The organism is Streptomyces sp. NPDC002676, assembly GCF_053592455.1.
The window spans coordinates 110297-225639 of sequence record NZ_JBSFVT010000012.1 but is presented as its reverse complement, the minus strand read 5'-3'; the positions used below and the strand labels follow the sequence as shown (position 1 = coordinate 225639).

52 protein-coding genes (2 of these 52 running past the window's edge) are annotated in these 115343 nt (G+C 72.6%); 32 read left to right on the top strand and 20 right to left on the bottom strand.

Annotation, left to right across the window (positions count from 1 at the left end; translation table 11 throughout):
* On the bottom strand, positions 1-596 hold the 5' portion of the coding sequence (locus ACWD3E_RS29030; protein WP_451390524.1) for a PP2C family protein-serine/threonine phosphatase. It extends 583 nt beyond the left edge of the window; only the first 596 of its 1179 coding nucleotides appear in the window; it begins with the start codon at positions 594-596; its stop codon lies beyond the left edge, outside the window.
* 479 nt (positions 597-1075) lie between these two features.
* Here ACWD3E_RS29030 and ACWD3E_RS29025 point away from each other — a divergent pair, with 479 nt between their 5' ends.
* Entirely contained in the window at positions 1076-1870 is a 795-nt protein-coding gene (locus ACWD3E_RS29025) for an SDR family NAD(P)-dependent oxidoreductase (protein WP_451390523.1), read from the top strand.
* Here ACWD3E_RS29025 and ACWD3E_RS29020 read toward each other — a convergent pair.
* Positions 1768-3216 carry a (2,3-dihydroxybenzoyl)adenylate synthase gene (locus ACWD3E_RS29020; RefSeq protein WP_451390522.1) on the bottom strand — a complete coding sequence of 483 codons (1449 nt, stop codon included), beginning with the start codon at positions 3214-3216 and terminating at the stop codon, positions 1768-1770. The genes ACWD3E_RS29025 and ACWD3E_RS29020 overlap by 103 nt on opposite strands.
* Positions 3217-3467: 251 nt before the next feature.
* Here ACWD3E_RS29020 and ACWD3E_RS29015 point away from each other — a divergent pair, with 251 nt between their 5' ends.
* From ACWD3E_RS29015 to ACWD3E_RS28970, 10 genes are all read left to right on the top strand, one after another.
* Positions 3468-4070 carry a hypothetical protein gene (locus ACWD3E_RS29015; RefSeq protein WP_451390521.1) on the top strand — a complete coding sequence of 201 codons (603 nt, stop codon included), beginning with the start codon at positions 3468-3470 and terminating at the stop codon, positions 4068-4070.
* 100 nt (positions 4071-4170) lie between these two features.
* Positions 4171-4566 (top strand): hypothetical protein, encoded by a 396-nt coding sequence (locus ACWD3E_RS29010; RefSeq protein WP_451390520.1) that lies wholly within the window; start codon positions 4171-4173, stop codon positions 4564-4566.
* Positions 4563-4760, top strand: coding sequence for a hypothetical protein (locus ACWD3E_RS29005; RefSeq protein ID WP_451390519.1), 198 nt, complete (start codon positions 4563-4565; stop codon positions 4758-4760). The genes ACWD3E_RS29010 and ACWD3E_RS29005 overlap by 4 nt, the downstream gene beginning before the upstream one ends.
* Positions 4761-4823: 63 nt before the next feature.
* Positions 4824-5291, top strand: coding sequence for a MarR family winged helix-turn-helix transcriptional regulator (locus ACWD3E_RS29000; RefSeq protein ID WP_451390518.1), 468 nt, complete (start codon positions 4824-4826; stop codon positions 5289-5291).
* 105 nt (positions 5292-5396) lie between these two features.
* Positions 5397-5732 carry a hypothetical protein gene (locus ACWD3E_RS28995; RefSeq protein ID WP_451390562.1) on the top strand — a complete coding sequence of 112 codons (336 nt, stop codon included), beginning with the start codon at positions 5397-5399 and terminating at the stop codon, positions 5730-5732.
* Between the two features lie 231 nt (positions 5733-5963).
* Positions 5964-7049, top strand: coding sequence for a DUF5954 family protein (locus ACWD3E_RS28990; RefSeq protein WP_451390517.1), 1086 nt, complete (start codon positions 5964-5966; stop codon positions 7047-7049).
* A 380-nt stretch (positions 7050-7429) separates the two neighbouring features.
* Positions 7430-7852, top strand: a complete 423-nt coding sequence (locus ACWD3E_RS28985) for a CBS domain-containing protein (RefSeq protein WP_451390516.1) — start codon at positions 7430-7432, stop codon at positions 7850-7852.
* A gap of 584 nt (positions 7853-8436) precedes the next feature.
* Positions 8437-8721, top strand: a complete 285-nt coding sequence (locus ACWD3E_RS28980; protein WP_451390515.1) for a hypothetical protein — start codon at positions 8437-8439, stop codon at positions 8719-8721.
* Between the two features lie 83 nt (positions 8722-8804).
* Positions 8805-9221, top strand: a complete 417-nt coding sequence (locus tag ACWD3E_RS28975; protein ID WP_451390514.1) for an SsgA family sporulation/cell division regulator — start codon at positions 8805-8807, stop codon at positions 9219-9221.
* Positions 9222-9307: 86 nt separating this feature from the next.
* Entirely contained in the window at positions 9308-10537 is a 1230-nt protein-coding gene (locus ACWD3E_RS28970; RefSeq protein ID WP_451390561.1) for an FUSC family protein, read from the top strand.
* A gap of 426 nt (positions 10538-10963) precedes the next feature.
* Here ACWD3E_RS28970 and ACWD3E_RS28965 read toward each other — a convergent pair whose 3' ends face one another.
* Positions 10964-12472, bottom strand: coding sequence for a DUF4246 domain-containing protein (locus ACWD3E_RS28965; RefSeq protein WP_451390513.1), 1509 nt, complete (start codon positions 12470-12472; stop codon positions 10964-10966).
* Positions 12473-12565: 93 nt separating this feature from the next.
* Here ACWD3E_RS28965 and ACWD3E_RS28960 point away from each other — a divergent pair, with 93 nt between their 5' ends.
* The 5 genes from ACWD3E_RS28960 to ACWD3E_RS28940 all read left to right on the top strand — a co-directional run bounded on the left by ACWD3E_RS28960 (position 12566) and on the right by ACWD3E_RS28940 (position 17349).
* Positions 12566-13447: a squalene/phytoene synthase family protein gene (locus ACWD3E_RS28960; RefSeq protein ID WP_451390512.1), complete on the top strand. Its 882-nt coding sequence runs from the start codon at positions 12566-12568 to the stop codon at positions 13445-13447.
* Between the two features lie 110 nt (positions 13448-13557).
* Positions 13558-13722 (top strand): hypothetical protein, encoded by a 165-nt coding sequence (locus tag ACWD3E_RS28955; protein WP_451390511.1) that lies wholly within the window; start codon positions 13558-13560, stop codon positions 13720-13722.
* Positions 13723-13778: 56 nt separating this feature from the next.
* Positions 13779-14138, top strand: a complete 360-nt coding sequence (locus ACWD3E_RS28950; protein WP_451390510.1) for a hypothetical protein — start codon at positions 13779-13781, stop codon at positions 14136-14138.
* Between the two features lie 194 nt (positions 14139-14332).
* Positions 14333-15136, top strand: a complete 804-nt coding sequence (gene ppk2 / locus ACWD3E_RS28945) for a polyphosphate kinase 2 (protein ID WP_451390509.1) — start codon at positions 14333-14335, stop codon at positions 15134-15136.
* 308 nt (positions 15137-15444) lie between these two features.
* A complete protein-coding gene (locus tag ACWD3E_RS28940; RefSeq protein WP_451390560.1) occupies positions 15445-17349 on the top strand; it encodes a PAS domain S-box protein in 1905 nt (634 codons plus the stop codon).
* A gap of 48 nt (positions 17350-17397) precedes the next feature.
* Here the strand turns inward: ACWD3E_RS28940 and ACWD3E_RS28935 are convergent, their stop codons facing one another.
* Positions 17398-18204 (bottom strand): sulfite exporter TauE/SafE family protein, encoded by an 807-nt coding sequence (locus tag ACWD3E_RS28935; RefSeq protein ID WP_451390508.1) that lies wholly within the window; start codon positions 18202-18204, stop codon positions 17398-17400.
* 101 nt (positions 18205-18305) lie between these two features.
* On the opposite strand from ACWD3E_RS28935, the gene ACWD3E_RS28930 reads away from it, so the two are divergent.
* A complete protein-coding gene (locus ACWD3E_RS28930) occupies positions 18306-19085 on the top strand; it encodes an AraC family transcriptional regulator (RefSeq protein WP_451390507.1) in 780 nt (259 codons plus the stop codon).
* A gap of 195 nt (positions 19086-19280) precedes the next feature.
* Here ACWD3E_RS28930 and ACWD3E_RS28925 read toward each other — a convergent pair whose 3' ends face one another.
* The 3 genes from ACWD3E_RS28925 to ACWD3E_RS28915 all read right to left on the bottom strand — a co-directional run bounded on the left by ACWD3E_RS28925 (position 19281) and on the right by ACWD3E_RS28915 (position 21864).
* Entirely contained in the window at positions 19281-20939 is a 1659-nt protein-coding gene (locus ACWD3E_RS28925) for a DEAD/DEAH box helicase (protein ID WP_451390506.1), read from the bottom strand.
* 87 nt (positions 20940-21026) lie between these two features.
* Complete coding sequence (locus ACWD3E_RS28920; protein WP_055710303.1) at positions 21027-21230, bottom strand: cold-shock protein; 204 nt, start codon at positions 21228-21230, stop codon at positions 21027-21029.
* Positions 21231-21432: 202 nt separating this feature from the next.
* Positions 21433-21864 carry a DUF6069 family protein gene (locus ACWD3E_RS28915; RefSeq protein ID WP_451390505.1) on the bottom strand — a complete coding sequence of 144 codons (432 nt, stop codon included), beginning with the start codon at positions 21862-21864 and terminating at the stop codon, positions 21433-21435.
* A 160-nt stretch (positions 21865-22024) separates the two neighbouring features.
* Between ACWD3E_RS28915 and ACWD3E_RS28910 the strand changes: the two genes are divergently transcribed.
* The 7 genes from ACWD3E_RS28910 (at position 22025) to ACWD3E_RS28880 (ending at position 25692) form a co-directional block, all read left to right on the top strand.
* Positions 22025-22519, top strand: a complete 495-nt coding sequence (locus ACWD3E_RS28910; RefSeq protein ID WP_451390504.1) for a MarR family winged helix-turn-helix transcriptional regulator — start codon at positions 22025-22027, stop codon at positions 22517-22519.
* Positions 22520-22702: 183 nt separating this feature from the next.
* On the top strand, positions 22703-22870 hold the full coding sequence (locus ACWD3E_RS28905) for a hypothetical protein (RefSeq protein ID WP_451390503.1): 168 nt from the start codon (positions 22703-22705) through the stop codon (positions 22868-22870).
* Between the two features lie 158 nt (positions 22871-23028).
* Complete coding sequence (locus tag ACWD3E_RS28900) at positions 23029-23436, top strand: hypothetical protein (RefSeq protein WP_451390502.1); 408 nt, start codon at positions 23029-23031, stop codon at positions 23434-23436.
* Positions 23430-24104 carry a pyrroloquinoline-quinone synthase PqqC gene (gene pqqC, locus ACWD3E_RS28895; RefSeq protein WP_451390501.1) on the top strand — a complete coding sequence of 225 codons (675 nt, stop codon included), beginning with the start codon at positions 23430-23432 and terminating at the stop codon, positions 24102-24104. The genes ACWD3E_RS28900 and pqqC overlap by 7 nt, the downstream gene beginning before the upstream one ends.
* Positions 24101-24340 (top strand): pyrroloquinoline quinone biosynthesis peptide chaperone PqqD, encoded by a 240-nt coding sequence (pqqD, locus tag ACWD3E_RS28890; protein WP_451390500.1) that lies wholly within the window; start codon positions 24101-24103, stop codon positions 24338-24340. Before pqqC ends, pqqD begins: the two co-directional genes overlap by 4 nt.
* Positions 24328-25440 carry a pyrroloquinoline quinone biosynthesis protein PqqE gene (gene pqqE / locus ACWD3E_RS28885; RefSeq protein ID WP_451390499.1) on the top strand — a complete coding sequence of 371 codons (1113 nt, stop codon included), beginning with the start codon at positions 24328-24330 and terminating at the stop codon, positions 25438-25440. The genes pqqD and pqqE overlap by 13 nt, the downstream gene beginning before the upstream one ends.
* A gap of 60 nt (positions 25441-25500) precedes the next feature.
* Positions 25501-25692, top strand: a complete 192-nt coding sequence (locus ACWD3E_RS28880; RefSeq protein ID WP_451390498.1) for a hypothetical protein — start codon at positions 25501-25503, stop codon at positions 25690-25692.
* A gap of 117 nt (positions 25693-25809) precedes the next feature.
* Here ACWD3E_RS28880 and ACWD3E_RS28875 read toward each other — a convergent pair whose 3' ends face one another.
* From ACWD3E_RS28875 to ACWD3E_RS28855, 5 genes are all read right to left on the bottom strand, one after another.
* Positions 25810-26484, bottom strand: coding sequence for a 2'-5' RNA ligase family protein (locus ACWD3E_RS28875; protein ID WP_451390497.1), 675 nt, complete (start codon positions 26482-26484; stop codon positions 25810-25812).
* 271 nt (positions 26485-26755) lie between these two features.
* Positions 26756-27148 carry a hypothetical protein gene (locus ACWD3E_RS28870; RefSeq protein WP_451390496.1) on the bottom strand — a complete coding sequence of 131 codons (393 nt, stop codon included), beginning with the start codon at positions 27146-27148 and terminating at the stop codon, positions 26756-26758.
* The gene (locus ACWD3E_RS28865) at positions 27148-29469 is read right to left on the bottom strand and encodes a DUF4132 domain-containing protein (protein ID WP_451390495.1); all 2322 of its coding nucleotides are present in this window, start codon (positions 29467-29469) and stop codon (positions 27148-27150) included. The genes ACWD3E_RS28870 and ACWD3E_RS28865 overlap by 1 nt, the downstream gene beginning before the upstream one ends.
* Complete coding sequence (locus ACWD3E_RS28860; RefSeq protein WP_451390494.1) at positions 29466-29747, bottom strand: DUF7737 domain-containing protein; 282 nt, start codon at positions 29745-29747, stop codon at positions 29466-29468. The genes ACWD3E_RS28865 and ACWD3E_RS28860 overlap by 4 nt, the downstream gene beginning before the upstream one ends.
* 40 nt (positions 29748-29787) lie before the next feature.
* Positions 29788-30765 carry a hypothetical protein gene (locus ACWD3E_RS28855; RefSeq protein ID WP_451390493.1) on the bottom strand — a complete coding sequence of 326 codons (978 nt, stop codon included), beginning with the start codon at positions 30763-30765 and terminating at the stop codon, positions 29788-29790.
* 147 nt (positions 30766-30912) lie between these two features.
* Here ACWD3E_RS28855 and ACWD3E_RS28850 point away from each other — a divergent pair, with 147 nt between their 5' ends.
* The 7 genes from ACWD3E_RS28850 (at position 30913) to ACWD3E_RS28820 (ending at position 36581) form a co-directional block, all read left to right on the top strand.
* The gene (locus ACWD3E_RS28850) at positions 30913-31686 is read left to right on the top strand and encodes a thioesterase II family protein (RefSeq protein ID WP_451390492.1); all 774 of its coding nucleotides are present in this window, start codon (positions 30913-30915) and stop codon (positions 31684-31686) included.
* Positions 31687-32039: 353 nt separating this feature from the next.
* The gene (locus ACWD3E_RS28845) at positions 32040-32942 is read left to right on the top strand and encodes a thiamine pyrophosphate-dependent dehydrogenase E1 component subunit alpha (protein ID WP_451390491.1); all 903 of its coding nucleotides are present in this window, start codon (positions 32040-32042) and stop codon (positions 32940-32942) included.
* Entirely contained in the window at positions 32939-33919 is a 981-nt protein-coding gene (locus ACWD3E_RS28840; protein WP_451390490.1) for an alpha-ketoacid dehydrogenase subunit beta, read from the top strand. The genes ACWD3E_RS28845 and ACWD3E_RS28840 overlap by 4 nt, the downstream gene beginning before the upstream one ends.
* A complete protein-coding gene (locus tag ACWD3E_RS28835; protein WP_451390489.1) occupies positions 33916-34164 on the top strand; it encodes a biotin/lipoyl-containing protein in 249 nt (82 codons plus the stop codon). The genes ACWD3E_RS28840 and ACWD3E_RS28835 overlap by 4 nt, the downstream gene beginning before the upstream one ends.
* A 30-nt stretch (positions 34165-34194) precedes the next feature.
* Positions 34195-34440: a phosphopantetheine-binding protein gene (locus ACWD3E_RS28830; RefSeq protein ID WP_451390488.1), complete on the top strand. Its 246-nt coding sequence runs from the start codon at positions 34195-34197 to the stop codon at positions 34438-34440.
* Positions 34437-35372: a ketoacyl-ACP synthase III gene (locus tag ACWD3E_RS28825; protein WP_451390487.1), complete on the top strand. Its 936-nt coding sequence runs from the start codon at positions 34437-34439 to the stop codon at positions 35370-35372. Before ACWD3E_RS28830 ends, ACWD3E_RS28825 begins: the two co-directional genes overlap by 4 nt.
* A gap of 57 nt (positions 35373-35429) precedes the next feature.
* Positions 35430-36581 carry a zinc-binding alcohol dehydrogenase family protein gene (locus ACWD3E_RS28820; protein ID WP_451390486.1) on the top strand — a complete coding sequence of 384 codons (1152 nt, stop codon included), beginning with the start codon at positions 35430-35432 and terminating at the stop codon, positions 36579-36581.
* 78 nt (positions 36582-36659) lie between these two features.
* On the opposite strand, the gene ACWD3E_RS28815 is transcribed toward ACWD3E_RS28820, so the two are convergent.
* The 7 genes from ACWD3E_RS28815 to ACWD3E_RS28785 form a co-directional block, all read right to left on the bottom strand.
* The gene (locus ACWD3E_RS28815) at positions 36660-42854 is read right to left on the bottom strand and encodes a type I polyketide synthase (protein WP_451390485.1); all 6195 of its coding nucleotides are present in this window, start codon (positions 42852-42854) and stop codon (positions 36660-36662) included.
* Between the two features lie 48 nt (positions 42855-42902).
* Positions 42903-62972, bottom strand: a complete 20070-nt coding sequence (locus tag ACWD3E_RS28810) for a type I polyketide synthase (RefSeq protein ID WP_451390559.1) — start codon at positions 62970-62972, stop codon at positions 42903-42905.
* A gap of 111 nt (positions 62973-63083) precedes the next feature.
* Positions 63084-78713 (bottom strand): type I polyketide synthase, encoded by a 15630-nt coding sequence (locus ACWD3E_RS28805; RefSeq protein ID WP_451390484.1) that lies wholly within the window; start codon positions 78711-78713, stop codon positions 63084-63086.
* Positions 78710-94735, bottom strand: a complete 16026-nt coding sequence (locus ACWD3E_RS28800) for an SDR family NAD(P)-dependent oxidoreductase (RefSeq protein ID WP_451390558.1) — start codon at positions 94733-94735, stop codon at positions 78710-78712. The genes ACWD3E_RS28805 and ACWD3E_RS28800 overlap by 4 nt, the downstream gene beginning before the upstream one ends.
* A gap of 71 nt (positions 94736-94806) precedes the next feature.
* A complete protein-coding gene (locus tag ACWD3E_RS28795) occupies positions 94807-111225 on the bottom strand; it encodes a type I polyketide synthase (protein WP_451390483.1) in 16419 nt (5472 codons plus the stop codon).
* Positions 111226-111693: 468 nt separating this feature from the next.
* Positions 111694-112746: an alpha/beta hydrolase gene (locus tag ACWD3E_RS28790; protein ID WP_451390482.1), complete on the bottom strand. Its 1053-nt coding sequence runs from the start codon at positions 112744-112746 to the stop codon at positions 111694-111696.
* Positions 112747-112850: 104 nt separating this feature from the next.
* On the bottom strand, positions 112851-114314 hold the full coding sequence (locus ACWD3E_RS28785; protein WP_451390481.1) for a membrane-associated oxidoreductase: 1464 nt from the start codon (positions 114312-114314) through the stop codon (positions 112851-112853).
* A 128-nt stretch (positions 114315-114442) separates the two neighbouring features.
* On the opposite strand from ACWD3E_RS28785, the gene ACWD3E_RS28780 reads away from it, so the two are divergent.
* Positions 114443-115231 carry a hypothetical protein gene (locus tag ACWD3E_RS28780; protein WP_451390480.1) on the top strand — a complete coding sequence of 263 codons (789 nt, stop codon included), beginning with the start codon at positions 114443-114445 and terminating at the stop codon, positions 115229-115231.
* 1 nt (position 115232) lies between these two features.
* Here ACWD3E_RS28780 and ACWD3E_RS28775 read toward each other — a convergent pair whose 3' ends face one another.
* Positions 115233-115343, bottom strand: partial view of a LysR family transcriptional regulator gene (locus ACWD3E_RS28775; protein WP_451390479.1) — the 3' portion only. The gene runs 789 nt beyond the window's last position; only the last 111 of its 900 coding nucleotides appear in the window; its start codon lies off the right edge, out of view; it ends in the stop codon at positions 115233-115235.

Sequence of the window (115343 nt, the reverse complement as noted above, 5' to 3'; positions counted from 1 at the left end):
AGCAGACCCTTGCCGCGGACGTCGCCGATGAGCAACCGAACCCCGTACCCGGTGGGGACGGCCTCATAGAGGTCGCCGCCGATACGTGCTTCCGCGGAGGCGGAGAGGTACAGGCTCTCGAGGCGCAGGTTGCCGATCCGGTGGGGAACCGGTCTGAGCAGGACGCGCTGCGCGATCTCGGCCACAAAACGTACGTCGGCGAGCGTGCGCTCACGGCGGATCCGGTGGGCGGCCAGGATCGTGCCGAGGATGCCTACCAGGCCGGTGCAGACATAGCTGGCCACGTAATGGCGGTCCCACAGATAACCGACCGGCCGGCCCGCACAGCACGGAGTGCCGGCCAGCACCCCTTCGAGGAGGACGGCGAACACCGCGGCGCCACCGACGACGACGGGCCCATAGGCGAAGGCGGTCACCAGGGGCAGGGCGACCAGCAAGAAGCTGATCGGCCACTCCACGGGCGTGACCGGTTCGAGCACCAGAACGCCCGCGACGTACATGACCGGAAGCCAGAGCATCCACGCCGGAGGCGCGGACAGCCTGGTCCGTGCGGCGATGCCGGCCTCGGTCTCCTGGCCGGGACGTACGTTCCTCACCCGTTACTCCAGAAAGTCAACGCCATGGGACCGGGCAGAACGGCCCGATCGGCCCTGCCCGCGGGTGGTCGGCATCCCGGAGGGTTCCGCCTACATGGTCTTCGCACACGGGACTCCTGTCGCACAACACCGCCGAAGGTCCAGCCTGGTATGCGCCACCGCAGCCCGACGCTGATTGCTCCACTCAACGGCATGTTCCGACAGCTCGCCCGACCGGAGGCTACGACTCCCCGTGTGGATGCGGTCTTACCGCCCCGCTCGGTTTCGGCCGACCCGGATGGCGGATCGTGCGTACGGCGCTCGGCATACGACGCCGAACGCGCCGTGACGCGGATCCTGCGAGGCACGCCACGCTCCGCCCGCGCCACGCGTGCCGAACCCGGTGCCCCAGTGCCACTGAGCAGAGTGGCCGACTTCGGATGAGCACCGGTTCCGCGTACTCTCGACATACGCGGTGATCACAGTAGAAATGGAGCGCCATGGACCTTCGGCTCAAAGACAAGGTCGCCGTCGTCACCGGGGCGAGCAAGGGTATCGGCCTCGCCATCGCCGATGCGTTCGCCCGTGAAGGCGCACACGTCGTCGCCGGCAGCCGGAGCGTCACTCCCGAGCTCGAAGCGCTCCGTGAGAGCTACGGCGTCACCGCAGTACCGGTCGACCTGTCCACCGCAGACGGACCAGACACGCTCGTCAGGCGCGCGGTGGACCAGTACGGCAGAGTCGACATCCTGGTCAACAACCTGGGCACCGCAACGTCCCGTCCGAGCTTCCTGGACATCGACGACGCCGAGTGGCAACGGATCTTCAACATGACCCTGTTCAGCGCGGTCCGAGCCAGCCGTGCGGCGCTTCCTCACCTGCTGGACGCGGACGAAGGGTCCATCATCAACATCAGCTCCATCAACGCGCGCCTGCCCTTCCCCATGGTCGCGGACTACTCCGCGGCCAAGGCCGGGCTGGCCAGCCTGACCAAGTCACTGTCCGAGGAGTTCGCACCGCGGGGCGTCCGGGTCAACGCGATCGCCCCAGGACCGGTCCGCACCCCCTTCTGGACCGCTCCGGGTGGCTTCGCCGATGCGACGGCGGCCCAGGCCGGCACCACCGCGCAGGAAGCCATCGATGTAGTCGTGCCGCAGAGCATGGGCATCTCCACCGGACGGGTCACCGAACCTCACGAAGTCGCGGATCTGGCTCTCTTCCTCGCCTCGCCACTCGCCGGCAACATCACGGGAGCCGAGTTCACCATCGACGGCGGCCAGGTCAAGACGGTGTGATCCCTTGGTGATTCGTGAAGGCCAGGTTGCCGTCCGGGGTGCGCCGACGCGTGGTTGCCGGTGCGGAAGTAGCCGTCGGTGGTGAAGGAGCGTGCGTTGTGGTCGGGCGCCCGGTAGTAGCCTCGCAGGGTGTACGGACCACGGGCGAGGAGTTCGCCGGGTTCTCCGTCGGGCACGTCCTTGCCGTCGACGTCGACGATGCGGATCTCATCGTCGGGCGAGAGCGGGCGGCCCTGCGTGCTGAGCACGGTCTCGTCCGGATCGTCGAGCCGGGTGAGGGTGAGCAGCCCCTCGGCCGTCCCGAAGACCTGCTGCAGGCGACAGCCCAATTCGGGGCCTATCCGTTCGGCCGTCGCCCGGCACAAGGGCGCGCCGCCGATCTGGACGAGACGCAGACTGCTCACGTCGGCCTGGACCGTGGGGAGTACGTCGAGCCAGAGCTGAGCGACGGCGGGCACCAACGACGTGATGGTGACCCGCTCCCGTCCGATGACCGGAAGGCATTCGGCGGGTCCCGAATCCTCGGCCAGGACGACGGTGCCGCCGACCGAGAGGGTGCCGACGACGCCGGGGCAGCCGAAGGTGAAGTTGAACTCGGCGGGTAGTGCGGCGAGATACACGTCGTTCTCGGTGAGCGACACCAACTCGGAGGCGGCCTGCGCCTGGTAGGCGTAGTCGTTGTGGGTGCGCGGAATGAGCTGGGGCGCCGCGGCGGTACCACCGGAGAGCAGGAAGAACGCCACCTGGTCAGCGCTCTGCGCAAACGCCGGCTCGGGCGGGGCGTCGACGGAGCCCAGCGGGAAGTAGTGGCAGCCCGACGGGTCGGTCGAAAGGCCACCGTACGGGGATGAGGCGCCCGGCGCCTCAAGAGTGAACACCCGCCTCAGGAAGGGCCCTTGGGCCGCGATGTCCGCGGCCATCGCCGTGTGGTCGAAGCCCTGGTGCGTCGAGGGGCCGACGTAGCCGACGGCCTCGGTGACCCGCACGACATGGGACACCTCGGAAGCGCGGTGCGAGAGCGGGCAGAACACGGGGACCGCGCCGACGCGCATCAGCGCGAACACGGTGATGACGAACTCGGGAACGTTCGGCAGCTGGACGACGACCCGTTGCCCGGGCCGGAGGCCGCGCAGGCGGAATCCTGCGGCCATACGGTCCACACGCCGGTTCAGGTTCGCGTACGTGATGCGGGTGCCGTCGTGCACGAGCGCGGTCCGCGGCCCGTACTGCAGGGCCCGGTCACGCAGCAGGTTGTCCAGCGTGTTGCCACGCCAGTGTCCGGCAGCCCAGTAGCGGTCGACGAACTCCTCGGGCCAGGGCGTGCAGCCGCCGAGCATGGATGTCATTCGCTTCCTTCCCTCCTCGGCGCCGGAAAGCAACCCCTCCGCCTTGACTTTGGCAACTCAATCGGTCAACACCCCTATATTCAATGCGCTTTCCCGACCAAGGATGCTGAATTCAGTCAGCAGAAGGTCCAATGTGCGCCGCGGGCCAGGAGGAATGGTCGCGGCTCAATTCGAGGCCTCGACGACTGGTTTGGCCGAGGCCGCGGCATATCAGTCGTCCGGGGAGGGTCGGGCCTGGCATGGTGTTCGTCATGAGCTCCCAGCCCGCGCACCCCCAACAGGTCCGCCACCACGACCACGGCATGTGGCTCGTCCAGTTCACCAGCCGGGTGCTCGTTGTCTGCCCGAAGTGCGGTGGCCGCGCGCTCGTCGTGCCCCTGCCCGGTCTCACATCGCCGAAGTACTTCAGTGAGCTGCTCTTCCAGCCTCGCCGGCTCAGCTGCGCCGGCTGCGGCGCGGTGGCGGACCGGACCGCCGAGCAGCGGGGCGCCGGCCTGGTCGGGGCTGTGGTCGGCGGCACCGAGGACCCCTTCTTCCGGCGTCCGCTCTGGCTTCAGACCCACTGTGCGGGACGGATCCTGTGGGCCTACGACGAGGAGCACGTCGATGCTCTCGCCGCTTACGTGGGTGCCCGGCTGCGCGAGCGTCACGCCTCCCCCACCATGGGGATGTTCGCCCGGCTGCCCGCCTGGATGAAGTCCGCTCGCCACCGGGACCAGGTGCTGGCCGGCCTCTCAACCCTCCGGACCCTCGCCCGGCGCTCGGCCCCGGCCGACCGCTCCGACGCGGCCCACGAACGCGGCGACCGCCCGCGCCATCACGGCAGCATCCTCTTCCGCGGCGGCCCCTACTAGGGACCTACGAGTCCGTTGACTCGGAAGGCGATAGCGCCCTGCCGAGCGGCAGCCCGCTGACTGTGCATACCACCGCAGTGCTCGACGAGGAGGCTGTCGGATGGACTATGGGACGCGGTGCGAACGCGCCGTCACGGCACTGGACGAGTGCGACGAGATCGAGATGGAACGACGGCCCGCAGACCCCGACCTGACGCCGGAGCGGCTCGCGCTGCCGGCCGATACCGACCTCGTACTCGATCGGATCTCAGTCGGCTGTGGCACACGGCTCGACGAGATCCTGCGGCCCTACCACTTCGCGGCCGACGAGTACCACGCGGAATGGATCACCGCGGATGACCGGGTTCGAGGCGAGTTCTGCCTGGGGAACATTCACGACTGCCTGGTTGACGGCCGTCTTCCGCTGACGGACGAGGAACTGAGCCCCGACGAGCGGAGGGTGCTCGCCGAGTTGAGATCTTCGATCAGGCTCCCTTCGGCGGCGCGGGTCAGGTGACCGGTTCGCGCGTACCGCCGCGGGACGGCGGACTCGAAGTCTGGCACTACATCTCGACCCGTACCGAACTCCACCGCCTGGACCTCGCCATGTTCGAGGCTTTCCCCGTCCTGTTCCCCGTCCTGTTCCCCGACCACGACTACGAGCCGCTGCGCGCACAAGATTTGCTTGTGCTAGCTCTATATAGGCTTTAGCCGATATTTGACTCTACGGCTTATCCTGTACTCCAGACACACTCGGAAGGAGACCAGCACCCCATGACCGCCACAGACCCCGCGCTCACCGCCCTGGCCAATGGATGGGGCGCTCTGTCTCTGCTGCACGGCAAGATCGAAGCGCACATCGAGCGCGCCCTGCAGTCCCGGCACGACCTGAGCGTTCGCGAGTACTCGCTGCTCGACGTGCTCAGCCGGCAGCACGACGGCGAAGGCGGGCATCTGCAGATGAAGCAGGTCGCCGACGCGGTCGTTCTCAGCCAGAGCGCCACCACCCGCCTCGTCAGCCGCCTGGAAGACCGCGGCCTGCTGTCCCGGTACCTGTGCCCGACCGACCGCCGCGGCATCTACACCAACGTCACGGAAACTGGTCTGAAGCTCCTGGAGGAGGCGCGGCCGACCAACGACGACGCCCTCCGGGAGGCGCTCGACGAAGCCGCGAAGAACCCGGAGCTGACTCCGCTGGTCGAGGCGGTAGAAGCATTGGACGCCCCGCCGGGACGCCCGTAGCACCGAACACCCCCGTTCACTTCCGCCCAGGCCGATTCCAGAACCGCGCGGGGCCTGGGGCCGTACCTCCAACAGCCGCCGGAACCGACGCAGCAGGCCAGCCGCATACTGCCGGCCTCACCACAGCAGGTCTGGAACCTCATCGGCGGATTCCACGCCCTGCCGGACTGGCTCCCGTACATCCCCGAGAGCACCGCGCTCGAAGGCGGCAAGGTGCGCAAGCCGGCGAACCCGGACGGCGATCGCGCCGACGGTAGCCGCTGCCCTTGGCCTGTTCGTCGCGCATTGCTTTCGGTCCGCCGCGCGATGAACGGCCAATACGGCACACTGGCCGGCCCGGTGGTCCTGGCGGTCGCCTCCGAGCTCGTGATCAGCCACGCCACCGGGCCTGGCAGCACCCGCCTGAGCCTGCTCCTGTTCGGCGGCCCGAGCCTTACCTGATCACGCAGGCATGGTGGTACTACGTCACCACGGGACAGGCTTGGGCCGCACGGCTGCTCGCGTGCGGGGCGTGCACACCGTCGCCGGGATCGCGGCGCCGTGGCGCTGCCGCCGCTGGTCTCCCTGCCGGAAGGACTCCACCCGGTCCACGAGCGTCCCGGATTCGGCCAGATCGGCCCAGATTCGGAGGAATCCGCGTCGGGGGCATGCCGTAGTCGGCAGGATGGGGCCATGGACCTTGGGGATGTAGGGCCAGGCGGTGTGCGACCGGTGGTGGTGCGGGTTCCGGTGGAACCGGTCGAGGCCGCGGTGGAGGCCGACGCAGTCGACGCCGCCGTACAGGCCGGTGCTGTGGCCTTCCGCGGTCCGCTGTTCGGTGTCGCCGCCCAGAACGCCGACGACGGGCAGCGGTGGCGGGTGGTGGTCGCGGTGTCGGCCAACTGCCCGCAGATGGCGCGCGACAGCCTGAATTCGCTGCTGTGGTTCCGCGCGAGGGACGAGGCCCAGGACAGGGCGGAGCGTCGTGCTCTGCTGGCGGCGGTTGCCCGGCTGGAGAGGGAGCGCGTCGACGAGCTGAAAGTGCTCGAAACGCGCTACCGGATCGTGCGCGCCGAGGAGTACGCCGGTGCGGGCGCCGACGGTATCGAGCAGCCACGCCCGACCGATCCGGAGCCCCTCGCCCCTGACTGGAGCCCCGGCACCAGGCAGGCAGCGATAGACGACGGCCTGGTCCTGGACCCGGACGCGCCGCTCACCCCCACTCAGGCGGCGGAACGGCTGGCACTGCGCAGTTTCGCCTACACCGGCTCCCGGTTTCCCGATGCCGTACGCAGCGAATCGCGCCGGGCGTTGAAGACCCACCCCGACGTCCTGCTGCTGCCCGCGACGTTCACAGTCGTAGAGAAGGACAGCCCTGGGTGGCAGCCGGTCAGTCGCCCACACGCCAGTGCGCATGGCGCACGCAAGACGCTGGACTTCTTCCTGACGTGGCTCGAGCCGCGCCAGCGCGGGCTCATCCCTGTGGACGCCGACCGGCATGTGGACGCCCGTACCGAGGTTGCCGAGAACGCCGGCTCCGCGGACGCAGAGCTGACCGCGTACGCCGAGGCCGCCGACCGGCTGCGCACCGGACGGGTCAACCAGCTGGAGGTCCTGGACACCGTCTACCGGATCGCCCGCACCCGCCGCCTCCTGCGCTGGGGACCCGACGGGCCCGAAGGGCCGCGTCCGTCCGACGACAACGGTCATGCCCCCGATCGCATCCATCCCGTGCTCGACGAGGACGGCAACATCCACTACGAAGACGCTGAAGACTGAGCCTGGCAGGCACGCCAGAATGCCACGAAGCCGGCTCCGTCATCAGCGTCCGGCTCGTCCGGCCACCGTTTGAAGGGCCAACAAGACAGCGCATCGCGCCTCGTGCAGCATGGTTGAAGGCCTTGCCTGGGGCAATGGGTGTGTGCGTGCGCGCCACCAGCGCCGCCATCGGGAACGTCTGCCGACACGGCCCGGGCCTTTGTCAGCCGACGGCTGCGGCAATCCACTCCCACGAACCGGTATTCCCCGGAGGGGTGGCTGGCTTCAGCGATCCGCCCGTACCGGCACCGTCATGTGAGGCGCCAGGCCCACCACCAGCTCGCACGCCCACATGCACCCCGACGACGCGGCAGATGCAGATGCAGATGGAGGGACGAGCGATGACGACTGCGAAGGACATCATGCACCCGGGTGCCCAGTGGATACCCCAGCACGAGACGCTGGACCGCGCGGCGCAGATGATGCGGGACCACGAGGTGGGCGCGCTTCCGGTCAGCGACCCCAACAATCACGACCGGATGATCGGCATCATCACCGACCGCGACATCGTGGTGAAGTGCGTCGCTTCAGGTCACGACCCCGCGCGGATGACGTGCGGTGACCTGTGCGAGGGCACGCCGCGCTGGATCGACGCGGCTGCCGACATCTCTGAGGCCCTGCAGGAGATGGCGAGCCACCAGATCAAGCGCCTCCCTGTGGTCGAGAACAAGCGAATGGTCGGAATGATCAGCGAGACCGACATCGCCCAGCATCTCTCCGACGACCAGCTCACGGAGTTCGTCCACCGGGTATACGCACGGTGATCCTGGAGGATGCAGCACACCTCCCCGCGTCGTTCTAGGGATCCCTGATCAGCGACGCGGACACCGCGTCGCCACCGCCGAACCATGGCCGGACTCCAAGATGATCTCCGCCGTGCTGCACGACGCCTCGCTGAGTCGCATCTGCTCGACGACGTCCTCTCGGACGAGCTGGGTTGCCGAGGCGTCGTGTTGTTCTACAGGGGTAACCGCATCTTCGCGCCGACTCCGCCGGCACGTGTGGCGCCCGCCTGATCACTCGTGTGCCACGGCGCAAGGGGTGTGGAAGCAGTCCCATTCGTCCTGAACGTCTTCTCGCGGGTGGTCATCGGCCGACAGGTGGCTGACCACACGAACACGAACTCCCCCTGCGTGCCCTGGAGATGGCGCTTCCGCGGAGGTCGACCATGACCGAGCGGCTACCGCCGCCCCTCACCCCGCCATGAGCGCCATCCCGCAAGCGGTGCGATGCCGAAAAATTCCACCGAAACGGATATTCAACCCATGGCGCACATCACACCAAATATGGTTCGCGCTTCAACTACATCGACGTAGCCTCGTCAGTGCCTGAGCAAGGAGGAAATGTCATGGCACACAAGATCACCCGTCGCACCGCCCTCACGGCCGCCTCTGTCACAACGGCCGCACTCCTCATCGCAGCGGGCCCTGCGTCAGCAGCCAACCATCGCGCCGGCAACGAGTCCGCCGCCGTTACGCATTCCGTGCAGTTTGCCGACGCCCACGACCACGGTGTCCACGCCGACGCTCGCCGCGCCTGGGTCCTCGGGCAGGTCTACTGGATGCGTGACCACCAGGGTCTTTCCCTCCGAGGGGACGCCCACCACGGTCTGCACCGCCAGGCGCGTGACTGACCGCGTTGAAAGGGCCGCTCGTGCAGGGCACTCACCTTCGGCAGGTCAGCCACCAGCCGTAGTACATCGAGAGAAGCAACGCCATGGAGATCTTCGTCGAGCAGGAATGCGAGATGCGCCTGGTGGTCGCACCAGGCTCCAGCATCGGTGTAGCGACCCGTCTGTGGTACAGCCCGCATGACCCCTATGCCGTCTACGTCGACTTCCACACCGGCCCCGACACCAGAACCACATGGGTGTTCGCTCGCGACCTGCTCGCCATGGGCACAGTCCGGCCGTCCGGAGACGGCGACGTGCGGATCTGGCCGACCCGCGCAGGCCGGCGACGCGTCCTGTGCCTGGCTTTGTCCGTGCCGGACGGACAGGCCCTGCTCCGCGCCCCCTTGGCCGGGGTGAAACGATGGCTGGAGCGGACCTACCAGACGGTTCCAAGAGGTCAGGAATCGCAACTGCTCGACTTGGAAGACGAGTTGTGCGGGCTCCTGGGAGAGACAGCCTGAACTGCCCGATGCGCCACCGCGCCACGAAAGCACCCTTCTAGCATGCACTGATGCGCGTGCCGGCTTCTTGTGACGGAGTTGTCGTGATGGACATCACGGGGTCAATAGGGAGAAAAGGTGCAATCATCGAGATCGTGCAGTTTTCAACCATTTTGCCAGAGCCTGCTCCATTGAAGGTGCCACTACTGGCAGGTCGCCTCACGCGCGCGCTCCGGGCCCGTCAGTCCCCGCATGTGGTGAGCGGCGCCAAGACGCTGATCGCGGCCCTGCTCGCGTGGGGTGCCTCGGAGTCCTGGGCTCCGGCGGGGCGACCCTTCCTGGCGGTGGCAACGGCTTTGCTCATGGTCAACGCCTCCACGGTGCACCAGTCCGTGACGAAGGCGGTACACAGCGTGGCAGCGCGTGTGGCCGGCCTGGCCGTTGCTCTCGGGGCAGCCCGGCTGCTGGGGCCGACTGCGGGCGCTGTGGTGGTCATCGCCCTCCTCGCGGTGCTGGCGGGTCCCCGCCGCACTGCCGATGATCGGCTGCAGATCGCCTCGACCGCGGTCATCGCGCTGACTGCCACGACGACCGGCCCCATGGACAGTCTCGTGTCCCCGGTCCTGGAGACCCTCACCGGAGCCGTCGTGGGCATCGTCGTGAACGCCGTCCTCCTGCCTCCGCTGTACATGGATGAGTCCGCATCCGCCGTGCGTGACCTTGCCCATGCCATGGGATCACTGCTGAGCGACATGGGAGCCGGTCTGGAGCACCGGCAGCTCAGGTCCAGGGCCCACGGCTGGCTCCACCGTGCCCGCAGCCTGGACAAACGTCTGGCTCATGCCGAGGAACAAGTGCGGCAGGCGGACGAAAGCCTTCGGTGGAACACACGCTGTGCGGCCCATACCCCGCGCAAGGAAGTGCCCTCCGGTGAGGCATTCCGGGCTTTGCGTGGGGTCGCCCTCCAGGTACGCGGCATCGCCCGGGCTCTGGCAGACAACGCCCTGGACGGCCATACCGATCACCACCTGGGCCACGAGTTCCTCGACCGCTATGCCGAAACCCTGCGGCTGGCAGGAGCGGCCGTCCGGGAGTTCGTCGAACCATCCGGGCCGACCGGTTCACCCGGCGCGATGCCCCGTGAGCGGCTACGGCAGGCCATCGACGGGGTACTGGCCTGGCACGACACCATGACGAGCCTCATCGGCCGGGGCACTCTCACCAAGCCCGGCGCATGGCACCTCTACGGCTCCCTCATGACCGACGTGGAAAGGCTCCTGGCCGACCTGAACCACGCGTTCGTGCACGCAAATGGCCTCTCCCCACAGACTGTTTAGGGAAATTCGGCTACGGACGCTGTGCCTGGCCGCCCGACCCTCAATATTGACGGCGCCCGATGGCCCCCGCACCGCCACATGCACCCAACACCCGAGCCCTTCACCCTCTGAGCCGCTCCGTGAGGAAGGCGATCATCTCGTTACGGGCACGCATCGTAGGGTGCCCCCGCTCGTCCACGAGATGTGCCGTGACCGACCTGCCCGCCCTCGCCGAAGCGTTCCACGTGAGCACACGAACCATGCGGCGTCGCTTCGGTGAGGAGGCCGGGCAGACCCCGCTCGCCTACTTGCAGTCCGCTCGGGTCCGCCGACGTCGGGTACGCGGACACGAGCACCTTCAGCGCCATCTTCGCCCGGCACACCGGCCGACGGCTCCGGGAGCCCTCCAGAGCCTGCCGACCTGCACGTATTCAGGGTAGAAGAGATTCAGTGCTCGCAGAGGGAGAATTCTCGTTCGTAGAGCTGCTCGTTGTGTTCGTTGACGAAGAACTTGCGTTCCTGCATGAGTTGTTCGCGGTAATTCATGGCCTGTTCGAGCGTCATGGTCGAGGTGTCGGACCATGGTTGTTGCGGTGGAACATCGGATGTCGAAACGATCTTTTCCGACGGGTCGACCAGGAAGAACGCGAGAATTTTGCGATATCCCGGGCGAGTGTGGTCCATGAGGCGGAATGAGCCGACGCGGTGTTGCAGGATGTTCGGAAACGCCAGGCAGCGGCCCGCTGGGGTCGATGCCGATCCCAGCATCTGGTTCAGTGCGTCTTCGTCCTCCAGGCCATAGACCTCACGCAGACCGTTGTCGTCATTCTGTTCGTAGTGCGGGTCGTCGAGTGCCGCCCGGAAACTCAGCCGGCTTTCGGTGATGTTCTCGCTATCCCAGTAGTAGATGCCGGTCGCGACGATCCGCTCGTTCAACATCCCCTCGACATGCCAGGAACCGCCAGGGTACTCGGGCTTGTCCGGAGTGAGATGAATGGTGGCGAGCTTGACGATGACCTGGAGATGGCGACCGCGCAGGTCGACTCGAGCGGATTCATCAGGCAACTCGGGCGAGGTGAAGGCCGGGGCGTCCGGGATGGCCGGGCGGCGGTTTTCCCACCAGTCGTCCTGGGCCTCTTCCCATGCACGGACGGCTTCTGCGTAGGCCCCATCATCACTGTAGGAGGATTTGTCCGGATACTCCGGCTCCGAGTCGTACCACCCGAAAGGATCGGCCTCGATCCGCAGGGGCCGCGGATGGCGCAGATCGGTGAGCACGTTCTCCAGCAGCGGGCGCAAACGCGCGAACAAGTCTGGCAGGACGGAGGCCAGTTCGCGATGAGTCTCGGGGTGGACGTTGTTGACGTACGAACGGAAGGCGACATCGCCGTCGTCACTGACGTCGACGTCCGTGGGCAGCCACTGGAATTTCTCCGAGAATTCGTACCTCGAGTAGCGGTCCGTCGGGTTCTGCCAAGCCCGCTCGGGCCCGCCGCTCGCCTCCCTCACCAGGCAGAACAGTGAGGGATGAACCAGATCCAGTACCTGGCCGTCGGATCCGGGATGCCAGTCCTGTTCTGCTTCGGGGACCTGTTCCAGAACCCGAACCGCCTCGCGCAGCCGGGATCTGAGCTTGTCGTCGACCAGTGTGTCCGACTGCCACACCCCGTCGACGGCGGACACCTCGACGCCGGTTCGTTCGTCCCGCAGCGCGGCGTAATGCACGAGTTCGGCAAGCACGTAACGAACCTGCGCTTCGGTGAGGCCCTGGGCGATGGCTTCCTGCGTCCACCTGGCGACGATGTCGGCATCGTTCATCTTCTCGAACCATCCCGGCTTCGCCCGAATGTGTGAGCTGCACTGCATCATCTGAAGTTCCCGCAGCGTTCGCGGTGTCGCGAACGATATGGAACGGGAAGCATGAAAGGGCAGCGGGAAAGCAGACAGGCCAGTCAATTCTTTCGGTCCTCCCAGTCGGTGTGCGGTGGCGGGAAGGATACTTCAGCAGACTGACACCGCAGCCGGCAGTTCGCAGACGCTAACCATGCCATGCGAGGGTGGACGAAGAGCCTGGACGCGGCTGGTGTCCGGGAGCCGGGGCTGCGTGGGGACTACGACCGTCAGCGGCACCTGGTACGACGGTACCGGCGCACCGCGTACTTGGCGGCCAGACTGCTGCTGCCACCGCAGTTGCTTCCGCACGTGGTCGCGGCGACCGCCGTGATGCACCACGGGGACAATCTCCTGGACACCGGGCCCCTGCCCCAGCGTGCGAAGGTGTGGGCGTCCTGGGAGCCGCAGGTGCGCGAGGCGCTGCGCACGGGGACGAGTGACACACCGCTGCTCCGTGCGCTCGTACACACCGTGTCCGCCCATCCCCGGCTGCGCGGGACCGTGGAGACCTACCTGGCGACCGCCACGGCCGAACTGCACTTCGCGGGCTTCGCCACCGAGGCCGATTACCAGGCCTATGTGGACGCCTACGTGTACCCCGCCTTCATGCTCGTCGCCGAAGTGCTCGCGCCGGGCGGCGACGACCAGCGGTACCGGGCCGCGTGCCGGACCTTCATCGACGGCAGTCAGCGGCTCGATTTCGTCAACGACCTCGCCGAGGACGTCCGGGAAGGACACGTGGGCATCCCGGCCGACACGATGGAACGTTTTGCGGTCACCGACGATCTGGGGGCCGGTGTCGGCGGCCCAGCCCTGGAGGAGCTGATCGCGGACCAGGTCACCACCGCCCGGGCCGCATTGCTGGCCGCGAGGGAGCTGCCGGCGCTCACCCCGGCACCTGGCCGACGGCTCGCGGGCGCGCTGGTGGAGATCGAACTGCTCACCGCGGACGCGGTGCTGGCACGGGGCGCCGGGGTGCTGCGCGGTTCTGTGAGCCCGCCGCTGGGCAGGACCCTACGCGTTCTTGCGCGCCGGTAGTGAGGGAGACGCGAGGCTCTTCGAGCGACTTGAAACTGGCCGACCCGTAACCGGCGCCGCCGATGCCCGTTGCGCCCGGCATGGACGAACTTCCTGATCCCATCTACGGCATGCCGGAGCTGCAGGAGCCGCGCTTGCCGCTGTTCACCCTTTCAGAGGCACACGAGCTGCTGGATGTCCTCCAGCACTTCGGTACGACCGACCATGACTGGGGTGCACGAGCACGGCACTTCGCAGCCGAGCTGGCGGTGCGCGTGCCCTCACACGACACATAGGCAGGTGAAGCCACCCTGATAATGGCACCAACACGGACCGGAGAGATGAAGGATCAATGGCATTCGAAGTGGGCCAGCGGGTGAGGCTGGCGGCGGACCTCAGGCTGGCCAGCACCGTCGCCGGCTGCCTGGCCCTGGCAGCGGGCACCGAGGGCACCGTCGAGCGGGTCGACGAGCCTCGGCACCCGGAACAGAGCCACGAGGTACGCGAGTACGTACGGCTCAAGTCGCTTCTCGACGACTTCGGCCTCCAGATGCCCCCGCAGAGCAGGAAGCAGCTCGAAGAGCAGATCAGCTCCCTGGAAGCCGAGTGGATCGCCTACCAGGAGCAGAGCCTCCGCGCGACCGTCCGCGTCCACTTCGACAACGGATTTGTCCTCGACGGTGCCCACGAAGACGTCTTCATCTCCGTCTGACTGTCTGGACGGGCCTCCTGCGCCGCGAGCCCAGCTTCCGTAGCGAGCAGGACATCCGCTGGGCCGGGCGTTGCCGTGGCTGGAAGAGCGTTCGCCGGCACAGGCCTTCGTCACCGCTCGGCCAACCCGGCGAACCTTCTGCCGCAGTCGGAAGCTGCGGGACGCGAGGCGGGGCCGGGGAGAGAATGTGCCGCATGACGGACAAAAAGGCGACGAAGCTGCCACGCAAGACGTACGAGACCGAACTTCTGCGCCTGCAGACGGAATTGGTGAAGCTGCAGGAGTGGGTGCGAGCCGAGGGAGCCCGGCTCGTGGTCGTCTTCGAGGGGCGGGACGCGGCCGGCAAGGGCGGAGCGATCCAGCGCGTCACCCAGTACCTCAATCCTCGTCTCGCCCGGATCGCGGCACTGCCCAAGCCGACGGAACGCGAGCGCACGCAGTGGTACTTCCAGCGGTACGTCGAGCACCTGCCGGCCGCCGGGGAGATCGTGCTCTTCGACCGGTCCTGGTACAACCGGGCCGGGGTCGAGCATGTCATGGGTTTCTGCACCGAGAAGGAGCACCAGCTGTTCCTGCGCCAGTGCCCGGTCTTCGAGCGGATGCTGGTCGAGGACGGGATCCTGCTGCGCAAGTACTGGTTCTCGGTGAGCGACGCGGTGCAGCAGGAGCGCTTCCAACGCCGCCTGGAGGATCCGCTGCGACGCTGGAAGCTGTCGCCGATGGACCTGAAGTCGATCACCCACTGGGAGGCGTACTCCCGGGCGAAGGACGAGATGATGGTGCACACCGACATCGCCGAGGCGCCCTGGTACATCGTCGAGAGCGACGACAAGCGGAGTGCGCGGCTGAACATGATGGCCCACCTGCTGGCGTCCGTCCCCTACCGTGAGGTGCCGCCACCGGTGCTGGAGCTGCCCGAGAGGCCGCCGTCCACCGGCTATGAGCGGCCTCCCCGTGACCTGTACACCTACGTTCCCGACCACACGGCGCAGCTGTGAACTCCGTACGGCCGGGCCGGGTTCACAGGAACCCACGGGCGCGTAGCGAGATCGAGGACGATGCGGGCTTTGACCGGCCCTACGAGGCTACGGCACCGCACGTGACTGCATGTGTTCAGTCGAGGATGGGTTACGGACCGGTTCGCGCACTGTTCGAACGTGTTCGGCCACCGCCTATCCATGACGCGACAAGTCGGGGCAATCGCGGGCCACTTGCGCTGGGATGTCCGCACCATTGCGAGCGACGTGGCGGGTAAGAGATGAATGCTTTCGTGGAAGAGCCGACACGTTCGGCGGACCGCGCGGTCATGAAGCGGTGCCGGTGCGGCGCCCAGCTGCCTCAGGGTGGTCCCTCGACGGCCGAAGAACGGTTTCGCGGGCTTCTGGAAGCGGCGCCGGACGCCATGGTCATCGTCGACGACACCGGCATCATCAGACTGGTCAACGCCCAGACCGAGGCGCTCTTCGGATACCGGCGCGAGGAACTGCTCGGCCGACCGGTCGAGTTGCTGGTGCCGCACCGCTTCCGGGACCACCACACCCGGCACCGCGACGGCTACGCGGCCAACCGGCAGGTGCGCCCCATGGGGGCGGGGCTGGAGTTGCACGGGCTGCGCAAGAACGGCAGTGAGTTCCCCGTCGAGATCAGCCTGAGCCCACTGGAGACGACGGACGGTCTGCTGGTGTCGGCGGCCGTGCGCGACGTCAGCGACCGCAAGGCGGCCGAGGCCCGCATCAACGAACTGGCCGCGCTCGTGGAGTCGTCCCAGGATGCCATCCTCGCCAAGACCCTCGACGGGGAGATCACCTACTGGAACGCCGCCGCCGCACGGCTGTACGGATACACCGCCGAGGAGGTCATCGGCCGGCATGTGACCCTGCTCGCCCCGGCCGAAATGCAGGACGACATCTGGGCACTGCTGGAACGGCTGCGGCACGGGGAGAAGGTCGAGCACTTCGAGACGCTGCGGGTCACCAAGGACGGGTCGTTCCTGGACGTGGACGTCACACTGTGGCCGACCAGGGACACCAGCGGGAAAGTCGTCGGCGCGTGCGCCATCGTCCGCGACATCAGCGACCGCAAGCGCGCGGAGGCCGAGTTGACGGCCCTGCTGGAACAGCAGCAGCACATCGCCCTCACCCTGCAGCGCAGCCTCATGGGAACGCCACCCGCCCTGCCCGGCCTGGACACCGCCAGCCGCTACCGGCCCGCCACCCAGGGCGCCGGTGTCGGCGGCGACTGGTTCGACCTCATACCCCTGGGCGCCGGACGGGTCGGGGTCCTCATCGGTGACGTGATGGGCCGCGGGCTGGAGGCCGCCGCCGTGATGGGCCAGCTGCGCTCGGCCGCGCATGCGCTCGCCAAAACGGGCATGCAGCCCCGCCAGCTGATGCAGGCCCTCGACACGGTGGTCACCGACCTGGACGTCCCCGACCAGCTGGTCACCTGCTGCTACCTGATCATCGCGCCTGACGACGGTACCGTCACGGTCTGCTCCGCCGGACATCTGCCCACCCTCGTCGTCGGCCCCTGGGACGGCGTCCGGGAACTGCCCACGCCGGTCAACGCCCCGCTCGGCGTCGGCGACGTCCTGTACGAACAGTCCTGCACGGACATCACTCCCGGCGCGACACTCGTGCTGTACACCGACGGCCTGATCGAGACGCCCGGCAGCGACATCGAGGCCCGGCTCGGTCAACTCACCACCGTCCTGGACACCTTCTTCCTGCATGACACCGGCCTGGAGGCAGCCGCCGACCATGTGCTGTCCGAGCTGCTCCCCGACGCCGAGGGCCACAACGACGACGTGACCCTGCTGCTGGCCCAGCTCCCGGCGGCGCCGCTCGCCGCCGTCACCACCGAGCTGCCCGCGACCCCGTCCTCCGTCCCCGACGGCCGTGACTTCCTGCGCCGGACCCTGGTCTCGTGGGAGTGCACGGTACCGGCCGACGACGCCCTCCTGCTCCTGTCCGAGACCCTCACCAACGCGGTTCAACACGCCGAGGGCCCCGTCGAGCTGCGCCTGTGCTGCACCGCCACAGACCTCACCGTCGAGGTCAGCGACCACAGCCCGCACCTCCCCCAGCCCCGCCTCACCTCCGAGGACGAGGAGTCCGGCCGCGGCCTGTTCCTGGTACGCACCCTCGCCGACAGCTGGGGGGTACGGCCGACCGACGAGGGCAAGACGACCTGGTTCACCTTGAAGCTGTGAGCCACTGATCGCGACCCCGCCCCTGCGTACCCGGTTGGGATCGCCGCGTCAGACCACCGTGGCCACCATCACGGCCAGGACGACCAGGAGCAGGATGATGTAGGCGGCCGAGTAGACACGGTCCGGGACGCGGCCGGTGACTCGCCGCATCACGGCGATGGTGGGCAGCGATCCGACGAGCAGGGCGGCGGCCGCGGTGAGATCGACGTAACCGAGCTGTCCTGCGCCGGTGGGTGTGGTGGGGGCCAGGACGTAGACGAGGGTGCCGGCCACGGCGACAGGGACGCTCAGGGGGTTGGCCATGGCGGTCGCCTCGGCCATGGGCAGGCCCCTGCGGCGCAGGAGTGGGACCGTCATGACGCTGCCGCCCACGCCCAGGGCGGCGGCCACCAGACCTATGCCCGTTCCGCCGAGGGTGACGGTGCCCCGGCCAAGGGGCTCGGGACGCGTCTTGTGCGCCACGGAGAGGAAGCCTTTCCGCAGCAGACTGTCGGCGATCGTCACCAGGAGGTAGGCGGCGAACAGCAGACGCAGCGCCGTACCGCCGATCAACGTGGCGGCGAAGGATCCGGCGGCGGCGCCGATCGTGATGTACGCCGCCAGCGGCCAGACGTATGCGCGGCGCAGCCGGCCCTGACGCCACTGGGCCAGCGCCGCCGCCGTGGCATTCACCACCATGACCGCTGCCGAGGTTGCCACCGCGACGTGCATGGCGTCCGGTCCCGGACGCGCCGTGGCACTCAGGACGGCGTAGACGGCGGGGACCGTGATGAAGCCGCCACCGAAGCCGAAGAGCACGGTCGTGATGCCGGTCAGGCACCCGAACAACAAGAGAGTGGAAAGCGAGGTCAGCACTGGTGAAACACTATGGATCACCAGGCTTGGCGGGCAATCGGTGAATTGCCAGTTTCCTACGCGCAGCAGACAGCCCGCGTGGTCCCACGTAACCTCGCGGCATGCGCAATGTCCCGGTCGCGGAGGTGGACGACCTCGATCGTGCCGTGCTGGCCATCGGCACCGACTACCCACATGACCACCTGCTCGTCTGGCACGAGCACCGCCGCGCCCAGGTCCTGTACGCGGCCACCGGTGTCATGCAGGTCGAGACAGCAGACGGCAGCTGGACGATTCCCACCGCCCGTGCAGTCATGATCCCGCCCCTGACCAGGCATCAGGTCACCATGACGGGGGTCAGCACCCGCAGCCTCTACATCGAGCCCGCTTCTGTGCCATGGTTTCCCGCCCGCTGCCGGGCCGTCGACGTTTCCCCCCTGCTACGGGCCCTCGTTCTGGAAGCCGTCGAGATGGAGCCGCGCTACTCCGAGCACAGCCGCGACGCGACGGTCGCCGCCCTCATCCTCCACGAGCTCAGGAACCTCGCCCCGCTGCCGCTCGATGTGCCGCTGCCGTCCGAGCCACAACTGCGCGGCCTGTGCGAGGCGTTCCTGCAGAAGCCGGACATCCATGAGCCGCCCGCACGCTGGTGCGCGGCCCTCAGCATCAGCGAACGCACCCTCGCCCGCCTGTTCCGGCGTGGCACCGGCCTGAGCTTCTCGCAGTGGCGGCAACGCGCCTGCGTCCTGCACTCCTTGCAGCACCTCAGCGCGGGCGTGCCCGTCACGCGCATCGCGACCATGCTCGGCTACGACAACCCCGCCGCCTACACGGCGGCGTTCAAAAAGCTCCTCGGTCGACCGCCGACGGCGTACAGGAGTCATGGCACCAACGGCCTCTAGTGCCGCATCAGCCATGGGGCATGGACGAGTTCGGCCCGCTCAACCCAAGCCCCGCCCGGGCCGGCAGTGGGCCGATGGCGGCGGCAGGCACAAGGACCCCGGCGGCGGGCCCCGGCCCCGCCGCCGGTCGGCCCGCACGCCCAGGGCGAACCCCTGCGAACGGTCGTCACCAGGGCCAACGTTGCCCGATGCGGCTCAGGTGGCAGTGGTGCGTCGGCCGCCTCGGCGGTCGAGGCTGCGGCCTCCGGTCTTCACAGCACTGCCCGTGGCTCCGCCGGCCACGGCCCGTCGGCCGGATCCGCGGACAGCCTTGCCGGAGGCGGCGCCGGTTGCCGCACCGGCCGCGGACTGGCGGTCGGAACTGCGGCCGCCCGCTCCACCAGACCCTGTCTTCCCGGCCGCGGCCCGGCGGTCCGAGCCCCGGCTCTCCGTCCTGGTGGCATCTGCTGTCGCCGCTTTGGCCCCGCCGCCGTTTCGGCGTCGGCTGCCGGATCGCCTGCCGGGCTTGGTGCCGGTCTTCCGGTCCGGGCGGGACGACGTCGGTGTCACCGGCTGGGGGACCTCGATGGTGACGGCCACGCCGGAAGGCTCGCGGGCGCCGGTGATGGTGGCCAGTTCCGCGTCGCTCGACTTGATGCGGGCGGTCCGGGGCCGGATACCCGCGTCCGACATGAGCCGGGTCACGTCCCGATTCTGGTCGGGCAGGACCAGCGTGACCACGCTGCCGGAACCGCCGGCGCGCGCCGTGCGACCGCCCCGGTGGAGGTAGTCCTTGTGGTCAGTCGGGGGATCGACGTTCACCACGAGGTCGAGGTCGTCGATGTGTATGCCCCGGGCCGCGACGTTCGTCGCCACCAGCGCGGTGACCTGGCCGTTCTTGAACTGTTCCAGGGTGCGGTTGCGCTGCGGCTGGGAGCGGCCTCCGTGCAGTGCCGCCGCGCGGACACCGACGGCCAGGAGCCGCTTGGCGAGCCGGTCGGCGGACCTCTTGGTGTCGAGGAAGAGGATGACCCGGCCGTCACGGGCCGCGATGCGCGTGGTGACGGCCTTCTTGTCGGTCTCGTCCTGGACATGGAGCACGTGGTGCTCCATGGTGGTCACCGCTCCCGCGGACGGGTCCACGGAGTGCACCACAGGGTCGGTCAGAAACCGCTGCACCAGGCGGTCGATGTTGCGATCGAGGGTGGCCGAGAAGAGCATGCGCTGTCCGTCGGGCCGTACTTGCTGGATCAGCTTGGTGATCTGGGGCAGGAAGCCCATGTCGGTCATCTGGTCGGCTTCGTCCAGCACCGTGATGCGTACCTGGTCGAGCACGCAGTCCCCGCGTTCCACGAGGTCGTTGAGCCTGCCGGGCGTCGCCACGAGTACCTCGGCACCGCGCCGGAGCGCACCGGCCTGCTTGGTGATGGACAGCCCGCCGACCACGGTGGCCAGCCGGAGGTTCACCGCCGTCGCGTAGGGGGTCAGCGCGTCCGCCACCTGCTGGGCGAGTTCACGCGTGGGTACCAGCACGAGGGCGAGGGGCGCCTTGGGCTCCGCACGCAGTCCGGCCGTGCGGGACAGGAGCGCCAGCCCGAACGCGAGGGTCTTGCCGGAGCCGGTGCGTCCTCGTCCCAGCAGGTCACGGCCGGCGAGCGAGTTGGGCAGCGTGGCGGCCTGGATGGGGAACGGGGTGGTCACACCTTGCGCGGTGAGGGTCTTCAGCAGCCCCGCAGCCATGTCCAGACCGGCGAAGTCCTCGACGGCGGGAAGAGCGGGGGTCGTGCTTTCCGGCAGCCGGAACTCTCTTGGTGACGACGCGGACGGTTGGGGTGACGAGGCACGCCGGTTCGACTTCTGGGGCCTGCGGGACATGCAGTGATCTGCCTTCCTGGAAACAGCACAAACCGGGGTCCGCACCATGACGGTGCGGACCCCGGTGAGCGGATACGCGTCCGGCGATCAGGCGGGGAGGATGTTCTCCGCCTGCGGGCCCTTCTGGCCCTGCGTGACGTCGAAGGAGACCCGCTGGCCCTCCTGGAGCTCACGGAAGCCCTGGGTCGCGATGTTCGAGTAGTGGGCGAAGACGTCGGGACCGCCGCCGTCCTGCGCGATGAAACCGAAACCCTTTTCAGAGTTGAACCACTTCACGGTTCCCTGTGCCATGACCTTCTCCTTCTGTAGGCAGAGGCCCCATCCGGAGATGCCGGAAAACAAATAATGCGCCTGAAGGAGAAGCATTCCCGTCAGGCGCACATAGCTTCATGGGTACCACAACTGCAACACCAAGACCGTAGCACAGCTCGGCGGCCCGTGGCCGGATCAACGAGGCGCGCGCCAGGGTTCCGCGGAGCCGGCGGTCTTCGGTTCAGGCCTTGCGGCGCGTGAGTGCCGCCAGCAGGACGGGGGCGGGGATGAGGTGCAGGGGGATCAGGCACAGGGCGGCGGTGTCGCTGACGCCGGGCTGGGAGGACGGCGAGGCACCCAGCAGGCTGAGGGGCGAGGCGACGCTGATCACCGCGAAGACAATCGCCACGATGGTGAAGATCCGCTCCGGACGCGCGGCGAAGCGGCGTATCAGCAGAAAGACGCCGGTGCCCGCCAGCATCGTGATGAGCGTGGCCGCGATCACAGGCACGGGCTTCAGTCCGATGAAACGCGAGTCCAGGTCGAACACCGCCTTCGCGGCGAGCGCCACGACGACGTCGAGGACTGCGGCGATGAGGGCCGCGACGGCCCCGCGGGCCCAGACGGTGCGGGTAGGGACGGCGGGAGCAGTCAGGGTGTCGGCGGTGGTCACGACGGGTCCTTCCAAGCGGATCAACAGGGCGGAGCCGTGCGGCTCCGAAAATATTGAAGCATCAATATAACACCAGTAATTAGCTAGCTGGTGAGGTAAATATGAACGACTATCCTGTGGGGGCGTATCGCGCGCTGAGGGATGACGGGAGCACATCAGAGTGACGGAGCCGACGCGACCCGACGGACAGGGTGGATGCACCGCGGGCGATGTCGCCCTGCTGGACCAGTGGCACACGCTGTACGCCGGCTTCCGTCGGCTCACGGACGAGCTCCTCACCGACGTGGAGTCCGAGACGGGGGTCGCGCCGTCCTCGTTCGAGGTGCTGTGGTTCCTGACCATGAGGCCCGACCAGGCGGCCCCGATGCACCAGCTCACCAAGGTGCTCGGGTTCTCCACCGCGGGCACCACCAAGGTCGTCGACCGACTTGCCGAGGCCGGCCTCGTCGAGCGTCACCCCTCACCGTCGGACCGCCGGGTGAACTTGGCCGCGCTCACTGCGGCCGGCGCCGATGTGGCAGCCTCCGCCGCCCGGACCCTCGCCGGGGCACTGCGCCAGCGACTCCTCGAACCCCTCGGCAGCGAAGGCTTCGCAGCCCTGGCCGCAACCGTCGGCTCGCTCGCCACCTCGTCCGAGGGCTGCCCCGGGAACTAGGGCCTGTCCGGCCGATCTTGCCGCAGACGCGAGTCGCCGCGGCACACGAGGCCTCGACGGGAAGGCGGCCACCGTCCGCCCCAGCCGCCCGTTGGCCCCATTCACCCCAGGGTGCACACCTTTAACAGCAACCTTAGGGTGAGGTTGTCCAGGGCCGCGCCGCGTTCCCGTAGGGAGGCAGAGATGGTTCATCATCACGAGGAACCGGACCAGCGTCTCCGGCAGCCCCAAATACGCGCCACGCGCCGACCGAACGACGACCTGACGGACGGCAGACCGTGGCACAAGCCCGCCTACCAGGTGGTCGAGGCGTCCATGGAGATGTCGGCGTACCTCCTCGCCGAACGGTAGGACGCGACAGGGCAAGGAGAGGTGAGGCGCCGTGCGGCTGCACCTGCTGGGTACGCCGGCTGCACGCCTCGATCACCATCGAGACCGAGCCCGGCCGGGAGCAGATCGAGCGCTGTCCCTGGCTCCGCCCGGAAGGCCGCTGTACCCCGCCGGCCGGCGTGATCCTCACCGACGCCGTACGGGAAGCGGTGAGCGAAGGGCTACGGCTCGGAGAGATCCTCGCCCCGTACGTACGGCTGCGATGGCGGGACGTCGAGGGGTGCGAACTGCTGCCCGTCTCGGGCAAACGCCCCCGGTACGCCCGGGACTTCGCCGACGGCGGCTGGGTGAGCGCGCTGCGGCTCGGCGGGCTGCTGTACGCCCCGGACCCGCACGGCGGGCCTCTCGGTGAAGACCGCCACGGAGCTGGGACACCTGCCGATCCTCGCGACCCGGGACCGGCTGGCCGCACTGCCCGCCCGGTGCCTCTACACGCACCCCTCGTCGACCCGGGCTCCCCGTTCCACGCGGAACTGGCGGAGCGCGGAGTCGAGGTGGCCTCGGAAGGAATGGTCATCGCATGGTGATCGACTTCGAGAGCGAACTCAGGGCGGTGCCCGAACACCGCTACCACCACCGGCACCCTTTCAACCTCCGTATGCACCGAGGGGAGTTGACCCCGGCTGAGCTGCGGACCTGGATTCTCAACCGCTTCCACTACCAGCGGCACCTCCCCGTGAAGGACGCCCTGATCCTCGCCAAGCTCGACGACCCCGCGCTGCGCCGCCGGTGGATCCGCCGCATCACCGACCACGACGGTACGGACGGCGACGAGGGCGGCATCGAGCGCTGGCTGCGCCTCGGCGAGGCCGCCGGACTCGACCGCGCCGACCTGCTCGCCGGAGACAAGGTGCTGCCCGGCGTGCGGCTCGCCGTCGACGGCTACGTGAACCTGTGCCGCAACGGCACACCCCTCGAAGCCGTGGCCGCCTCGCTGACCGAGCTGTTCGCGCCCGACCTGATGGCCACGCGGATCGCCGCCTTCGAGCGGCACTACACCTGGATCGACCCCGAGGGCCTGGCCTACTTCAAGGCCCGCGTCGGCCAGGGCCGCCGCGACAGCGGCGAAGCGCTGTCGCTCGTGCTGGCCTGGGCTCGCACCCGCGCCGACCAGGAGGCGGCCCTCGCCGCGCTCGCCTACAAGTGTGAGGTGCTGTGGACCCTCCTCGACGCAGTCGAACGGGCCCCGGTATGACCTGGCGACCCGCCCTGAGCCCGTACGCCCGCCTGCGCCACTGCGCGGTGCGGCAGAGCACGCTGCTGATCGTCCCGGAGCGGATCGTCGTCCTCAACGCCGAGGCCGCCGCGATCGTCGGCCTGTGCGACGGCACCCGGACCGTGCCGGAGATCGCCGCCGAGTTCCCGGCCGAAGGCGCCGCTGACATCACGGTGTTCCTGGACGACCTGAAGGAGCACGGATGGTTGCGGTGAACCCGCCCTGGGCGCTGCTCGCCGAACTCACCCACGGCTGCCCACTGCGCTGCCCCTACTGCTCCAATCCGACCCAACTCATCTCGCCCCGCGCCGAATTGACGACCGAGGACTGGCTGCGCGTCCTTGAGGAGGCCGCCGGGCTGGGCGTCGCGCACGCCCACCTCTCCGGCGGCGAGCCGCTGCTGCGGCGCGACCTCACCGAGATCGTTGCGGGCGCGGCCCAAGCCGGGATCTATGCCCAGCTCGTCACCAGCGGCCTCGGGCTGACGCGGGAACGACTGGCCGAGCTGACGGCGGCCGGGCTGCCCAGCGTCCAGCTCTCCCTCCAGGGTGCCGACGCCGCTTCCTGCGAACTGATCGCCGGGCGGCGGTCGTTCGCGGCGAAGCAACGGGCCGCCGCCCTGATCCGCGAGGCCGGATTGCCCCTCGGCCTCAACGTCGTCCTGCACAGCCGCAACCTCGACGACATCGACGCGATCGTCGAACTCGGCATCGCCTGGGGCGCGGTGCGCATCGAACTCGCCAACGTCCAGTTCTACGGCTGGGCACTGGTCAATCGTGCCGCCCTCATGCCTACCCGCGATCAACTGGTCCGCGCCCAGAGGGCAGTCGAGTCCTGGCGGGAGCGGACCGACGTGGAGCTGATCTGGGTCGTCCCGGACTACTTCGGGGGCGTCGCGAAACCCTGCATGGGCGGCTGGGGCTCGATCTCCCTGACGGTCGCCCCCGACGGCCGGGTCCTGCCCTGCCCCGCCGCCTACGGCCTCCCCCTCGACGCGCCGAACGTCCGCGAGCATTCCCTCGACTGGATCTGGTCCGAGTCGCCCGCGTTCAACGCCTACCGGGGCACCGAATGGATGCCCGAGCCCTGCCGGTCCTGTCCGCGCAAGGAGGCCGACTCCGGCGGGTGCCGCTGCCAGGCGTTCGCGCTCACCGGGGACGCGGGGCGTACGGATCCCGCGTGCTCCCTGTCACCGGACCACGCTCTGATCACCGAACTCGCCGCCCGGCAGGGCGGGGACTTCGTCTACCGCCGGTTCACGCGGAGCCGAACGACGACCCGACCGGCTGGCCGAGTTCCTCCAGTTCCCTGGTGACGGCTGCCGCCAGCCGGCCCGCGAGGAGTCGCGTCGAGGACGGCTCGCAGACCGCCGCTGATGAACAGCACCGACCTGTCCGCCGGGGCCCACGATGGCCTCTTCCGGTCTGCCGTGACCGTAGTGCGCGAACCGCCGGTCAGGTGCCGGCGCACGCTGAAGTCCTCGGCGATCTTGATCCGGTCGTGGATCGTGATCAACGTGGTCGAGGTGGCGACGATGATGATCCGCTCGGTCTGCGCCGCGATGTAGGCGAGCAGCCGATCGGCTCTGGTACCGCCCGCCCGGGTGGGGCGGTTCGCTCGGCCGGGCTCGAAGCGTCGGCCGGGCCACGGCGGCGGGTCTTGGACGAAGCGCCTGCCGGGCCGGTCAGTGCGCTTCCGGTGGCTGGTACCCGCCGGTGGCCGGGTCCGGTCCGAGGTGGCGGTGTACCGCGCCGGTGCCCAGGTCGATCGTGGCGCGCGTCCGCATAGGGCCGGCACCTCGACGGGAGAGCAGTGCGACATCGGCTACACGCGCGTGCAGCACGCCGAGCCGGGCGGCGCATTCGGCCGCGAGGATCCTCGGGACGCGAGTGCGCCCGAGCGAGAGGTGCGGGATGAAGCGCGGGAAGCGGTCCGTGCAGTAGGGGAAGGGTTCCGCCAGCGCGCGCCGAAGCTCCGTCCAGGGCTCGGCGCCGGCCGCCGCGGGATCGAGCCACACGGTGGAGTAGGAACGGTGACGGAAGGCGCGGACCCCGCTGAGCCGGATGTCGAAGGGCAGGCACCCGGCGGCAGCGGCGGCCAGCAGCGGGAGCGCCGCCGGGAAGTCCTCCTCCGGTACGAAGCCGAAGATCAGGTTCACGTGGGGCGGCCAGCGGCGGATCTGAGGGTCGTGCTGGACGCGGATGCGCTGGATGGCAGGCCACAGTCCCGCCGGGGGAAGCCACGCCACGGCGGTCCGAGGCGTGGGGGCCGACTCCAGGCGGCCGAGGCCGGAGGCCGGGCCAGGAACCCCGGCCGAGCCAGGAACCTCGGCCGGGCCGGGCGTCGCAGGGCAGGGCACACCACCATCATGGCGCCGGCCAAGGGGCTTCACCATGCCTCACCTCGCGCAGGCCCGCGTACGACGACCTTGCCGCCGACGCACGTGAACGGGGCCGGCGTGTGGCGCACCTGCCCGGCGCACATCTCCATCAGATCGTTGATCCGGCCGGCACAGCCCGGCACCTTGTGTTCCGAGAGCCACAAAATGCTCGTGGGGTACGCGGCGCAACAGGGGGACGCGGAGCTGCTGGTGGCCGAGTCGGAACGCAGGGCGATGCCGGGCCGGTCGCTCAGCCTCCGACCAGGGCGACGAGCTTGATGAAGACCAGGTCGGGATCGACGGTGAGGTCCACGACTTCGTCGAGGTCCTCGACCTGGCGGTCACGGGCCAGCACGAAGAACCCGTTGGCCAGGAAGGCGCGTTCGGCGATCTCGGCCTGGCGCTCCCCGTCGATGCGGCGGGGAGCGCGCAGCCGGTAGCCGTTCAACTCCGTCTCGGCGTCGTCGGGGCGGACGAGGCCGTTGAAGCGGTCGCTGGGGCTGGCGTTGTGCCGGGCGACCTCGTGGTGGACTCGCAGCCTGATCAGCTCGCGTACGGTCATCTGTTCCGGCAGCCCGGTGACCTCCCACTCGGTGACGGGCTTGCCCGTCGCGGTCTCGTCCCGGAAGGTCACGCCGGCCATCAGGCACCTCGCTTGATCTGCATGAGGATGGTCTCGTCGGTGATCTCGGTGTCCGCGGCGAGCAGGAAGGCCTTGCTGAGGATCAGGGAGAGGCGTTCGTCCTCGAACGGCAGGAACACCTTGCCGTCGCCCTTGCCGCGTGCCGGGACGATGCACAGGTAGGCGTCGTCCGGTTCCATCAGGATGTTGGCCGAGCCCAGATGGATCCGGTACGTGCGCAGATCCCCTCGGACGACCAGGAAACGGCCGTCGAGCCTGCACCGGTCGGCGATCTTCAGGCGCGGCAGAATCCGTTCCAGGGCGTCGCGGCGGGCCTCGGCGCTCTCCGTCAGCTCGGCGAAGGAGGCCCGCTCCCAGTAGGTGCGCCCGGAGCCGCCGTCGGTCCAGTCGGGGTCGGCGGCGATCGAGGTCACGCCGACAAAGAGGTCCACGTCGCGCATCGCCTCGCTGAACACCAGCGGGGGCACGTCGGCGAGCGGTGCCGCGTGCCAGGCCCCCTCCACCCGGCGGTCGAAGCGCACTTGGTCGGTCGAGGCCAGTTCGTCCTCGCCCGCCCAGTCGGCCCAGCTGTGGAAGAAGCGGACCCTCCACTCCCCCGCCGCGAGGGTGCGCTCGGCCTCGTCGCCGTCCCCGTCGTCCCAAGGGCCGAGCAGGTCGCTCTTCCAGCCCCGGGCCCGGAACAGGGCGAACATCTTGCGGTAGTGGACGAGGTGCGCGGCGAAGCGGTTGGAGTAGACGCGGGTCTGCTCCTCGGCCGGGGTGAGCAGGTAGATCTCGCGGAACGCCTGCTTGAAGGGCTGCCGGATCCGCCGTTCGACGAGCAGGTTCCGCCAGGCCCGCACGGTGTCCGGCTCCGAGCGGATGGGGTGCCAGAGCCGCACGGAGGCGTCGTCGGGCGCGCCGGGAAGGGGCTCGTCCGTCTCGGGCAGTACGGCCCGCCACTCGCCGGGTGCGACCTCGATCTCCCAGATCAGCCGACGTACCAGGGTCCGGGCCAGGGGGTGCCCGGCCAGCTCGGTGCGCCACCAGCCGTACGAATGGACGGCGTCGACGGTGAAGCCGCCCTCCAACGCACGTACGAGGGTGACGAGTTGGGCGTTGACCCGCTTCACCAACTCGCGCAGCTCCTTGACGAGGGCGGTGTGGTCACGGCGGACCGGCGCGGGGACGCTGCGGAGTGGACGGCCGTCCTTCTCCCAGGTCAGCGTGGCGGTTTCGGCGACTGTGACGACGGCGTGGTAGTCGCCGGCCGTCCGCTGCAGGCGACCATCATCGTCGAACTCCAGCCTCGGTAGCCGGAGTGCCACGTCGGTGCGTTCGGCGAGGGCCGCGTCGACCTTCTTGAGCATCTTGTCGAGCTGCTTGGGCACGCCGGCGTGCCGGACGGTCCGGCGCACGGTGCGGATCGCGGTCACCAGCTCGGGCGTCGGGAAGTCCTGCGCGGCGCGGACCACCTCGTACAGCAGGGCCTGCGACGGAAGCGTCTTGGCCGCCGTCGGGGCGAGGGCGACGCCGGGCAGCAGCCGCTCGAACAGCTCCGGCAGCCAGGGCTCGTCGCGCAGCAGCGCCACGCGCAGGGCCTGCCCGAGCGAGGTGGTCTCCCGGTCTGTGAACGCCTTGTCCGCCCGGTAGGGGATCTCGCCGGCCCGGATCGCGTCGGTGCGGTCGGCCGCCGCTTCCAGCGCGCGGCGGGCGAACGCCACGTAGGCGGGGTTCTCGGCAGACCTGCGCCAGGCGGGCGCGACCGGCGAGGCCCACCTTTGGCCCCGGTCGATCACGGACAGCAGGGTCTGTTCGGCCGGAGGGAGGCCGGCGACGACGGCGATCTCCTCCGCGACGATGGGGCCCACGTCACGGGAGAGACGCTCCACGGCCGCACGGAGTGTCCCCTCGCCGGCGAGCCGCGCGACAGCGAGCAGCGCGTACGGCTGTCGCACGGTGTCCTTCTCCAGCCTGAACTCGACCAGGGCGCGGGCCGGTTCGGCCACGTCGGGCAGTGGTCCTGTGCAGCGCTCCAGCGCGCCCAGGCCGAGGGTGAGGTCCGCCCAGCCGCGCTCCTCGTACTGTGCGACGAGTGCCTCGAACATCCCGCGGCAAGCGTCGGGCGTATAGCGCGGTTGCCGTTCCATGGCCGCGTCCTCGACCGCGAAGCGGATCCTCGTCATCGTGTGCGTGGCCGAGGCGTCCAGCCGGTGGGCCGTCACGAGCAGGCTGCCCAGCTCCTCGTCGGACACCTGTGACAGATCCGGCTGTCTGTCCCCGTCCTCGAGTGTGAAGTCCGGGTCGGTCAGTGCGCGCATCAGCCGGGCGGCGAGGTTCATCGGGCACCTTTCTTGATCTGGCGGAGGATGGTCTCGTCGCTGATCTTGGTATCGGCGGCGAGCAGGAAGGCCTTGCTGAGGATCAGGGAGGGGCGTCCGTCCTCGAACGGCAGGAACACCTTGCCGTCGCCCTTGCCGCGTGCCGGGACGATGCACAGGTAGGCGTCGTCCGGTTCCAGGAGGCCGGCGAGCCGGCGGACGCGGTGGAGCGCGCCTGTCCTCACGGCGTCGAGCGAGTCGTTCCTCCGGGATGCGGCCACCAAGGCGTCGTAGAACATGGCGGGATGATGGCAGGGGGCACTGACATTGCGATCACCCTCACGTCAGGCGGAAGTCCTTCGCGTCCGGGTACGTCACGTGGGTGCAGCCGCGCTGCTTCGTGATGTCGGCGACGTACGCGCGGAACAGGGCGGACAGCGTCCGGGAGCCGAGCACGTCGTCGTAGGCGTAGCTGGTGCTGAGGGTGTGAAGGGCCGGCTTGCCGTCGCGGAGGGAGGAGGCCCACCAACCGCCGGCTGTGTGCCCGGCCGCTGCGCCGCCTGTGATACGGCCCACCTGGTCGGGGCTGACCGCCGGCAGGCAGCTCTCGACGGGGTTCGCGTCGCGGACGGGTACGGCCAGGGCACGGTCGGGCAGCCGGGTCTTGCAGCCGATCCTGTGGGTGAGCTTCTCGGCGGCCGAGCGGGCGATGCGGGCCAGGCGCTGGCGGTCTGCTGTGGGGACGTCCTCATAGTCGGCGCGGGCGGTGACGTTCAGCAGCTTCGGGGCCGTCGCGCTGCTGCCGGGTCCGCACACGGCGCGGACGGTGGTGAAATGGTTCCCGTACCGGCCCAGCGTGCCGTCTCCCACCGGCCATGGTTCGGGGCGCCGGTCGGCGACGGCGGTGACATCGGGCTTGTCGGCGCGATCGCCGGTGCCGTACGCATAGAACGGCTCGAGTCCGCTGTCATCACCGATCGGGTTCAGCGGTTCGGAGGGGTCACTGCCTCGCACCACCAGCGTGAACAGGTTCGTGGTCCTGCCGGGGCCGGGCACCTTGTAGATGGTGCAGGAGCTGAGCAGTTCGCACGTATGGAGCAGGTACTCGTCGTAGTCGCTGCCCCTGGCCCGGACCATCCCGCCCTGCAGGTCCATCACCGTGGCCCCGGACACGAGCCGGTCGCACGCCGCGCTGACCTCGCGCTCGCTGGAAGCGCGGTACCGGAAGCCCAGGCGTCCGGCTTCGGGCCGGTCGATGCGGGTTCCTGGACGGCGGACAGCCCATGGTTGACTGCTGAACACCTGGACCACGGACACGCATTCGAAAATTGTGGATCACTGGATCGCGGGCCAGTACGGTAGATCCACACCTCACCCCCAAGCTTCCACATGCTCGACGTGAGGCGGCGTCAGGAACTGCCCTGTCGGCGCACGACCGCCAGCACCACAGAACCCAGGAGTAACATGACAGCGGCCGACAGTTCCCTCAACTCCCCGTGGATACGGCGGTATTCGCCCGCACCCGACGCGCCGGTGCGGCTGGTGTGCCTCCCGCACGCGGGCGGTTCGGCGCCCTTCTACTCGGGGCTGGCCAAGGCGCTCGGCCCGCGGGTCGACACGCTCGCCGTGCAGTACCCGGGGCGGATGGAGCGCCGGCAGGAGCGGCTGCTGACGCGTATCGACGAGCTCGCCGAGGGGCTGGTCGCCGAGCTGACGCCGTGGAGCGACCGCGGGATGGCCGTGTTCGGGCACAGTCTCGGAGCGATGCTCGGGTTCGAGGTGGCGCGGCGCCTGGAGGCCATGGGCCGCCCGCCGGTCGCGCTGTTCGTGTCCGGGCGGGGCGCCCCGTCCCGCCACCGGAAGGAGTTCGGCGGACTGCCGGACGACCGGACGCTGATCGAGCAGATGCGCAAGCTGGGCGGCACCGACCCGCGCGTCTTCGACAACGAGGAACTCGTCCAGCTCGCGCTTCCGGTGATGCGCGCCGACTACGAGGCAGTGGAGAGCTACCAGTACCGTCCGGGCCCGCCGCTGAACTGCCCCGTGATCGCGCTGAACGGCGAGGACGACCCCAAGGTGGCGGACGGGGACGCCGAGGCGTGGGGCGAACACACCACCGGCGCCTTCGAGTCGCACACCATGCCGGGCGGGCACTTCTATCTCGTGGACCGGCAGGCCGAGGTGACCGAGATCATCACCGACCGGCTGGCGCGGCTGACCCACACTCAGCCCGCCTGAGCCGTGTGTGGATCTTGAGGCGACCCTGACTAGGTCGCCCGGGACGATTTCGGTAGTGTGCGGTACGGCATGGGTGCGAGTCATCCGTGCGACGGGGGAGGTATCTGCGTGACCGTTCAGTGCTTGGTGCCGGGCCCGGCCGTACCGCCGATGACGGGCCGTGTGCCCTCGCGGCCGGCCAGAAGGCCGTAACACACCCGGCAGTTGCGCGTACCGCACGCTCGAACACCAGTGCCGAGTTCTGGCACGTGTTCGCCCACTCCCTTCGTCGACGGTCCGATCGCGACAGCGGCAGACGCCACCCATTGACCGGCAACGCACCCAAAGGACACGGGGGTTCGAATGTGAAGACCTTGAAATCGCCATCCGAACAGGGTCTGGACGACGACACGAGACGGTCCCTGCTGCACCACATGCTGGTGGCGCGGGGCGTCGACGAGGAGGCCCGGCAGCTCCAGAAGCAGGGAGCGCTCGACCTCTGGCTGTCCTGTCAGGGCCAGGAGGCCGCGCAGGTCGGCTCCGCCCTCGCTGTGGGACCCGAACCCGCGATCTTCCCCAGCTACCGTGAGCACGCGGTGGCGCTCCTGCGGGGCGTCGCCCCGGACGAGCTGGTGGCCCAGTGGGCCGGCCGCACGTTCTGCGGCTGGGACCCGTGGCGGCAGCGCTTCTTCCCCTACACGCTGGTGCTGGCGGCGCAGACGCTGCACGCCGTCGGCTACTCGCTGGGCCAACGCCTCCAGGGACAGGACGACTTCACCGTCGTCTACGTCGGTGACGGCGCCACCAGCGAGGGCGACATGTCAGAGGCGATGAACCTGGCCGCCACCGAGTCCGCCGCCGTGCTGTTCGTCTGCCAGAACAACGGCTGGGCCATCTCCAAGCCGGCCGGCGAGCAGATGCGCACCTCCGTCGCCGAACGCGCCCGGGGCTTCGGCATCGAGTCCGCCGCGCTGTCCGGGCAGGACCCGGAGGCCGTCTTCGCCGCCTGCTCCCGGGCCGCCGAGCACATCCGCGAGTCCAGGTCGCCGTATCTGGTGGAGATCTCGGTGGGACGCATCCACGGCCACTCGACTTCCGACGCCCAGGAGCTGTACCGCAGCCGCGACGACATCGAGAGGACCCGCGTGTCGGACCCCGTGACCGCCTACGCGGAGCGGCTGACCGCCGAGAGCGTGGTGGACGCCGCCTGGCGGGAGTCCGTCGACGCGGAGGTGCGGGAGCTGCGGAACCAGCTGATGAAGGGGTATGCGCGATGACCCTGCGACGGCCCGCCAGCATGGCGGAGACGATCAACGCGACCCTCGCCGACCTGATGGAGCAGGACCCGAAGGTGCTGCTGCTCGGCGAGGACATCGGACGGCTGGGCGGGGTCTTCCGCGTCACCCGAGGTCTCCAGGAGCGCTTCGGCAAGGACCGGGTGCGGGACTCGCTGCTGGCGGAGTCGACCATCGTCGGCCAGGCCGTCGGGATGGCGATCAGCGGACTGGTGCCGGTGTGCGAGATCCAGTTCGACGGGTTCGTCTATCCCGCGGTGAACCAGCTGGTCACGCAGGCGGCCCGGATCGGCAACCGCTGGAACGGGCAGGTCAGTCCGAGTCTGGTGGTGCGTATCCCGTCCGGCGGCGGCATTCGCGGTGTGGAGCACCACAGCGAGTCCAACGAGGCGCTGTTCGCGCGCGCCCCCGGTATCTCGGTGGCGTATCCGTCCACGGGCGAGGACGCCGACCAGATCCTGCGGTACGCGGTGCAGTTGGGTTCACCCGTCGTGATGCACGAGCCGATCCGGCTCTACTGGCGCCGGACCGCACCCGCCCGCAGCGAGGTGCCGGCGGCGTCGCCGACGGCGGCCCGCATCGTCCGGCCGGGCACGGACGTGACCGTCGTGACCTTCGGCGCCGTCACCAACGAGGTCCTGGAGGCGGCGCACGCGCTCAGCCCCACGGTGGACGTCGAGGTGGTGGACCTGCGCTGGGTTGCGCCGATCGACATGGACACGGTCCTCGAGTCCGTGTCCCGGACCGGGCGGCTGCTGATCGTGCACGAGGCGACGAAGTACGCGGGCATCGGCGCCGAGGTCGCCGCCGCGGTCGCCGAAAGCGGCTTCGACTCGCTGCGCGGCCCCATCCGGCGGCTGGCCCCCGAGCGCCGCGAGTACCCCCCGGCGGACTTCGAGCACGACTACCTGATCGGCGTGCGCGAGATCACGGATGAGATCCAGGTGATGATGAAGTGAGCGTTGAACACATCGACATGCAGGTACCCGGTTTCGGCCACGGCCTCGGCGAGGCGCTGCTGGTCGAGTGGGTCGCCGCCGTCGGCGACCACGTCGAGCGGGGGGACGTGGTCGCGGTGATGGAGACCGACAAGGCGAGCACCGAGATTCTGGCGGAGCGCGGCGGCCGTATCACCGCCTTCTCCGCGACGGTCGGCACGATCCTCAAGTCCGGTGACGTGCTTTACCAGTTGGCGGCCGACTAGCCGCCGCCCCACGGCTGCAAGGAGAAAGTAATGAACGACATCGAACGCCGGATCGCCGACACCATGCTCACCAAGCTGCGGCAGCGGGACCCGTCCCTGGGCTACGACGACCTCGAGCGGCCCGTCGGCGACCTCGACCTCGACTCGCTCGACATCGTCGAGCTGACCCAGCAGCTGGAGCGGGAGTTGCAGGTCAAGGCCGATCTGAAGGAGACCGCGACCTTCGGTCTGCTCCAGGACTTCACCGCCTACTTCGTGAAGCTGGCCGAGCAGTGACGAGCGCGGGCATCGTCGATCTCGCCACCGCGAAGCCGGGCCGGATCGTCGACAACACGCACTTCGAGGCGATCGGCCTCACCGACGAGTGGATCAGGCGCCGCAGCGGGATCGCCTCCCGCGGCTGGCTCGACGACGACGTCCCGCTGGCGGAGGTGGCGGCGGAGGCCTGCGCGCCGATCGTGGGCCGGCTGGCCGACCCGTCCTCCGTCGGCGCCCTCGTCCTGGTCAGCACGTCCGTGCAGCAACGGGTCCCCGGCATCGCCCAGAAGGTGGCGGAACTGGCCGGGCTGCCCTCCTCGGTGCTGGCCTTCGACATGAACGCGGCCTGCTGCGGCTTCGTCTACGGGCTGGTCACCGGGCTGTCCCTGTGCGAGGCCGGGCAGGCGTCGTCGGTCCTGGTGTGCTCGGTGGAGGCCATGTCCCGGCTGGTGGACCGGAGCGACCGGCAGACCGCCTGCATCTTCGCCGACGGAGCCGCCGCCGTCCTGCTGGAGCGGCGCGAGGAGTTCGCGCCCTTCCACCACACCGCCGGCTGCGACGGCTCCGGCGAGGCGCTCATGCGGGAGACCGACGCCGGCGGCATCCATCTCGACGGGGTGCAGGTGTACGACCGTGCGGTGCGCCGGATGTCGGAGTCGGCCCGGTATCTCGCCGAGCGGGACCCCGCGCCGACCGTGCTGGTCGGCCACCAGGCCAACGGCCGCATCCTGGAGCAGGTGCGCACCTTCACCGCCGACCTCGGCGTGCCCTTCGTGAACCGTATCGCCCACTTCGGGAACACCTCGTCGGCGTCGATCCCGCTCGCGTTCGCCGACGAGCTGGACTCGGGCTCCCTGCCCGACGAGGGCCGGCTCGGGGCCGTGGCCTACGGCGCGGGCGAGGCCTGGGGCGGGGTGTCGGTGAACTACCGGATTCCCGCGGCCCGTTAGCCGGGCACGCGGAAGTCCTGAACTTAGGAGGTTGTCATCTACTCGCCAGAAGCCTGGGTGCTTCGCTCCGGTTCGCTGGTCGGCACGCACGACGGCGGCCCGGGCGGCGCACTGCAACGTGATCTGTTCACCTTCGGCCCGCTGGAGGAGGGTGAGGCCCTGGTGGAGCCGATCCTCGGCTCCTGGGAGGCCAACATCGATCACGCGCTGGCCCGTTCACCGATCGACGTGTGCAGCAGCCGCGGCGAGGACGCCGTGGTCCTCGGCAACCTGGGCGTGGTCCGCGTCCTCAAGGTGAACGCGGGCGACCGGGACGTGCAGGTCCGCGAGGGGGACCTGTGTCTGCTGCTGCCGTTCGGCAAGTGCGACCGCTACGGCTACGCCGAACTCGCCTACGCCTACGACGCCCCGAACACCATCGGCCTGCTGACCAAGCGGTCGAAGATGGACACCCGGGTGCTGCTGCCGATCCCGGCCGACACCGCCTACTCCCTGCCCCAGTGGGCCACCTACGGCCGGTACTTCACGGCGTGGGACAACTGGCAGAAGGCGTACGGCTGCTGGCGGACGCAGATCGCCGACGACGACCCGTCCGACCACCTGGTGTTCGGCTGGGGCGGCGGGGTGGCGTTCGCCGAGCTGATGCTGGCCAAGCGCGCCGGGTTCCGGGTGGCCATGACGGCGGGCTCGGACGAGCGGATCGCCTTCCTGCGCGAGCACGGCATCGTCCCGGTGGACCGCCGGCTCTACCCCGACCTCTCCCTCCCGCCCCGGCAGGCCAGGGCTGACCGGGAGCGGCAGGCCCGCCGCAGGCAGTCGGTCACCGACTTCCTCGGTGTCGTCGACGAGTTGAGCGACGGCCAGGGCGTCGCGATCTTCGTGGACAACATCGGCGAACCGCTGTACGACGTCACCGTGAAGGCCCTCGCCCGTGAGGGCGTCGTCACCACGTGCGGCTGGAAGGCGGGCATGCGGCTGTCCCATCTGCGGGGCGCCGAGTGCATCAGTCGGCACATCCATGTGAACACGCATGTGTGGCGGCTGCCCGACTCCCCCGGCATCCGTGACTTCCAGGAGTCCAGCGGCTGGACGGCCCCGGAGGGGTCGACCGCGGTCTACGACTTCGACGAGGTGCCGAAGCTGGCGGACGACTACGCCGCGGGCCGGATCGGGTCGTACTTCCCGCTGTACAACGTGAACCCGCTGTAGCCACAAGGGGTTTGAGACCCGCGAAAAGGCCCCGCCCCGGCGTCCGTACGACGCCGGGGCGGGGCCTTTTGCGGTGCGTCAATCCCCGTTCCGGCCGAGCCAGTCCACGACCGGCCGGGCCGTGGCGGCAGCCTGCTCCTCCATCATGCTCCAGTGGTTGCCCGGCACCTCGACCGCCGTGTGCGGCAGCTGCCAGAAGGCCTGCGGAGCGGGGGCGCCGGACCGGTCGCCCGGGGCGATGCGTTCACCGGCGCGGACGAACAGGGTGGGGGCCGTGATCTCGGTCGGCTCCCAGTCGGCGAAGAGCCGGAAGTAGGCGCCCATCGCGGTCAGCCGGGTGAAGTCCACGCCGTCCACCAGCCCCTCCCGGTCGAACATGCTGTCCATGAAGACCGAGGCGAAGCCGTCGACGACGTCGTTGCCGGGCAGATAGGTGTCCAGCAGCACCACACCGTCGGGGACCACGCCGACGCTCTCCAGCCGTGCGGCCACGGCGTGCGCGAGCCAGCCGCCGGAGGAGTGCCCGACGAGCACCACCGGTCCCCCGTCGGCGCAGGTCAGTGCCGCTTCTGCGTGGGCGGCGACGGCCGTCTCGACCGACCGCGGCAGCGCCTCCCCTTCGGCGAAGCCGGTCGGCACCAGCACCGACACGTCCCGCACGTCGTGGAAGGCCGTCGCGAACCGCGCGTACTGGTGGACGCTGGACAGCGCCACCGGGGCGGCGAAGCAGACCAGCGACGGCCGCCGCGGTCCATGGGAGAGCCGCACCGGCTTCGGCGCGTGCCGGTCCGCGTCCGCCGCGTCGAAGGCGGGACGGATCCGGGAGGCCGCCATCAGCAGCTCCACACCGTCCTTGTACTGCTCGGCCTCGCACGCCTGCCGGAACAGCGCCTCCACGGAGCCCGCCGGCGAGGAGACGCGGGGCCCGCCCGACGCCGGCTCGCTCTGCTGTACGGCGTCCTCGGCGGCGGCCGTCGCCAGGAGCCCGCGCAGATGCGCGGCGACCGCGGCCGGCGTCGGGTGGTCGAAGATCAGCGTGGCCGGCAGCTGGACGCCGCCCGCGGCGGTCAGCCGGTTCCGCAGCTCGATGGCGCCGAGCGAGTCGAAGCCCATGTCCGTGAACGGCTGGTCGGCGTCGATCACCGCCCCGGAGGAGTGGCCGAGCACCGCCGCGACCTGGTCGCGCACCGCCGTGCCGAGGAACTGCTCCCACTCGGCCTCGGGCAGCTCGGCAAGCGCCTGCCGCAGACCTCCGGTCCCGGCGGCGGGCCGAGCCGCCCGGCGGGCCGGGGTCCGGACCAGGTCCCGCAGCAGCGGAGGCAGCAGCTCACCCGACGACTGACCGCCGAGCCCGCTGGGGTCGAGCCGCATGGGGACGAGCGTGGCGTCCGCACCGGCGCTCGCCGCGTCGAAGAGCGCCAGGCCCTCCTGGTCCGACAGCGCGCCGAGGCCCGCCCGGCGCAGCCGCTGCAGCTCCGCCTCGCTCAGGCCCTCGGTCATCCCGCTGAGCCGCGCCCACATGCCCCACGCCAGGGAGACCGCGGGACGGCCGATCGCCCGCCGGTGCACGGCCAGCGCGTCCAGGAACGTGTTCGCCGCCGCGTAGTTGCCCTGTCCGGCTCCGCCCAGCGTGCCGGCCAGCGAGGAGAACAGCACGAACAGGGAGAGGTCCGCGTCGGCGGTCAGCTCGTGCAGATTCCAGGCGCCGTCCACCTTGGGCCGGAGCACGGCGGCCAGCCGTTCCGGAGTCTGCGAGCCGATCACGCCGTCGTCGACCACGCCCGCCGTGTGCACCACACCGGTCAGCGGATGATCCTGCGGTACGGCGGCCAGTACCTCGGCCAGTGCCTCCCGGTCGGCGACGTCGACCGCGGCGACGGTCACGCAGGCGCCCAGCTCCCGCAGCTCCGCGGCCAGTTCGGCGGCTCCCGGGGCGGCCTTGCCCTGCCTGCTGGTGAGCAGCAGCCGCCGTACGCCGCGCTCGGCCACCAGATGCCGCGCCACCAGGGCGCCCAGTGCTCCGGTGCCGCCGGTGACGAGGACCGTGCCGTGCGCAGGGGGCTCGGCGTCGGCCGGGGCGGTCAGCTGCGCCCGGGCGAGCCGGGCAGCCGACATCGCGCCCTGACGGACGATCAGCTGCGGTTCGTCCGTGCCGAGGGCGGCGGGCACCGCTGCGGCGGACTCCTCCGCGCCGTCGAGGTCCAGCAGGACGAACCGGCCGGGGTGCTCGGCCTGCGCCGAACGCACCAGCCCCAGGACCGTCGCCACCGCCGGATCCGTGACGGGCGGTGCCGCCGCGCCCCGGGTGACCACCACCAGCCGGGCCGTGGCGAACCGGTCGTCCGCCAGCCAGGACTGGAGCAGGGCGAGGACGTCCCGCGTCAGCCGGTGCGCGCGCTCCACCGGGTTCTCGTCACCGGCCGGTTCCGGTACGCCGGCCAGGACCAGGTCCGGGACCACGGCACCGGGCTCCTGCAGGGCGGCCTGGAGCGCCGCGAGGTCGGCGTGCCGCTGCACGGCAGTGCCCGCGTCCCCGAACGCGCGGCGCAACCGGGCGTCGTCGGGGCCCAGCAGGGCGCACCGAACGGCGCGGGCCTGCGCCGCCGCGAGCGGCGTCCACTCCAGCCGGAACAGCGACCGCTGGTAGGCACCGGCCTGCACCTGGTCGACGCTGACCGGCCGCAGCACCAGGGCGTCCACGGACGCCACCGGGGCGCCCGAGGGTTCGACGGCCGCGAACGACACCGAGTCCGGCCCGGCCGGTGCCAGCCGCACCCGCAAGGTGGCCGCGCCCGCGCGGTGCAGCCGTACCCCGTTCCAGGAGAACGGCAGCCGCCCCCGGCCGTCTTCGGCCAGCAGGCCACCGAGGTTCAGCCCGTGCATCGCCGTGTCCAGCAGAGCCGGATGCAGCCCGAAGCCCTCGGCGGAGTCCAGCACCGGCTGCGGCGCCTCCACCTCCGCGTACACCTCGTCGCCGAGCCGCCAGGCGGCCCGCAGCCCCTGGAAGGCCAGGCCGTACTCCAGCCCGCCGTCGGCCAGCCGCTCGTACAGCCCGTCCACCGGCAGCGGCTCGGCTCCGGCCGGCGGCCACTCCCCCGGTGCCCACGGGAACGCGGCATCCGACGAAGCGGAAAGCAGACCCTCCGCGTTGAGCGTCCAGTCGGCCTCGCCGTCGGCAGCGGCCGCACGCGAGTACACCCGTACGAGCCGGCAGTCGCGCTCGTCCGGAGCGCCCACGACCACCTGGAGGGTGACCGCCTCCTGCTCCGGCACAACCAGCGGCGCCCGCAGCGTCAGCTCGCTCAGCTCACCGCAGCCCAGCCCCTCCCCGGCCCGCAGTGCCACGTCCACCAAGGCCGTGCCGGGCAGCAGCACCATCCCGGCCACGGTGTGGTCGGCGAGCCAGGGGTGGGCCTCGACCGAGAGCCGACCGGTGAACAAGGCCCCACCAGTGTCCGGCAGTTGCACCGCCGCACCCAGCAGCGGATGGTCCGTCTTCCCCAGACCGGCGAACTCGACATCCCCGGTCAGGAGCCCGTTGTCCAGCCAGTAGCGCTCGCGCTGGAAGGCGTAGGTGGGCAGGTCGACCGGCTCGGCCCCACGGCCCGCGAAGAACGCCGCCCAGTCGACCGTGACTCCGCGCACGTGCGCCTGCGTCACGGCGTAGGTCAGGGTGTGCGCCTCCGAGCGGTCGGCGCGGAGGGCGGGCACGAAGAGCGCGTCGTCCGTGCTGTCCTGGCCCATCGCGGAGAGGACGGCGTCCGGGCCCAGCTCGATGAACGTACGTACGCCCTGCCCGGCGGCCGTCTTGATCCCGTCCGCGAAGCGGACCGCCTCGCGGACGTGCCGTACCCAGTAGTCCGGGCTGCACAGTTCCTCGGCCGTGGCCAGCTCGCCGGTCAGGTTCGACACGACAGGGATGCGCGGCGCGTTGTAGGTGAGCTTGTCGGCGATCTGGCGGAACTCCGCGAGCATCGGCTCCATGCGGGGCGAGTGGAAGGCGTGGGAGACAGTCAGGCGCTTGGTCTTGCGCCCCTGCTCCGCGAAACCGGCAGCGATCTCCAGCACCTGGGGTTCGTCGCCCGAAATCACCACAGACATGGGCCCGTTGAGGGCGGCGATCGACACCGCGTCGTCCCGGCCGGCCAGCGCTTCCGCGACTTCGGCCTCGGTCGCCTGCAGGGCCACCATCGCGCCGCCCTCGGGCAGCGCCTGCATCAGCCGACCGCGCGCGCCGACCAGCGCACACGCGTCCTCCAGCGACCACACCCCCGCCACATGCGCGGCGGCCAACTCACCGATCGAATGCCCCAGCAGGACATCCGGGGCCAGGCCCCAGGATTCGAGCAGCCGGAACAGCGCCACTTCGAGGGCGAACAGTGCCGCCTGCGTGTAGACGGTCTGGTCGAGCGCGGCGGCGTCCTCGAACACGACCTCCTTCAGCGGCCGGTCCAACTCCCCGTCGAAGCGGGCGCAGACCGCGTCGAAGGCCTCGGCGAACACCGGGAACGCCGCGTACAGTTCACGGCCCATTCCGAAGCGCTGCGCACCCTGCCCCGTGAAGAGGAACGCGGACTTGCCCCGGCGGGAGACGACCCCTCGTACCAGGCCCGGCGCGTCCGTGCCCTCGGCGAGTGCGGTCAGGCCGGCGGCGAAGGCATCCCGGTCCGCGGCCACGACGGCGGCGCGGTGGTCCATGAGCGTGCGGGAGGTCACCAGGGACAGGCCGAAGTCCTGGGGGGTGCCGTCCGGGTGGGTGTCGAGGTGGGTGCGCAGGCGGGCTGCCTGGGCGCGCAGGGCCTCCTCGGACTTGGCGGTGAGCACCCAGGGCACGGTGGCGGTGCGGACGGTGGGCTGCGGGGTGTCGGCGGAGTCGGCCGGGTCGGCGGCGGGCGCCTGCTCCACGATGGCGTGCGCGTTGGTGCCGCTGATGCCGAAGGAGGACACGGCGGCCCGGCGCGGACGGCCGGTGTGCGGCCAGTCGCGTGCCTCGGTCAGCAGCTCCACCGCGCCCGCGGACCAGTCGACCTGGGGTGAGGGCTCGTCCACGTGCAGGGTGCGCGGCAGCCGGCCGTGCCGCATCGCCATCACCATCTTGATGACGCCGGCGACACCGGCGGCGGCCTGGGTGTGGGCGATGTTGGACTTCACCGAGCCCAGCCACAGCGGCCGGTCCTCGGGCCGGTCCTGGCCGTAGGTGGCCAGGAGGGCCTGGGCTTCGATGGGGTCGCCCAGCCGGGTGCCGGTGCCGTGGGCCTCCACCGCGTCGATCTCGTCGGCGGAGAGCCGGGCGTCGGCGAGGGCCTGGCGGATGACGCGCTGTTGGGACGGGCCGTTGGGGGCCGTCATGCCGTTGGAGGCGCCGTCCTGGTTGACGGCGGTGCCGCGCACGACGGCCAGGATCCGGCGGCCGTTGCGTCGGGCGTCGGAGAGCCGTTCCAGCAGCAGCATGCCGACGCCCTCGCCGAGTCCGGTGCCGTCGGCCGCGGCGGCGAAGGCCTTCACCCGGCCGTCGGGTGCGAGGCCCCGCTGCCGGGAGAACTCCAGCAGGGTCACCGGGGAGGCCATCACGGAGACGCCGCCGGCCAGGGCCATGGTGCACTCGCCGGAGCGCAGCGCCTGGACGGCGAGGTGGAGGGCGACCAGCGAGGACGAGCAGGCGGTGTCGAGGGTGACCGCGGGGCCTTCCAGCCCGTAGGTGTACGCCAGCCGTCCCGAGGCGATGCTGCCCGAGTTGCCGTTGCCGATGTAGCCGGCGACGTCGTCGGGCACGGAGCGCAGCCGGGCGGCGTAGTCGTGGTACATGAGCCCGGTGAAGACGCCGGTGCGGCTGCCCTTGAGTGCGGACGGGGCGATGCCGGCCCGCTCGAAGGCCTCCCACGCGGCCTCCAGCAGCAGGCGGTGCTGCGGGTCGGTGGCCAGCGCCTCGCGCGGGGAGATGCCGAACGGGGCGGGGTCGAAGTCCGCGGCGTCGTACAGGAAGGCGCCTTCGCGGGCGTACGCGGTGCCGATGCGGTCCGGGTCGGGGTCGTAGAGGTTGTCCACGTCCCAGCCGCGGTCCCTGGGGAGTTCGGACACGGTGTCGGTGTCCTCGCAGACCAGCCGCCACAGGTCCTCGGGGGACGTGACGCCGCCGGGGTAGCGGCAGGCCATGCCCACGATGGCGATGGGCTCCTGGCTGCCGGCCTCCAGCTCGCGCACGCGGAGCTTGGCCTCCTGGAGGTCGGCGGTCACACGGCGGAGATAGCTGAGGAGCTTTTCCTCATTCATCACGTACTCGTCGCTCCTCGCGAGTTGTTGTCAAAGGTGCGGGTCATCTCGTCACAGCTCCCCGAGTTCGCCGTCGATGAAGTCGAACAGCTCGTCGGCGGTGGCCGTCTCCAGGCTGCGCGTGGTCTCCGCGGGCTCCGGCTCGGTGCGGAAGCGGCTCCACTTGGCGAGCAGCGTCTGCAGCCGCACGGTGACCTCTTCGTGGGCGGTGTCGTCCGGGGCGACCTCGGCGAGGGCGTCCGGGGTGATCGCGGAGAGGACCGACTCCATCCGGGCGAGTTCGGCGAGCAGCGGTGCCGTCGCCGTGGGCTCCTCCAGGTCCAGGTCGGCGAGGAGCCGTTCCGCGAGCCGGTCGGGGTTGGGGTGGTCGAAGACCACGGTCGCGGTGAGCCGCAGCCCGGTGACCTGGTTGAGCCGGTTGCGCAGTTCCACGGCGGTCAGCGAGTCGAAGCCGAGTTCGCTGAAGGCCTGGTCGGGCTCGATGGCGTCCGCGGAGGTGTGGCCGAGGACGTCGGCGACCTGGCCGCGGACCACGTCGAGCAGCACCCGGACGCGGTCCTCGGCGGGTACGCCCAGGAGCCTGCCCCGCAGCGCGGTGCCGTCCGCGTCGGTCTGCTCCTGTGCGGTGCGCCGGGCCGGGCGGACCAGGTCGCGCAGCAGCGGCGGTACGGCGCCCGTGCCCCCGCCCGGCGCCAGGTCGAGGCGGGTCGGCACCAGCAGCGCCTCGTCCAGGGTGTCGGCGAGGTCCAGCAGGGCCAGGCCCTCCGTGGCGGACAGGCCGGTCATGCCGGAGCGGGCCATACGGCGTACGTCGACGTCGCCGATGGTGTCGGCCATGCCGCTGTTGATGCCGGCCTCGTCGGCCCACAGGCCCCAGGCGAGGGAGGTGGCCGCCAGCCCGCGCGCCCGGCGGTGGCCCGCCAGGGCGTCCAGGTAGGCGTTGGCCGCCGCGTAGTTGCCCTGGCCGGGGCCGCCGAAGACGCCGGCCGCGGAGGAGAACAGGACGAACGCCGACAGCTCCAGGTCCCGGGTGAGGGTGTGGAGGTGCCAGGCGGCGTCCACCTTGGGGCGCAGCACCCGGTCCACCCGCTCGGGGGTGAGGGAGCCGATCACGCCGTCGTCGAGCACGCCGGCTGCGTGCACCACGGCGGTCAGCGGGTGCTCTGCGGGGATGCCGGCCAGCAGGGCGGCCAGCGCCTCCCGGTCGGCGGTGTCGCAGGCGGCGATCTTGACGCGGGCACCCAGCTCCGTGAGCTCCGCCGCCAGTTCGGCGGCGCCGTCGGCGGCCGGGCCGCGCCTGCTGGTGAGCAGCAGGTTGCGGACGCCGCGGTCGGTGACCAGGTGGCGGGCGACCAGGCTGCCGAGGGCGCCGGTGCCGCCGGTGATCAGGACGGTGCCGTCGGGGCGGGCGGCAAGGCCCGTTCCCGTACCGTCCGCCGCTGCGTCCGGCCCGGCCGGGTCAGGCAGCGAGGCGGTGACCCGGGTGAGGCGGGCGGCGTGCGCGGTGCCGTCGCGCAGGGCGAGTTGGGGTTCGCCGGCGGCGACGGCGGCGGGTAGGGCTCGCCAGGAGGGTTCCTGGTCGTCGAGGTCGACGAGGACGAACCGGTCCGGGTTCTCGGTCTGTGCCGACCGGACCAGTCCCCACACGGTGGCGCCGGCGAGGTCGGGCACGCTGTCCTCGGGGTGCGCGGCGACCGCGCCACACGTCACCACGACCAGCCGGGCGGTGGCCAGGCGTGGCTCGGCGAGCCAGGACTGGGCCAGGCCCAGCGCGTCGTGCGCGGCGGTGTGCACCGCGTCCGGCGACTCGGGGCCCTCCGCGCCCGGCTGCTGCGGCGTCCGCGATCCGCCGGCGGCCACCAGGACCACCTCGGGCACCGGGGCGCCCGCGCCGATGGCTTCGGCGAGCGCGGCCAAGTCGGGGTGGGCACCCGTCGGGATGCCGGCGGCCTTGAGGTTCTCGGCGAGACGCAGCTCGTCGGAGCCGAGGACCGCCCAGGAGCCCGGCGCCACGGCCGGGCGGGCGGACGGCTCGGGCAGGGCCGCCCAGTCGAGCCGGAACAGCTTGTCGTGGTGCCCGGCGCGGGCGCCCGCGAACGTCTGGGCCGTCACCGGGCGCAGCACCAGCGACTCCACCGAGGCGACGGGTGCGCCGGAGGCGTCGGCGACGGTGAGGGACACCGTGTCCGGGCCGGCCGGCGACAGGCGGACGCGCAGCGCTGCCGCGCCGGTCGCGTACAGGGACACGCCGGCCCAGGAGAAGGGCAGCCGGATGCTGTCCTGGTCGGTGAGCAGTCCGCCGGGGCCGATCGCGTGCAGGGCGGCGTCCAGCAGCGCCGGGTGCAGCCCGAAGCGTGCGGCGTCGGCGCCGGTCTGCTGGTCGAGGGCGACTTCGGCGAGTACGTCCTCGCCGTCCTGCCAGATGGCGCGCAGGCCCTGGAACGCCGGGCCGTAGTCGACGCCGTCGACCGCGAGTCGCTCGTACAGGCCGTCCACGGGGACGGGGACGGCACCGGCGGGCGGCCAGACGCCCGTCCCGGCGGGGGCGGGCGCGCCGTCGACGGCGAGCAGACCGGTGGCGTGGCGGGTCCAGGGTTCGCCGGTCGCCGTGTCCTGGGCGCCCGCGGGGCGGGAGTGGACGGTCAGCGGGCGGCGGCCGGTGGTGTCGGCCTCGCCGACGGTCAGCCGGACCTGGACGGCGCCGCGTTCGGGCAGCACCAGCGGGGCTTCGATGGTGAGTTCGTCCAGCCGGTCGCAGCCGACGTGGTCGCCGGCGCGGACGGCCAGCTCGACGAGGGCGGTGCCGGGTACCAGCACCACTCCGGCGACGGCGTGGTCGGCGAGCCAGGGGTGGGTGTCGAGCGACAGCCGTCCGGTGAACAGCAGGCCGCCGGAGTCGGGCAGTTCCACCGTGGCGCCGAGCAGCGGATGGTCGGCGGCGGCCAGTCCGGCCGCGGTGACGTCACCGGCGGTCGCGGGCAGCAGCGTCGGCCAGTACGACTGGTGCTGGAAGGCGTAGGCGGGCAGGGGCACCTGGCGGGCGCCCCGGTCCGCGAAGACCGGCTGCCAGTCGACGGGCAGGCCCGCGACATGCGCCTCGCCCAGGGAGGCGAGGAAGCGGTCGAGGCCGCCCTCCCGGCGGCGGATCGTGCCGATCACGGTGACGTCGCTGTCGATCTGCTGCACCGCGACCGTCAGCATCGGGTGCGGGGCGCTCTCCAGGAACGTGCGGTACCCGTCCGCGAGCAGCCGTTGGACGACGGGCTCGTAGAGCACGGTGCCGCGCATGTTGCGGTACCAGTACTCGGCGGTCAGTTCGGCGGTGTCGATGATCTCGCCGGTCACCGTCGAGTAGAACGGGATGTCCGTCGACCGGGCGGTCACCGGGGCGAGCTGTTCCAGCAGGGGTTCGCGCAGCGGCTCGACCTGCGGGCAGTGGCTGGGCACCGAGGCGGGGATGACCCGCACCCGGATGCCGTCCGCCTCGCACTCGGCGACCAGTTCGGCGAGCGCGTGCTCGTCGCCGGCGATGGTGACGGCCTTGGGGCCGTTGATGCCGGCCACGGACAGGGCCCGGTCCCAGCGGGCGACGCGGCGAGCCGCCTCGTCCGCGGAGATCATCACGGTGGCGACACCACCGCGGCCGGCCAGCTTCTCGGCGAGCATGCGGCTGCGCAGCGCGACCACGCGGGCCGCGTCCTCCAGGGAGAGCGCGCCCACGAAGCAGGCGGCGGCGATCTCGCCCTGCGAGTAGCCGACGACGGCCGAGGGCCGAACGCCGTGCGCGCGCCACAGTTCGGCGAGCGACACCATCACCGCGAACAGCACCGGCTGGACCACGTCCACCCGGTCGAGGTCGGGTGCCCCGGGCACGCCGCGCAGGGCGTCCATCAGGGACCAGTCGAGGAACGGGGCGAACGCGGCGGCGCACTCCGCCATCCGCTCGGCGAACACCGGGGAGGTCTCGAGCAGTTCGAGCCCCATGCCGAGCCACTGGGTGCCCTGGCCGGGGAAGACGAACACCGGACCGCTGCGGGTACCGGCGCCGGGGCCGCCGCGGACCACTCCGGGCAGCTCCCGGCCGTCGGCGAGGGCGGCCAGCCGCTCCAGGAACTCGGCGCCTTCCGCGCCCACCACGACCGCGCGGTGGTCGAAGACGGTACGGCCGGTGAGCAGCGAGTGGCCCACGTCCAGCGGGCGCAGCTCCGGGTGCCGTTCCAGGTGGGCCCGCAGCCGGGCGGCCTGGGCACGCAGGCCCGCCGCGGTCTTGGCGGACAGCAGCCAGGGCACGACCGGTGCCGTGTCCGCGTCGTCTGCGTTCCGCCCGTGGGCGGCGGGGAGCCGGTCCCCGGGGGCGGGTTCCTCCAGGATGATGTGCGCGTTCGTACCGCTGACGCCGAAGGACGACACGGCCGCCCGGCGCGGCCGGTCCACGGCGGGCCAGTCGCGTGCCTCGGTGAGCAGTTCCACCGCCCCGGACTCCCAGTCGACCTGGGCGGTCGGCCGGCCGACGTGCAGGGTGCGCGGCAGCGTTCCGTGGCGCAGCGCCATCACCATCTTGATGATGCCGGCGGCGCCCGCGGCGGCCTGTGCGTGGCCGATGTTGGACTTGATGGAGCCGAGGTACAGCGGTTCGACGTCCGCCTCGCGCCGCCCGTAGGTGGCGAGCAGGGCCTGCGCCTCGATCGGGTCGCCCAGCTTGGTGCCGGTGCCGTGCGCCTCGACCGTGTCGACGTCCGCCACGGACAGTCCGGCGTTGTCCAGCGCCTGTCGGATCACGCGCTGCTGGGCCGGTCCGTTCGGGGCGGTGAGCCCGTTGGAGGCGCCGTCCTGGTTGACGGCGCTGCCGCGCACGATCGCCAGGACCGGGTGGCCGTTGCGGCGGGCGTCGGAGAGCCGCTCCACGAGCAGCATGCCGACGCCCTCGCCCCAGCCGGTGCCGTCGGCGTCGTCCGAGAAGGACTTGCTGCGCCCGTCCGGGGAGAGCGCGCGCTGCCGGGAGAACTCGACGAAGGTGCGCGGGGTGGACATGACGGTCACGCCGCCGGCGAGGGCCATCGAGCACTCCCCCGACCGCAGCGCCTGCGCGGCCAGGTGCAGGGTGACCAGCGACGAGGAGCAGGCGGTGTCGATGGTGACCGCCGGGCCCTCCAGGCCGAGGGTGTACGACACCCGGCCGGAGGCCACGCTTCCGGAGCTGCCGGCGCCGCCGACGTCGCCTTCGGTGTCCGCGTCGGAGGCCTGCGCCACGAGCACGCCGTAGTCGTGGTACATCACGCCGGCGAACACGCCGGTACGGCTGCCCTTGAGGGTGGTCGGGTCGATGCCCGCGTGTTCGATGGCCTCCCAGGAGGTCTCCAGCAGCAGCCGCTGGTGCGGGTCCATCACCAGGGCCTCGCGCGGGCTGATGCCGAAGAAGGCCGGGTCGAACTTGGTGGCGTCGTAGAGGAATCCGCCCTCGTTGGTGTACGAGGTGTCGGGGCGGGACAGCTCCGGGTCGTACAGCGACTCGACGTCCCAGCCGCGGTCGGCGGGGAAGACACCCACGCCGTCGGTGCCGGTGGCGACCAGCTGCCACAGCTCGTCCGGGGAGTTCACCCCGCCCGGGTAGCGGCAGGCCATGCCGATGATCGCGATGGGCTCGTCGGCGGCCGGGGCGGCGACGCTGCCGGTGGGCGGCGTCGCCTCCGGCTCCGCGCCGAGGAGTTCGTCGCGCAGCATCCGGGCCAGCGCCAGCGGCGTCGGGTAGTCGAAGACCAGGGTCGCGGGCAGGCGCAGCCCGGCGGCCTTGGTGAGCCGGTTGCGCAGCTCGACGGCGGTCAGCGAGTCGAACCCGGCGTCCCGGAAGGCCTGTTCGGCGTCGACGTCGTCCGCGGAGGCGTGGCCCAGTACCGCGGCCACATGGGTGCGGACCAGCTCCAGCAGCCGCCGCTCCTGCTCCTCCGGGTCGAGCCCGGCAAGGCCCTGGGCCAGCGCCGAGCCGGTGGCGGACTCCTCGGCGGCGAGCCGGCGCCGGGCGGGCCCGCGCACCAGGCCCCGCAGCAGGGCCGGTACGTCGGCGGGGTCCGGGGCGGTGCCCGGGGTGCCGAGGTCGAGGTGCATGGGCACCAGGACGGGCTCGTCGACGGCAGCGGCGCGGTCGAACAGCGAGGTGCCCTGCCCGGCGGACAGCGGGTACAGGCCCGAGCGGGCCATCCGCTGCCGGTCGGTGTCGGTCAGCGCGTCCGCCATGCCGCCGGCCTCGTCCCACGGTCCCCAGGCCAGGGACTGGCCGGGCAGGCCGGAGGCGGTGCGCAGCTGGGCGAGGGCGTCCAGGAAGGCGTTCGCCGCCGCGTAGTTGGCCTGTCCGGCGCCGCCCATGACGCCCGCCACGGACGAGAAGAGCACGAAGGAGGTGAGGTGCGCGTCCCGCGTCAGCTCGTGCAGGTTCCACGCGCCGTCCGCCTTGGGCCGCAGTACGGCCGCCATCCGCTGCTCGGTCAGCGCGCCGACCACTCCGTCGTCGGTGACACCGGCGGCGTGCACCACGCCGGTCAGCGGATGCTCGGCCGGAATCCCGGCCAGCACCTCGGCCAGCGCCTCCCGGTCGGCCACGTCCACCGCGGCGATACGCACGGACGCACCCAACTCCGTGAGTTCGGCGACCAGTTCGGCCACACCCGGCGCGGCCTCGCCACGTCGGCTGGTCAGCAGCAGCCGCCGTACGCCGCGCTCGGTCACCAGATGCCGTGCGAGCACCGCGCCGAGGGCACCCGTACCGCCGGTCACCAGCACCGTGCCGTCGCTCTCGGCCGCGACCGGGGCGGTCTCGGCGGGGGCCGTCACCCGGGCCAGCCTCGGCACCAGGACACCGCCCTCGCGCACGGCCAGCTGGGGTTCGTCGGCGCCCAGCGCCGCGCTCAGCAACTCGACGGGGAAGGCTCCCCCGTCCAGGTCGAGGAGGACGAAGCGGCCGGGGTTCTCCGACTGCGCCGAGCGCACCAGACCCCACACCGCCGCACCCGCCAGGTCGGACAGCCCGTCCCCGACGGCGCCCCGGGTCACCAGGACCAGCCGCGAGGACGCGAACCGCTCCTCGGCCAGCCACGACTGCACCAGCGTCAGCGCGGTCATGGCCGCATCGTGCACCCCATCGACCGCGGCCTCGCCGCCGGTTACACAGGCGAACACCACGTCGGGCACCGGCCCGTCGAGGGCGGCGAGGTCCGGACGTAGGTCCAGCCCGGTACCGTCCGGGTCGAACGCGGCGGCGACACCGAACGCGTCGTCGCCCACGACGGCCCAGGAGCGGACCGCGCCGTCTGCCGGCTGCTGCCGCTCGGGCAGCGCCGCCCAGTCCACCCGGAACAGGGACTCCCGGCCACCACCCCGAGCCGCGTCCAGCTGACCGGCGTGCACCGGCCGCAGGGTCAGCGCGTCGACGGTCGCAACCGGCACACCGGCCCGGTCGGTGACCGTGAGGGACACCGTGTCCGTGCCGACCCGGGACAGCCGCACCCGCACCGAGCGTGCGCCCGCGGCGTGCAGGCTCACACCCGACCAGGCGAAGGGCAGCCGCGCCTGGCCGGTTCCCTCGACCAGATCACCGAGGCCGACCGCGTGCAGTGCCGCGTCCAGCAGCGCCGGGTGCAGCCCGAACTCGCCGGCCGCATCCGCGACCGCCTCGTCCAGCGCGACCTCGGCGTACACCTCACCGGGCCGCGTCCACACCGCGCGCACGCCCTGGAACGCGGGCCCGTACTCCAGTCCCGCGGCGCCGAACGCGTCGTACAGCCCCTCGATCGCCACCGCAGCCGCGTCCGCCGGCGGCCAGGTCCCCGACTCGGCCGGCGGTACCGGCCCGGCCGGAGCCAGCCGTCCGCTCGCGTGCCGCGTCCAGGCCTGGCCCGCCGTACGGGAGTGGATGCTCAGCGCCCGGGCGCCGGAGCCGTCCGGCCCGCCGACCGCCAACTGCACCTGCACCGCGCCGCGTTCGGGCAACAGCAGCGGCGCCTCCAGAGTCAGTTCCTCCAGTTGACCGCAGTCGACCTGGTCCCCGGCCCGGATGGCCAGCTCCACGAAGGCGGTGCCGGGCAGCAGCACCGAGCCCAGGACGGAGTGGTCCGCCAGCCAGGGATGCGTGTCCAGCGACAGCCGGCCGGTGAACAACAGCCCACCGGTATTGGGGGTCTCCACCGCCGCACCCAGCAGCGGATGGTCCGCGGCGCTCATGCCCGCCAGCTCGACATTGCTCGCGGAGACACCGACTTCCAGCCAGTACCGCTGGTGCTGGAAGGCGTACGTCGGCAGCTCGACCGTCCCGGCCCCTCGGCCCGCGAAGAACGCGGCCCAGTCCACCGCGACACCCTCGACATGCGCCTGCGCGAGGGCCGAGGTGAGCGTGTGCGACTCGGGTCGGTCGGCACGGAGGGAGGGGATGAAGAGCCCGTCGATGCTGTCCTGGCCCATCGCGGACAGGACGCCGTCCGGACCGAGCTCGATGAGGGTGCGTACGCCCTGCTCGGCGAGCACCTTGACCCCGTCCGCGAAGCGGACCGCCTCGCGGACGTGGCGCACCCAGTAGTCCGGGGAACACAGTTCCTCGGCGGTGGCCGGACGACCGGTCACGTTCGAGACGACCGCAATACGCGGGGCGTTGTACGACAGCCCCTCCGCGACCCGGCGGAACTCCGCCAGCATCGGCTCCATGCGGGGCGAGTGGAAGGCGTGGGAGACCGTCAGCTGCTTGGTCTTTCGACCCTGCTCGGCGAAACGGGCAGCCAGCTCCAGCACCTGGTCTTCGTCGCCCGAAATCACCACGGACGTGGGCCCGTTGAGGGCAGCAATCGAGACCGTGGCCACACCGGTCAGCGCCTCGGCGACTTCGGCCTCGGTGGCCTGGACCGCCATCATCGCGCCGCCCTCGGGCAGCGCCTGCATCAGCCGGCCACGCGCCGCGACCAGCACACATGCGTCCTCCAGCGACCAGACGCCCGCCACATGCGCGGCAGCCAGCTCACCGATCGAGTGACCCAGCAGAACGTCCGGCGTCACACCCCACGACTCAAGGAGCCTGAAGAGGGATATCTCCAGGGCGAAGAGGGCCGCCTGGGTGTAGACGGTCTGGTCCAGCGCGCTCGCGTCCTCGAAGACGACGTCCTTCAGCGGCCGGTCCAGCTCCGCGTCGAACCGCGCGCACACCGCGTCGAAGGCCTCAGCGAACACCGGGAACGCGGCGTACAGTTCGCGGCCCATCCCGACACGCTGCGCGCCCTGCCCCGTGAACAGGAACCCGACGCGCCCGTCCTCCACAGCGGCACCCTCGAACAGGGCCGCCGAACTAACGTCCTGAGCAAGCGAGTTCAGAGACGCAAGGAGTTCGTCGCGGTCCGAGGCGACCGCTGCGGCCCGGTGTTCGAGGGCCATGCGGGAGGTGGCCAGAGACAGCGCCACGTCGAGCGGCTTCAGCTCCGGACGGTCCAGCAAGTACGCGTGCAGGCGTGCGGCCTGGGCGCGCAGGGCCTTGGCGGTCTTGCCGGACAGGATCCAGGGGATCGCCGGCGAACCCACGGTGACCGCTTCCGGTTCCTCGGCGGCCTCCGTCTGCGGTGCCTGTTCCAGGACGACGTGCGCGTTGGTGCCGCTGATACCGAAGGAGGAGACGCCCGCGCGGCGCGGACGGTCGAGGGCCGGCCAGGGCTGTGCCTCGGTCAGCAGTTCCACGGCGCCTGCGGACCAGTCCACCTGGTGGGAGGGCTCGTCCACGTGCAGGGTCTGCGGGAGCACGCCGTGCCGGATGGCCATGACCATCTTGATGACACCGGCGACACCGGCAGCCGCCTGCGCGTGGCCGATGTTGGACTTCACCGAGCCGAGCCACAGCGGCCGTTCCTCGGGCCGGTCCTGGCCGTAGGTGGCGAGCAGCGCCTGCGCCTCGATCGGGTCACCCAGCGTCGTACCCGTGCCGTGCGCCTCGACGGCGTCGACATCGGCGGTCGTGAGCTGAGCGTTGGCGAGGGCCTGACGGATCACCCGCTGCTGCGACGGACCGTTCGGCGCCGTGAGGCCGTTCGAGGCGCCGTCCTGGTTGACCGCGCTGCCGCGCACGATCGCCAGGACCCGGTGCCCGTTGCGCCGGGCGTCCGACAGCCGTTCCACCAGCAGGACACCGGCGCCTTCGCCCCAGCCGGTGCCGTCCGCCGCATCCGCGAAGGACTTGCAGCGGCCGTCGGCGGCGAGGCCGCGCTGCCGGGAGAACTGGACGAAGGTGCCCGCGGTCGGCATCACCGTGACGCCGCCGGCCAGCGCGAGCGTGCACTCACCCGAGCGCAGCGCCTGCACGGCCAGGTGCAGGGCGACCAGCGAGGAGGAGCACGCGGTGTCGACGGTGACGGCCGGGCCCTCCAGACCGAAGGTGTACGCCACGCGGCCGGACACCACGCTGGCCGAGGCGCCGGTCATGGCGTAGCCCTCGACGCTCTCCGCCGCGGTGTCGAATCCGGCGCCGTACCCCTGGTAGCCGCAGCCGGCGAACACGCCGGTCCTGCTGCCGCGCAGGGTGGCCGGGTTGATGCCGGCGTGCTCGAAGACCTCCCAGGAGGCCTCCAGCAGGAGCCGCTGCTGCGGGTCCATGGCCAGCGCCTCGCGCGGGCTGATCCCGAACAGGCCGGGGTCGAAGTCACCCGCCCGGTAGAGGAAGCCGCCTTCGCGGACGTACGAGGTCCCGGGCCGGTCCGGGTCCGGGTCGTACAGCTTCTCCAGGTCCCAGCCGCGGTCGGTGGGGAACTCCCCGATGCCGTCGACGCCTTCGGCGACCAGGCGCCACAGCTCCTCCGGCGAGGAGACGCCGCCGGGGTAGCGGCAGGCCATGCCGACGATCGCGATCGGCTCGTCGGCGGCTCCGACGGCGACGACGGGCGCGCCGGCCCCGGACTCCGCGCCCACGCCCCGCAGTTCGCGGCCCAGATGCTCGGCCAGGACGGCCGCGGTCGGGAAGTCGTACACGAGCGTCGAGGGCAGGGTGAGGCCCGTCGCGGAGTTCAGCTGGTTGCGGAACTCGACGGCGGTCAGCGAGTCGAAGCCCAGCTCCTTGAACGGGCGTTCGGCGGCCACGGCGTCCGACGAGGCGTGGCCCAGCACGGCCGCCACCTCGGAACGGACCAGCTCCAGAAGCGCCCGCCCGCGCTCCGCCTCGGACAGGCCGCGCAGCCGGCGGGCGAGCGCGGAGTCCGCGAGGTCGGTGTCGTTGGGGCGTTCCTCGTCCAGCACCTTGCGGACGGCCGGCAGGTCACCGATGAGCGGCCGGGGCCGGGCGACGGCGAAGCCGGGCAGGAACTGCTCCCACACCACGTCGGCGATGGTCAGCGCGGTGTCGTCACCGTCCATGGCCTGCTGGAGGGCGGCGATGGCCGACGCCGGGGCCAGCGGCAGCAGACCGCCACGGCGCAACTGCGCCTCACCGCTGGCGTCCGCCGCCGCGAGGCCGACCTCGGCCCAGGGGCCCCAGGCGAGCGCGGTCGCGGCCTGGCCGGCGTCGCGGCGCTGCTGGGCCAGGGCGTCCAGGTAGGCGTTGGCCGCAGCGTAGGCGCCCTGGCCGCCGCTGCCCCAGATACCGGAGACGGAGGAGAACAGGACGAACGCGTCCAGCGGCGTGTCGTGGAGCAGCTCGTGCAGGTTACGGGCGCCGGCGACCTTGCCGGTCACCACGCGCGCGAACTCGTCGCCGTCCATGGCGGCGAGCGGGGTGTACTGGCCGACGCCGGCGGCGTGCACCACCGCCCGCACCGGCCGCTCTGTGGGCAGGGCCGCCAGCAGGTCCGCCAGCGCCTCCCGGTCCGCGACATCACAGGCCGCCACGGTCACTTCGGTACCGAGTGCGGTCAGCTCCTGGCGCAGTTCCTCGGCGCCAGGAGCCTCGAGGCCCCGACGGCTGGTGAGGATCAGGTGCTCGGCACCGTTGCGGGCGAGCCAGCGGGCGACCTCGGCGCCCAGCGCACCCGTACCGCCGGTCACCAGCACGGTGCCGCGCGGACGCCACGGCGACCCGTCCGCCGTACGACGAGGAGCGTGGGCGAGCCGGCGTACGAACACGCCCGAGGCGCGCACCGCCACCTGGTCCTCGTCGCCACTGTCGGCCAGCACCCCGAGCAGCCGCCGCAGCGCCTGCTCGTCGGCCGTCTCCGGTACGTCGACCAGACCGCCCCACCGGTCGGGGTGCTCCAGCCCCACGACCCGGCCGAGGCCCCAGGCCTGCGCCTGGGCGGCACTCGCCAGCCGGTCGGACCGGCCCACCGACACCGCGCCCCGCGTCAGACACCACAGCGGTGCCGTGACCTCCGCGTCCCCGAGGGCCCGTACGAGTTCCAGGGTGGACCACAGGCCCGCGGTCACCCCGGGGTGCTGCGGGCGGGCGGTCTCGTCCAGCGCGAGGAACGACAGCACCCCGCTGACGGGCCCCTCGGCCGCGGACAGTTCGGACAGCCGGGCCGCCAGCCCCGCGCGGTCGGCGTCATCCGCGCCGACGGTCAGGACGACGGTCCGCGCCCCGCGCCCGTCCATGACGGGCAGGAGGGCCTCGACCCACTCGTCGCCGCGCCGCTCCTCGGGCACGACCAGGAGCCAGGTCCCGGTCGGCACGGCGGCGCCGGCCTCCGGCACCGGCTTCCAGGTGACCCGGTAACGCCACGAGTCGACGACCGACTCCGTGCGGTGCCGCTGGCGCCAAGCGGACAGCACCGGCAGCACCGCGCTCAGCGAGTCCCGCTCGGCCGCACCGACCTGCAAGGTCTCGGCGACGCCGGCGACATCGGCCCGCTCCACGGCGTCCCAGAACGCCTGGTCCACCGGATCGACCCGGTCAGTGGCCCCGACCGGCTCCGACACCGTCCAGTACAGCTCCCGCTGGAAGGCATACGTCGGCAACTCCACCGGGCGCGTGCCCCAGCCCGCGAAGAACGCCGACCAGTCGACGGTGACTCCGCGGACGTGCGCCTGGGTGACAGCCGTGGTCACGGTCTGCGCTTCGGGGCGGTCGGCGCGGAGGGAGGGGGTGAAGAGCGCGTTGTCCGTGCTGTCCTGGCCCATCGCGGAGAGGACGGCGTCCGGGCCCAGCTCGATGAACGTACGTACGCCCTGCTCGGCGGCCGTCTTGATCCCGTCCGCGAAGCGGACCGCCTCGCGGACATGGCGTACCCAGTAGTCCGGGGTGCACAGTTCCTCGGCGGTGGCCGGACGACCGGTCACGTTGGAGACGACCGGGATGCGCGGGGCGTTGTACGACAGACCCTCCGCGACCCGGCGGAACTCCGCCAGCATCGGCTCCATGCGGGGCGAGTGGAAGGCGTGGGAGACCGTCAGGCGCTTGGTCTTGCGCCCCTGCTCCGCGAAACCGGCAGCGATCTCCAGTACCTGGGGTTCGTCACCCGAAATCACCACAGACATGGGCCCGTTGAGGGCGGCGATCGACACCGCGTCGTCCCGGTCGGTCAGCGCCTCGGCGACTTCAGCCTCGGTCGCCTGCAGGGCCACCATCGCGCCGCCCTCGGGCAGCGCCTGCATCAGCCGACCACGCGCGCCCACCAGCGCACACGCGTCCTCCAGCGACCACACCCCCGCCACATGCGCGGCGGCCAACTCACCGATCGAATGCCCCAGCAGGACATCCGGCGTCACACCCCACGACTCCACGAGCCGGAAAAGAGCGACCTCAAGGGCGAACAGACCGGCCTGCGTGTAAACCGTCTGGTCCAGGGCCGCCGCGTCCTCGAACACGACGTCCTTCAGCGGCCGGTCCAACTCCCCGTCGAACCGTGCGCAGATCGCGTCGAACGCCTCCGCGAACACCGGGAACGCGGCATACAGCTCACGGCCCATCCCGACACGCTGGGCACCCTGTCCCGTGAACAGGAACCCGACTCGGCCGCCGTCGACGACCGACCCACGCACGAGCCCCGGCATGCGCTCGCCCTCGGCCAACGCGGCCAACCCGGCGAGGAGTTCGTCCCGGTCTCCGGCCACGAGCCCGGCGCGGTCCTCAAGTGCCGCCCGCGAGTCGGCCAGTGCGTGGCCCACGTCGGCGAGGGAGGACTCGGGGTGTGCTTCCAGCCAGTCCTTCAGTCGCCGTGCCTGGCCGCGCAGTGCGGCTTCGGTGCGGCCGGACAGGACCCAGGGCACCACCGGCGATGCCACGACGGGTGTTTCCGGCGTGGTCGTCGGGGTGTCGGGGGCCTGCTCGATGATGGTGTGGGCGTTGGTGCCGCTGATGCCGAAGGAGGACACGGCGGCACGCCGCGGGCGCCCGGTCTCCGGCCATTCCCGAGCTTCGGTCAGCAGCTCGACCGCACCCGCGGACCAGTCGACCTGCTGCGAGGGCTGGTCGACGTGCAGGGTCTGCGGCAGCACGCCGTGCCGCATCGCCATCACCATCTTGATGATGCCGGCGACACCGGCGGCGGCCTGGGTGTGCCCGATGTTCGACTTGATGGACCCCAGCCACAGCGGCCGGTCCTCGGGCCGGCCCTGGCCGTAGGTGGCGAGGAGGGCCTGCGCCTCGATCGGGTCGCCCAGCGTCGTACCCGTGCCGTGCGCCTCGACCGCGTCGACATCGGCCGTCGTGAGCCGCGCGTTGGCCAGCGCCTGCCGGATCACCCGCTGCTGCGACGGACCGTTCGGCGCCGTAAGCCCGTTGGACGCACCGTCCTGGTTGACGGCGCTGCCCCGCACCACCGCCAGGACCCGATGCCCGTTGCGCTCGGCGTCGGACAGCCGCTCCAGCAGCAGCATGCCCGCGCCCTCGCCCCAGCCGGTGCCGTCCGCCCCGTCCGCGAAGGACTTGCAGCGGCCGTCGGCCGCGAGGCCGCGCTGGCGGGAGAACTCGACGAACGTGCTGGCGGTCGGCATCACGGCGACACCGCCGGCCAGCGCGAGCGTGCACTCCCCCGAGCGCAGCGCCTGCGCGGCGAGGTGCAGGGCGACGAGGGAGGAGGAGCAGGCGGTGTCGACGGTGACGGCCGGGCCTTCGAGGCCGAGGGCGTAGGAGATACGGCCGGAGGCGACGCTGGTGGAGATGTCGGTGAGGGAGTACTCGGCCGAGTCGTCGCCCTGGCCGCCGCCGAGGCCGTAGCCCTGGTAACCGGAGCCGACGAACACGCCACAGGGGTGGCCCTTGAGCGCGGTCGGGTCGATGCCGGCCCGCTCCACCGCCTCCCAGGAGGTCTCCAGGAGGAGTCGCTGCTGCGGGTCCATCGTGAGGGCCTCGCGCGGCGAGATGCCGAACATTCCGGCGTCGAAGTAGCCGGCGTCGTAGAGGAATCCGCCTTCGCGGGTGTACGAGGTACCGGGGTGCTCGGGGTCGGGGTGGTAGATCCCGTCCAGGTCCCAGCCGCGGTCGGTGGGGAACTCCCCGATGCCGTCGGCGCCGGCGGCCACCAGCCGCCACAGCTCCTCCGGGGACGAGACACCGCCCGGGTAGCGGCAGGCCATGCCGACGATCGCGATCGGCTCGTCGGTGTGCGCGGCGCTCGCGGGGAGCGCGGCGTGCGCCTGGTCCGCGCCGCCGACCAGTTCCTCGCGGAGGTGTCCGGCGAGGTCGGCGGGCGTGGGGTGGTCGAAGACGAGGGTGGCCGGGAGGGTCAGCCCGGTGTGGGTGTTGAGCCGGTTGCGGAGTTCCACCGCGGTCAGCGAGTCGAAGCCGAGTTCCCGGAAGGCGCGGCTTGCTTCCACCGCGTCCTGGGAGGTGTGGCCCAGGACCGCGGCGGTCTCGGTGCGCACCAGGTCCAGGAGCAGGCGCTGCTGCTCGGCCTCGGAGAGTGCGGCGAGGCGGTGCGTCAGGTCCGAGCCGGCGTCGTCGTCGGCCACCTCGGTGACCAGGGCGCTGCGGACCTCGGGCAGGTCGCCGAGGAGCGGGCTGGGGCGTACGGCGGTGAAGCCGGCGACGAAGCGGTCCCAGTCGACGTCGGCGACGGCGACGGCCACGTCGTCGTGCTCGACGGCCTGCCGCAGCGCGGCGACGCCCAGTTCGGGGGTGAGCGGGCTCAGGCCGCGGCGGCGCAGATGGCCTTCGGCCTCGCCGTCGGCCATGCCGCCGCCGCTCCACGGGCCCCAGCCCACGGAGGTGGCGGTCAGGCCGCGGTCGCGGCGCTGTTCGGCGAGGGCATCGAGGTAGGCGTTGGCGGCTGCGTAGGCGCCCTGGCCGCCGCTGCCCCAGACGGCGGAGATGGAGGAGTAGAGGACGAAGGCGTCCAGCGGGGTGTCGCCGAGCAGTTCGTCCAGGTGGCGGGCGCCGGCGACCTTGGCGCGCAGGACCGCGGCGAGTTCGGCCGGGTCGGTGTCTGCGACGGGCGTGAACTGGCCTGCGCCCGCCGCGTGCAGCACCGCGCTGAGCGGTGTCTCGGCGGGTATGTCGGCGAGCAGCCTGGCCAGTGCGTCCCGGTCGGCCACGTCACAGGCGGCAACGGTGACCTTGGGGCCCAACTCGGCCAGTTCCCGGTGCAGTTCCTCCGCTCCGGCGGCTGCCAGGCCCCGGCGGCTGGTGAGGATCAGGTGCTCGGCACCGTTGCGGGCGAGCCAGCGGGCGGCTTCGGCGCCCAGCGCGCCGGTGCCGCCGGTGACCAGGACCGTGCCGCGCGGGCGCCAGGGAGCGACCGGCGACTCTGAGCGCGGGGCGCGGGCGAGTCGTCGTACGAAGACTCCGGAGGCGCGCACCGCGATCTGGTCCTCGGTCCCGTCCCCGGCCAGCACGCGCAGCACGCGGGCCAGCGAGCGGTCGTCCAGGGTTTCGGGCAGGTCGAGCAGTCCGCCCCACCGCTCGGAGTGTTCCAGGGCCACCGCGCGGCCGAGGCCCCAGGTCTGTGCCTGTGCCGGGCTCGCCGGCCGGTCGGACCGGCCGACCGAGACCGCGCCCCGGGTCAGGCACCACAGCGGTGCCGTGATGCCAGCCTCGCCGAGGGCCCGCACCAGTTCGAGCGTGGCGGCGAGTCCGGAGGTGACCTCGGGGTGCTCGCGGAGCGGGGTCTCGTCCAGCGCGAGGAAGGACAGCACACCGGCGACCGGCGCCGAGTCGGCGACCGCGTCCCGCAGCCGCGGCAGCAGCGAGGCCACGGTGCAGTCGGCCGTGTCGACCTCGACCGGGACCGTTACGGCACCGGCCGCGTCGAGCGCGCCGAGAACCGCGACGGCCTCGGCCCGCCGGTCCTGCGGCAGCAGCACGACCCAACGGCCCGTGAGCGACCGTCCGGCATCCGCGGCCTGTGCCACCGGCTTCCAGACGATCCGGTAGCGCCACGAGTCCACCGCCGACTGCATGCGGTGCCGCTTGCGCCACGAGGCCAGCATCGGCAGGACGGCGCCCAGCGAGGACCGCTCCTCCTCGCCGACCTCCAGCGTGTCGGCGAACGCGGCCACGTCCGCGCGCTCGACGGCCTCCCAGAACGCGGCGTCCACCGGGTCGGCAAAACCGGCACCCTCGGCGATCTCGGGCCAGTAGCGCTCGCGCTGGAAGGCGTAGGTCGGCAGGTCGACCGGCTCGGCCCCGCGGCCCGCGAAGAACGCCGCCCAGTCGACGGAGATTCCCTCGACGTGGACTCGGGCGACTGCGGTGGTCAGGGCCTGGGTCTCGGGACGGTCGCCGCGCAGGGCGGGCACGAACAGGGCTGCGTCGACGCTGTCCTGGCCCATCGCGGAGAGGACACCGTCCGGGCCCAGCTCGATGAACGTACGTACGCCCTGCTCGGCGACCGTCTTGATCCCGTCCGCGAAACGGACCGCCTCGCGGACGTGGCGTACCCAGTAGTCCGGGGTGCACAGTTCCTCGGCGGTGGCCGGGCGACCGGTCACGTTCGAAACGACCGGGATGCGCGGGGCGTTGTACGACAGACCTTCCGCGACGCGGCGGAACTCGGCCAGCATCGGCTCCATGCGCGGGGAGTGGAAGGCGTGGGAGACCGTCAGGCGCTTGGTCTTGCGACCCTGCTGAGCGAAGCGCTCCGCGATCTCCAGTACGGCATCCTCGTCGCCGGAAATCACCACGGACGTGGGCCCGTTGAGGGCGGCGATCGACACCGTGTCCACACCGGACAGTGCCTCGGTGACCTCGGCCTCGGTCGCCTGGACGGCCACCATCGCGCCGCCCTCGGGCAGCGCCTGCATCAGCCGACCACGCGCGCCCACCAGCGCACACGCGTCCTCCAGCGACCAGACCCCCGCCACATGCGCAGCGGCCAGCTCACCGATCGAATGCCCCAGCAGGACATCCGGTGTGACACCCCACGACTCAAGGAGCCTGAAGAGAGCGACCTCAAGGGCAAACAGACCAGCCTGCGTGTAAACCGTCTGATCCAGCGCCGCCGCGCCCTCGAAGACAACGTCCTTCAGCGGCCGATCGAACTCGAAGCGCGAGCACACCGCATCGAACGCCTCCGCGAACACCGGGAACGCCGCGTACAGTTCGCGCCCCATCCCGACACGCTGCGCGCCCTGCCCGGTGAAGAGGAACCCGACCCGGCCGTCCTCCGAGGCCACGCTCTGCGACAGACCAGGCGCCTGCCGCCCCTCGGCCAGAGCCTCCAGCCCGGACAGGATGTCGTCCCGGTCCCCGGAGACCACGGCGGCCCGGTGTTCCAGTGCCGACCTGGAAGTGGCCAGGGAGAGGCCAGTGTCGACGAGTCGCAGGTCCGGCGTGTCCAGGAGACGGGAGTGCAGGCGGGCGGCCTGGCCACGCAGGGCGCTCTCGGTTCGGCCGGACAGCAGCAGTGGCACCGTCGGCGAGTCGACCGTCACGGTCTCCGGCTCATCGGCCGGTTCGTCCTGCGGTTCTTCCTCCAGCACCACGTGGGCGTTGGTGCCGCTGATGCCGAAGGAGGAGACACCGGCGCGACGCGGGCGGTCGAGGCGCGGCCAGTCCCGTGCCTCGGTCAGCAGGTCGACCGCTCCCTCGGACCAGTCGACCTGCACGGTGCGCTCACCCGCGTGCAGCGTCTGCGGCAGCACGCCGTGCCGCATCGCCATCACCATCTTGATCACACCGGCCACGCCCGCCGCGGCCTGCGTGTGCCCGATGTTCGACTTGATGGACCCCAGCCACAGGGGCAGTTCACGGTCCTGGCCGTAGGTGGCCAGGAGGGCCTGCGCCTCGATCGGGTCGCCCAGCCGGGTACCGGTGCCGTGCGCCTCGACCGCGTCCACGTCCGCCGCCGTCAGCCGCGCGTTCGCCAGCGCCTGACGGATCACCCGCTGCTGCGACGGACCGTTCGGCGCCGTGAGGCCGTTGGACGCACCGTCCTGGTTGACGGCGCTGCCGCGCACGACGGCCAGCACCTTGTGTCCGTTGCGCCGCGCGTCCGACAGCCGCTCCAGCAGCAGCATGCCCACGCCCTCGGCCATGCCCATGCCGTCCGCGTCCGCCGAGAACGCCTTGGAACGGCCGTCGGCGGCGACGCCGCGCTGGCGGGAGAACTCGACGAGGGCGCCGGGGGTCGCCATGACCGTGACGCCGCCCGCGAGGGCGAGGGTGCAGTCGCCCTTGCGCAGGGCGTGGGCGGCGAGGTGCAGGGCGACGAGGGAGGAGGAGCAGGCGGTGTCGATGGTGACCGCCGGGCCCTCCAGGCCCAGGGTGTAGGCGACACGGCCGGAGAGGACGCTGCCCGAGGTTCCGGTGCCGACGTAGCCTTCGGCCTCGCCGGGGGCGGTGCCGAACAGGGCCGCGTAGTCCTGGCCGCTGATGCCCGCGAAGACGGCGGTCTTGCTGCCCTTGAGGGAGGCGGGGTCGATGCCGGCGCGTTCGACGGCCTCCCAGGAGGTCTCCAGCAGCAGGCGCTGCTGCGGGTCCATGGCCAGGGCCTCGCGCGGGGAGATGCCGAAGAATCCGGCGTCGAACTCGGCGGCCTCGCGCAGGAATCCGCCGCCGCGGACGTAGGACCGGCCCATGGCGTCGGGGTCCGGGTCGTACAGGTGCCCCAGGTCCCAGCCGCGGTCGGCGGGCAGGGGCGCGATGGCGTCGGTGCCGGATGCGACGAGCCGCCACAGCTCCTCGGGGGAGCCGACTCCGCCGGGGTAGCGGCAGCTCATCGCGACGATCGCGATGGGCTCCTGCTCCTTGTCGGTGACCTCCCGCAGCCGGTCGTGCGCCTCGTCGAGTTCGGCGGTCACTCGGCGGAGGTATGCGCGAAGCTTGTCTTCATTCGCCATGGGAGTTGCATCCATTCAGACTTGCGGGGAAAACGGCGGGCACGTGGGAGGACGGGGAGTCCGGTTGCGCGGTCACCCTTTTCCGAACTTCTTGTCGATGTAGTCGAAGATGTCGTCGTCCGTGGCCGAGTCGTCGAGTTCGTGCGGGGCGGTGTCGCCCAGCGCCTCGGCACGGGTGTCGCGCCAGGTGGAGACCAGGGACTGCAGTCGTTCAGTGATGCTGTCCAGGGCGGCGGCGTCCAGGTCCTTCCCGGCGAGTGCGTCGGGCGTGAGGGCGGACAGGGCGGACTCCAGCTTTCCGATGTCCTCCAGCAGGGGGACGGCCGGTGCCGCGGGCGCGGGGGCGAGTTCCGTGAGCAGGTGGCGGGCCAGGGCGGCCGGGGTCGGGAAGTCGAACACCAGGGTGGCGGGCAGCCGCCTGCCGGTGGCGGCGTTCAGGCGGTTGCGCAGTTCGACGGCGGTCAGGGAGTCGAAGCCGGACTCCTTGAACGTCTGGCCGGGGCCGACCGCCTCCGGTCCGCTGTGGCCGAGGACGGTTGCGACATGGGCCCGTACGACGTCCAGGACCAGGCGTTCGCGCTCCTTCTCCGGGGTTGCCTCCAGGCGTTCGCGGAGGGTGCCGGTGCCGGCCGGGGTCTGCTCGGGCAGCGGCCGGGCGGGGCCGCGGACCAGGTCGCGCAGGACCGAGGGGACCGGGGCTCCGGCGGCCTCGGCCTGGCGGCGCAGGGTGCCGGGTTCGAGGCGGGCCGGCACCAGGACCGCTTCGGTCCGCTGAAGGGCGGCGTCGAAGAGGGCGAGGCCGAACTCGGCGGGCATCGGGGCGACTCCGCCGCGTGCCATGCGGGTGCGGTCGACGTCGTCCAGGCGTCCGCCCATGCCGTCGCTCTGCGCCCACAGGCCCCAGGCCAGTGAGGTGGCGGGCAGCCCTCGGGCCGCGCGGTGCCGGGCGAAGGCGTCCAGGAAGGCGTTGGCGGCGGCGTAGTTGGCCATGCCGGGGCTGCCGAGGGTGCCGGAGAAGGAGGAGTAGAGGACGAACGCGGCCAGGTCCAGGTCGCGGGTCGCCTCGTGCAGGTTGAGCACCGCGTCGACCTTCGGGCGCAGCACCCGCTCCAGCCCGTCCGGGGTCAGCGCGTCGAGTACGCCGTCCTCGGTGACGCCGGCCGTGTGGATCACGGCGGTGAGCGGGTGGGCGGCGGGGATGCCGGTGAGCAGGCGTCCGAGTGCGTCGCGGTCGGCGAAGTCGCAGGCGGCCAGGGTGACCTGGGCGCCGAGTTCGCCGAGTTCGGCGCTCAGTTCGGGCATGCCGTCGCCGGCCGGGCCGCGGCGGCTCGCCAGGACCAGGTGGCGGACCTTGTGCTCGGTCACCAGGTGGCGGGCGAGCAGCTTCCCGAGGCCCCCGGTGGCGCCGGTGATCAGGACGGTGCCGTCCGGGTCGAGCGCCGTGGGTACGGCGGCCTCGGCCGGGGTTCCGGCTTCGGCGGTGTTCGCCCGGGTCAGCCTGGGCACGAGCGTCCTGCCCGCGCGCAGGGCGAGTTGGGTCTCGTCCTGGGCCGGGTCGAGGGCGGTCGCGAGGGCGCGCGGGAGGGCCCGGTGGGAGTCCGGGTGGCCGTCGGTGTCGATCAGCAGGAACCGGTCGGGGTTCTCCGACTGCGCCGAGCGCGCCAGGCCCCACACCGGTGCGCCCGCCAGGCCGGGCACGTCGTCGCCCGGCTCGGTGGAGACGGCCGAGCGGGTCAGCAGCACCAGCCGGGAGTCGGCGAGGCGGGGGTCGGCCAGCCAGGCCTGGAGCAGTTCCAGGGCCCGGCGGGTGGTCGTACGGGCCGCTTCGGCCGGGTCGGTGATGCCGGCCGGGTGGGCCGGGACCGTGGCGACGACGACCGGCGGGACCGGGGTGCCGGTCTCGGCCGCCGCAGTGAGGGCGGCCAGGTCCGGGTGGGTCGCGAGAGCCGTTCCGGCCGTGCGGAGGGCTTCGGTCAGGGCCGCGTCGTCCGCCTCGCCGAGCAGGGCAAGCGCCGGGGCGTGCGGGGCCGTGCCGGTTTCGGTGCGCGCGGGCAGTGCCTTCCAGTCGAGCCGGAAGAGCGCGTCGCCGGTCGCGGCGCCCGGGAGCTGGGTCAGCGAGACGGGCCGGGAGACCACCGCGTCGACGTCGGCCACCGGGGTTCCGTCGGCGTCCGTCACGCGCACCGACAGGCTGTCAGGGCCGGCCGTGCCGAGGGTGACCCGCAGCGGGCCGGTGATGCCCGGCGTGTGCACGCGGATGCCGCGCCACGAGAACGGACGGGTCGCCCGCAGCTCGCCCTCGGTGGCGCCGGCGAGCGCGTCGGCGGCGGCTGCCTGGAGGGCGGCGTCGAGCAGGACGGGGTGCAGGGTGAAGCCGTCGGACCCGATGCCGTCGGGCAGTTCGACCTCGGCGTGGATGTCCGCGCGGGCGTCCGGGTCGGCGGTGTCCGCGGGGGTGCCGCGCCAGACGGCGCGCAGGCCCTGGAAGGCGGGACCGTAGACCACGCCGGTGTCGCCCAGTCGCTCGTGGAAGCCGTCGATGGCCACCGGCTCGGCCCCGGCGGGCGGCCAGACGCCACCCACGGTGTCAGGCCGGGGCCCGGCAGCGGTGAGCAAGCTGCCTTCGGCGTGCCGGGTCCACGGGGTGTCGGGGTCGGCTCCGTCGGGCCGGGAGTGCAGTGTCAGGGTGCGGCGTCCGGCCTCGTCCGCGGCGGTCACGGTCAGCCGCAGCACGACCGCGCCCTGCTCGGGCACCACCAGCGGCGCCTCCAGGGTGAGTTCCTCCACCAGTTCGCAGCCCGCCTGGCGGCCGGCGCGCAGCGCCAGTTCGACGAACGCCGTGCCGGGCAGCAGCGCGGAGCCGAGCACGAGGTGGTCGCCCAGCCAGGGGTGGGTCTGGAGGGAGAGCCGGCCGGTGAACACGAGCCCGTCGGAGTCGGGCAGTTCGAGGGCGGCGCCCAGCAGCGGGTGGCCGGTGGCGCCGAGGCCGAGTCCGGCCACGTCACCCGGGGTGGCGGGGGCGGCCTGCGGCCAGTAGCGCCGGCGCCGGAACGGGTAGGTCGGCAGGTCGACGCGCCGGCCGGGCCGGGCCGCGAACACCGCGTCCCAGTCCGGGGTGGCGCCCTGCACCTGGGCCTCGGCCAGCGACCGCAGGAAGCGGTCGAGACCGCCCTCGTCGCGGCGCAGGGAGCCGACCGCGCGGGCGTCGCAGCCGAGCGCGTCGAAGCTGTCCTGGAGCCCGACGGTCAGCACGGGATGCGGGCTGGCCTCGACGAACAGGGTGATGTCCGCTTCCACGAGCCGCCGGGTGGCCTCGTCGAGGCGCACCGGCTGCCGCAGGTTGGTGTACCAGTACTCGGCGTCGAGCCGTTCGGTGTCCAGCCAGTCGCCGGTGACCGTCGACAGGAAGGGCACCTCGCCGGAGCGCGGGCTGATCGGGGCCAGTTCGGCGAGGAGTTCCTCGCGGATGGCCTCGACCTGGGCGGAGTGGGAGGCGTAGTCCACGGGGATCCGGCGGGCGCGGATCTCCTCGGCCGCGCAGTCGGCCATCAGCCGGTCCAGCGCGTCCGGTTCGCCGGAGACGACGATCGAGCCGGGGCCGTTGACCGCCGCGACCGACAGCCGGCCGCCGAACGGCTCCAGGCGTGCGGTCAGGTCCTCCAGCGGCAGCGACACGGAGACCATGCCTCCGCGGCCGGCGAGCGCGCCGAGCGCCTTGCTGCGCAGCGTGACCACCCGGGCCGCGTCGTCCAGGGACAGGGCGCCCGCGACACAGGCGGCGGCGATCTCGCCCTGGGAGTGGCCGACGACCGCGGCGGGGCGTACCCCGTGGGCCCGCCACAGCTCGGCCAGCGAGACCATGACGGCGAACAGCAGCGGCTGAACGACGTCCACCCGCTCCAGCTCGGGCGCGCCGGGTGCGCCGCGCAGCACGTCGTACGGCGACCAGTCCACGTACGCCTCGATGGCGCGGGCGCAGTCGGCGAACCGCTCGGCGAACACCGGTGAGGCGTCGAGGAGTTCGGTCGCCATACCGGTCCACTGGGAGCCCTGGCCGGGGAACACGAACACGGTCCGGCCCTCGGTGGCGACGGTGCCCTCGACGACGGCGGGGTCGCCGTCGCCCTGGGCCAGCGCGGTCAGGGCCCGGCGGAAGCCGTCCCGGTCGGCGGCCAGCAGCACCGCCCGGTGCGCGAACGCGGCGCGGGAGGTGGCCAGGGCGTACCCGAGGTCGGCGAGGTCGGCCTCCGGGTCGGCGTCCAGGTGGGCGCGCAGCCGGGCGGCCTGCTCGCGCAGTGCGTCGGGGGTCTTGGCCGACAGTGGCCACGGCAGGACCGTGCCGTCGGCCCGGACTTCGGTGCCCGACGCCACAGGTTCGGGGTCCGTGGGGGCCTGCTCCAGGATGACGTGGGCGTTGGTGCCGCTCATGCCGAAGGAGGAGACACCGGCGCGGCGGGGCCGCTCGGCCCGGGGCCACGGCAGGTTCTCCGTCAGCAGCGACACCGCGCCCGACGACCAGTCGACGTGCGGGGACGGCTCGTCGACATGCAGGGTGCGCGGCAGTTCACCGTGCCGCATCGCCAGCACCATCTTGATGACACCGGCCACACCGGCAGCCGCCTGCGTGTGCCCGATGTTCGACTTGACGGAGCCGAGCCACAACGGGCGGTCTTCGGGCCGCTCCTGGCCATAAGTAGCCAGCAGGGCCTGCGCCTCGATCGGGTCACCCAGCGTCGTACCCGTGCCGTGGGCCTCCACGGCATCGACATCCGCCACGGTGAGCTGCGCGTTGGCCAGCGCCTGCCGGATCACCCGCTGCTGCGACGGACCGTTCGGCGCCGTAAGGCCGTTGGACGCACCGTCCTGGTTGACGGCACTGCCCCGCAGGACCGCCAACACGGGATGCCCGTTGCGGCGGGCGTCCGACAGCCGCTCCACGAGCAGCATGCCCACGCCCTCGCCCCAGCCGGTGCCGTCGGCCGCGGCGGCGAAGGCCTTCACGCGGCCGTCGCGGGCCAGGCCGCGCTGGCGGGAGAACTCGGTGAAGGCCCCGGGGGTGGTCATCACGGAGACGCCGCCGGCCAGGGCCAGGGTGCACTCGCCCGAGCGCAGGGCCTGGGCCGCCAGGTGCAGGGCGACCAGCGAGGAGGAGCAGGCGGTGTCGACAGTGACGGTGGGGCCTTCCAGACCGAAGGTGTAGGCGAGCCGTCCGGACACCACGCTGGCGGAGTTGCCGGTGGCGAGGTATCCGGCAAGGTCTTCAGCCGAGTTCAGCAGCAGGGACGCGTAGTCCTGGCCGTTGGTTCCGACGTAGACACCGGTCCGGCTGCCGTGGAGGGCGCCGGGGTCGATGCCCGCCCGTTCGAAGGCCTCCCAGGAGGTCTCCAGCAGGAGCCGCTGCTGCGGGTCCATGGCCAGGGCCTCGCGCGGGCTGATGCCGAAGAACCCGGCGTCGAAGTCGGCCGCTTCCGCGAGGAATCCGCCCTCGCGGACGTACGAGGTCCCGGGCTGGTCGGGGTCCGGGTCGTACAGCTTCTCCAGGTCCCAGCCGCGGTCGGCGGGGAACTCACCCATCGTGTCGACGCCGTCGCGCAGCAGCCGCCACAGCTGCTCCGGCGAGTTGGCGCCGCCGGGGAAACGGCAGCTCATCGCCACGATGGCGAGCGGCTCGTCGTGCGGTACGGCGCTGCCCGGCCCGGTCTCCTCCGGCTGCGCGCTGCCGAGGAGTTCGCCGGTGAGGTGGGCGGCCAGTTCGCGTGGGGTGGGGTGGTCGAAGACGAGGGTCGCGGGCAGGGTCAGGCCGGTGGCGCCGGTCAGCGCATTGCGCAGTTCGAGCGCGCTCAGCGAGTCGAAGCCCAGCTCCTTGAAGGCGGTACGGGCCGGTACGGCGCCCTGGACCCGGTGTCCGAGCACGGCCTTCACCTGGTCGAGGACCAGTTCCTGTACGAGGCGCGGCCGTTCGTCGGCGGGCAGGGCCGACAGCCGCCGTACGAGGTCGTCGGCGCCCGCGGCCCGGGTCCCGGCCGGCGTCGTGCCGCCCTGGCGGGCCTCGGGGAGGTCGGCCAGGAGCGTGTGCTGCCGGGGGTGGGCCAGGTGGGCGGTGAACCGTTCCCAGTCGATGTCGGCGACGACGCTCTGAGCCGTGTCCTGCTGCCAGCAGCGGGCCAGGGCGGCGAGCGCGGCCTCGGCTTCCATGGGGGTCACGCCACCGCGGACGAGGCGCTGCGCGGTGTCCTCGGAGTCGGCCATGCCGGCGTCCGCCCAGGCGCCCCAGGCGATGGACACGGCGGGCAGGCCGTCGGCCCGGCGCTGCTCGGCGAGGGCGTCCAAGTGGGCATTGGCGGCTGCGTAGTTGGCCTGGCCGGCGCTGCCGACGACGCCGGCGAGCGAGGAGAACAGCACGAACGCCGACAGGTCCGCTTCGCGGGTCAGGTCGTGCAGGTTCCGGGCGCCGTCGGCCTTGGCGCGCAGGACGGCGGTGAACCGGTCGGGCGTGAACCCGTCGAGGACGCCGTCGTCGAGGACGCCGGCCGTGTGCACCACGGCGGTGAGCGGCCGGTCGGCCGGGATGTCCGCGAGCACCGCGGCGAGTGCGTCGGGGTCGGCGACGTCGCAGGCCGAGATCGTCACGTCGGCGCCGAGCGCGGTCAGTTCGGCGTGGAGTTCGGCCGCGTTCTCGGCGGCCGGGCCACGGCGACCGGTGAGGAGGAGGTGTTCGGCGCCGTTGCGGGCCAGCCAGCGGGCGACCTGGGCGCCCAGCGCGCCGGTGCCGCCGGTGACCAGGACGGTGCCGGACAGGCGCGGCGCCGTCGCGGGCCGAGCCGCACGGGGCTCGCGGACCAGGCGTCGAACGAGCACGCCCGAGGCCCGTACGGCCAGTTCGCGCTCGTCGCCGGTGCCCGCGAGCAGGCCGGCGAGACGGGCGGCGGACCGCTCGTCCAGGTCTTCGGGGAGGTCGACGAGGCCGCCCCAGCGGTCCGGGTGCTCCAGCGCCGCGACGCGGCCCAGGCCCCAGATCCGGGCCTGCTCCGGGTGCCCGGGGCGGTCGGAGCGGTCCACGGAGACCGCGCCGCTCGTCAGGCACCACAGAGGTGCCGGCAGGCCGGCGTCGCCCAGCGCCTGGATGAGTTCGACGGTGCGCAGCGCACCGTGCTCGTCGTCGGCGGCGAGCAGCGAGAGCACGCCGTCGACCGGTTCGCCGTGTCCGGCCAGCCGTTCCGCCAGTTCGGTACGGCCGCCCTGGCCCGCCTCGACGAGGTCCACGTGAGCGCCGTGGGCGCGCAGGGCGTCCATGGCGGCGGTGGTCCACTGCGCGGGCGCGCCTTCGGGGACGATCGCCAGCCAGCGGCCGGTGAGCGGCGGGGCGGCGGGTTCGGCGGTGGGCCGCCAGGTGACGCGGTAGCGCCAGGAGTCCGCCGTGGCGCGCGTACGGTGCCGCTGCCGCCAGGAGGACAGGGCGGGCAGCACCTCGCCGAGCGAGGTCCGCTGGTCCTCGCCGACCTCGAGGGCGTCGGCCACCGCCGTCACGTCGGTGCGCTCGACGGCGTCCCAGAACGCGGCGTCCGCCGGGTCCGCGGCGGGCTCCGGGGCGGAGGCCGCGGGGGCCTGCGGCCAGTGCCGCTCGTGCTGGAAGGCGTAGGTGGGCAGTTCCACCGGCCGTGCGTCGCGGCCCGCGAAGAAGCGCGCCCAGTCCACGGGCACGCCCCGGGTGTGCGCGCCGGACAGCGCGGCGACCAGGGTGTGCGCCTCCGGGCGGCCTTCCCGCAGGACGGGCAGGCACGCCGTCTCGGGGTGGTCGGCGGGGGCGTCCTCGTCGAGCGTCTCCTGGGCCATGGCGGACAGCACGCCGTCGGGGCCCAGCTCGATCAGGGTGGTGACGCCCTGCCCGGCCAGGGCGCGGACCGCGTCGGCGAACCGGACCGGCTCCCGCACCTGGCGCACCCAGTAGTCGGGCGAGCACAGGTCCTCGGCCGTGGCGGGCTCCCCCGTCACGTCGGACATCAGCCCGATCCGCGGCGGATGGAACGTCAGGCCCGCCGCGACCTCGCGGAACTCGGCCAGCATCGGTTCCATGCGCGGGGAGTGGAAGGCGTGGGAGACCGTCAGGCGCTTGGTCTTGCGGCCCTGCTGGGCAAACCGCTCGGCGATCTCCAGTACGACGTCCTCATCACCCGAAATCACCACGGACGTGGGCCCGTTGACGGCGGCGATCGACACCGCGTCGTCCCGGCCGGTCAGCGCCTCGGCGACCTCGGCCTCCGTCGCCTGGACGGCCACCATCGCACCGCCGGCGGGCAGCGCCTGCATCAGGCGACCACGCGCGGCGACCAGCGCGCAGGCGTCGTCCAGGGACAGCACGCCCGCCACGTGGGCGGCCGACAGCTCACCGATGGAGTGGCCCGCCAGCCAGTGCGGGGTGACGCCCCAGGACTCCAGCAACCGGTAGAGGGCGACTTCCAGCGCGAACAGGGCCGCCTGGGTGTACTGGGTCTGGTCGAGGGCGGTCGCGTCCTCGAACATGACCTCCTTCAGCGGGCGGTCCAGCCGCCCCTCGAAACGCTCACACACGGCGTCGAGGGCCTGCGCGAACGCCGGGAAGGCGGCGGACAGTTCGCGACCGGTTTCGACTCGCTGGGCGCCCTGTCCGGTGAACAGGAAGCCCACCCGGGCGCGACCTCCGGCCACGGCCCGCTGCAGGCCGGGCGCGGTGCGTCCGGCGGCCAGCGCGGCGAGCCCGGCGAGCAGCTCGTCACGGTCGTCGGCGACGATCGCCGCGCGGTGCTCCAGGGCCGTGCGGGTCACGGCCAGGGACAGGCCGACGTCGGCGGGGCGGGAGTCGGGGTGCGCCCGCAGATGGGCGTGCAGCTTCTGCGCCTGGGCGCCGAGCGCCGTCTCGGTCCGGGCCGAGAGCAGCCACGGCAGCGCCACCGCCGGGCCGTCCGCCACTTCGGTGGTGTCGGTTGCGGGGGCGGGGTCGTCGCGGGCCTGTTCCAGGACCAGGTGGGCGTTGGTGCCGCTGATACCGAAGGAGGAGACGCCCGCTCGGCGCGGCCGGTCGAGCACCGGCCAGTCGCGGGCCTCGGTCAGCAGCTCGACCGCACCCACGGACCAGTCGACCTGCTGCGAGGGCTGATCGACGTGCAGGGTGGGCGGCAGCACGCCGTGCCGCATCGCCATGACCATCTTGATGACACCGGCGGCGCCGGCGGCGGCCTGGGTGTGCCCGATGTTCGACTTGACGGATCCGAGCCACAACGGCCGGTCCTCCGGCCGGTCCTGGCCGTACGTCGCGAGCAGGGCCTGCGCCTCGATCGGGTCGCCGAGGGTGGTGCCGGTGCCGTGCGCCTCGACGGCGTCCACGTCGGCCGCGGTCAGTCGGGCGCTGCTCAGCGCCTGCCGGATGACGCGCTGCTGCGCGGGGCCGTTGGGCGCGGTCAGCCCGTTGGACGCGCCGTCCTGGTTGACGGCGCTGCCCTTGACGACGGCGAGCACGCGGTGGCCGTTGCGGCGGGCGTCCGAGAGCCGCTCCAGGAGCAGCAGGCCCACGCCCTCGGCGAGGCCGGTGCCGTCGGCGGCGTCCGCGAAAGCCTTGACGCGTCCGTCGAGGGCCAGGCCGCGCTGGCGGGAGAACTCCACGAAGGTGACGGGGGTGGCCATCACGGTGACACCGCCGGCCAGCGCGAGTTCGCACTCGCCCTGGCGCAGCGCCTGGGCGGCCAGGTGCAGGGCGACCAGCGAGGAGGAGCAGGCCGTGTCGACGGTCACCGCGGGGCCTTCGAGCCCGAAGGTGTAGGAGACCCGGCCGGAGGCGGCGCTGATCGAGTTGCCGGTGCCGAGATAGCCCTCGTCGCCGTCGACTGCGGCGGCGATCTGGGTGTCGTACCCCTGGTACATGACGCCGGCGAAGACGCCGGTACGGCTGCCCTTCAGGGTGGCCGTGTCGATGCCGGCGCGTTCGAAGGCCTCCCAGGAGGTCTCCAGGAGGAGCCGCTGCTGCGGGTCCATGATGCCGGCCTCGCGCGGCGAGATGCCGAACAGCGCGGGGTCGAAGTCACCGGCGTCGTAGAGGAATCCGCCCTCGGAGGTGGAGGAGGTGCCGGGCTTGTCGGGGTCGGCGTCGCGCAGCAGCCGCTCCAGGTCCCAGCCGCGGTCGGCGGGGAACGCGCCGATGCCTTCCGCGCCGGTCGCGACGAGCCGCCACAGGTCCTCCGGGGACCGTACGCCGCCGGGGTAGCGGCAGGCCATGGCCACGATGGCGATCGGCTCGTCGGTGCCCGTGACGGCCACCGGCGCGGTGGACTCCTCGGTGGCGCCGAGGAGTTCGGCGTCGAGGTGCCGGGCCAGGCTGCGCGGGCTGGGGTGGTCGAAGGCGAGTGTCGGAGGCAGCCGCAGTCCGGTGGCGGTGCTGAGCCGGTTGCGGAGTTCCACCGCGGTCAGCGAGTCGAACCCGAGGTCCTTGAACGCATGGTCGGGGTCGATCGTCGCTGCGGAGACATGGCCGAGGACCGCCGCCACATGGGTGTGGACCAGGTCCTCCACGGCGCGGGCGCGTTCGGCAGGGGACAGTCCGGCCAGCCGCCGGACCGCCTCGGGCAGGGTGCCGTCCGGCTGGGCGGCGCGGGCCGCGGTGCGGCGGGCCGGGCGGCGCAGCAGTGCGCGCAGAAGGTGCGGCGGTTCCTCGGTGGCGGGCAGGCGGGCCGGGTCCAGGTGCATCGGCGCGAGGACGGTGTCGCCCCACGCACCGGCGAGGTCGAACAGGGCCATGCCCTCGGCGGCGGTGAGCGGGGCCATGCCCCGGCGCCGGAGGCGGGCGAGGTCGGCGTCGTCGAGGTGGCCGGCCATGTCGGAGCCGCCCTCGTCCCACAGACCCCAGGCCAGCGACTGGGCGGGCAGTCCGGCCGCCCGGCGGTGCTCGGCGAGCGCGTCCAGGGCGGCGTTCGCGGCGGCGTAGCCCGCCTGGCCGGCTCCGCCCAGCAGGCCCGCGGCGGAGGAGTACAGCACGAACGCCGACAGGTCCAGGTCGCGGGTCAGCTCGTGCAGGTGCCAGGCCCCGTCCGTCTTGGGACGCAGTACGGCGGTGAGCCGCTCGGGGGTGAGGGAGGACAGGACACCGTCGTCGAGGACGCCCGCGGTGTGCACCACGCCGGTCAGCGGGCGCTCGGCCGGTATCTGGGCCAGTACTTCGGCCAGCGCGTCCCGGTCGGCCACGTCCACGGCGGCGATGCGCACGGACGCGCCCAGCTCGGTCAGTTCGGCGACCAGTTCCGCCGCACCCGGCGCGCTCTCGCCGCGTCGGCTCGTCAGCAGCAGGCCGCGTACGCCGTGTTCGGCCACCAGGTGCCGGGCCACCAGCTTGCCGAGCGCGCCGGTGCCGCCGGTGACGAGCACGGTGCCGTCGGCGGGGAGGACCGGGAGGGCAGCGGGGTCGGTCGGTGCGGTGGCGCGGGTGAGACGGGCCGCGAGGGCGGTGCCCGCGCGGACCGCGAGCTGCGGCTCGCCGGTGGCGATCGCGGCGGGGACGGCGCCGGGCGACGGGGTGTGCTCGTCGAGGTCCAGCAGGACGAACCGGTCCGGGTGCTCGGTCTGCGCGGAGCGCACCAGGCCCCAGACGGCGGCTGCCGCCGGATCGGACACGGTGTCGCCGGTCGCGGCGTGCACCGCGCCGCGGGTCACGAAGACCAGCCGGGACTCCGCCGTGCGCTCGTCCTCGGTCCAGGAGTGCAGCAGCGCGAGGGCCCACTGTGCGGCCCGGTGGACGGCTTCGGCAGCCGTGCCGCAGTCCGGCACCGGCGCCAGGAGCACGTCCGGGGTGGTGTCGGTGGCGGTGGTCGTACCGTCCAGGGTGTCGAACGTCCTTGCGGGGACGCCCAGTTCGTCCGTCAGTCCGAAGCGGTCGCCGAGCACCGCGTACGACGCGGGCTTGGGCTCGGCGGTCGTGGCCGGCGTCCACTCCACGCGGAACATCGAGCCGCGCAGCGGGTCGTGGGCGGCGCCCAGTGCCTCCGGTGCGACCGGGCGCAGCGTCAGCGCGTCGACCGCGGCGACGGGCGCGCCGGTGACGTCGGTGACCACGAGCGACACCGTGTCCGCGCCGAGCCGGGACAGCCGTACCCGCAGGGCGGAGGCCCCGCCGGCGTACAGGCTCACGCCCGTCCAGGAGAACGGCAGCCGTACTCCGGTGGAGTCGGCCTGGTCCTCCAGGAGGCCGGCGGCGCCGATGGCGTGCAGGGCGGCGTCCAGGAGTGCGGGGTGCAGCCCGTAGCGCTCGGCGTCGGCCTCGGTGCCCTCGGGCAGGGCGACTTCGGCGGCCAGCAAGTCGCCGTCCCGCCAGAGGCCGCGCAGGCCCTGGAACAGCGGGCCGTACTCCAGGCCGGCCTCGGCCAGGCGCGGGTACAGGTCGTCGAGGGGTACCGGCCGCGCGCCCGCCGGGGGCCAGGCGGCCGGGCCGTCCGGGACCGGTGCGGCGGTCTCGGCGAGGACGCCGTCCGCGTGCAGGGTCCACGGCTCGTCGGCGGCGGCGCCCGCCGGGCGGGCGTGCACGCTCAGCCGGCGGTACCCGTCCTCGTCGGGCGCGCCGACCAGCAACTGGAGGTCGACCGGGGCGGATTCGGCGAGCACGAGCGGGGCGTGCAGGGTCAGTTCGGCCACCCGGCCGCAGCCGACCTGGTCGCCCGCGTTGACCGCGAGTTCCACGAAGGCGGTGCCGGGGAGCAGGACGGTGCCCGCGACCGCGTGGTCGGCGAGCCAGGGGTGGGTGGACAGCGACAGCCGTCCGGTCAGCAGGAAGCCGTTGCCGTCGGCGAGGGTGACCGCCGCGCCCAGCAGCGGGTGGTCGGCCGAGCCGAGGCCGAGACCGGCGGTGTCGCCCGGCCGGCCCGAGCCCTGGAGCCAGTAGTGCTCGCGCTGGAAGGCGTAGGTGGGCAGCTCCACTTGCCGCGGGTCGCGGCCGGCGAACACCGGCCGCCAGTCGACGCCGGCGCCCTGGGTGTGGGCCTCGGCGAGGGAGACGAGGAAGCGTTCGAGGCCGCCCTCGCCGCGGCGCAGGGTGCCCAGGGCGAAGGCCGCGCCGTCGATGCCGGAGAGCACTTCCTGCATGCCCATGGTCAGCACCGGGTGCGGGCTCACCTCGATGAACACGGCACGGCCGCGCTGCGTCAGAGTGCGGACCGCGTCCTCGAAGCGGACCGTGCGGCGCAGGTTCCGGTACCAGTACGCGGCGTCGAGCCCGGCGGTGTCGACGGGCTCGCCGGTCACCGTGGAGCAGAACGTCACCTGGGCGGTGCGCGGCGCGATCGGGGCGAGTGCCGCGAGCACCCGCTCCTCGATGGCCTCGACGTGGGCGGAGTGGGAGGCGTAGTCGACGGCGACGCGGCGGGCCCGGATCTCCTGGTCCGCGCACTCGGCGAGCAGTTCGTCCAGCGCCTGTGGGTCGCCGGAGACGACGACGGAGGCGGGGCCGTTGACCGCGGCGACGGACAGCCTGTCCGCCCAGCGGGTGAGCCGCTGTTCCAGTTCGGCGACGGGGAGCGCCACGGAGACCATGCCGCCCTTGCCGGACAGCTCGGTCAGGGCCTGGCTGCGCAGGGCGACCACCCGGGCGGCGTCCTCCAGGCTGAGCGCGCCGGCCACCGCGGCGGCGGCGATCTCGCCCTGGGAGTGTCCGACCACCGCGGTGGGCTTGACCCCGTGGGCCTCCCAGAGGGCGGCCAGGGACACCATCACGGCGAACAGCACCGGCTGGACGACGTCGACCCGGTCCAGGGACGGTGCGCCGGGCGTGCCGCGTACGACGTCCAGCAGCGACCAGTCGGTGCAGGGCTCCAGGGCGGCGGCGCACTCGCGCATGCGGGCCGCGAACACCTCGGAGGTGTCGAGCAGTTCGACGGCCATGCCGGCCCACTGGGAGCCCTGCCCGGGGAAGACGAAGACGATGTCCTCGGCGCCGCCGGTGGCCGCGCCGCGCACCACGCCGGCCGACTCGGTGCCCGCGGCGAGGCTGTCGAGCCCGGCGAGCAGCCGTTCGCGGTCGGTGCCGACGGCGACCGCGCGGTGCTCGAACAGGGCGCGGCCGGTGGCGAGGGAGTGGGCGACGTCGGCCGGGCGCAGGACGGGGTGGTCCCGCAGGTGTGCCGCGAGCCGGGCGGCCTGCTCGGAGAGGGCGGCCGGGGTGCGGGCGGACAGGATCCAGGGCAGCGCGCCGTCCGCGTCGACCACGGGGGCGGCCTCGGGAGCGCCTTCGGGGGCGTCCTGCGCGGCGGGCTCCGGCTGCTCAAGGATCACGTGGGCGTTGGTGCCGCTGACGCCGAAGGAGGACACCGCGGCGCGGCGCGGGGCGCCGGTGCGGGGCCAGGGCGTGGTCTCTGTGAGGAGTTCCACGGCGCCGGCCGTCCAGTCCACCTGGGGGGTGGGCTCGTCCACGTGCAGGGTGCGGGGCAGCACGCCGTGCCGCATGGCCTGCACCATCTTGATGACGCCGGCGACACCGGCGGCGGCCTGGGTGTGGCCGATGTTCGACTTCACCGAACCCAGCCGCAGCGGCTGTCCGTCCCGCCGCTGCCTGCCGTAGGTGGCGAGCAGGGCCTGCGCCTCGATCGGGTCGCCCAGCGTCGTACCCGTGCCGTGCGCCTCGACGGCGTCCACGTCGGCCGGGGTCAGCCCGGCGCTGCTCAGCGCCTGCTGGATGACCCGCTGCTGGGCGGGCCCGTTGGGGGCGGTGAGCCGGCTGCTGGCGCCGTCCTGGTTGACCGCGCTGCCGCGCACCACGGCGAGCACGGGGTGGCCGTTGCGCCGGGCGTCGGAGAGCCGCTCCAGCAGGAGCATGCCGACGCCTTCGCCCCAGCCGGTGCCGTCGGCCGCTGCGGCGAACGGCTTGCACCGCCCGTCGGGCGCGAGTCCGCGCTGCCGGGAGAACTCCAGGAAGGTGCTGGGCGAGGACATCACGGTGACGCCGCCGGCCAGGGCGAGGGAGCACTCGCCCTCGCGCAGCGCCTGGGCGGCCAGGTGCAGGGTCACCAGGGACGAGGAGCAGGCGGTGTCGACGGTGACGGCCGGTCCTTCCAGGCCGAGCGTGTAGGCGACCCGGCCGGAGGCGATGCTGCCCGCGCTGCCCTGGCTGAGGTAGCCCTCGAACTCTTCGGGGATGTCGTGCAGTCGGGCGAGGTAGTCGTGGTACATCACGCCGGCGAAGACCCCGGTGCGGCTGCCGCGCGCAGACCTCGGGTCGATGCCGGCGTGTTCGAACGCCTCCCAGGAGCTTTCCAGCAGCAGCCGCTGCTGCGGGTCCATGGCCACCGCCTCGCGCGGCGAGATGCCGAAGAACGCGGCGTCGAAGCGGGCGGCGTCGTGCAGGAAGCCGCCCTCACGGACGTAGGAGGTGCCCGGGTTGTCCGGGTCGGGGTCGAACAGCCCGTCCAGGTCCCAGCCGCGGTCGTCCGGGAAGCCGGAGACCGCGTCGGTGCCGGCGGCGACCAGCCGCCACAGGTCGTCCGGGGAGTTCACGCCGCCGGGGAACCGGCAGCTCATTCCCACGATCGCGATGAGCTCCGGCTCGCGGGACTCGGCCTCGCGCAGGCGCTGCCGCGTCTCGGTCAGCTCGGCGACGGCTCGCTTGAGGTAGTCCCGAAGCTTCTGCTCATTGTCCACTTGACCTTGGCTCCTCATGTCATGCGGAAGGCGTGGGTTTTCGTTCACCTGGTGACTCATGACAGGCCGAGGTCCTTGTCCAAGAAGTCGAAGAGTTCGTCGTCGGTCGCCGATTCGAGCCGGTCTGCCACGTCGGCGGCACCGGCCGCCGGTACGGGCCCGACGTGGCCGCCGCCCAGCTTGGAAAGCAGGCTCTCCAGGCGCAGGGCGACCCGGGCCCGCTCGTCCTGGTCGTCGGCGAGAGCGACGAGGGCCGCTTCGATCCGGTCGAGTTCCGCGTCGACCGACGGTGCGTCGACCGGGGCCGGCGCGAGCTGGGACCGCAGGTGGCGGGCCAGTTCGAGCGGTGCCGGATAGTCGAAGAGCAGCGTGGCGGGCAGCTGAAGACCGGTGCGCGAGGCGAGCCGGGTGCGCAGCTCGACCGCGGTCAACGAGTCGAAGCCGGACTCCATGAATCCGCGCTCGGGGTCGAAGACGCCGGTGGCGCGCTGACCGAGGACGGCCTCGGTCTCCTTGCGCACCCACTGGAGCACGGTGCGCTCCTGGTCGCTCTCCGACAGCCCGGCCAGCTGCTCGGCGACTCCGCTCGCCGCCGCCGGACCGTCCTGCGCGGCCGGCCGGGCCGGCGCGGGCAGCAGGCCCCGCAGCAGGGCGGGTACGGCGCCGCCCCGGGCGGCCTGGTTGCGCAGACCGGCCAGGTCCAGCCGGGCCGGTACGGGCACGGGCTCGTCGGCGGCGTGCGCAAGGTCGAACAGGGCCAGGCCCTCCGCCGAGGACAGCGGGGACATGCCCAGCCGCCGGATCCGCGCGAGGTCCGCCTCGTCCAGACCGCCGGCCATGCCGCTGTCGCCCTGCTCCCACAGCCCCCACGCCAGCGAGGTGGCGGCCAGGCCCTGCTGGCGCCGGTGGCGGGCGAGCGCGTCCAGGAAGGAGTTGGCGGCGGCGTACGCGGCCTGTCCCGCACCGCCGAAGACCCCGGCGGAGGAGGAGAACAGCACGAACGCCGACAGGTTCAGGTCACGGGTCAGCTCGTGCAGCCACCACGCCCCGGCCACCTTGGGCCGCAGCACCGCGGCCAGCCGCTCCGGCGTCAGCGCGGACACCACTCCGTCGTCCAGCACGCCCGCGGTGTGCACCACGGCGGTCAGCGGACGCTCGGCGGGAACCTCCGCGAGCAGGCCCGCCAGTGCGTCCCGGTCCGCGGCGTCCACCGCGGCCACCCGCACCGACGCACCGGCCGCGGCGAGTTCGGCCACCAGCTCCGCCGCACCGGGCGCGGCCTCTCCCCGCCGACTGGTCAACAGCAGGCTGCGGACGCCGTGTTCGGCCACCAGATGCCGGGCCACCAGCGCACCGAGCGCCCCGGTCCCGCCGGTGACCAGCACCGTTCCGGCAGAGTCCCAGCCCCGCCCGCCCGGCTCGACACCGGTCATGCGCTCCAGGCGCGGCACGTACGCCGTGCCGGCACGCACCGCGAGCTGCGGCTCACCGCTGACGGCACAGGCCGCCAACTGCCGCCGGGAAGAGTCGTCTTCATCGATGTCGATCAGCACGAACCGGTCCGGATGCTCGGACTGCGCCGAGCGCACCAGCCCCCAGACCGCTGCCTGCACCGGATCCGGCGCCTGCTCACCCCGCGCGCCCGTGCTCACCGCGCCCCGGGTCACCAGCACCAGCCGTGCGCCGGTCGTCCGCTCGTCGGCCAGCCAGCGCTGTACGACGTCCAGGGCAGCGCCGGTGGCCGCGGCGACCGCGCCCGGGGTGTCCGGCCGCTGCCGGTCCCCCGCGCCCGAGCCGTCGAAGAACACCAGCTCGACCGACTCCCCGAGGGCGTCCTGCAGGCCCGCCGGGTGGGCGGACACGGCGACGCCGCCCGCCCGCAGTCCGTCGGCCAGCCCCAGGCTGTCCGGGCCCGCCACGGCGCACGCGGCCGGCCGTGCCGTGCTCACGGGGGCCACGGCCCAGCCGAGCCGGAACAGCGCGTCCCGGTGGCCGCCGCGGGCCGCCCTGAGCTGTGCTTCGGTCACCGGACGCAGCGCCAGCGACGCCACGCTCGCCACCGGAAGTCCGGTGCGGTCGGCGACGTCCAGCGTCACCACGTCGTTCTCCGCGACCGACAGCCGCACCCGCAGGGCAGAGGCCCCGGCGGAGTGCAGCCGGACCCCGGACCAGGCGTACGGCAGCCGCGCGTCGGCATCGCCGTCCGCGGCCAGCCCCAGCGTGTGCAGCGTGGCGTCCAGCAGCGCCGGATGCAGCGCGAACGCCTCCGTACCGGCCGCGCCGCCGTCCACCGGCTCGATCTCCGCGAACAGCTGGTCGCCGAGCCGCCAGGCGGCCCGCAGCCCCTGGAACGCCGGCCCGTACCCGAATCCGGCGCGCGCGGCACGGTCGTAGAACCCGTCGACCGCCAGCGGAGTCGCCCCCGCCGGAGGCCACACGGACAGCTCGGCCGGCGGGACCGTGCCGCCGCCGGCGGAGACCAGCACACCGGTCGCGTGCCGGGTCCACTCCTGCTCGTCCGTCGCCCGCTCCGGTCGCGCGTGCACGCTGAACTCGCGCCGCCCGTCCTCGCCCGGCCCGCTCACCAGCAGCTGGAACCGCACGCCGCCCCGCTCCGGCAGGATCAGTGGCGCCTCGAGGGTCAGTTCCCCGACCTCGTCACAACCGCAGGTGTCGGCCGCCCGCACGGCCAGCTCGACGAACGCCGTGCCCGGCAGCAGCACCGAGCCCATCACGGCGTGGTCCGCGAGCCACGGATGCGTCTCCAGCGACAGCCGGCCGGTGAACAACACCCCACCGGTGTCGGGAAGTTCCACCGCCGCACCCAGCAGCGGATGGTCCGCCGCGCCCAGACCAGCGAGTTCCACGTCCGCCACGGACCGGCCACCGCCCAGCCAGAAACGCTCGCGTTGGAAGGCGTAGGTCGGCAGGTCGACCGTCCTGGCACCGCGCCCCGCGAAGAACGCCGACCAGTCGACGGAGACTCCGCGCACGTGCGCCTGGGCGATGGCCGTGGTCACGGTCTGCGCTTCGGGACGGTCGCCGCGGAGGACCGGCACGAAGAGCGCGTCGTCCGTGCTGTCCTGGCCCATCGCGGAGAGGACACCGTCCGGGCCCAGCTCGATGAACGTACGTACGCCCTGCCCGGCGGCCGTCTTGATCCCGTCCGCGAAGCGGACCGCCTCGCGGACGTGCCGTACCCAGTAGTCCGGGCTGCACAGTTCCTCGGCCGTGGCCAGCTCGCCGGTCAGGTTCGACACGACAGGGATGCGCGGCGCGTTGTAGGTGAGCTTGTCGGCGATCTGACGGAACTCCGCGAGCATCGGCTCCATGCGGGGCGAGTGGAAGGCGTGGGAGACCGTCAGGCGCTTGGTCTTGCGGCCCTGCTGAGCGATGCGCTCGGCCACCTCTAGTACGACGTTCTCGTCACCGGAAATCACCACAGACGTGGGCCCGTTGAGGGCGGCGATCGACACCGCGTCGTCCCGGCCGGTCAGCGCTTCCGCGACTTCAGCCTCGCTCGCCTGGACGGCCACCATGGCGCCACCGGCGGGCAGCGCCTGCATCAGGCGACCACGAGCGGCGACCAGAGCACAGGCGTCCTCCAGCGACCAGACGCCCGCCACATGCGCGGCGGCCAACTCGCCGATGGAGTGGCCCAGTACGACATCCGGGGCCAGACCCCACGACTCCACCAGCCGGAAGAGAGCGACTTCCAGGGCGAAGAGAGCCGCCTGAGTGTAGACGGTCTGATCCAGCGCGGTCGCGTCCTCGAAGACCACGTCCTTCAGCGGCCGATCAAGCTCGAAACGCGAGCACACCGCATCGAACGCCTCCGCGAACACCGGGAACGCCGCGTACAGTTCGCGGCCCATCCCGACACGCTGGGCGCCCTGACCCGTGAACAGGAACCCGACCCGGCCACCATCACCGACCGAACCACGCACGAGCCCCGGCGCACGCTCACCCTCGGCCAACGCTGCCAGCCCAGCGAGGAGTTCGCCGCGGTCCCCCGAGACGACGGCAGCCCGGCTCTCCAGGACAGCCCGGGACGTGGCCAGCGACAGGCCGATGTCGGCCAACGCCTCCTCCGGCCGGGAGCGCACCTGCTCGGCCAGGCGCTGGGCCTGAGCCCGCAGGGCCTCCTCGGTGCGACCGGACAGCACCCAGGGCACCACCGGCGAGTCGATGGTCGCCGCTTCCGGCGCGTCGACGGGCTCCTCCTGCGGAACCTGTTCCAGGACCACGTGCGCATTGGTGCCGCTGAGCCCGAAGGAGGACACACCGGCACGGCGCGCATGCCCGGTCTCCGGCCACTCCCGCGCCTCGGTCAGCAGCTCGACCGCACCCGCGGACCAGTCGACCTGCCGGGACGGCTCGTCCACGTGCAGGGTGCGCGGCAGCACGCCGTGCCGCATCGCCATCACCATCTTGATCACACCGGCCACACCCGCGGCAGCCTGCGTGTGCCCGATGTTCGACTTGATGGACCCCAGCCACAGCGGCAGTTCGCGATCCTGGCCGTAGGTGGCGAGGAGGGCCTGCGCCTCGATCGGGTCGCCCAGCGTCGTACCCGTGCCGTGCGCCTCGACCGCGTCGACATCGGCCGTCGTGAGCCGCGCGTTGGCCAGCGCCTGCCGGATCACCCGCTGCTGCGACGGACCGTTCGGCGCCGTAAGCCCGTTGGACGCACCGTCCTGGTTGACGGCGCTGCCCCGCACCACCGCCAGGACCCGGTGCCCGTTGCGCTCGGCGTCGGACAGCCGCTCCAGCAGCAGCATGCCCGCGCCCTCGCCCCAGCCGGTGCCGTCCGCCGCGTCCGCGAAGGACTTGATGCGGCCGTCGGCGGCGAGGCCGCGCTGGCGTGAGAAGTCGACGAAGGTGCTCGGCGTGGACATCACGGAGACGCCGCCGGCCAGTGCGAGCGTGCACTCCCCCGAACGAAGCGCCTGCGCGGCGAGGTGCAGGGCGACCAGGGAGGACGAGCAGGCCGTGTCCACGGTCATGGCCGGGCCTTCCAGCCCGAAGGTGTAGGCGATGCGCCCGGAGGCGATGCTGCCCGCGTTGCCGGAGCCCAGGTAGCCCTCGACGCCTTCGGGGACATCGCCGACCTGGGAGGCATAGTCCTGGTACATGATTCCGGCGAAGACACCGGTGCGGCTGCCCTTGAGGGTGCCGGGGTCGATGCCCGCCCGCTCGAACGCCTCCCAGGAGGTCTCCAGGAGCAGCCGGTGCTGCGGGTCCATCGCCAACGCCTCGCTGGGGACGACGCCGAAGAATCCGGGGTCGAACTGGGCCGCGTCGTAGAGGAAGCCGCCGTCGCGCACGTACGACGTACCGGGGTTGTCCGGGTTGGGGTCGTACAGCTTCTCCAGGTCCCAGCCGCGGTCGGCGGGGAACCCACCGATGCCGTCGCCGCCTGTGGCGACCAGGTGCCACAGGTCTTCCGGTGACATGACGCCGCCGGGGTAGCGGCAGGCCATGCCGACGATCGCGATCGGCTCGTCCGCAGCGGCCACCGTCGTCGCCGAGGCGTCGGTGGCGTCGTCCTCGCCCAGCAGTTCGGCCCGGAGACGGTCGGCGAGCGCGTTCGGCGTCGGGTGGTCGAAGATCAGGGTCGCGGGGAGGCGGAGTTCCGTGGCCGCGGTCAGACGGTTGCGGAGCTCCACGGCGGTCAGGGAGTCGAAGCCCAGCTCGCCGAAGGCCCGCGCGGCCTCGATCTCTTCTCCGGAGGCGTGGCCGAGTACGGCCGCGACCTCGGTGCGGACCAGCTCCAGCAGGGTACGGGTGCGGTCGGCCTCCGCCTGGGCCAGCAGCCGTCCCTTCAGGGAGGGAGCGCCGCCGCCGGCGCCCGCCCGCTTCCTGACGGGCCGCCGGACCAGGCCGCGCAACGGCGCGGGAACCGCCGCGGCCGGTGCCGCGGAGAGCGCGGAGGTGTCCAGGCGCAGCGGCACGAGGGCGGGCTCACCGGCCCCGCCCGCCGCGTCGAACAGGGCCATGCCCTGCGCGGCGGACAGCGGAGTCATCCCGGAGCGCCGCAGCCGGTCCAGGTCCTCGGCGTCGAGCGCGCCGGCCATGCCGTCCGCCTGCTCCCACAGGCCCCAGGCCAGGGACCGGGCGGGCAGCCCGGCGGCGTGACGGTGCGCGGCCAGCGCGTCCAGGAAGGCGTTCGCGGCGGCGTAGTTGGCCTGACCGGGGCCGCCGATCACACCGGCGACGGACGAGAACAGCACGAACGCCGAGAGGTCGAGGTGCCGGGTCAGCGTGTGCAGGTGCCACGCGCCGTCGGCCTTCGGCCGCAGGACGCGCGAGACGCGCTCCGGCGTCAGCGCCTCCAGCACGCCGTCGTCGAGCACACCGGCGGTGTGCACCACCGCGCGCAGCGGGTGCTCCGCCGGCACCTGCGCCAGGGTCCGCGCGAGCGCGTCCCGGTCGGCGACGTCACAGGCGGCCACGGTCACCTGCGCGCCTTGGGCGGTCAGCTCGTCGCGCAGCTCGGCCGCGCCCGGCGCCTCCAGCCCTCGACGGCTGGTCAGCAGCAGGTGGCGTACGCCGTGTTCGGCCACGAGATGCCGGGCCACCAGCGCGCCGAGCGCACCCGTGCCTCCGGTGACGAGCACCGTGCCCTCGGCGTCCCACACCGGGGCCGCGGCCAGGGCCGAGGAGAACTCGCGGGTGAGCCGTGGCACGCGTACGGCGCCGGACCGCACCGCGGCCTGCGGCTCATCGGCGGCGAGCACCGACGCCAGCGCGGGCGCCGCACCGGAGGCCGGGGCCGCATCGAGGTCGACCAGGACGAACCGCTCCGGATGCTCGGACTGCGCCGAACGCACCAGCCCCCAAGCGGCGGCAGCGGCCGGATCGGTCACTTCCTCGCCCGCGTCGACGGCCACCGCGCCACGGGTGACCAGGACCAGCCGCGAGCCGGCGAACCGCTCCTGCGACAGCCAGTCCCGCACCAGCTCCAGCGTCCACCGGGCCGTCTCGTGCACCGCCTCGGGCAGGCCGTCGCCGCCCGCTTCCGTGTTCCCGGAAACCGCGCCCGAGCGGTCGGGCACGGCCGCCACGACCACGTCCGGCAGTCGCCCGTCCACCGCCGCCAGTTCGGCGAGATCCCGGTACGACGACACCGCGGCGCCCTCGCCGTCCAGCAGCCGTGCCAGGCCGGCGGAGTCGTCCAGCACCGCCCAGGCGCCGTCCGCGGAACTCGACGCCGGCAGGGGCAGGGCCGTCCACTCCACCCGGAACAGCGACCCGTCGTGGCCGGTGGCGCGGGCGCTGTCGAACTGCTCGGCGCTCACCGGCCGTACGGTCAGCGCGTCTACGGTGGCGACCGGCTCGCCCGAGGGGTCGGTGACCGTCAGCGCGAAGGCGTCGGCGCCGACCGGAGCCAGCCGTACCCGCAGCTCGGTGGCGCCTGCCGCGTGCAGGCTGACCCCGGCCCAGGAGAACGGCAGCACGGCCGCCCCGGCCTCTTCCGCCGGCGAGGCCAGCCCGACCGTGTGCAGCGCCGCGTCCAGCAGCGCCGGATGCAGACCGTACCGTCCGGCCTCGTCGGCCATGTCTTCGGGCAGCGCGACCTCGGCGAACACCTCCGCACCACGGCGCCACGCGGCCCGCAGGCCCTGGAACACCGGCCCATAGGCCAGACCCAGGCCGGCAAGGGCCTCGTACAGGCCGTCGACCGGCAGCGGCTCAGCATCCGCGGGCGGCCAGACCGACACCTCTGCCGCGGGCGTCGTGCTCTCCGGGGCCAGCAGACCGTCGGCGTGCCGGGTCCAGGAGCGGCCCTCGGACGCGTCCGCCGGACGCGAGTACACGGTCAGCGCACGCCGCCCCTGCTCGTCCGCGTCCCCGACGGCCACCTGGATCTGTACGGCGCCTCGCTCCGGGACGACCAACGCGCTCTCGAACGACAGCTCCGCGACCCGGCCGCAGCCGACCTGGTCCCCCGCCCACACGGCCAGGTCCACCAGAGCGGCACCGGGCAGCACGACCGAGCCCAGGACGGCATGGTCAGCCAGCCAGGCCTGCTCGTCCAGCGACAGCCGACCGGTGAACAACACCCCACCGGTGTCCGGCAGTTCCACCGAAGCACTCAGCAACGGATGGCCTGCAGAGCCCACACCGGCGAGTTCCGCACCACCCGCGAAACGGCCACCGGCCAGCCAGTACCGCTGGTGCTGGAAGGCGTACGTCGGCAGCTCGACCGCCCTGGCGCCGCGCCCGGCGAAAAACGCCGCCCAGTCGACCGGGACTCCACGCACGTGCGCCTGCGAGACCACCGCGGTCAGGGTCTCCGCCTCGGAACGTCCCGTACGGAGGGCGGGTGCGTACAGCGCGTCGGTGCTCTCCTGACCCATCGCGGACAGGACTCCGTCCGGGCCCAGCTCGATCAGGGTGCGTATGCCTTGCTCGGCGACCGTCTTGATCCCGTCCGCGAAGCGGACCGCCTCGCGGACGTGGCGCACCCAGTACTCCGGGGTGCACAGTTCCGCGGCGGTGGCCGGACGACCGGTCACGTTGGAGACGACCGGGATGCGCGGGGCGTTGTACGACAGACCCTCCGCGACCCGGCGGAACTCCGCCAGCATCGGCTCCATGCGAGGCGAGTGGAAGGCGTGGGAGACCGTCAGGCGCTTGGTCTTGCGACCCTGCTCCGCGAAACGGGCAGCGATCTCCAGCACCTGAGGTTCGTCACCCGAAATCACCACAGAAGTGGGCCCGTTGAGGGCGGCGATCGACACCGCGTCGTCCCGGCCGGTCAGCGCCTCGGCGACTTCAGCCTCGGTCGCCTGCAGGGCCACCATCGCGCCGCCCTCGGGCAGCGCCTGCATCAGCCGACCACGCGCGCCCACCAGCGCACACGCGTCCTCCAGCGACCAGACCCCCGCCACATGCGCAGCGGCCAGCTCACCGATCGAATGCCCCAGCAGGACATCCGGCGTCACGCCCCACGACTCCAACAGCCTGAACAACGCCACTTCAAGGGCGAAAAGAGCTGCCTGGGTGCAAACGGTCTGGTCCAGGGCCGCCGCGTCCTCGAAGACAACGTCCTTCAGCGGCCGATCAAGCTCGAAACGCGAGCACACCGCATCGAACGCCTCCGCGAACACCGGGAACGTCGCGTACAGTTCGCGGCCCATTCCGACACGCTGGGCGCCCTGACCCGTGAACAGGAACCCGACCCGGCCACCATCACCGACCGACCCACGCACGAGCCCCGGCGCACCCTCACCCTCGGCCAACGCTGCCAGCCCAGCGAGGAGTTCGTCGCGATCCCCCGAGACGACGGCAGCCCGGTGATCCAGCGTCACGCGCGCAGTGGCGAGCGACAGTGCCACGTCGCCGGGTTCGAACTCCGAGTGGCGGTCCAAGTGGTCAAGGAGGCGAGCCGCCTGGGCCCGCAGGGCGGCTTCGGTCGAGCCCGAGAGCACAACCGGGACCACCGGCGAGGTCACCGTCCGGACCGACTCCTCGGCCGGGACGGTGTCCGGTGCCTGCTCGATGATCGTGTGGACGTTGGTGCCGCTGATGCCGAAGGAGGACACGGCGGCACGCCGCGGGCGCCCGGTCTCCGGCCACTCCCGCGCCACGGTCAGCAGCTCGACCGCACCCGCGGACCAGTCGACCTGCTGCGAGGGCTGATCGACGTGCAGGGTCTGCGGCAGCACGCCGTGCCGCATCGCCATCACCATCTTGATCACACCGGCCACACCCGCGGCAGCCTGCGTGTGCCCGATGTTCGACTTGATGGACCCCAGCCACAGGGGCAGTTCACGGTCCTGGCCGTAGGTGGCGAGGAGGGCCTGTGCCTCGATCGGGTCACCCAGCCGGGTACCCGTACCGTGCGCCTCCACCGCGTCCACATCCGCGGTCGTGAGCCGCGCGTTCGCCAGCGCCTGACGGATCACCCGCTGCTGCGACGGACCGTTCGGCGCCGTAAGGCCGTTGGACGCACCGTCCTGGTTGACGGCGCTGCCGCGCACGACGCCCAGCACCCGGTGACCGTTGCGCACGGCGTCCGACAGCCGCTCCACGAGGAGCACACCGACGCCCTCGCCCCAGCCGGTGCCGTCCGCCGCGTCCGCGAAGGACTTGCAGCGGCCGTCGCGTGCCAGGCCGCGCTGACGGGAGAACTCCACGAAGGTGCCGGGCGTGAACATCACCGTGACGCCGCCGGCAAGCGCGAGCGAGCACTCCCCCGAGCGCAGCGCCTGTACGGCCATGTGCAGGGCGACGAGGGAGGAGGAGCACGCGGTGTCGACCGTGACGGCGGGGCCCTCCAGGCCGAAGGTGTAGGCGATGCGGCCGGACACGACGCTGCTCGACGTGCCGGTGCCGATGAAGCCCTCGACCTCGTCCGGAACGGTGTTCAGCCGGGCGCCGTAGTCGTGGTACATGACGCCGGCGAACACACCGGTGGGGCTGCCCTTCAGCGAACCGGCGTCGATCCCCGCCCGCTCGAAGACCTCCCAGGAGGCTTCCAGCAGCAGGCGCTGCTGCGGGTCCATGGCCAGGGCCTCACGCGGGCTGATGCCGAACAGGCCGGGGTCGAAGTCGCCTGCCTGGTGGAGGAAGCCGCCTTCGCGGGCGTACGAGGTACCGACGCGGGCCGGGTCGGGGTCGTACAGGTTCTCCAGGTCCCAGCCGCGGTCGGCGGGGAACTCACTGATGCCGTCGCTGCCGGTGGCGACCAGCCGCCACAGGTCTTCCGGTGAGGTGACGCCGCCGGGGTAGCGGCAGGCCATGCCGACGATCGCGATCGGTTCGTCGTCAGCGGTCGTCGGGGTGGCAGTGCCACGCGAGCCCGTGAGGTCGGCCGATTCCGGCTCGTTGCCCAGGAGTTCGGAGGCGAGGAGCTCCGCCAGGGCGGTGGGCGTGGGGTAGTCGAAGACGAGGGTGGCGGGCAGACGCAGTCCGGTGGCCGCGTTGAGGCGGTTGCGGAGTTCGACGGCGGTCAGCGAGTCGAAGCCGAGTTCCTTGAACGCCTTGGCGGGCGGCACCTCGTCGAGTCCGGCGAAGGCGAGCGCGGCGGCGGTCTCCGTGCGGACCAGGTCGAGGATGAGTCGCGCCCGTTCGGCCGCGGGCAGCCGGGTCAGGCGGTCCGCGAACGCTCCGGCCGCGGTGTCGGGGCCGGCGGTGTCCGCCGTGCGCCGGGCCGGGCCGCGGACCAGGCCGCGCAGCAGCGGGGACGGTACTTCAATGCGCCGCAGGGCGGCCAGGTCGAGGCGGACCGGCACGGGTGCCGCGTCGGCCCCGGCACAGGCCGCGTCGAACAGGGCGAGCCCTTCCTCGGCGGTGAGTCCGGTCATTCCGGCGCGGCGCATGCGGGCCAGGTCGCCCTCGTCGAGGGCGCCGGTCATGCCCGTGTCGCCGTCCCACAGGCCCCAGGCCAGGGAGGTCGCGGGGAGTCCCTGGGCGCGGCGGTGCCCGGCCAGGGCGTCGAGGAAGGCGTTGGCGGCGGCGTAGTTGGCCTGACCGGCGCTGCCCACGACGCCCGAGACGGAGGAGAACAGCACGAACGCGGACAGGTTGAGGTCGCGGGTGAGTTCGTGCAGGTGGACCGCGCCGTGCGCCTTGGGCCGGAACACCCGGTCGAGGCGCTCCGGAGTGAGCGTGTCGACCAGGCCGTCGTCGAGTACGCCGGCCGCGTGGACCACGGCGGTCAGCGGGTGTTCGGCGGAGATGTCGGCCAGCAGCGCGGCGACGGCGTCGCGGTCGGCCACGTCGCAGGCCGCGAGGGTCACCGTGGCACCCAGGGCGGTGAGTTCCGCCTCCAGCTCCGCGGCGCCCTCGGCCCGTGCGCCACTGCGGCTGGTCAGCAGCAGGTGTCGTACGCCGTGCCGGGTGACCAGGTGCCGGGCGAGCAGTCCGCCCAGGGCGCCGGTGGCGCCGGTGAGCAGCACCGTTCCGGCTGGGTCGGGTACGAAGCCCGCGTCGGCCTCGGCGCGCGGCGCCCTGGCCAGCCGAGGGGTCAGCAAGTAGCCATCTCGAATGGCGAGTTGGGGCTCGGCGGACCGCAGGGCGGTGGCCGGCAGCGGGGCGGCGGGCGTCGCCGGGTCGGCATCCAGCAGCACCAGTCGGCCGGGGTGCTCCGACTGCGCCGACCGCACCAGACCCCACACCGCCGCAGCATCGGGGTTACGCACGTCCCCGTCGCCGGTCGCGGCGACCGCGCCGGTGGTGACCAGCACCAGCCGGGACGCGGTGAACCGGTGGTCGGAGAGCCATGCCTGGACCAGGTCCAGTACGGCACGGGCGGCCAAGTAGCCGGCGTCGGCGAGGGAGTCGACGTCCGCGGTGTCAGTGGCGACCCGGTGGACGACTGCCGCGGGGGCGGGCCGGCCGGCGTCGACGGCCGCGGCGAGGGCGCCCAGATCGGCGGTCTCCTCCGCGCCCAGCTCGACCCAGTCCGCGGTGTAGTCACCCGACGGCTCTTCCGTGGCCTGCGTCGCGGTCCACTCGACCCGGAACAGGGCGTCGTGGTGGTCGGCGCGGGCTTGGGCCAGCTGCTCCCCGGTGACCGGTCGCAGGACCAGCCGGTCGACGGACAGCACGGGCCGGCCCAGGGAGTCGGCGATGTCCAGCGCGACGCCGTCGGCGCCCGCCGAGGACAGCCGGACCCGCAGGGCCGCCGCGCCGGCGGCGTGCAGCGAGACGCCTCGCCACTCGAACGGCAGCTGGACCCGGTCGGGTTCCGCCACCAGGTCGGCGAGCCCCAGCGCGTGCAGGGCGGCGTCCAGCAGCGCCGGGTGCAGCCCGAACCGGGTGGCGTCCCCGGCCGCCTGCTCCGGCAGCGCGACCTCGGCGAACACCTCGCCGTCGCCGCGCCACACGGCGCGCAGTCCCTGGAACACCGGGCCGTAGTCGAGGCCCAGGGTGGCCAGTCGCTCGTAGAAGCCGTCCAGTTCGACCGGCGCAGCACCGGCCGGCGGCCATGCCTGGCCGACGGACTCGGCGGGCGCCATCGCCCGCGCCCCGGGGGACAGCACGCCGCCCGCGTGCCGGGTCCAGGGGCGGTCGTCCGCGGCGGCGGGGCGGGAGTGCAGGGTCACCGTCCGGCGGCCGGACGCGTCGGCCGCGCCCACCTCCAGCTGGAGCTCCACCGCGCCCTGCTCGGGCACGATCAGCGGCGCCTCGAGGGTCAGTTCGTCCAGCCGGTCGCAGCCGACCTGGTCACCGGCCCGCAGGGCCAGCTCCACGAATGCCGTGCCGGGCAGCAGCACCGGTCCCAGCACCGCGTGGTCCGCAAGCCACGGCTCGATGTCGACGGCCAGCCTGCCCATCATCAGCAGCCGGTCGTCACTGGCCAGGGTGACGGCGGCACCCAGCAGCGGATGGTCCAACAGGGCCACGCCACCGGGCAGTTCGCCCGTCCCCGGCAGCGCCTTGGTCTTCAGCCAGTACCGCTCGTGCTGGAAGGCGTACGTCGGCAGCTCGACCGGCTCGGCCCCACGGCCCGCGAAGAACGCCGCCCAGTCCACCGCGGCGCCCCGCACATGGGCCGCCGCGACAGCAGCGGTCAGTGTGCCGTCCTCCGCACGCCCACCGCGCAGCAGCGGCACACCGAGCACGTCGGCGTCGTCGGGCAGGCACTCCTGCCCCATCGCGCACAGCACACCGTCCGGCCCCAGCTCGATGAGGGTGCGCACACCCTCCGCGGCCAGCGCCCGCATCCCGTCCGTGAAGCGCACGGCCTCACGGACATGCCGCACCCAGTAACCCGGGTCGCACAGTTCCTCGGCGGTGGCGAGCTCACCGGTCACGTTGGAGACGACCGCGATGCGCGGGGCGTTGTACGACAGACCTTCCGCGACGCGGCGGAACTCCGCCAGCATCGGCTCCATGCGAGGCGAGTGGAAGGCGTGGGAGACCGTCAGGCGCTTGGTCTTGCGACCCTGCTCCGCGAAACGGGCAGCGATCTCCAGTACGACATCCTCGTCACCGGAAATCACCACGGAGTTCGGCCCGTTGAGGGCGGCGATCGAGACCGAATCCTTGCCGGACAGCGCCTCGGCGACCTCGGTCTCCGTCGCCTGCACAGCCGCCATGGCGCCACCCTCGGGCAGCGCCTGCATCAGCCGACCACGCGCCGCGACCAGAGCGCAGGCGTCCTCCAGCGACCAGACCCCCGCCACATGCGCGGCGGCCAGCTCACCGATCGAATGCCCCAGCAGGACATCCGGCGTCACACCCCACGACTCCAACAGCCGGAAGAGGGCGACCTCCAGGGCAAACAGAGCCGCCTGCGTGTAGACCGTCCGGTCCAGCCCCGCCGCGTCCCCGAAGACAACGTCCTTCAGCGGCCGATCAAGCTCGAAGCGCGAGCACACCGCGTCGAACGCCTCCGCGAACACCGGGAACGCCGCGTACAGCTCACGGCCCATCCCGACACGCTGAGCGCCCTGCCCCGTGAAGAGGAATCCGAGCGGGCTCTCCCCCTGAGCCACTGCGCGGCGCAGCGCGGGGGTCTGCCGGTCCTCGGCCAACGCCTGGAGTCCGGCGAGGAGTTCGTCCCGGTCGTCGGAGACGACGGCGGCCCGGTGTTCCAGGGCCGCGCGGGTCGTGGCCAGGGACAGGGCGATGTCGGCCGATGCGTCCCCGGGCCGGGATCGGACGTGCTCGGCCAGGCGCTGGGCCTGGTCCCGCAGGGCCGCCTCGGTACGGCCGGACAGCACCCACGGCACCACGGCCGTGCGGACCGGGGCGGCCTTCTCGGTCTGGGTGTCGGCGGCGGTCGGCTCGGGAGCCTGCTCCACGATCGTGTGGGCGTTGGTGCCGCTGATACCGAAGGAGGAGATGCCGGCGCGGCGCGGGCGCCCGGTCTCCGGCCACTCCCGCGCCTCGGTCAGCAGCTCGACCGCACCCGCCGACCAGTCGACCTGCGTGGTGCGCTCGGCGGCGTGCAGGGTCTGCGGCAGCACGCCGTGCTGCATCGCCAGCACCATCTTGATCACGCCGGCCACACCGGCGGCGGCCTGCGAGTGACCGATGTTGGACTTCACCGAGCCCAGCCAGAGGGGCAGTTCGCGTCCCTGCCCGTAGGTGGCGAGGAGGGCCTGCGCCTCGATCGGGTCACCCAGCCGGGTACCGGTGCCGTGGGCCTCGACGGCGTCCACCTCGGCCGCCGTCAGCCGTGCGTTCGCCAGCGCCTGACGGATCACCCGCTGCTGCGACGGACCGTTCGGCGCCGTGAGGCCGTTCGAGGCACCGTCCTGGTTGACGGCGCTGCCCCGCAGCACCGCCAGCACCTGGTGACCGTTGCGCCGGGCGTCCGACAGCCGCTCCAGCAGCAGCATGCCCACACCCTCGGCCATGCCCATACCGTCGGCGTCCGCCGAGAACGCCTTGCAGCGGCCGTCCATGGCCAGGCCGCGCTGGCGGGAGAACTCGACGAGCGGGCCGGGGGTCGCCATCACGGCGACGCCGCCGGCCAGGGCGAGGGTGCACTCCCCCGAGCGCAGGGCCTGTGCGGCGAGGTGGAGGGCGACGAGGGAGGACGAGCAGGCGGTGTCGACGGTCACCGCGGGGCCTTCGAGGCCCAGGGTGTAGGCGACGCGGCCGGAGAGCACGCTGGTCGCGCTGCCGGTGAGGAGGTGTCCCTCGACGCCTTCGGCCGGTTCGTGGAGCTTGGGACCGTAGTACTGGTGGCTGGCGCCGGCAAAAACGCCGGTGCGGCTGCCCTTGAGGGCGGCAGGGTTGATCCCGGCGCGTTCCAGCGCTTCCCAGGAGGTCTCCAGCAGCAGGCGCTGCTGCGGGTCCATGGCCAGGGCCTCGCGCGGGCTGATGCCGAAGAGTCCGGGGTCGAAGTCCGCGGCGTCGTGGAGGAATCCGCCCTCGCGGACGTAGGTGGTGCCCGAGGTCGACGGGTCGGGGTCGTACAGGTTCTCCAGGTCCCAGCCGCGGTCGGCGGGCAGCCCGGAGATGCCGTCGCCGGCGGAGGTCACCAGCCGCCACAGGTCCTCCGGGGAGGCGACCCCGCCGGGGTAGCGGCAGGCCATGCCCACGATGGCGATGGGTTCGTGAGCCGCCGCCGCGAGTTCCCGGTTCTGCTGCCGCAGACGCTCGGTCTCCTTCAGGGACGCTCGCAGCGCTTCAACGACCTTGTCGGTGGATGCAGTCATTTCCTTGCCTCAAACTTCGAGCGTCATCAAGAGTCGGGGTTGTCGAGCGCCATCTGGATGAGCCCCTCGACGTCCATCAGATCGATCGCGCCGGCCGTGTCCTCGGCCGCCGCCTCCGGCGCTGTCTCCTCGGGGCTTCCGGTGCCCTCCGCCAGCTTCAGCAGGGCGTCCAGCAGGCCGGCCTCCTGGAGGCGGGCGAGCGGGATGGAGGTGAGGACCCGTCGGGTCTCCGCCTCGTCCGCCGGCACCTCGGGAGCGTCGGATTCCGGTTCCTTGCCGAGGAGTTGCTCGCGCAGGAACTCCGCGAGCACCGTCGGGGTCGGATGGTCGAAGACGGCGGTGACGGGCAGCCGCAGGCCGGTGGCCTCGCCCAGCCGGTTACGGAGTTCCACCGCGGTCAGCGAGTCGAAGCCGACGTCCTTGAACGGCCGGTTCACATCGACGGCTTGGGCGTCGCCGCGGCCCAGCACGGTGGCGACCAGTTCGCGGACCAGGTCCACCAGGGCCCGCTTGCGCTGGGCGGCGGTGAGTCCGGCCAGGCGCTGCCTGAGCGGGCTGCCGGCGTCCTCGTCGCCGTCGGGTGCGGCCTCGGAGGCGAACAGGGCGCGCACCTCGGGGACGCCGCTGAGCAGCGGGCTGGGGCGGGCCGCGGTGAAGGCGGCGCCGAAGCGCTCCCAGTCGACGTCGGCGACCACCGGGTAGGTCTCGTCCCGGTCCAGGAGCGCCTGCAGTGCCTCGATCGCCAACTTGGGCGGCAGCAGCGGGAGTCCGCGCCGGTCGAGGGTGCCTTCGGCGACGTGGTCGGCGACCATGCCGCGCTCGGCCCACGGCCCCCAGGCCACCGAGGTGGCCGCGAGGCCGCGCGCCCGGCGGTGGCAGGCCAGCGCGTCGAGATAGGCGTTGGCCGCCGAGTACGCGGCGTGTTCGGCGCTGCCCCAGACTCCGGCGATGGAGGAGAACAGCACGAACGCGTCGAGGGCGCGGTCGTGGAGGAGTTCGTCGAGAAGGGCCGCGCCACGGACCTTCGCGCCGACCACCTGGGCCAGCTCGGCCTGCTCCAGTTCCTCGAGGAAGGACAGGCGGTTGACGCCGGCGGTGTGGAACACGGCCGTCAGCGGGTGCTCGCGTTCGATGTCCGCGAGCAGAGCGGCCAGGTCCGTGCGGTCCGTGACGTCGCAGGCGGCCAGGGTCACCCGGCAGCCCAGTTCGGTCAGTTCGGTCTCCAGTGCCTCGGCATCCGGGGCGGCGCGCCCGGCGCGGCTGACCAGGACGACGTGGTCGGCGCCGGTGCGGGCCAGCCAGCGGGCGACCTGGCTGCCGAGGGCGCCGGTGCCGCCGGTGACGAGCACGGTCCCGGAGGGCTGCCAGGGCCTGCCGCCGGCGGTGCCGGTGTCGGGGACGAGCCGGCAGGCGTGGACGCCGGAGGCGCGGAGCGCCAGCTGGTCCTCGTCGCCCGGGTCGGCCAGGAGGCCGCGCAGCCGGGTGCGTACCCGCTCGTCGAGCGTGTCGGGCAGGTCCACCAGGCCGCCCCAGCGCTTGGGGTGCTCCAGGCCCATGACCCGGCCCAGGCCCCAGGTCAGCGCCTGGAGCGGGGCGGGCACCGGGTCGGACGGGTCCGCCTGGACGGCGCCGCGGGTGGCGCACCACAGCGGTGCGCCGATGCCCAGGTCGCCGAGTGCCTGGATGAGGGACACGGTGAGAACCTGACCGAGCGGCAGCTCGGGGTGGTGCGGGTGGCTGGTCTCGTCGAGGGCGAGCAGCGACAGCACGCCGTCGACCGCGCCGTCCTCGGGCAGTGCGTCCCGCAGCCGTGCGGCGAGGGCCGCGCGGTCGCCGTCCCCGTCGGTGACGGTCACCCGGATCGTGCGGGGCGCCAGGTCGGCGAGGGCGTCCGCGGCGCGCCGCGCCTGCGCGGCCGGCGGTACGAGCAGCAGCCAGGTGCCGGTCAGCGGGTGCGGGGACGGTTCGGGCAGGCGCTCCCAGTCGACCCGGTAGCGCCAGCCGTCGACGGTGGTGCGCTCCTGGCTCTGCCGTCGCCAGGACGACAGGACGGGCAGTACGGCGCCCAGCGCGGAGCGGTCGTCATTCTCCCCGACGCGCAGCGCGTCGGCGAGGGCCGCCAGGTCCTGCTGTTCGACGGCCTCCCAGAAGCGGGCCTCGGTCGGGTCGGCCGCGGTCGCCGTCGCGGGGGCGGCGGGCGTGGGCCAGAAGCGTTCCCGCTGGAAGGCATACGTCGGCAGGTCCACCCGCTGCCGGGCGGGTCCGCCGAGCACAGCCGGCCAGTCGACCGCGGTGCCGCGGACGTAGGCCTCGGCGAGCGAGGTGAGGAAGCGGTCCAGGCCGCCCTGGTCGCGGCGGAGCGAGCCCACCACGGTGCCGTCCGTCACCGGCTCGTCGCCCTCGTCGAGGGTTTCCTGGAGGGCCATGCCCAGCACCGGGTGCGGGCTCATCTCGATGAACACGCGGTGCCCGGAGTCGAGCAGCCCACGGGCGGTGGGGGCGAACTGCACGGTCTGCCGCAGGTTGGTGTACCAGTACGCCGCGTCCAGGCCGGCGGTGTCGATGCGCTCGCCGGTCACCGTGGAGTGGAACGGCACCCGGGACGCGACCGGTGCGACCGGGGCCAGCAGCTCCAGCAGTTCGGCGTGGATCGCCTCGACCTGGGGGCTGTGCGAGGCGTAGTCGACCGGGATGCGGCGGGCCCGGATGTCGACGGCGGTCAGCTCGGCGTGCAGCCCGTCCAGGGCCTCGGGGTCACCGGCGAGCACGATCGAGCCGGGCCCGTTGAGCGCGGCGACGGCGAGCCGGTCGCCCCACGGAGCCAGCCACGGGCCGAGTTCCGCCTCCGGCAGCGCCACGGACATCATGCCGCCCCGCCCGGCCAGCTTCACCAGGGCGCGGCTGCGCAGCGCGACGACGCGCGCTGCGTCCTCCAGGGTCAGCGCCCCGGCCACGTGGGCGGCGGCGATCTCACCCTGGGAGTGGCCGAGCACCGCGTCGGGGTGCACTCCGCAGGAGCGCCACAGCGCGGCAAGGGACACCATCACCGCGAACAGCACCGGCTGCACGACGTCGACCCGGTCCAGGGAGGGCGCGCCCTCCGCTTCGCCGAGGACGTCCATCAGGGACCAGTCGACGAACGGTGCCAGCGCCTCCTCGCAGGCCAGCAACTGTTCGCGGAACACCTCCGAAGCGGCCCTCAGCTCGCGGGCCATACCGGCCCACTGGGCGCCCTGGCCGGGGAAGACGAAGACGACCTTGCCGCCCGGCCCGGAGGCTCCCCGGACCAGGTTCGGGGCGGTGCCGCCCTCGGCGAGGGTACGCAGTCCGGCGAGGAAGTCCTCGTGCCGCTCGGCCACCACCGCCGCCCGGTGTTCCAGGGCGGCCCGGCCGGAGAACAGGGCGTGCGCCACGTCCGTGGCCGCGGGAGCCGGTTCGGTGCTCGTGAGGTCCAGCAGGCGGGCGGCCTGCTCGCGCAGTGCGGCGTCGTCGGCGGCGGACAGCAGCCACGCGGTCGGCCGGGCCTGCGGGGCCTGCTCCGGGTGGTCGTCGTCGGCTGCGGCCGGTACGGGCTCGGGCGCCTGCTCGACGATGACGTGCGCGTTGGTGCCGCTGACGCCGAAGGAGGAGATGCCGGCGCGGCGGGGCCGTTCGGCCTGGGGCCACGGCGTGTTCTCGGTCAGCAGCGACACGGCACCGGAGGACCAGTCGACGTGCGGGGACGGCTCGTCGACGTGCAGCGTGCGCGGCAGTTCACCGTTGCGCATCGCCAGCACCATCTTGATCACACCGGCCACACCGGCGGCAGCCTGCGTGTGCCCGATGTTCGACTTCACCGAACCCAGCCACAACGGCCGGTCCTGCGACCGCTCCTGGCCATAGGTGGCCAGCAGGGCCTGCGCCTCGATCGGGTCGCCGAGGGTGGTACCGGTACCGTGCGCCTCCACGGCGTCGACATCGGCGGTCGTGAGCCGCGCGTTCGCCAGCGCCTGCCGGATCACCCGCTGCTGCGAGGGACCGTTCGGCGCCGTAAGCCCGTTGGACGCACCGTCCTGGTTGACGGCACTGCCCTTGACGACGGCCAGCACCCGGTGCCCGTTGCGCTCGGCGTCGGACAGCCGCTCCAGGAGCAGCATGCCCGCGCCCTCGCCCCAGCCGGTGCCGTCGGCCCCGGCCGCGAAGGCCTTGCAGCGGCCGTCCGCGGAGAGTCCGCGCTGGCGGGAGAACTCGATGAACAGCCCGGGCGTGGACAGGACGGTCACACCGCCGGCCAGCGCCATGGAGCACTCGCCCTGGCGCAGGGCCTGGGCCGCCAGGTGCAGGGCGACCAGCGAGGAGGAGCAGGCCGTGTCGACCGTGACAGCGGGGCCTTCGAAGCCGAAGGTGTAGGCGACGCGGCCGGAGAGGACGCTGCCCGCGCTGCCGATGCCGATGTAGCCCTCGGCCGCGTCCGCCGAGGCGTTGGACAGGGCGCTGTAGTCCTGGTTGCTGATGCCGGCGAAGACGCCGGTCTGGCTGCCCTTGAGCGAGGTCGGGTCGATGCCCGCGCGCTCGAGCACCTCCCAGGAGGTCTCCAGCAGGAGCCGCTGCTGCGGGTCCATGGCCAGCGCCTCACGCGGGCTGATGCCGAAGAACCCGGCGTCGAAGTCGGCCACGTCGTGCAGGAATCCGCCGGCGCGGGCGTAGGAGGTGCCCTGGTGGTCGGGGTCCGGGTGGTACAGGCTGCCCAGGTCCCAGCCGCGGTCCGTGGGGAAGCCGGAGATCGCGTCGGAGCCGTCCGTGACCAGCTGCCACAGCGCTTCCGGGGAGGCCACCCCGCCGGGGAAACGGCAGGCCATGGCCACGATCGCGATCGGTTCCGCCTCGGCGCCCGCAACGGCGGCCTGCGGCAGGTACGCGGCGTCCGCGGTACCGGCCGACTCGGCATTCAGGAAGCGCGCCAGGGCGGTCGGGGTGGGGTGGTCGAAGACCAGGGTGGCGGGCAGTCGCAGCCCGGTGACCTGGCCGAGCCGGTTGCGCAGCTGGACGGCGGCCAGCGAGTCGAAGCCGGTGTCCTTGAACGCCTTGTCGGCCGGGACGGCCGCCGACGAGGCGTGTCCGAGGACGAGGGCGACCTGCTCCCGGACCAGTTCCAGGAGGGCGGGTTCGCGCTCCTCCTCGGGCAGCGCGGCGATCCGCAGCCGCCACTCGGCGGACTGGTCCAGGTCCGACCCGCCGCTGCCGGTCAGGTGCTCACGGGCCTCGGGGAGGTCGCTGAGCAGGGCGCTCGGGCGCTGTGCGGCGAACACCTCGGCGAACCGGGCCCAGTCGATGTCGGCGACGGCGGTCACCGCCGTACCGCCCTCGACGGTCCGGCGCAGCGCCTCGACGGCGGTGTCCCGGTCCATGGGCGCGAGCCCGATGCGGCGCAGGCGGTCGCCGTCCGCGTCCTCGGCGGCGGCCATGCCGGCCCCCGCCCAGGGGCCCCAGGCGATCGTCGTGGCAGGCAGTCCGTCGGCCCGGCGCTGCTCGGCGAGCGCATCCAAGTAGGCGTTGGCAGCCGCATAGTTGGCCTGTCCCGCGTTGCCCAGCGTGCCGGCGACGGACGAGAACAGCACGAACGCCGTCAGGTCGTGGTCCGCCGTCAGCTCGTGCAGGTTGCGGGCCGCGTCGGCCTTGGGCCGTAGCACGCCTGCGAACCGCTCGGGCGTCTGCCCGTCCAGCACGCCGTCGTCCAGCACTCCGGCCGCGTGGATCACGGCCGTCAGCGGCTGTTCGGCGGGCACGGAGGAGAGCAGGGCGGCGAGGGCCGTCCGGTCGGCCGCGTCACAGGCCGCGATCGTCACGTCGGCGCCGAGCGCGGTCAGTTCGTCGCGGAGTCCGACGGAGCCGGGAGCGTCGAGGCCGCGGCGGCTGGTGAGGATCAGGTGCTCGGCGCCGTTGCGGACGAGCCAGCGGGCGACCTCGGCGCCCAGCGCGCCCGTACCGCCGGTCACCAGCACGGTCCCCTGCGGCTGCCACGGCGTGGCGGCGGCCGTCTCGCGCGGGGCGCGGGTGAGGCGTCGTACGGCCACGCCCGAGGCGCGTACGGCCAGTTGATCCTCGGCGGCGAGGCCCGCGAGGGCGGCCGTCAGGCGGGTCAGGGACCGCTCGTCCGGGGTCTCGGGCAGGTCCACCAGGCCGCCCCAGCGGTCCGGGTGCTCCAGCGCCGCGACCCGGCCCAGACCCCAGATCTGGGCCTGCTCGGGACGGGCGGGGCGGTCGGCGGGGCTCACGGAGACCGCTCCGGTCGTCAGGCACCACAGCGGCGCCGCCACCTCCGCATCGCCCAGCGCCTGTACGAGGGCGAGGGTCGCGGCGAGACCCTGGGAGAGGGCCGGCTGCTGTGCGTGCGGTGCGTCGGCGAGCGCCAGCAGGGAGACGACACCGGCGATGGGGCCGTCCGTCTCGGCGACGGCCGAGGCGATGTGCTCGGCGAGGGGCGCGCGTTCGGCGGCGGCCGTGTCGACCACGACCGGCAGCGTCCGGGCACCGCGTGCGGTCAGCGCGGACAGGCATCCGGCCGCCCACGGCTGGTCCTCCAGGCCCTGCGGGAGCACCGCCAGCCAGGTGCCGTTCAGCACCGGTTCCGGTCCGTCCGCCAGGGTCTGCCAGGTGATCCGGTACCGCCAGGAGTCGGCGACGTGCCGGGTCCGGTGCCGCCTGCGCCACGAGGCCAGCGCCGGCAGCGCCGCGGTCAGCGACGCGCGGTCGTCCTCGGCCAGCTCCAGCGCCTCGGCGACCGCTCCGGCGTCGGCGCGCTCGACGGCGTCCCAGAACGCGGCGTCCGCCGGGTCCGTGGTGTCCGCCGCCACGGTGGACTCGGGCCAGTAGCGCTCCCGCTGGAAGGCGTACGTCGGCAGCTCCGCCGGCCGCGCCCCGCGCCCGGCGAAGAAGGCCGCCCAGTCGACGGGGACTCCCCGGACATGGGCCTGCGCGACAGCCGCTGTGAGGGTCTGCGCCTCGGGGTTGCCGGACCGCAGCGCGGGCACGAATTCCGCGTCGGCGACGTCCTGGCCCAGCGCGGAGAGAACAGCGTCCGGCCCCAGCTCGATCAGGGTCCGCACACCCTGCTCGGCCAACGTCCGCATACCGTCGGCGAATCGCACCGCCTCGCGGACATGCCGCACCCAGTATTCCGGGTCGCGCAATTCCTCGGCACCGGCCGGTGCACCGGTCACATTCGATACGACGGGAATACGCGGCGCCCGATACGACAATCCCTCGGCGACCCTGCGGAATTCCGCCAGCATCGGCTCCATACGCGGCGAATGGAAAGCGTGGGAAACCGTCAGCCGCTTGGTCTTGCGACCCTGCTCCGCGAATCCGGCGGCGATGTCCAGCACCGCGTCCTCGTCGCCGGAAATCACCACGGAGGTGGGCCCGTTGAGGGCAGCGATCGAGACCGAGTCCACAGCGGACAGTGCCTCGGTAACCTCGGCCTCGGTCGCCTGGACGGCCACCATCGCGCCGCCCTCGGGCAGCGCCTGCATCAGCCGACCACGCGCGGCGACCAGAGCGCAGGCGTCCTCCAGCGACCAGACCCCCGCCACATGTGCGGCGGCCAGCTCACCGATCGAATGCCCCAGCAGGACATGCGGCGTGACACCCCACGACTCCAGCAGGCGGAACAACGCTACTTCAAGGGCGAAGAGAGCCGCCTGCGTGTAGACCGTCTGGTCCAGGGCCGCCGCGTCCTCGAAAACGACGTCCTTCAGCGGCCGGTCAAGCTCGAAGTGCGAGCACACCGCGTCGAAGGCTTCGGCGAACACCGGGAATGCGGCATACAGTTCGCGCCCCATCCCGGCACGCTGCGCGCCCTGCCCCGTGAACAGGAACGCCGTCCCGCCCGGCTCGGAGGCAACGCCCCGCAGCACGCCGGGGGCGTCGCGGCCCTCGGCGAGGGCGGTCAGCGCGGTCAAGAACGCGTCCCGGTCGTCGGCGACGACGGCGGCGCGGTGGTCCAGCGCCGCGCGGGCCGTGGACAGGGTGAGGGCGATGTCGCCCGGTTCGGGGGCGTCCTCGGCCCGGGTGCGGGTGAGCAGGCGCCTGGCCTGGTCCGCGAGGCCGGGCTCGGTGGCCGCCGACAGCAGCCACGGCACGACCGGCGTGGTGATGCGAGCCGGGGCGGTGGCGGGTTCGTCGGCGGGCGGCGCCTGTTCGAGGACGGCGTGGGCGTTGGTGCCGCCGATGCCGAAGGAGGAGACGGCGGCGCGGCGCGGCCGGTCGAGGGCCGGCCACTGCCGGGGCTCGGTGAGCAGTTCCACCGCGCCCATCGTCCAGTCGACCTGGGGGGTGGGCTCGTCGACGTGGAGCGTGCGCGGCAGTACGCCGTGCCGCATGGCCATGACCATCTTGATCACACCGGCGACACCGGCGGCGGCCTGCGTGTGCCCGATGTTCGACTTGATGGAGCCCAGCCACAGCGGCCGGTCCTCGGACCGGTCCTGGCCGTAGGTGGCGAGCAGCGCCTGGACCTCGATGGGGTCGCCCAGCCGGGTCCCCGTGCCGTGCGCCTCCACCACGTCGACGTCGGTGGTGGACAGGCCCGCGCCGGCCAGGGCCTGGCGGATGACCCGCTGCTGCGAGGGGCCGTTGGGTGCCGTGAGGCCGTTCGACGCGCCGTCCTGGTTGACGGCCGAGCCGCGGAGCACCGCGAGCACCTGGTGGCCGTTGCGGCGGGCGTCCGACAGCCGCTCCACGAGGAGGACACCGACGCCCTCGGACCAGCCGGTGCCGTCCGCGTCCTTGGCGAAGGACTTGCAGCGTCCGTCGGGGGCGAGGCCGCGCTGCCGGGAGAACTCCACGAAGGTGGAGGGCGTGGCCATCACGGTGACACCGCCGGCCAGGGCCAGTTCGCACTCGCCCTGGCGCAGCGCCTGGGCGGCCAGGTGCAGGGCGACCAGCGAGGAGGAGCAGGCCGTGTCGACGGTGACCGCCGGGCCTTCGAGCCCGAAGGTGTAGGCGACGCGGCCGGAGAGCACGCTGCCCGCGGTGCCGGTGACGGTGTAGCCCTCGGCCTCGCCGGAGAGTCCGGCGGAGTGGGTGGCGTAGTCGTGGTACATGAGTCCGGCGAAGACGCCGGTCCGGCTGCCCTTGAGGGCGGTGGGGTCAAGGCCCGCCCGCTCGAAGACCTCCCAGGAGGTCTCCAGCAGCAGCCGCTGCTGCGGGTCCATGGCCAGCGCCTCGCGCGGGCTGATGCCGAACAGTCCGGCGTCGAAGTGCCCGGCGTCGTACAGGAATCCGCCGGAGCGGGTGTAGCTGGTGCCCTGGTGGTCGGGGTCCGGGTGGTACAGGCTGTCCAGGTCCCAGCCGCGGTCGGCGGGGAACTCGCCGATGCCCTCCAGCTCGGAGACGACCAACCGCCACAGTTCTTCGGGAGAGTTGACGCCTCCCGGGTAGCGGCAGGCCATGCCCACGATGGCGATCGGTTCGTCCGGGTCCGCCACCGTGGCCTGTTGCGGTACGGCCGTCGGCCTGTGGTCGCGGAGCAGTTCACCGTGCAGGTAGCGGGCGACGGCGAGCGGGGTGGGGTGATCGAAGACGAGGGTGGGGGGCAGCCGCAGACCGACCGTGGTGTTCAGCTGGTTGCGGAGTTCGATCGCGGTCAGCGAGTCGTAGCCGAGGTCCTTGAAGGCCTGTTCGGCTCCGACGGCGTCGGCCGACCCGTGGCCGAGGACGGCGGCCACGTGCTCGCGCACCAGGGCGAGCAGGGTGCGGTGCTGTTCCGCCTCGGGCAGGGCCGCGAGCCGTCCGGCCAGGGACGCCGGTGCCTCGGTGGCATCGGACGCGGCGGGACGCGCCGGGCCGGCGGGCCGTACGAGGTGCCGCAGCAGGGCGGGTACGGGCCGGGTGGCGGCCTGGGCGCGGAGCCCGGCGAGGTCGAGGCGGGCGGGCACCAGCAGGGCGGTGTCGTGTCGTACGGCCGCGTCGAACAGCGCCAGCCCCTGCTCGGTGGGGATGGGCAGGATGCCGGAGCGGGCCATCCGGTTCCGGTCGGTCTCGGCCAGCTCACCGGTCATGCCCGAGGCCTGCTCCCACAGTCCCCACGCGGGCGCCGTGGCGGGCAGGCCCTGGGCGCGGCGGGTGTGGGCGAGGGCGTCGGTGAAGGTGTTGGCGGCGGCGTAGTTGGCCTGGCCGGGACCGCCGAGGTGGCCGTTGACGGAGGAGAAGAGCACGAACGCGGCGAGGTTCGCGTCCAGGGTGAGCTGGTGGAGGTTCCACGCGCCGTCCGTCTTGGGGCGCATCACCTGGTCGACCCGTTCGGGCGTCAGGGCCTCGATGACGCCGTCGTCGGTCACGCCCGCGGTGTGTACGACCGCGGTCAGCGGGTGGGCGGACGGGATCCGGGCGAGCAGCGCGGCCAGGGCGTCGCGGTCGGCGATGTCGCAGGCGGCGACGGTGACTTCGGCGCCGAGGGTGCGCAGCTCGTCGCGGAACTCGGGCATGCCGGGCGCGTCGAGGCCGCGGCGGCCGGTGAGCAGCAGCTGCCGGGCGCCGTGCTCGGTGACGAGGTGGCGGGCGACCAGTCGGCCGAGGGTGCCGGTGGCGCCGGTGACGAGCACCGTGCCGTCCGGGTCGAGGAGCGGGGTGCCGGGGTCGGTGGCGGCCGGCGGGGCGGCGGTGAGCCGCGGGGTGATGAGCGTGCCGCCGCGCAGGGCGAGTTGGGGCTCACGGGAGGCGACCGCGGTGGGCAGCGCCGCCGTCGACCGGGCATCCGTGTCGAGGTCGACGAGGACGAACCGGCCGGGGTGTTCGCTCTGCGCCGAGCGGATCAGGCCCCACAGCGGCGCGTGCGTCAGGTCGGTGACGGGCTCCTCGGCGCGGGTGCCGATCGCGCCGCGGGTGGCGACCACGAGCGTGGTCGCGGCGAGCCGGGTGTCGGCCAGCAGCTCCTGGACGAGTGCCAGCAGGCCGGTGGTGGCGGCGCGGGCCGCGGTGGCGGGTCCGGCGTCGGTGTCCGGGCGCCCGTCGGCGGTGCGCAGGGTCAACAGCACGTCCGGGGCCGGGGCGCCGGAGTCGAGGGCCTGCCGCAGCGCATCGAGGTCGGGGTGGCTCTCCACGGTGGCACCGGCGTCGGCGAGGACGGCGCCCAGGTCGTCGGCGACGGGGCCGAGGACGGCCCAGGAGGCGGGCGCCGGGCGAGCGGCGGCGGTCTGCGGCGGCGCCCACTCCACCTGGTAGAGCGAGCGGGTGGCGGCGGAGCGCAGCCGGTCCGCCGAGACCGGGCGCATCACCAGCGAGTCGATCGCGGCCACCGGTCGGCCCAGCGAGTCGGTCGCGGTGAGGGTCAGCGCGGTGCCGTCGGCGTGGTCGTCGGACGCGATACGGATGCGCAGGGTGTCGGCGCCGGTGGAGTGCAGGGTGACGCCGCTGAACGCGAAGGGCAGCCGTGGGGCTGTGCCGTGCGTGTCGGCGGGGGCGCCGACGCTGTCGAGCAGGGCGGCGTGCAGGGCGGCGTCCAGCAGGGCGGGGTGGATGCCGAAGCGGCCGGCCTCGGCGCGCTCCGCGCCCTCCAGGACGACTTCGGCGTACACCTCGGTGCGCCCCGTGGTGCCGGTGTCCCGGCGCCAGGCTCCGCGCAGCCCGCGGAACTCGGGGCCGTAGGCGTATCCGAGATCGGCGAGTGCGGCGTAGAACCCGTCCAGCGGGACGGCGGTCGCGTCCTGCGGCGGCCACAGGGCAGGCAGTGCGAGGAGTTCGCCGGGCGCGCCGCCCAGCAGGCCCGTGGCGTGCTGGATCCAGGGGGCGTCGGCGTCCTCCTGCTCCGCGCGGGAGTGCACGCTGACCGGCCGGTGCCCGGTGGCGTCAGGGGCGCCGACGGCGACCCGCAGGCGTACACCGCCGCGCTCGGGGAGCAAGAGCGGGGCCTCGACGGTGAGTTCGGCGACGTGGTCGCAGTCGGCGGCATTCGCGGCGTGCAGGGCCATGTCGACGAAGGCGGTGCCGGGCAGCAGGACCTGGCCGAGGACCTGATGGTCGGCGAGCCAGGGGTGGGTGTCCAGGGACAGTCGGCCGGTGAAGAGCAGCCCGTCGGAGTCGGGGAGTTCGGCAGCGGCCATCAGCAGCGGGTGGTCGCCGTCCAGCAGACCCGCCGCGGCGACGTTGCGGTCCGCGGTGCCGGGCAGCAGCCAGAACCGCTCGCGGTGGAAGGGGTGGCCGGGCAGCGGCACGCGCTGCACGTCCCGGCCGGTGAACGCCTGCGCCCAGCGCACCGGCACTCCCACGACCTGCGCCTCGGCCAGCGAGGTCAGCAGCCGGGCGGGGCCGCCGTCGGCGCGGCGCAGCGTGCCGACGACGCGGGCGTCGTCGGCCCCGGCCGCGGCGAAGGTCTCCTCGATCCCGACGCTGAGCACCGGATGCGGGCTGGCCTCGACGAAGACGCGGTGGCCGTCGGCGAGCAGGGCACGCGTGGTGCGCTCGAACTGCACCGGCTGGCGCAGGTTCTGGTACCAGTACTCGGCGTCGAGTTCGGCGGTGTCGACGGGGGCACCGGTCACCGTCGAGTAGAACGGCACCTCGCAGGCGCGCGGGGTGACCGAGGCCAGCTCGGCCAGCATCCGTTCACGGATGGACTCGACCCCAACGGTGTGCGAAGGGTAGTCGATCGGCACACGGCGGGCGCGCAGCTCGCGCTCGGCGCACTGGGCGAGGAGTTCGTCGAGGGCTGCCGGGTCGCCGGCGACGACGGTGGAGGACGGCCCGTTGACGGCCGCGACGGTGAGCCGGCCGGACCAGGCGGCGATCAGCTCAAGAGCCTGCGCCTCGGGCAGTGCGAGGGACACCATGCCGCCGGTGCCGGCGAGGCCGAGCAGCAGCTGGCTGCGCAGCGCCGCGATCCGGGCGGCGTCGGGCAGGGAGAGGGCGCCGGCCACGCAGGCGGCGGCGATCTCGCCCTGGGAGTGCCCGACGACGGCCGCGGGCCGCACGCCGTAGGAGCGCCAGACCTCGGCCAGGGCCACCATGACCGCGAACAGCGCGGGCTGGACGATGTCGTCGCGGTCCAGCGCGGGCGCGCCGGGGGCGCCGCGCAGGACGTCGGTCAGGGACCAGTCGACGTAGGGGGCGAGGGCGTCGGCGCACTCCTGGACGCGCTGCGCGAACACCGGTGAGGCATCGAGGAGTTCGGCGGCCATGCCCGGCCACTGGGAGCCCTGGCCGGGGAAGACGAACACGGCCTCGCGGTCCGCGCCGACGGCGGCCGTGCCGCGGACCAGTCCGGGGGCGTCCCGGCCCTCGGCCAGCGCGTTCAGCGCAGTCAGGGCCGCGTCGCGGTCTTTGGCCACCACCGCCGCGCGGTGCGGCAGCAGCGCCCGCCCGGTGGCCAGGGTGTGGCCCACGTCGGCGGTGTGCAGCCCGGGGCGGGCTTCGAGGTGCGCCCGCAGCCGGGCCGCCTGCTCGCGCAGCGCGGCTTCGGAGCGCGCGGACAGGGGCCAGGGCAGCGGGGTGTGGCCGTCGGCGGCGTCGGCATCAGTACCGGCATCGGCATCGGCATCGGCATCGATGTGGGCATCGGAGTCAGCCGGTGCCGGCTCCGACTCGATGATCACGTGTGCGTTGGTGCCGCTGATGCCGAAGGCGGAGACGGCGCCGCGCCGGACGGATCCGCGCTCGGGCCAGTCGACGGTTCCGGTCGGCAGCTCGATGTGTCCCGCGGACCAGTCGACATGGCTGGTCGGCCGGTCCATGTGGAGGGTGCCGGGCAGCTTCCCGTGGCGCAGCGCGAGCACCATCTTGATGACGCCGGCGGCTCCGGCGGCGGCCTGGGTGTGTCCGATGTTGGACTTCAAGGAGCCGAGCAGCAGCGGTTGTTCGGCGGTGTGACCGCGCCCGTAGGTGGCGAGCAGCGCCTCGGCCTCGATGGGGTCGCCGAGCCGGGTGCCGGTGCCGTGGGCCTCGACGGCGTCGACGTCCGCGGCGGTCAGCCGGGCGTTGGCCAGGGCCTGGCGGATGACGCGCTGCTGGGAGGGGCCGTTCGGGGCGGACAGGCCGTTGCTGGCACCGTCCTGGTTGATGGCGGTGCCGCGGATCACGGCGAGCACCTGGTGGCCGTTGCGGCGGGCGTCGGAGAGCCGTTCCACGATGAGCAGTCCGACGCCCTCGGCCCAGCTGGTGCCGTCGGCGGCTTCGGCGAACGGCTTGCAGCGGCCGTCCGGGGCCAGTCCGCGCTGGCGGCTGAACTCGGCGAACATGCCGGGGTTGGGCATGACCGTGACGCCGCCGGCGACGGCGAGGGTGCAGTCGCCCTGCCGCAGCGCCTGTCCGGCCAGGTGCAGGGCGACCAGCGAGGAGGAGCAGGCGGTGTCGACGGTGACGGCGGGGCCTTCGAAGCCGTACGTGTAGGCGATACGGCCGGAGGCGACGCTGGCGGTGGTGCCGGTGAGCAGGAAGCCCTCGACGCCGTCCGGCGCCTGGTGCATGCGCGGGCCGTAGTCCTGGGTCATGGCGCCGACGAACACGCCGGTGCGGCTGCCCTTGAGCGGGCCCGGGTCGATGCCGGCCGCCTCGAAGGCCCGCCAGGAGGTCTCCAGCAGCAGCCGCTGCTGCGGGTCCATGGCCAGCGCCTCGCGGGGCGGGATACCGAAGAAGGCGGCGTCGAACTCGTCGGCGTCGTGAAGGAATCCGCCTTCGCGGGTGTACGACGTGCCGGGGTGGGCGGGGTCCGGGTGGTAGAGCTTGTCCAGGTCCCAGCCACGGTTGGTGGGGAAGCCGGTGATCGCGTCGCCACCTGCGAGCAGCAGCTCCCACAGCTGTTCGGGGCTGTGCACGCCGCCGGGGAAGTGGCACGCCATGCCGACGATGGCGATCGGTTCGTCGTCGGCGGCGGTGTCCGGCATCACCGGCTCCGCCACGGGCTCCTTCTCGGTGCCGCGTACGGCGGTGTGCAGCCGCTCGACCAGGGACTCCAGGGTGGGGTGGTCGAAGACCACCGCGGCGGGCAGCCGTACGCCGAGGGCCGCGACGAGCCGGTTGCGCAGCGCGACGGCGCCCGAGGAGTCGATGCCGAGGTCACGGAAGGCGCGGCCGGAGTCGGCCGCAACTGCGGCCTGGTCGTCCAGGACCGCGGCGAGTTCGGTGCGCACCAACATCGTGAGGGCGCGCGGCAGTTCGGTGTCGGGCAGCGCGGCGAAGCGGGAGGCGGCGGCCGGCCGGTCCGGCTCCGTGAGTGCGCCGAAATCTGCTGCGGGGAGCTCGACGTGGCGCGGGTCGCTGTCGGCAAGGCCTTCGGACCAGTCCACCGACCCGCCCTGCACGTGGAGTTCGGCCATGCTGGTCAGGAACCGTGCCCGGCCACCCTCGTCGCGCCTCAGGGTACCGACGACGGCCGCCTCGCTGCCGGCGTCGTCCAGGACCTGCTGGACGCCGAGGGTCAGCACGGGGTGCGGGCTGATCTCGATGAAGGCCGCGGGCTGCTGGGTGAGCGCGGCTCGGACGGCGGATTCGAACAGGACGCTGCCGCGCACCATCTGGTACCAGTACTCGGCGCGGAGCCGGGTGGTGTCGTACCGGCCGCCGGTGAGGCCCGAGTAGAAGGGGATGGCCGAGGGGCCGCCGGTGATGGGGGCCAGGTCGTGCAGGAGCCGGTCGCGTACCGACTCGATCTGCGGGGAGTGGGCGGCGTAGCCGACCGAGATGAGCAGGGCGCGCACGCCGTCGGCGACGAGTTCGGCGCGCAGGGCGGTGACGGCCTCGGTGTCACCCGATACGACGGTCCACGCGGGACTGTTGATGCCGGCGATCGCGAGGCGGGCGCCCCACGGCTCCAGACGCGGGCGCAGCCGCTCGGCGGGGAGCAGCACGGAGAGCATCTCGCCGTGGCCGACCAGGGACATCTGGGCCCGGCTGAAGGCGGCGACCGCGCGCAGGGCGTCGGAGAGCGAGAGGGCGCCGGCGACGTGGGCGGCGGCGAACTCGCCCATGCTGTGGCCGACGACCGCGCCGGGTTCGACCCCGGCGGAACGCCACAGGGCGGCGAGGGAGATCATCACGGCGACGAGCGCGGGCTGGGTGACGTCCGGCCGCGCCCAGACGGCGTGGTCCTGATCAGACGTCAGAACGTCTTCCAGGGACCAGTCGACGTACGGCTGCAGCGCCTCGGCGCACTCCTCCAGGCAGTCCCGGAAGACGGGTGAGGAGTGCAGGAGTTCGCGGGCCATCTCGGGCCACTGGGCGCCTTGTCCGGGGAACACGAACACCGGCGCCGTGCCGTCGTGGGCTGTTCCGGTGACGAGGTTGGGCGCGGCGGTGCCGTCCGCCAACGCCTGTAGCCCGAGGTGCTGTTCGTCGCGACCGGCGCCGATGAGCACGGCCCGGTGCCGGCCGGTGGTGCCGTCCGCGGCCGCGAGGAGCGCGTGTCCGATGTCGGCGACGGCCCACTCGGGCCGGGCGTCAAGGTGCTCCTGCAGTTGTCGTGCCCTCGCGCGCAAGGCCTCTTCTGCCGGCGCGGAAACAACCCAGGGGACCGCTGGCGAATCGTCGTTCATCCGTCCCCAAGAACGCGATTCCACCATGCCTACCCTGTCCCCCCGTAGTCGATTGATATCTCAACGGTTTTACAACCGGGTGAAGGGTCGGCAGTGCACAAGGGGAAACGATCGCAAATGCGCCATAAAGACCGGCGCGGTAAACAAAACACAGCCCGCCGCCGCGCACGTCACTTTCATCCCCCGTGTTGCACGGCGCGCTCAAACCCGCACCCCGTGATCAACTCGCTACCTAGCTAATACCGAGCCTCATCGCACTGTCAAGCGAGGCCATCCCGCACCGAACCCACGAAGAGTGACACATTGAATACGTCGAGTTGCCCTTACGGATTCCTTAACTAGCCCCGATTCACCGGGGATTCACAGCCGGGGCGTGGCCAACTCGCCGGGGAGTTGCCCAGGGGACCGGTATCACCGAGGGCTCAAGGCCAGTCTCAGTGCGCCCGCGGCCTCGGACGTGGCCTCGCGGAAGCGGTGGCCGAGGCCCAGGAAGTTGATGTATCCGTGCAAGAGGTCCGGCTGGCGGCTGAGCGCGACCTTCACCCCCGCCTCGGACAGGGCTTGGGCGTATGCCTCGCCCTCGTCGCGGAGCGGGTCGAAGCCCGCGGTGGCGATGTAGGCGGGCGGCAGGCCGGTGAGGTCAGTGGCGAGCAGCGGGGAGAGCCGGGGATCCGTGCGGTCCACGCCCTCGGGCGCGTAGTGGTCGGCGAACCAGTCCATGTGGGCGCTGGTGAGGAAGAACCCGTCGGCGAACAGTTCCCGGGAGCGCCGATGCCGCGAGGCGTCGGTCGCGGGGTAGAACAGCAGCTGGAAGGCGGGCGCCGGTCCGCCGCGCCGGGTTGCCGACTGGGCGGTGACGGCGGCCAGGTTGCCGCCCGCACTGTCCCCGCCGACAGCGATCCGCGCCGGGTCGGCGCCGAGGTCCGCGGCCTTGGCGTGGGCGAAGTCGAAGGCCGCCAGTGCGTCGTCGACGGCCGCGGGGAAGATGTGCTCGGGAGCCATCCGGTACTCCACGGACAGCGCTCGCACGCCCGCCCGCTGGGCGAGGAAGCGCACGGTGTTGTCGTGACTCGTCCGGCTGCCGATCACCCAGCCTCCACCGTGGAAGAAGACCAGCAGCCCGGACGACCCGTCCAGTCCGGCCGGCGTGTACAGGGTCGCCGCCAACTCGCCGTGCTCGACAGGGATGGAAATCTCCCGCGTGGCCACCGGCTCGAACGGCCGGCCGCTCACCAGATGCCGGCCCAGGTCCAGCTCCGTCCGGGAGGGGCCGACCCCGTTGGGGCTGACCAGCTGATGGCCGGAGAGCTGCTGCAGGCGCAGCAGCAACTGCGCATCGAGGGCGAGCTGTTGACCGTCCCGCCGCACTGGCGCGCCCGCGATCAGCCGCCGCAGCGGGTGGGGCAGCGCAAAGGCTGCCCGTACGGCTGCTGCCTGGAGCCGGACCTGCACCGGAATCGTCATCGTGTCCTCCGCGGGCATCGGGGGCGGTGTCCCGGCACGGATTATGCAACGGTGGCTCCGGCAAGGCTCCAGCACATCGCATTTTGCCATGCGCCCGCCGACGGTCACTGACGGCTGACGGTTCGTGTCACGCCGGTGATGACCGTCGTTGCCAGAATCCAGCCGGCGATGACGAGTGCGTAGGAGAGAGCCTGGTACCAGCCCTTCGGGGCGAACGCCCCTTCCTGGCCGAAGGAGATCACCGGCAACAGCAGGTCGAGCGTGAAGAACACCGGGCTGAAGTCAGGTGCCTCGGACGCCTTGAGCGGGGGTGGATGGTGCAGGCCGTACGCGGTTGAACCGACGGCCAGCAGGGACAGCAGCCACGTGCAGGCGAGCATGGGACGGAAGCCGTAGCCGACCGTGACCTCTTGCAGGATCCCCCACACGCGGCCGTACCAGGGCAGGGTCCGGCGGTGTCTGCGGAGCTTGGCGAGCTGGACGACACGGGCGGCGTGGTCGTCGCCGACGCGCAGGAACGCCGCGGTCAACTGCTCGTAGCCTTGCGGGAGATAGCCCTCGCTGTCGTTGTCCAGCATGGGCAGGCGGCGCTCTGCGGGCTCGTGCGGGGTGAGGTGGGTGTAGACGAGGCCGTTGAGGAACACCGTGTCCGGAACCGCCTCCGGTTCCAGGAACAGCACCTCGATCTGAGCGCGGCGCAGGTTCAGGGTGCCCTGCATGGGCGGACTCCTGCGCACCCAGAGTTCCCCGATGGTGCAACTGCTCGCGCGCAGCGCCGCGTCGCCGGGGTTCGACAGGTGTGCGTACGACAGGTCGAGCCGCCCGGCGACACGGGCGCCCCGCAGGCCGATCCAGCCTTGCGTGTGCACGCGCCGCAAGCGGAAGTCGGCGCCGACGACAAGGGTCTGTCCGTCGAGAGCGACGCTGTCCGGGTGGCTGAGCCGTGCGTCGTCGAGGCTGACCGACCCGGCGATCGAGGCGCCGCTGAGCCGCACCTCACCGTACGTTCGCAGTCCGGGTGCCCACAGGTTGTCGCCGATGGTCGCATAGTCGAGCCGGAGCGCAGGCCACGTGGTGTCCGACGGGGTGATCGCACATCCGTTCAGGAACAGCGCCCCGGCCATGTGTGCCCCGCCGAGTCGCACCGGCCCGAGGAACCGGCAGTCGCTCAACTGCACCATGCCCTCCACCCGCACGGTGGCGGCGGCGAGCCCGGGCAGTACGGAGCCGCTCAGGTTGAGCTGGCGAAGCCGGGCGGCGTACAGCAGAGGTGTTTCCTCGAAGTAGCAGTCGGTCAGCTCGATGGCGTGGTCGATCGTGCCGTACTGCACATCGAGGATCCCGGTGATCCGCGCGCCCTTCAGTCTGAGGGCGGGTATCTCCCCTTCTTCCAAGGGACCGTTGAGAAGCAGAGCCCGCAACACGGCGGCCCTGACGGTCCGTTCCGGGCTCCAGTCGGCGCCCTGCGCCGTGTCCTCCTCGTCCGCGGCCCGGAAGTCCACGGACATGCCCCTGGGAAAGGCCTGCCAGACCCGCAGCTCGGCAGACGTAAGATCGTTTATGTCCATCAGCCGGGACTCTAGCGAACCGGACCGTTGTCCGATTCGTTCAAGAGCGCTGGACCCTGGTCCTGATCCACTGTCACAGCGGGCCTGTAGGCTGCCGGCGATCTGCGACAAGCCGACCCGAGGGCATGATGACGCGCACCCCCAGACCGTCGACCGATGCGATACTCGCCGCCCTTCCCGAACTCGCTCCGTACGCGCGCGATGCGGTCGTCCTGCACCCCGAGCGCGGGGAGCCGGGGGCAGGCAGCAGTTCGATCGGTGGCCCCCTGCTGTGGCCGAGCGGCGAGGCATGGCCCGAGTGCGCCTTGCCCGACGTGGACAGTCCTGACGGAGTGCCTGCCACAGCCATGGTGCCGGTCGCCCAGATCTACCGGCGCGACGTGCCGGGACCATGGTGGCCGGCCGACACCGACCTCCTGCAGATCCTTTGGTGCCCCAATGAGCACTGGGACCCTCCGGCCCAGCAGGCCGACATCAGTCCCGTGCTGGAGGTGCGCTGGCGCCGAGCCGCTGACGTGGTGAACCCGTTGACGACCCCGCCGGCGCCCTCGCGGTACGACGAGGACGGTTACCTGCCCCAGGCCTGCTTCGTCACCGCCGAGCATGTGACCGACTTTCCCTACCCGGATGAGCTGCCCGAAGAGCTACGGCCGCCGCTGGCCGACCTGGTCCGCGAGACCAGCGACCGTGGCGATGCCCTCACCCGCCTGCCGGGCTGGAAGCTGGGCGGCTGGCCGACCTGGCACCTGACACACCCCGCCGTGTTTCGTTGCGGTGAGTGCGGAACGGACATGACCTTGCTGTTCACCGTGGCCAGCGACTCCGAGACGGGAGTAGTCGTCGGCCGGTGGGGCGACCTGAGGATCTTCACCTGCCCCGTCGACCACCGTCACCCGTTTCAGGCAGACCTGCACTGACTCAGGGGAGGGATCCCCGTAGCGTCTCGGACGCTGTGACGAAGGCGTGCACGAGGGGACGATCGTCTCCTCGGCGGGTGGCCATGAAGATCCGGCTCACTGCGGGAGGTCC

Excerpts from the sequence above, each read along its gene's own strand:
- ACWD3E_RS28780 (WP_451390480.1), top strand. The coding sequence starts at position 114,443 with ATGACGCGCACCCCCAGACCGTCGACCGATGCGATACTCGCCGCCCTT.
- ACWD3E_RS28925 (WP_451390506.1), bottom strand. The coding sequence starts at position 20,939 with ATGTCCCGCAGGCCCCAGAAGTCGAACCGGCGTGCCTCGTCACCCCAA.
- pqqE (WP_451390499.1), top strand. The coding sequence starts at position 24,328 with ATGGTTGCGGTGAACCCGCCCTGGGCGCTGCTCGCCGAACTCACCCAC.
- ACWD3E_RS28990 (WP_451390517.1), top strand. The coding sequence starts at position 5,964 with ATGGACCTTGGGGATGTAGGGCCAGGCGGTGTGCGACCGGTGGTGGTG.
- ACWD3E_RS28850 (WP_451390492.1), top strand. The coding sequence starts at position 30,913 with ATGACAGCGGCCGACAGTTCCCTCAACTCCCCGTGGATACGGCGGTAT.
- ACWD3E_RS28870 (WP_451390496.1), bottom strand. The coding sequence starts at position 27,148 with ATGGCCGGCGTGACCTTCCGGGACGAGACCGCGACGGGCAAGCCCGTC.
- ACWD3E_RS29000 (WP_451390518.1), top strand. The coding sequence starts at position 4,824 with ATGACCGCCACAGACCCCGCGCTCACCGCCCTGGCCAATGGATGGGGC.
- ACWD3E_RS28865 (WP_451390495.1), bottom strand. The coding sequence starts at position 29,469 with ATGAACCTCGCCGCCCGGCTGATGCGCGCACTGACCGACCCGGACTTC.
- ACWD3E_RS28785 (WP_451390481.1), bottom strand. The coding sequence starts at position 114,314 with ATGGACATAAACGATCTTACGTCTGCCGAGCTGCGGGTCTGGCAGGCC.
- ACWD3E_RS28955 (WP_451390511.1), top strand. The coding sequence starts at position 13,558 with ATGCCGGAGCTGCAGGAGCCGCGCTTGCCGCTGTTCACCCTTTCAGAG.
- ACWD3E_RS28920 (WP_055710303.1), bottom strand. The coding sequence starts at position 21,230 with ATGGCACAGGGAACCGTGAAGTGGTTCAACTCTGAAAAGGGTTTCGGT.
- ACWD3E_RS29015 (WP_451390521.1), top strand. The coding sequence starts at position 3,468 with ATGAGCTCCCAGCCCGCGCACCCCCAACAGGTCCGCCACCACGACCAC.
- ACWD3E_RS28960 (WP_451390512.1), top strand. The coding sequence starts at position 12,566 with ATGCGAGGGTGGACGAAGAGCCTGGACGCGGCTGGTGTCCGGGAGCCG.
- ACWD3E_RS28970 (WP_451390561.1), top strand. The coding sequence starts at position 9,308 with ATGGACATCACGGGGTCAATAGGGAGAAAAGGTGCAATCATCGAGATC.
- ACWD3E_RS28880 (WP_451390498.1), top strand. The coding sequence starts at position 25,501 with ATGAACAGCACCGACCTGTCCGCCGGGGCCCACGATGGCCTCTTCCGG.
- ACWD3E_RS28940 (WP_451390560.1), top strand. The coding sequence starts at position 15,445 with ATGAAGCGGTGCCGGTGCGGCGCCCAGCTGCCTCAGGGTGGTCCCTCG.
- ppk2 (WP_451390509.1), top strand. The coding sequence starts at position 14,333 with ATGACGGACAAAAAGGCGACGAAGCTGCCACGCAAGACGTACGAGACC.
- ACWD3E_RS29010 (WP_451390520.1), top strand. The coding sequence starts at position 4,171 with ATGGACTATGGGACGCGGTGCGAACGCGCCGTCACGGCACTGGACGAG.
- ACWD3E_RS29025 (WP_451390523.1), top strand. The coding sequence starts at position 1,076 with ATGGACCTTCGGCTCAAAGACAAGGTCGCCGTCGTCACCGGGGCGAGC.
- ACWD3E_RS28840 (WP_451390490.1), top strand. The coding sequence starts at position 32,939 with ATGACCCTGCGACGGCCCGCCAGCATGGCGGAGACGATCAACGCGACC.
- ACWD3E_RS28950 (WP_451390510.1), top strand. The coding sequence starts at position 13,779 with ATGGCATTCGAAGTGGGCCAGCGGGTGAGGCTGGCGGCGGACCTCAGG.
- pqqD (WP_451390500.1), top strand. The coding sequence starts at position 24,101 with ATGACCTGGCGACCCGCCCTGAGCCCGTACGCCCGCCTGCGCCACTGC.
- ACWD3E_RS28805 (WP_451390484.1), bottom strand. The coding sequence starts at position 78,713 with ATGAGTCACCAGGTGAACGAAAACCCACGCCTTCCGCATGACATGAGG.
- ACWD3E_RS28985 (WP_451390516.1), top strand. The coding sequence starts at position 7,430 with ATGACGACTGCGAAGGACATCATGCACCCGGGTGCCCAGTGGATACCC.
- ACWD3E_RS28975 (WP_451390514.1), top strand. The coding sequence starts at position 8,805 with ATGGAGATCTTCGTCGAGCAGGAATGCGAGATGCGCCTGGTGGTCGCA.
- ACWD3E_RS28830 (WP_451390488.1), top strand. The coding sequence starts at position 34,195 with ATGAACGACATCGAACGCCGGATCGCCGACACCATGCTCACCAAGCTG.
- ACWD3E_RS28790 (WP_451390482.1), bottom strand. The coding sequence starts at position 112,746 with ATGACGATTCCGGTGCAGGTCCGGCTCCAGGCAGCAGCCGTACGGGCA.
- pqqC (WP_451390501.1), top strand. The coding sequence starts at position 23,430 with ATGGTGATCGACTTCGAGAGCGAACTCAGGGCGGTGCCCGAACACCGC.
- ACWD3E_RS28980 (WP_451390515.1), top strand. The coding sequence starts at position 8,437 with ATGGCACACAAGATCACCCGTCGCACCGCCCTCACGGCCGCCTCTGTC.
- ACWD3E_RS28930 (WP_451390507.1), top strand. The coding sequence starts at position 18,306 with ATGCGCAATGTCCCGGTCGCGGAGGTGGACGACCTCGATCGTGCCGTG.
- ACWD3E_RS28860 (WP_451390494.1), bottom strand. The coding sequence starts at position 29,747 with ATGTTCTACGACGCCTTGGTGGCCGCATCCCGGAGGAACGACTCGCTC.
- ACWD3E_RS29020 (WP_451390522.1), bottom strand. The coding sequence starts at position 3,216 with ATGACATCCATGCTCGGCGGCTGCACGCCCTGGCCCGAGGAGTTCGTC.
- ACWD3E_RS28905 (WP_451390503.1), top strand. The coding sequence starts at position 22,703 with ATGGTTCATCATCACGAGGAACCGGACCAGCGTCTCCGGCAGCCCCAA.